The sequence below is a fragment of the Streptococcus sp. STC1396 genome, assembly GCF_058933875.1.
Map to the genome: position 1 here is coordinate 57,672 of NZ_JBZYCU010000002.1, position 93,352 is coordinate 151,023.

The 93,352-nt window shown below is 41.4% G+C and carries 96 protein-coding genes, 2 pseudogenes and 1 riboswitch (1 of these 99 running past the window's edge); of the genes and pseudogenes, 20 read left to right on the plus strand and 78 right to left on the minus strand.

The features are described from left to right. The 13 genes from AC5FEC_RS01070 to AC5FEC_RS01130 form a co-directional block, all read right to left on the minus strand. Positions 1 to 540 carry the 5' portion of a hypothetical protein gene (locus AC5FEC_RS01070; RefSeq protein ID WP_493661013.1) on the minus strand. It extends 6 nt beyond the left edge of the window, so the window shows 540 of its 546 coding nt (coding positions 1–540); it begins with the start codon at positions 538 to 540; its stop codon lies off the left edge, out of view. Between the two features lie 47 nt (positions 541 to 587). After that, on the minus strand, positions 588 to 998 hold the full coding sequence (locus tag AC5FEC_RS01075; RefSeq protein WP_493661014.1) for a hypothetical protein: 411 nt from the start codon (positions 996 to 998) through the stop codon (positions 588 to 590). Continuing rightward, entirely contained in the window at positions 979 to 1,275 is a 297-nt protein-coding gene (locus tag AC5FEC_RS01080; protein ID WP_493661015.1) for a hypothetical protein, read from the minus strand. Before AC5FEC_RS01080 ends, AC5FEC_RS01075 begins: the two co-directional genes overlap by 20 nt. 5 nt (positions 1,276 to 1,280) lie before the next feature. Continuing rightward, positions 1,281 to 1,460 carry a hypothetical protein gene (locus AC5FEC_RS01085; protein ID WP_493661016.1) on the minus strand — a complete coding sequence of 60 codons (180 nt, stop codon included), beginning with the start codon at positions 1,458 to 1,460 and terminating at the stop codon, positions 1,281 to 1,283. 18 nt (positions 1,461 to 1,478) lie between these two features. Continuing rightward, positions 1,479 to 2,093 (minus strand): hypothetical protein, encoded by a 615-nt coding sequence (locus AC5FEC_RS01090; RefSeq protein WP_493661017.1) that lies wholly within the window; start codon positions 2,091 to 2,093, stop codon positions 1,479 to 1,481. Between the two features lie 79 nt (positions 2,094 to 2,172). Further along, a complete protein-coding gene (locus AC5FEC_RS01095) occupies positions 2,173 to 2,349 on the minus strand; it encodes a hypothetical protein (RefSeq protein WP_015604669.1) in 177 nt (58 codons plus the stop codon). A gap of 470 nt (positions 2,350 to 2,819) precedes the next feature. Beyond that, entirely contained in the window at positions 2,820 to 3,644 is an 825-nt protein-coding gene (locus AC5FEC_RS01100; RefSeq protein WP_493661018.1) for an ATP-binding protein, read from the minus strand. Positions 3,645 to 3,659: 15 nt separating this feature from the next. Continuing rightward, complete coding sequence (locus AC5FEC_RS01105) at positions 3,660 to 4,442, minus strand: DnaD domain-containing protein (RefSeq protein ID WP_493661019.1); 783 nt, start codon at positions 4,440 to 4,442, stop codon at positions 3,660 to 3,662. Further along, entirely contained in the window at positions 4,420 to 4,638 is a 219-nt protein-coding gene (locus AC5FEC_RS01110) for a hypothetical protein (RefSeq protein ID WP_493661020.1), read from the minus strand. The genes AC5FEC_RS01105 and AC5FEC_RS01110 overlap by 23 nt, the downstream gene beginning before the upstream one ends. Before the next feature lie 2 nt (positions 4,639 to 4,640). Further along, the gene (locus tag AC5FEC_RS01115; RefSeq protein ID WP_493661021.1) at positions 4,641 to 4,799 is read right to left on the minus strand and encodes a hypothetical protein; all 159 of its coding nucleotides are present in this window, start codon (positions 4,797 to 4,799) and stop codon (positions 4,641 to 4,643) included. A gap of 11 nt (positions 4,800 to 4,810) precedes the next feature. Continuing rightward, positions 4,811 to 5,077 (minus strand): MerR family transcriptional regulator, encoded by a 267-nt coding sequence (locus AC5FEC_RS01120; RefSeq protein ID WP_493661022.1) that lies wholly within the window; start codon positions 5,075 to 5,077, stop codon positions 4,811 to 4,813. 3 nt (positions 5,078 to 5,080) lie between these two features. Beyond that, positions 5,081 to 5,323, minus strand: coding sequence for a hypothetical protein (locus tag AC5FEC_RS01125; RefSeq protein ID WP_493661023.1), 243 nt, complete (start codon positions 5,321 to 5,323; stop codon positions 5,081 to 5,083). Positions 5,324 to 5,500: 177 nt separating this feature from the next. Further along, complete coding sequence (locus AC5FEC_RS01130; protein ID WP_000909238.1) at positions 5,501 to 5,689, minus strand: helix-turn-helix domain-containing protein; 189 nt, start codon at positions 5,687 to 5,689, stop codon at positions 5,501 to 5,503. A 150-nt stretch (positions 5,690 to 5,839) separates the two neighbouring features. On the opposite strand from AC5FEC_RS01130, the gene AC5FEC_RS01135 reads away from it, so the two are divergent. Then, positions 5,840 to 6,334 carry a helix-turn-helix domain-containing protein gene (locus AC5FEC_RS01135; protein ID WP_493661024.1) on the plus strand — a complete coding sequence of 165 codons (495 nt, stop codon included), beginning with the start codon at positions 5,840 to 5,842 and terminating at the stop codon, positions 6,332 to 6,334. Between the two features lie 73 nt (positions 6,335 to 6,407). Beyond that, positions 6,408 to 7,571, plus strand: coding sequence for a tyrosine-type recombinase/integrase (locus tag AC5FEC_RS01140; RefSeq protein ID WP_493661025.1), 1,164 nt, complete (start codon positions 6,408 to 6,410; stop codon positions 7,569 to 7,571). Positions 7,572 to 7,724: 153 nt separating this feature from the next. Here AC5FEC_RS01140 and eno read toward each other — a convergent pair whose 3' ends face one another. After that, positions 7,725 to 9,029, minus strand: coding sequence for a surface-displayed alpha-enolase (eno, locus tag AC5FEC_RS01145; protein WP_037617231.1), 1,305 nt, complete (start codon positions 9,027 to 9,029; stop codon positions 7,725 to 7,727). A 191-nt stretch (positions 9,030 to 9,220) separates the two neighbouring features. Between eno and AC5FEC_RS01150 the strand changes: the two genes are divergently transcribed. Both AC5FEC_RS01150 and AC5FEC_RS01155 read left to right on the plus strand, forming a co-directional pair. Next, positions 9,221 to 9,679, plus strand: a complete 459-nt coding sequence (locus tag AC5FEC_RS01150; protein ID WP_493661026.1) for a DUF1694 domain-containing protein — start codon at positions 9,221 to 9,223, stop codon at positions 9,677 to 9,679. After that, a complete protein-coding gene (locus AC5FEC_RS01155) occupies positions 9,676 to 10,014 on the plus strand; it encodes a nuclear transport factor 2 family protein (RefSeq protein ID WP_493661027.1) in 339 nt (112 codons plus the stop codon). The genes AC5FEC_RS01150 and AC5FEC_RS01155 overlap by 4 nt, the downstream gene beginning before the upstream one ends. Here the strand turns inward: AC5FEC_RS01155 and AC5FEC_RS01160 are convergent. The 9 genes from AC5FEC_RS01160 to AC5FEC_RS01200 all read right to left on the minus strand — a co-directional run bounded on the left by AC5FEC_RS01160 (position 10,011) and on the right by AC5FEC_RS01200 (position 21,717). Then, on the minus strand, positions 10,011 to 11,132 hold the full coding sequence (locus AC5FEC_RS01160; RefSeq protein ID WP_493661028.1) for a glycerate kinase: 1,122 nt from the start codon (positions 11,130 to 11,132) through the stop codon (positions 10,011 to 10,013). The two genes, AC5FEC_RS01155 and AC5FEC_RS01160, sit on opposite strands and share 4 nt — an antisense overlap. Before the next feature lie 8 nt (positions 11,133 to 11,140). Then, positions 11,141 to 11,788: a phosphoserine phosphatase SerB gene (gene serB, locus AC5FEC_RS01165; protein ID WP_037617076.1), complete on the minus strand. Its 648-nt coding sequence runs from the start codon at positions 11,786 to 11,788 to the stop codon at positions 11,141 to 11,143. A gap of 99 nt (positions 11,789 to 11,887) precedes the next feature. After that, complete coding sequence (gene ezrA / locus AC5FEC_RS01170; protein ID WP_304948138.1) at positions 11,888 to 13,612, minus strand: septation ring formation regulator EzrA; 1,725 nt, start codon at positions 13,610 to 13,612, stop codon at positions 11,888 to 11,890. An 86-nt stretch (positions 13,613 to 13,698) separates the two neighbouring features. Further along, a complete protein-coding gene (gyrB, locus tag AC5FEC_RS01175) occupies positions 13,699 to 15,648 on the minus strand; it encodes a DNA topoisomerase (ATP-hydrolyzing) subunit B (protein WP_493661029.1) in 1,950 nt (649 codons plus the stop codon). Position 15,649: 1 nt separating this feature from the next. After that, on the minus strand, positions 15,650 to 16,228 hold the full coding sequence (locus tag AC5FEC_RS01180) for an HAD-IA family hydrolase (RefSeq protein WP_217472735.1): 579 nt from the start codon (positions 16,226 to 16,228) through the stop codon (positions 15,650 to 15,652). 123 nt (positions 16,229 to 16,351) lie between these two features. Next, on the minus strand, positions 16,352 to 16,900 hold the full coding sequence (locus tag AC5FEC_RS01185) for a DJ-1 family glyoxalase III (protein WP_217472734.1): 549 nt from the start codon (positions 16,898 to 16,900) through the stop codon (positions 16,352 to 16,354). A gap of 37 nt (positions 16,901 to 16,937) precedes the next feature. Beyond that, on the minus strand, positions 16,938 to 18,170 hold the full coding sequence (locus tag AC5FEC_RS01190; RefSeq protein ID WP_493661030.1) for an FtsW/RodA/SpoVE family cell cycle protein: 1,233 nt from the start codon (positions 18,168 to 18,170) through the stop codon (positions 16,938 to 16,940). 12 nt (positions 18,171 to 18,182) lie between these two features. Then, on the minus strand, positions 18,183 to 19,157 hold the full coding sequence (locus tag AC5FEC_RS01195; RefSeq protein WP_493661031.1) for a YeiH family protein: 975 nt from the start codon (positions 19,155 to 19,157) through the stop codon (positions 18,183 to 18,185). A gap of 115 nt (positions 19,158 to 19,272) precedes the next feature. Then, positions 19,273 to 21,717: a bifunctional DnaQ family exonuclease/ATP-dependent helicase gene (locus tag AC5FEC_RS01200; RefSeq protein ID WP_493661032.1), complete on the minus strand. Its 2,445-nt coding sequence runs from the start codon at positions 21,715 to 21,717 to the stop codon at positions 19,273 to 19,275. 132 nt (positions 21,718 to 21,849) lie between these two features. Here AC5FEC_RS01200 and AC5FEC_RS01205 point away from each other — a divergent pair, with 132 nt between their 5' ends. Further along, positions 21,850 to 22,482, plus strand: a complete 633-nt coding sequence (locus AC5FEC_RS01205; protein WP_493661033.1) for an MBL fold metallo-hydrolase — start codon at positions 21,850 to 21,852, stop codon at positions 22,480 to 22,482. Positions 22,483 to 22,719: 237 nt separating this feature from the next. On the opposite strand, the gene ftsX is transcribed toward AC5FEC_RS01205, so the two are convergent. The 7 genes from ftsX to AC5FEC_RS01240 form a co-directional block, all read right to left on the minus strand. After that, positions 22,720 to 23,646 (minus strand): permease-like cell division protein FtsX, encoded by a 927-nt coding sequence (gene ftsX, locus AC5FEC_RS01210; protein ID WP_037617056.1) that lies wholly within the window; start codon positions 23,644 to 23,646, stop codon positions 22,720 to 22,722. Further along, on the minus strand, positions 23,639 to 24,331 hold the full coding sequence (ftsE, locus tag AC5FEC_RS01215; protein WP_037617054.1) for a cell division ATP-binding protein FtsE: 693 nt from the start codon (positions 24,329 to 24,331) through the stop codon (positions 23,639 to 23,641). The genes ftsX and ftsE overlap by 8 nt, the downstream gene beginning before the upstream one ends. Positions 24,332 to 24,405: 74 nt before the next feature. Next, positions 24,406 to 25,501, minus strand: a protein-coding gene (gene prfB / locus AC5FEC_RS01220) for a peptide chain release factor 2 (RefSeq protein WP_156956299.1) whose coding sequence is annotated in 2 segments (ribosomal slippage) — positions 24,406 to 25,428 and positions 25,430 to 25,501 — 1,095 coding nt in all. Because the reading frame shifts where the segments join, the coding sequence is not laid out codon by codon here. A 398-nt stretch (positions 25,502 to 25,899) separates the two neighbouring features. Next, positions 25,900 to 26,400, minus strand: coding sequence for an NUDIX hydrolase (locus tag AC5FEC_RS01225; protein WP_217472729.1), 501 nt, complete (start codon positions 26,398 to 26,400; stop codon positions 25,900 to 25,902). Between the two features lie 78 nt (positions 26,401 to 26,478). Continuing rightward, entirely contained in the window at positions 26,479 to 26,751 is a 273-nt protein-coding gene (locus AC5FEC_RS01230; RefSeq protein WP_037617049.1) for a PspC domain-containing protein, read from the minus strand. Positions 26,752 to 26,854: 103 nt separating this feature from the next. Further along, positions 26,855 to 27,304, minus strand: a complete 450-nt coding sequence (locus AC5FEC_RS01235) for a SprT family protein (RefSeq protein WP_493661034.1) — start codon at positions 27,302 to 27,304, stop codon at positions 26,855 to 26,857. Continuing rightward, positions 27,291 to 29,423 (minus strand): Tex family protein, encoded by a 2,133-nt coding sequence (locus tag AC5FEC_RS01240; RefSeq protein WP_493661035.1) that lies wholly within the window; start codon positions 29,421 to 29,423, stop codon positions 27,291 to 27,293. Before AC5FEC_RS01240 ends, AC5FEC_RS01235 begins: the two co-directional genes overlap by 14 nt. Positions 29,424 to 29,594: 171 nt before the next feature. Here AC5FEC_RS01240 and AC5FEC_RS01245 point away from each other — a divergent pair, with 171 nt between their 5' ends. From AC5FEC_RS01245 to zwf, 6 genes and pseudogenes are all read left to right on the plus strand, one after another. Next, entirely contained in the window at positions 29,595 to 29,732 is a 138-nt protein-coding gene (locus tag AC5FEC_RS01245) for an SPJ_0845 family protein (protein WP_125388326.1), read from the plus strand. Next, a complete protein-coding gene (locus AC5FEC_RS01250; protein ID WP_493661036.1) occupies positions 29,729 to 30,634 on the plus strand; it encodes a permease in 906 nt (301 codons plus the stop codon). The genes AC5FEC_RS01245 and AC5FEC_RS01250 overlap by 4 nt, the downstream gene beginning before the upstream one ends. Continuing rightward, entirely contained in the window at positions 30,631 to 31,446 is an 816-nt protein-coding gene (locus AC5FEC_RS01255) for a TIGR03943 family putative permease subunit (protein ID WP_493661037.1), read from the plus strand. Before AC5FEC_RS01250 ends, AC5FEC_RS01255 begins: the two co-directional genes overlap by 4 nt. A gap of 91 nt (positions 31,447 to 31,537) precedes the next feature. Then, positions 31,538 to 32,521: pseudogene (locus AC5FEC_RS01260) on the plus strand (IS30 family transposase). A 217-nt stretch (positions 32,522 to 32,738) separates the two neighbouring features. Continuing rightward, a complete protein-coding gene (locus AC5FEC_RS01265) occupies positions 32,739 to 34,103 on the plus strand; it encodes an MFS transporter (RefSeq protein ID WP_493661038.1) in 1,365 nt (454 codons plus the stop codon). A gap of 122 nt (positions 34,104 to 34,225) precedes the next feature. Next, on the plus strand, positions 34,226 to 35,686 hold the full coding sequence (gene zwf / locus AC5FEC_RS01270) for a glucose-6-phosphate dehydrogenase (RefSeq protein WP_493661039.1): 1,461 nt from the start codon (positions 34,226 to 34,228) through the stop codon (positions 35,684 to 35,686). Between the two features lie 287 nt (positions 35,687 to 35,973). On the opposite strand, the gene AC5FEC_RS01275 is transcribed toward zwf, so the two are convergent. The 23 genes and pseudogenes from AC5FEC_RS01275 to AC5FEC_RS01385 form a co-directional block, all read right to left on the minus strand. Continuing rightward, positions 35,974 to 36,528, minus strand: a complete 555-nt coding sequence (locus tag AC5FEC_RS01275; protein WP_037617041.1) for a DUF3267 domain-containing protein — start codon at positions 36,526 to 36,528, stop codon at positions 35,974 to 35,976. Between the two features lie 29 nt (positions 36,529 to 36,557). Beyond that, positions 36,558 to 37,298 (minus strand): DUF3169 family protein, encoded by a 741-nt coding sequence (locus tag AC5FEC_RS01280; RefSeq protein WP_304948155.1) that lies wholly within the window; start codon positions 37,296 to 37,298, stop codon positions 36,558 to 36,560. 15 nt (positions 37,299 to 37,313) lie between these two features. Continuing rightward, positions 37,314 to 37,667: a PspC domain-containing protein gene (locus AC5FEC_RS01285; protein WP_493661040.1), complete on the minus strand. Its 354-nt coding sequence runs from the start codon at positions 37,665 to 37,667 to the stop codon at positions 37,314 to 37,316. Positions 37,668 to 37,791: 124 nt separating this feature from the next. Continuing rightward, positions 37,792 to 37,998, minus strand: a complete 207-nt coding sequence (locus tag AC5FEC_RS01290; protein ID WP_037617038.1) for a helix-turn-helix transcriptional regulator — start codon at positions 37,996 to 37,998, stop codon at positions 37,792 to 37,794. An 11-nt stretch (positions 37,999 to 38,009) separates the two neighbouring features. Beyond that, positions 38,010 to 38,330, minus strand: a complete 321-nt coding sequence (locus tag AC5FEC_RS01295; RefSeq protein ID WP_493661041.1) for a hypothetical protein — start codon at positions 38,328 to 38,330, stop codon at positions 38,010 to 38,012. A gap of 148 nt (positions 38,331 to 38,478) precedes the next feature. After that, positions 38,479 to 39,618, minus strand: a complete 1,140-nt coding sequence (locus AC5FEC_RS01300; protein ID WP_493661042.1) for an acetylornithine transaminase — start codon at positions 39,616 to 39,618, stop codon at positions 38,479 to 38,481. A gap of 2 nt (positions 39,619 to 39,620) precedes the next feature. Next, entirely contained in the window at positions 39,621 to 40,358 is a 738-nt protein-coding gene (gene argB, locus AC5FEC_RS01305; RefSeq protein ID WP_234550515.1) for an acetylglutamate kinase, read from the minus strand. An 11-nt stretch (positions 40,359 to 40,369) separates the two neighbouring features. Then, positions 40,370 to 41,563: a bifunctional glutamate N-acetyltransferase/amino-acid acetyltransferase ArgJ gene (gene argJ, locus AC5FEC_RS01310; protein WP_493661043.1), complete on the minus strand. Its 1,194-nt coding sequence runs from the start codon at positions 41,561 to 41,563 to the stop codon at positions 40,370 to 40,372. Between the two features lie 17 nt (positions 41,564 to 41,580). Further along, positions 41,581 to 42,603, minus strand: coding sequence for an N-acetyl-gamma-glutamyl-phosphate reductase (gene argC / locus AC5FEC_RS01315; protein ID WP_493661044.1), 1,023 nt, complete (start codon positions 42,601 to 42,603; stop codon positions 41,581 to 41,583). Between the two features lie 169 nt (positions 42,604 to 42,772). After that, positions 42,773 to 45,391 (minus strand): alanine--tRNA ligase, encoded by a 2,619-nt coding sequence (gene alaS, locus AC5FEC_RS01320; protein ID WP_493661045.1) that lies wholly within the window; start codon positions 45,389 to 45,391, stop codon positions 42,773 to 42,775. A gap of 39 nt (positions 45,392 to 45,430) precedes the next feature. Beyond that, complete coding sequence (locus tag AC5FEC_RS01325) at positions 45,431 to 46,012, minus strand: LURP-one-related/scramblase family protein (protein ID WP_217472713.1); 582 nt, start codon at positions 46,010 to 46,012, stop codon at positions 45,431 to 45,433. Positions 46,013 to 46,152: 140 nt separating this feature from the next. Further along, positions 46,153 to 47,160 (minus strand): peptidylprolyl isomerase PrsA, encoded by a 1,008-nt coding sequence (gene prsA / locus AC5FEC_RS01330; protein ID WP_037617028.1) that lies wholly within the window; start codon positions 47,158 to 47,160, stop codon positions 46,153 to 46,155. 116 nt (positions 47,161 to 47,276) lie between these two features. Next, positions 47,277 to 47,960, minus strand: a complete 684-nt coding sequence (locus AC5FEC_RS01335) for an O-methyltransferase (RefSeq protein ID WP_493661046.1) — start codon at positions 47,958 to 47,960, stop codon at positions 47,277 to 47,279. 1 nt (position 47,961) lies between these two features. Next, entirely contained in the window at positions 47,962 to 49,764 is a 1,803-nt protein-coding gene (pepF, locus tag AC5FEC_RS01340; protein ID WP_493661047.1) for an oligoendopeptidase F, read from the minus strand. Between the two features lie 156 nt (positions 49,765 to 49,920). Then, entirely contained in the window at positions 49,921 to 50,229 is a 309-nt protein-coding gene (locus tag AC5FEC_RS01345; protein ID WP_493661048.1) for a hypothetical protein, read from the minus strand. Between the two features lie 74 nt (positions 50,230 to 50,303). Beyond that, the gene (locus AC5FEC_RS01350) at positions 50,304 to 50,696 is read right to left on the minus strand and encodes a hypothetical protein (protein WP_493661049.1); all 393 of its coding nucleotides are present in this window, start codon (positions 50,694 to 50,696) and stop codon (positions 50,304 to 50,306) included. Beyond that, positions 50,675 to 52,312 carry an Mbeg1-like protein gene (locus AC5FEC_RS01355; protein WP_493661050.1) on the minus strand — a complete coding sequence of 546 codons (1,638 nt, stop codon included), beginning with the start codon at positions 52,310 to 52,312 and terminating at the stop codon, positions 50,675 to 50,677. Before AC5FEC_RS01355 ends, AC5FEC_RS01350 begins: the two co-directional genes overlap by 22 nt. A 1-nt stretch (position 52,313) precedes the next feature. Further along, the gene (locus tag AC5FEC_RS01360; RefSeq protein WP_493661051.1) at positions 52,314 to 52,706 is read right to left on the minus strand and encodes a DUF1310 family protein; all 393 of its coding nucleotides are present in this window, start codon (positions 52,704 to 52,706) and stop codon (positions 52,314 to 52,316) included. 312 nt (positions 52,707 to 53,018) lie between these two features. Then, positions 53,019 to 53,404 (minus strand): annotated as a pseudogene (locus AC5FEC_RS01365) (DUF1310 family protein). A 166-nt stretch (positions 53,405 to 53,570) separates the two neighbouring features. Next, positions 53,571 to 54,521: a competence protein CoiA gene (locus tag AC5FEC_RS01370; protein WP_493661052.1), complete on the minus strand. Its 951-nt coding sequence runs from the start codon at positions 54,519 to 54,521 to the stop codon at positions 53,571 to 53,573. A gap of 156 nt (positions 54,522 to 54,677) precedes the next feature. Further along, complete coding sequence (locus AC5FEC_RS01375; RefSeq protein ID WP_493661077.1) at positions 54,678 to 55,802, minus strand: MFS transporter; 1,125 nt, start codon at positions 55,800 to 55,802, stop codon at positions 54,678 to 54,680. A 229-nt stretch (positions 55,803 to 56,031) separates the two neighbouring features. Further along, positions 56,032 to 57,357, minus strand: coding sequence for a D-alanyl-D-alanine carboxypeptidase (locus AC5FEC_RS01380; protein ID WP_493661053.1), 1,326 nt, complete (start codon positions 57,355 to 57,357; stop codon positions 56,032 to 56,034). A gap of 105 nt (positions 57,358 to 57,462) precedes the next feature. Continuing rightward, the gene (locus AC5FEC_RS01385) at positions 57,463 to 58,170 is read right to left on the minus strand and encodes a glucosamine-6-phosphate deaminase (protein ID WP_493661054.1); all 708 of its coding nucleotides are present in this window, start codon (positions 58,168 to 58,170) and stop codon (positions 57,463 to 57,465) included. Between the two features lie 319 nt (positions 58,171 to 58,489). On the opposite strand from AC5FEC_RS01385, the gene queA reads away from it, so the two are divergent. Further along, on the plus strand, positions 58,490 to 59,518 hold the full coding sequence (gene queA, locus AC5FEC_RS01390) for a tRNA preQ1(34) S-adenosylmethionine ribosyltransferase-isomerase QueA (RefSeq protein ID WP_037614489.1): 1,029 nt from the start codon (positions 58,490 to 58,492) through the stop codon (positions 59,516 to 59,518). Between the two features lie 14 nt (positions 59,519 to 59,532). Then, on the plus strand, positions 59,533 to 60,003 hold the full coding sequence (locus tag AC5FEC_RS01395) for an arginine repressor (RefSeq protein WP_062198752.1): 471 nt from the start codon (positions 59,533 to 59,535) through the stop codon (positions 60,001 to 60,003). A 144-nt stretch (positions 60,004 to 60,147) separates the two neighbouring features. Here the strand turns inward: AC5FEC_RS01395 and AC5FEC_RS01400 are convergent, their stop codons facing one another. From AC5FEC_RS01400 to AC5FEC_RS01485, 18 genes are all read right to left on the minus strand, one after another. Continuing rightward, the gene (locus AC5FEC_RS01400) at positions 60,148 to 61,482 is read right to left on the minus strand and encodes a dipeptidase (RefSeq protein ID WP_493661055.1); all 1,335 of its coding nucleotides are present in this window, start codon (positions 61,480 to 61,482) and stop codon (positions 60,148 to 60,150) included. 21 nt (positions 61,483 to 61,503) lie between these two features. Beyond that, positions 61,504 to 63,015 carry a YfcC family protein gene (locus AC5FEC_RS01405; protein WP_493661056.1) on the minus strand — a complete coding sequence of 504 codons (1,512 nt, stop codon included), beginning with the start codon at positions 63,013 to 63,015 and terminating at the stop codon, positions 61,504 to 61,506. Positions 63,016 to 63,298: 283 nt separating this feature from the next. Then, positions 63,299 to 64,246: a carbamate kinase gene (gene arcC / locus AC5FEC_RS01410; protein WP_037614484.1), complete on the minus strand. Its 948-nt coding sequence runs from the start codon at positions 64,244 to 64,246 to the stop codon at positions 63,299 to 63,301. A 160-nt stretch (positions 64,247 to 64,406) separates the two neighbouring features. Further along, positions 64,407 to 65,423, minus strand: coding sequence for an ornithine carbamoyltransferase (argF, locus tag AC5FEC_RS01415; protein ID WP_062198760.1), 1,017 nt, complete (start codon positions 65,421 to 65,423; stop codon positions 64,407 to 64,409). A gap of 57 nt (positions 65,424 to 65,480) precedes the next feature. Beyond that, positions 65,481 to 66,710 carry an arginine deiminase gene (gene arcA / locus AC5FEC_RS01420; protein ID WP_493661057.1) on the minus strand — a complete coding sequence of 410 codons (1,230 nt, stop codon included), beginning with the start codon at positions 66,708 to 66,710 and terminating at the stop codon, positions 65,481 to 65,483. A 306-nt stretch (positions 66,711 to 67,016) separates the two neighbouring features. After that, positions 67,017 to 67,703, minus strand: a complete 687-nt coding sequence (locus AC5FEC_RS01425; RefSeq protein WP_062198765.1) for a Crp/Fnr family transcriptional regulator — start codon at positions 67,701 to 67,703, stop codon at positions 67,017 to 67,019. A 47-nt stretch (positions 67,704 to 67,750) separates the two neighbouring features. Continuing rightward, the gene (locus AC5FEC_RS01430; RefSeq protein WP_493661058.1) at positions 67,751 to 68,248 is read right to left on the minus strand and encodes a DUF1648 domain-containing protein; all 498 of its coding nucleotides are present in this window, start codon (positions 68,246 to 68,248) and stop codon (positions 67,751 to 67,753) included. Beyond that, positions 68,235 to 68,516 carry an autorepressor SdpR family transcription factor gene (locus AC5FEC_RS01435; RefSeq protein WP_002896078.1) on the minus strand — a complete coding sequence of 94 codons (282 nt, stop codon included), beginning with the start codon at positions 68,514 to 68,516 and terminating at the stop codon, positions 68,235 to 68,237. Before AC5FEC_RS01435 ends, AC5FEC_RS01430 begins: the two co-directional genes overlap by 14 nt. Further along, a complete protein-coding gene (locus AC5FEC_RS01440; RefSeq protein ID WP_493661059.1) occupies positions 68,494 to 69,282 on the minus strand; it encodes a YhfC family intramembrane metalloprotease in 789 nt (262 codons plus the stop codon). Before AC5FEC_RS01440 ends, AC5FEC_RS01435 begins: the two co-directional genes overlap by 23 nt. Positions 69,283 to 69,474: 192 nt before the next feature. Continuing rightward, complete coding sequence (locus AC5FEC_RS01445; RefSeq protein WP_493661060.1) at positions 69,475 to 70,530, minus strand: serine hydrolase; 1,056 nt, start codon at positions 70,528 to 70,530, stop codon at positions 69,475 to 69,477. A gap of 112 nt (positions 70,531 to 70,642) precedes the next feature. Next, entirely contained in the window at positions 70,643 to 71,248 is a 606-nt protein-coding gene (locus tag AC5FEC_RS01450; protein ID WP_493661061.1) for a superoxide dismutase, read from the minus strand. A 91-nt stretch (positions 71,249 to 71,339) separates the two neighbouring features. Then, on the minus strand, positions 71,340 to 72,377 hold the full coding sequence (holA, locus tag AC5FEC_RS01455) for a DNA polymerase III subunit delta (protein ID WP_493661062.1): 1,038 nt from the start codon (positions 72,375 to 72,377) through the stop codon (positions 71,340 to 71,342). A gap of 332 nt (positions 72,378 to 72,709) precedes the next feature. Further along, complete coding sequence (locus AC5FEC_RS01460; RefSeq protein ID WP_493661063.1) at positions 72,710 to 73,684, minus strand: DUF805 domain-containing protein; 975 nt, start codon at positions 73,682 to 73,684, stop codon at positions 72,710 to 72,712. A gap of 173 nt (positions 73,685 to 73,857) precedes the next feature. After that, entirely contained in the window at positions 73,858 to 74,565 is a 708-nt protein-coding gene (locus AC5FEC_RS01465; RefSeq protein ID WP_493661064.1) for a DUF6630 family protein, read from the minus strand. A 316-nt stretch (positions 74,566 to 74,881) separates the two neighbouring features. After that, positions 74,882 to 77,122, minus strand: coding sequence for a DNA internalization-related competence protein ComEC/Rec2 (locus AC5FEC_RS01470; protein ID WP_493661065.1), 2,241 nt, complete (start codon positions 77,120 to 77,122; stop codon positions 74,882 to 74,884). Next, positions 77,103 to 77,798, minus strand: a complete 696-nt coding sequence (locus AC5FEC_RS01475; protein WP_493661066.1) for a helix-hairpin-helix domain-containing protein — start codon at positions 77,796 to 77,798, stop codon at positions 77,103 to 77,105. Before AC5FEC_RS01475 ends, AC5FEC_RS01470 begins: the two co-directional genes overlap by 20 nt. A gap of 146 nt (positions 77,799 to 77,944) precedes the next feature. Then, positions 77,945 to 78,493, minus strand: coding sequence for an HXXEE domain-containing protein (locus AC5FEC_RS01480; RefSeq protein WP_493661078.1), 549 nt, complete (start codon positions 78,491 to 78,493; stop codon positions 77,945 to 77,947). A gap of 72 nt (positions 78,494 to 78,565) precedes the next feature. Then, positions 78,566 to 79,306, minus strand: a complete 741-nt coding sequence (locus tag AC5FEC_RS01485) for a lysophospholipid acyltransferase family protein (RefSeq protein WP_304949312.1) — start codon at positions 79,304 to 79,306, stop codon at positions 78,566 to 78,568. Between the two features lie 159 nt (positions 79,307 to 79,465). Between AC5FEC_RS01485 and AC5FEC_RS01490 the strand changes: the two genes are divergently transcribed. The 4 genes from AC5FEC_RS01490 to AC5FEC_RS01505 all read left to right on the plus strand — a co-directional run bounded on the left by AC5FEC_RS01490 (position 79,466) and on the right by AC5FEC_RS01505 (position 84,059). After that, entirely contained in the window at positions 79,466 to 81,805 is a 2,340-nt protein-coding gene (locus tag AC5FEC_RS01490; protein WP_493661067.1) for a cation-translocating P-type ATPase, read from the plus strand. Between the two features lie 133 nt (positions 81,806 to 81,938). Further along, positions 81,939 to 82,685, plus strand: a complete 747-nt coding sequence (locus AC5FEC_RS01495) for a tRNA1(Val) (adenine(37)-N6)-methyltransferase (RefSeq protein WP_493661068.1) — start codon at positions 81,939 to 81,941, stop codon at positions 82,683 to 82,685. Continuing rightward, positions 82,675 to 82,941, plus strand: coding sequence for a GIY-YIG nuclease family protein (locus tag AC5FEC_RS01500; protein WP_037614458.1), 267 nt, complete (start codon positions 82,675 to 82,677; stop codon positions 82,939 to 82,941). Before AC5FEC_RS01495 ends, AC5FEC_RS01500 begins: the two co-directional genes overlap by 11 nt. Positions 82,942 to 83,312: 371 nt before the next feature. Beyond that, positions 83,313 to 84,059: a DeoR/GlpR family DNA-binding transcription regulator gene (locus tag AC5FEC_RS01505; protein WP_268735629.1), complete on the plus strand. Its 747-nt coding sequence runs from the start codon at positions 83,313 to 83,315 to the stop codon at positions 84,057 to 84,059. 350 nt (positions 84,060 to 84,409) lie between these two features. Here the strand turns inward: AC5FEC_RS01505 and AC5FEC_RS01510 are convergent, their stop codons facing one another. Both AC5FEC_RS01510 and AC5FEC_RS01515 read right to left on the minus strand, forming a co-directional pair. Then, positions 84,410 to 84,685, minus strand: coding sequence for an HU family DNA-binding protein (locus AC5FEC_RS01510; protein WP_037614456.1), 276 nt, complete (start codon positions 84,683 to 84,685; stop codon positions 84,410 to 84,412). Positions 84,686 to 84,797: 112 nt separating this feature from the next. After that, positions 84,798 to 85,631, minus strand: a complete 834-nt coding sequence (locus tag AC5FEC_RS01515) for a DegV family protein (RefSeq protein WP_037614455.1) — start codon at positions 85,629 to 85,631, stop codon at positions 84,798 to 84,800. A 372-nt stretch (positions 85,632 to 86,003) separates the two neighbouring features. Between AC5FEC_RS01515 and AC5FEC_RS01520 the strand changes: the two genes are divergently transcribed. After that, positions 86,004 to 86,972, plus strand: a complete 969-nt coding sequence (locus AC5FEC_RS01520) for an NAD(P)/FAD-dependent oxidoreductase (RefSeq protein WP_493661069.1) — start codon at positions 86,004 to 86,006, stop codon at positions 86,970 to 86,972. Positions 86,973 to 87,005: 33 nt separating this feature from the next. Here AC5FEC_RS01520 and whiA read toward each other — a convergent pair whose 3' ends face one another. The 4 genes from whiA to AC5FEC_RS01540 form a co-directional block, all read right to left on the minus strand. Continuing rightward, a complete protein-coding gene (whiA, locus tag AC5FEC_RS01525; RefSeq protein WP_037614452.1) occupies positions 87,006 to 87,917 on the minus strand; it encodes a DNA-binding protein WhiA in 912 nt (303 codons plus the stop codon). Continuing rightward, entirely contained in the window at positions 87,914 to 88,891 is a 978-nt protein-coding gene (locus tag AC5FEC_RS01530) for a YvcK family protein (protein WP_037614451.1), read from the minus strand. The genes whiA and AC5FEC_RS01530 overlap by 4 nt, the downstream gene beginning before the upstream one ends. Continuing rightward, positions 88,888 to 89,778 (minus strand): RNase adapter RapZ, encoded by an 891-nt coding sequence (rapZ, locus tag AC5FEC_RS01535; protein ID WP_493661070.1) that lies wholly within the window; start codon positions 89,776 to 89,778, stop codon positions 88,888 to 88,890. Before rapZ ends, AC5FEC_RS01530 begins: the two co-directional genes overlap by 4 nt. A 66-nt stretch (positions 89,779 to 89,844) precedes the next feature. Further along, positions 89,845 to 90,228: a RidA family protein gene (locus AC5FEC_RS01540; RefSeq protein ID WP_493661071.1), complete on the minus strand. Its 384-nt coding sequence runs from the start codon at positions 90,226 to 90,228 to the stop codon at positions 89,845 to 89,847. A 129-nt stretch (positions 90,229 to 90,357) separates the two neighbouring features. After that, positions 90,358 to 90,402: riboswitch (PreQ1 riboswitch) on the plus strand. Positions 90,403 to 90,523: 121 nt separating this feature from the next. Between AC5FEC_RS01540 and AC5FEC_RS01545 the strand changes: the two genes are divergently transcribed. Further along, the gene (locus AC5FEC_RS01545) at positions 90,524 to 91,501 is read left to right on the plus strand and encodes a nucleoside hydrolase (RefSeq protein WP_493661072.1); all 978 of its coding nucleotides are present in this window, start codon (positions 90,524 to 90,526) and stop codon (positions 91,499 to 91,501) included. Positions 91,502 to 91,505: 4 nt separating this feature from the next. Next, positions 91,506 to 92,072 (plus strand): LytS/YhcK type 5TM receptor domain-containing protein, encoded by a 567-nt coding sequence (locus tag AC5FEC_RS01550; RefSeq protein WP_493661073.1) that lies wholly within the window; start codon positions 91,506 to 91,508, stop codon positions 92,070 to 92,072. Positions 92,073 to 92,303: 231 nt separating this feature from the next. Here AC5FEC_RS01550 and AC5FEC_RS01555 read toward each other — a convergent pair. Beyond that, positions 92,304 to 93,352 (minus strand): GBS Bsp-like repeat-containing protein (locus AC5FEC_RS01555; RefSeq protein WP_493661074.1); only part of this gene is annotated, 1,049 nt, incomplete at its 5' end.

A 93,352-nucleotide genomic window follows, 5' to 3' on the forward strand; every position in this document is an offset into this window, starting at 1 on the left:
AAAATCATTAATCCTATCTTCAAACCAGTTTCTTCTCCTAGCTCTAGATAGCTCCATGTAAAGCGAAAATTTTCCGACTGTGAATGCACTATATAAGCAAATTATAAATTTCTCTAACCAATTCATTTCTTCAATATACTGTTTAAAGCAAAGATAACAATAATGTTCTTGTAACGGCTCTAATGCTTTCACTCGTTCAATATCATTATCAGCATATTTTTCATTTATTTCATGATAACGTTTTGAAAAATAAGGATCATGTTCAATTTCGTCATAAAATATTGCCATTGCAAGATCTAAAGAACTAATATAATACCCCTCTATCAGTGCTCGTCTAGAAAAAACAATTAATGCTATGAATGCAGCGATTAAAGCGAGCACACCTCCGACCATATCCCAAAATTCAGAGGCATAAAAATTTCCAGAGATTAGATAGTTAAAGCCGAAAAGAATAACCACAAAAAGAATTATCCAAAATAAACCTTTAGCGATAAAATCCGTTCCAAATGATCTACGTTCCCATTTTTGCTTAATCTTCAAGTTTATCTCCTTTTTTTGAAGTTTATTATATTTTATCATACAATCAACTAGATATCTACCAACTCATGATACGCTCCCATATTCGGTAATGGAATAATACTAAAATACAAATCAGAATATATCTCAAACCATTTATTCAGCTTGTTATAGGCTGGCGACTGACTAACAAATAATATACGTTGACAAGCACCAGTAACATTCATGTGATTATACACATAAACCTCTTTAATGGCCGTTAAAATATCGTCTTCACTTGTCTGTACCCTAATATCTGTTATCTGCTTAATCGTAGCATATTTTTTGTATGTTAGCATATCTTTATTTTTAGCAGCATCAAACATTTTACGCTCAAGGACACTATACTTAGGATTTTCTTTATCTCGCATAAAATACCACTTGAGCCATAAAATCTTTTCTCTGTGTATAACAGAAATGCGCTCAATTTTCTTCTTTGTCATCTATATCTCCTAAATCAATCTCTACTGCGTCGTACTCACTAGCCCATTTATCTACGATTATCAAAGGCTGCTCTATTTCACCAATAAGAGTCTCTTGTTTCTTATTCTGATGTCTAAGAAACTTGATACGCTCCTTTTGCTCTTGAATATCCAGATCATCTTTCTTATACGCTCCAATTATGTTAGAGATCCATTCAGCAGCTCTTACATTACCCTTAATAGCTTTTTCAAGCATAATCACACACAGCAAGGTTTGATTATCAGCGTGTAGTCCCATCTCTTCTAACTTTTTTTTAGTCGCTCATCTGAGACATCCATGGTTAAAAGCTCATCTAAGGTCTTTCTTAAATGAGCTTTCTTTCTCCTAGATTCTCCCGATGCCTTGCCACCTTTACGACTGATTGCTATTTGTTCTTGTCTTGTTCGTTTGGTAACTGGTATTAGATTATGATTATTTTTCATTTAACGACCGATTGGCTCCTAAGCCGTTAAATATTTTTGAACTTCTACATCAATAGATTTTAAAGAATTTTCGACAATTGATTGATGGATTGCTAAATCAGCTTTATCACCATTTACTATTAAGCCCTCACCAAAATAATCAATTCTTTTTGTTAGGAGATGAAATAAATCTTCAAGTTTCTGATTATTGTCATATTTATCAATATCTATTTCAATAAAAGTCAAATTCGTATCGTTATGTATAATCTCCAACAACTTTTTAATTGCTAGGGATTTATTTTTATATTTCTCCAGATAGGAAAGCATCTCATTACTTGATAATTTCATGGTAGATAGTAAACTCAGTTCAGCTACATCATCAGCTGTTACAGATTGTCCTGCCGCTTCATATCTGGCCAATTCATTCTTTTTCTCTACTTCTAGCTGCTTATAGAGTGATTGTGAAGTATTATAAGAGAATGTATCTGCTTCTTTTTTATAATTTTGGAGTTCTTGATCAGCCCATTTCTGACCGATCATTCCCTCGGCAAGTTTCTTTTGATAATCCTCTTGCATAGCAACGTAACCACTCATAAACTCGATCTTTTTCTTTCCAAATGCCTTAATATCGTTTTTCAATGTTGTTAGTGTCATGTTTTATCTCCTTATGACAATTAAAAAAGACGAGACAAAAGAGTATTAAACTCAATTATCTCGCCTCTAGTTTTTCTAGTCAGCTTATTTTTTCTTTTTTCTGAATTTCCAAAAATATTGGTTGACCATCTTGTGTTTTAATTGTGACACTACCATGTTTTGGTAACTCAGCTTTGTTTATTATACCATTTTTTGAAAAAATTATAAAGCCTTGCTCTAAAATTTCAAGAATTGTTTTATCGCTATTTTCTAACATTTTAAACCTCATTATTCTAAACTATTGTAATCCAGTATCTCTTAAGCGCTTGTTAATACTAGCTCTTCTTGTTTCTACATCTGAAATACTACCCTTTTTAATATCCCAAAAGCCAATTTTTGATAAATTCCCTTGGTTCATCCTTGGTTCATCTTCTCGCCTCCATTGTTTCAAGCCATTTTTCCATCTTTCTGAGTTGCCGTTTGGTGATATATCCTCGGCGTCTGTAAGCAATAGCCCAGGAGTGAAACAGCTCAGCACATACGCCGATCAGAAAGAAAAGTAGTAGTGTTAAAATTGCACCTCGTAGCTCGCTCATTTTGATAACTCCTTGTGTTGTACATTGCTACTGATAGCAGTTGTAAATTGCTTGATATTCCGTTTTTGTTTTTTTGATAACTAGAATTGGGTAAATTTTGGTTAGTATCTTTCATGATTTCTTTAAAAGTTTTAGTAGCTCCTCCCTATGGCTAAAAATTGCGTTTCATCCTCTTGTCTTTGATGCCTGTCATGTTGTATACATTCCCCTCTGATCGTTTTCCAATTCGACTGACTAGCTTGTCGTTATAGATCCTGGCAAGCTCCTTGCCGTTGTGGTTGGTGTTGATGATAGTTGTTTCCCGCTTATCAAAAACCTTGAAAAGAAAGGTCTGTACCCAATTATTAGCCTCATCTTTTCGGCTATTCATAACGCTTTCTGTGCCTAGATCATCAATAAAGAGATAGTCAACCTCTGTCAGTAGCTTCAAGGCGTCATACTCTGTAAAATTACTCTGCCTATACTGCCAGCCTGACTGAATGCGCGTGACGATTTCAGCAATGCTGACAAAGAGGACACTCTTGGGCTCATTCTTAGCCTTATAGCCCTCATTGATAGCTTTGGCCATGGAATAAGTCAGATGACTCTTTCCGGTGCCTGACTTGCCCATAATCAGCGTGTTGCCCGTCATGCCGTTTAGGTACTGCTTAGCTTGCTTGATAGCAAACTCCTTGGCCTCATGTTCCTCTTTTGTCTCAGCTTTGAAAGTGCTAAAAGAGGCCTCTCTTAGCTCATTTGACACCGTACTTTCACGCGCTAGCACATCATAGGTTGAATAGTCCAGATCATACCCTAGGGCTTTTTCTACGCCCTCTAACTCCGTTCGTTTAATGTTCTCCTTAGTACATTCCATACAGTAGGGTGGTGTATAACCATCTGGCTTTTGGAACTGTACCAAGTTGATCTGATGACTTGGGCAAAGTTCATCAGTTACTTTTATTTTTTCGTTTAGCTGGTCTGTATTCAGTAATTCCATTGATTCTCCTCTCCGTCAGTAGATAAACGGGTCTTGAATATCGTCATCAGACTGACCTTGTTTCTTTTGCTGAAACTGTCTCTGTTCATCTTCGACTTGTACCATGGTTCTAATACCGTTCTGTCTCCAGTTCTTGAGTATTGAGTTGATGTAGCTAAAAGATCGCTTGCTGTTATCTGCAGCCTTGTCTATGGAAGTCTTGATAACCTCTAGCTCCATACCGTCAAGAGTGAGATAGTCAGTCAATATCTGATACTGTTGTCCGTCTATAATCCCTATACGGGTTTGGTAGTAGTTAGAGATCTCAGCAGCAGGAGAAACTTCCTGACTTCTACTATCTTCTACTGACTTATCTTTACTTACCTTATCTTTACTTATATTCTGCTGTCCAATGTCTGACCTTTGGTTGTCCTTGGGACGTCCCACTTTATCACACTGTTTAGTTCTATCAACTCGTTGTCTAGGTTTTACAAGTTCTATCTCTGGCTTAACATCTTTTAGCAAGTCAATATAAATTGAATTAACCTTTCTATCCGATCGTATTGAGTTCTGCTCATGGAAATCAACCACAAAATAAACCATCTCATCATTTAAAGGTTCAATAAAACCTTTGACCTGCAGTAACTTTAAACTATCATCACTTGCACCTATCATTCTAACAATGGGAAAAGCTTCTACAACCCCATCGTCATCCGTTGACTGTACCAAATGAAAATATAATGCTTGAGCCTCTAGGGGCATTTGTAAAAATCGCTGTCTTTGCGTTACTGTTTTACTAATCATTCGTCTGTCTCCCATGTAACTCCTTTCCACTAATCAATTCATTTTCTAATAGCTTGATATGCGACTTGATTTTATCTGTCTCTTCCATAATTTCATCTAACGAAATAAGCTCACTACCCACCCTATAATTACCATCAGCAACAATGCCAACTATCTCATTGCAGGATTTTAAGGCGTTGTCATGGCTCTCTAAAAATTTAATTAAATCCATTTTTATCCTCCGCTTTTTCCAGTGTTTTTTTTATAACATTCTATAATTGCTGCGCGTGTTTCTTCGTCTATCTGGTTTGAAATAAATAACACATCTAGATACTCACTATAAAATGCATCAAGGCCTAATTCTTTTGCTGAATCGAAATTTACTATTTTCATGCTCTATCCTCCTACTTCACTGATAAAAATAGATATACATCACTAGGCCGGTAAAAAATCTTCCTAGCACCGTCCATAGGTGTCTGGTAACGTTTCAAGCCTATTTCTTCCCAATTATCAAGTGTGGTGGCGCTAATATCCAGCAACTCCATCAACTCCTTGCGACTGATTAAATCTAGCTTACTTGTACGCTGTTTCTCTAATTCAACTAAGGTATTAAGAGCCTGTTTTAACTCTTTCAACCCCTCTAATTGAATTTCTTTAGATAATACCTCCATACGCTATACCTCCTCATGCAAGCTATCATGTAATACTTGTAACTGATTAGATAGATATTGATTAAGATCATAAGCAGCGCTCAATATTCTTTCTGCCGCAAATTGCCTTATAGAATTATCTTCGATACCAGAAACTGCATCAAAAGCAATTTCTTGAAATTTCAAAGCCACTTGTACCATTCCTGCTATCTCTGCCAAGTCAGCAAATTTCTTATTTGCTTGTGTATCTGAAATTGTATCAACCATTTTTGATTTTCTCCTTTGTTTTTGGTAAAATTAAAATAATAATATTTGACAAGGGTACTTGTTATCCCTTGCTAAATACCTAACAAAACCACGCGCCTTGCCTTTGCTTGAGTTTTGTTATTTTTCCTTAGCCGTGTACGTTGGTTTGGTCGCCTGTACACGGCTTTTTACTTTGTTTTAAATTTCTTCTACTAGCCAAGTCATCACGCTTTCATAGATACGTTTAGGTGCATCATAGTTTCCATTCTCAACTTTGGTTAGAGTTTGAGATTTAATTCCCAACTGCTCTGATACCGCTTTTTTGGTTAGCTGTAATCTTGCACGCTTGATACGTACTTTTTCAGCAAGAGATAAAGTTATAAGCATTGGTTTCACCTCCTTTTTTCTCCATTTTTGGAGAATTTTTATTTTACAAGGTCATTTTATCTCCTTTTTTGGCATTTGTCAACAAAAAACTCCTTTTTTTCTCCATTTTTGGCATTTTGTGTTATAATCTCTTTAGAAAGGATGTATAAGATGAATAGAATTAAGCAATTACGAAAAGAAAATAATCTTACTCAAAGAGAACTTGCTGATGAAACTAAAATCCCTTATAGAACCATACAACGTTGGGAGAATGGGGAAACTGATATAAAATCCGATGCTGCTCAGGTACTTGCTGACTATTTTGGAGTATCAATTCCTCACTTACTAGGTTATAGCGATATTATAAACGATGCAGATAGTGATATTAAAGCAATGGCATACACACATCTATTAACTTTTGTAGATGAAAAACAAATTTTAGAATTTGAAAAAGAGTTCATTCGCACAAACGATAATAGCGATACTTTTGGCGATTTAGGTAGTGGTGAAAAGGCGTTAGAAAAATACTATCAAGCATTATGCTGTTTAGTCCCTCCTTACAGGGATATATTAGCTAGGTATGCCTTTTTGTCACTAGATGAAAAAAAATCAGTCTATAATATTATCGTTGGTTTAAGTAACAACTTGTCAAAAGATAATAAATAACTTTAAACATCATGTATAAATACCTAACAAAATCACGCGCCTTGCCTGCTGATGGAAAGAAAGGTACAAATACATGAATATCAAAGAGAAAATCAAAAAGAATGGCCAAAGAGTTTATTATGCTAGTGTTTATCTAGGAGTTGACCAACTAACGGGCAAAAAAGCCCGTACAACTGTTACTGCAGCTACTAAAAAGGGAGTTAAAGTAAAAGCGCGTGATGCGATCAATACTTTTGCTGCTAATGGCTATACAGTTAAAGACAAGCCGACAATTACAACATATAATGAGCTTGTAAAAGTTTGGTGGGATAGTTACAAGAATACAGTTAAGCCAAATACTCGCCAATCCATGGAGGGGTTGGTTAGAGTGCATTTATTGCCCGTATTTGGCGATTATAAGCTATCTAAACTCACTACGCCTATTCTTCAACAGCAAGTAAACAAATGGGCTGACAAGGCCAATACAGGCGAAAAGGGAGCATTTGCTAACTACTCCTTGCTCCATAATATGAATAAGCGTATTTTGAAATATGGCGTAGCTATCCAGGTAATACAATACAATCCAGCTAATGATGTCATCGTTCCACGTAAACAGCAAAAAGAAAAGGCTGCTGTCAAATACTTAGACAACAAAGAATTAAAACAGTTTCTCGATTATTTAGATACACTCGATCAATCAAATTATGAAAATCTATTTGATGTTGTCCTGTATAAGACTTTACTGGCCACCGGATGCCGAATAAGTGAGGCTCTAGCTCTTGAATGGTCTGATATTGACCTTGATAATGGAATTATCAGCATCACAAAGACACTTAACCGATTTCAGGAGATTAACACACCTAAATCAAAAGCAGGTTATCGGGATATACCAATAGACAAAGGTACATTGCTCATGCTCAAGCAATATAAAAATCGCCAACAAGTGCAATCATGGCAACTAGGCCGATCTGAAACGGTTGTATTCTCTGTATTTACAGAAAAATATGCCTATGCTTGTAACTTACGAAAGCGCCTTAATAAGCATTTTAAGGCTGCAGGAGTAACTAACGTATCATTTCATGGTTTCCGCCATACACATACTACTATGATGCTCTATGCTCAAGCTAGCCCGAAAGATGTTCAGTACAGATTAGGTCATTCTAATTTGATGATCACTGAAAATACTTATTGGCATACTAACCAAGAAAACGCCAAAAAAGCTGTCTCAAATTATGAAACAGCTATCAGCAATTTATAAATAATAAGGGTGACCCATTTTCGGGCTACCCTCTTACTATACCAAAAATTAGTAGGGGTAGTAAAAAGGGTAGTAAAATCAAAAAAGCACTAAGGGAAAACGCCCCAAAGTGCTTATTCTAAAGGCTTTATAGCCCCTAATCCCATAAAGAGATTATTTTTTCAAGTTGTAGAATGATTTCAGTCCACGGTATTCAGCTACTTCACCAAGTTGATCTTCGATGCGAAGCAATTGGTTGTATTTAGCGATACGGTCTGTACGTGAAAGTGAACCAGTCTTGATTTGTCCAGCGTTAGTTGCAACTGCGATGTCAGCGATTGTTGAATCTTCAGTTTCACCTGAACGGTGTGATACAACAGCAGTATAACCAGCTTCTTTCGCCATTTCGATAGCGTCGAATGTTTCAGTAAGAGTACCGATTTGGTTAACTTTGATAAGGATTGAGTTAGCAGCACCTTCAGCAATACCTTTTTCAAGGTAAGAAGTGTTTGTTACGAAGAAGTCGTCACCAACCAATTGAACTTTGCCGCCAAGACGTTCAGTAAGAGCTTTCCAACCGTCCCAGTCATTTTCATCCATACCATCTTCGATAGTGATGATTGGATATTTGTTAACCAATTCTTCAAGGTAGTCGATTTGTTCTGCAGCAGTACGTACAGCAGCTCCTTCACCTTCAAATTTAGTGTAGTCGTAAACTTTACGTTCTTTATCGTAGAATTCTGATGATGCACAGTCAAATCCGATAAATACGTCTTTACCTGGAACATAACCAGCAGCTTCGATAGCAGCAAGGATAGTTTCAACTCCATCTTCAGTTCCTTCGAAACGAGGAGCGAATCCACCTTCGTCACCTACAGCTGTTTCAAGACCACGGCCTTTAAGGATTTTCTTAAGAGCGTGGAAGATTTCAGCACCCCAACGAAGAGCCTCTTTGAATGTTGGTGCACCAGCAGGTACGATCATAAATTCTTGGAAAGCAATTGGAGCATCTGAGTGAGAACCACCGTTGATGATGTTCATCATTGGAGTTGGAAGAACTTTAGTGTTGAAACCACCAAGGTAGCTGTAAAGTGGAACTTCAAGGTAGTCAGCAGCAGCACGAGCTACAGCGATAGACACACCAAGGATTGCGTTCGCACCCAATTTACCTTTGTTTGGAGTACCGTCAAGAGCGATCATTGCACGGTCGATAGCTTGTTGATCACGTACGTCGTAACCAATGATAGCTTCAGCGATAACGTTGTTCACGTTGTCAACTGCTTTTTGTGTACCAAGACCACCGTAACGAGATTTGTCGCCATCACGAAGTTCTACTGCTTCGTGTTCACCTGTAGAAGCTCCTGAAGGAACCATACCACGTCCGAAAGCACCTGATTCAGTATAAACTTCTACTTCAAGTGTTGGGTTTCCGCGTGAGTCGAGGACTTCGCGAGCGTAAACATCAGTAATAATTGACATTTCTGACTCTCCTTATTATTTAAAATTATTTACTAGTCTATAATACCGTAAAAACGCTTTTTTTTCAAGGAAAAATAGTATCTTTGCTTGAAAAATCACAATTTTTAACTTGCAATCGATTACATTGTTTGTTTTGGAGTATTTATGTGTTTTAACAGAAGAAATTAATTTATTTATGCTATACTAAAGATATGGCAGACTTTAATAAAATTATCATGGAAAAATCTCAAGGGAATGCTAAGTTCAATCCTGATGAACAGCGTAAATTTCTGGAAACTTTTGAAGAGCGGGTGATAGGCTACTGCTCTATTTCTGATGCAAACTCTTCTATTATGAAGCAGCATTTTAAAGAGATAGTAGCTAACATCACGGAAAGCTACCAGCCCGTCACAGTTAAAATCTCTCCTGAAGTCGAATCCAGCTACCAAGTCTTTTATCTCAAGACAGCTAAAGAGCTGAGTTGTGAGGCAACCATCGTCTCTGCCTTTTGCCAATCCTCGCCTTTTGGATTGGTCATCCACAGCAATTATCCTGTTGATGTTGAAGAAAAAGATTTGAGTAAACAGTTTGCTAATGTGCTCCACCCGGTAGAAAATAAAAAATCTGCAAACAAAAAAACTTCCTTTTGGAAAAAATGTTTAAATAGATGACAAATTTAGAAAAATTATTTGCCTTTTTTGAGGCAGAAAATCAGCGTAATTGGGACATTTATCAAACTTTTTTAGACGAGCATGTCGTCTGGGAGCTACATGGAGACTCCCCAGAAATCATCCAAGGAAAAGAACTCTACCTCCACAGGATAAAAGAGGCCTATCAAGACAGTTCCGCCCAGTTTAGCTGCCAACACTATTACACCAATTCCGAGCAAAGTCGGATTCTAACAATTTTGCTCAATGATTGCGGTGACCTATCCTGCGATATATTTGAATTTGCAAACGGCTTAATTGTCAAAGAAATCGAATACTTACTGAAAAAAGCGGATTAAATTCCGCTTTTTTTGATTGCTAATAGGTTGCCAATATTGCGAGCAGTACGAACTAGATTTTCCCTCGCTCGACCTAAAGTTGCATCCAAATCCGCCACTTGCGAGATAATTGGAAAAGCTGCCTGAATATTTTCTGTAGGAAATGGAGGCAAATCATCTGCTAAGCTACCGCAAATCGCAAGAACAGGAATCTCTTTTGGCGTCCGCCTTGCTACTCCAACTGGCGCCTTTCCTGCCAAGGACTGCCTGTCCATACGGCCCTCACCGACAACAACTAAGTCCGCTTGCCCAACTCTGCGGTCAAAATCTAGCAAATCCAGACAGGTACCAATTCCAGAAGCGACTTTTCCATTGGCAAATGTGACCAGCCCTGCTGCCATACCACCTCCTGCGCCAGCACCAGCTTGGGTAAAAATCTGTGGATTGGCCAGTTCATAGAACTTCCTCATTTCCTGATCGACAGATGAAAGAAGCCATTCAGACAGGCCTTTCTGCCGTCCAAAGATATGAGTCGCTCCTTGCTGACCACATAAAGGATTGGAAACATCTGTCAAAATTTCGATTTCAATGTCATTCAAGCAAGTTGGAACATGTTCTCCAGAAATCCGAGCAACTCTCCCTAGAGAAGAACCAACTGGTCGGAGCTGATGATTGTTTTCATCAAAAAATTCATAACCTAAACCGGCTGCCAGACCTATCCCACCATCATTCGTTGCCGAGCCTCCAACACCGACCAGAACCTTTTTGACACCATTTTCCGCTAAATGGAGAATCAGCTCTCCTAGACCTCTGGTTTCTAAGCCTAAAGGATTGCGTTTTCCCTCGGGAATTAAAGCAAGTCCCACCAAATCGGCCATCTCAAAAAGGGCTAGCTGGCCTTGTCTAGCATATTTCATTTCTACCGATTGGCCAAAAGGTCCAGTTACCCAGTGACGAAACTCTTTTAGCTTCATAGCAGAAATCAAGGCAGCCACAGTCCCCTCACCGCCATCTCCAATAGGCAGCAAGTCAAAAGTCGCCTCTGGCAAGGCTTGGGAAAATCCTTCTTTCAAGGCTTCTGCTACCTGAACAGCAGACAAACTTTCCTTAAAAGAATCCGGTGCTAACAAAATATGCATAGCGCCTCCTATTTTTTCTTAGCATCCAAAATATCAATCACTTGGTAGAGATCGTAAACATTGATTTGATAAGGTGCTTGCTCTCTTACAATTGGCTTGGCATTAAAAGCAATTCCGATACCTGCTATTTGAATCATAGGCAAATCATTGGCGCCATCCCCCATGGCAATGGTTTGATTTAATTCCAAATTATTATCTTGAGCCCATTCTTTCAGCATCTGAACTTTAATATCTTTGGTAACAATATCTCCCAAAACTCGACCGGTCAGGAAACCATTTTTACTTTCCAAGCGATTAGCTTTTACATAGTCAATCCCTAGCTGCTCAGCCAGCCTATCCACCGTTTCATGGAAACCGCCTGAAACCAAGCCAACCTTGTAAGCACGCTCATGTAACTCATCAACTAATTTTTTAGCACCGGGCGTGAAATGAATTTTCTCAGCTAGTTGAGAAAAGATGGTTTCTGGGAGGCCTTCCAAGAGTGAAACCCTTTCTCGCAAGGCTGCCTCGAAATCCAATTCCCCGCGCATGGCTCGCTCTGTGATAGCAGCCACTTGCTGCCCCACTCCTGCTTCTTCTCCCAGCAAATCAATGCCCTCTTCCATGATGAGAGTGCTGTCTACATCCATTACCAATAGACCTTTGACCTGACTCATTTTCTTACCTCATATTTTCTGTAATTTTTTGTATTATACAGGATTTTTACCGACAAAACAAGCAAGATTGCAAAGAAAAAAGTTCCCGAAGGAACTTTCTTAGAAACGAATATTTTCACGTGTTTTTTCGTATGAGGTAGCAAAACGGTCTGAAACACCTGGTTCAACAAGATCCAAGGCCTTTGAAATGATATCTAGAGATTTTGCATAATCAAATTCATGTTCAAAAACATAGAGAGATTCGTTGAAAGCTGCTTGAACATTGTCGTCAAATGAGCGATAACGGTTGGAATATTGCAGCAGCTGCTCTGTCAAAGTTGAGTTTTGAACAATTTGATAAGTCTCAGACTCCAACTCATATATATCATTGGTCAGAATTTCCAGCCAACGGTTGACTGATTCAATATTTACACGTTTTTCGTCAAGCTCTCTTACAAGTTCTTCAATGTTGTTACTTGTTGAAAAGAAGATTTCAAGAAAAGATTGTGGAATGCCTGGTAAATTCCGTTTTTCCATAAATCGCTTGATAGTGTGTAATTTATTGGCATAAATATTTACCTTCTGACGAGCATTGGCATCATCTTTTTTGATCTCAGCAAGCTCCTCTCCAAGCTCAATCTGTTCGTCTTCAATTTCTTTCAGACGCTCTTGAATACTCTCTAACTCTTCACGAACAAGTGAATAGGCTTGCTGGGTTTCTGAAGAATCTTCTACAGCTCCGAGAACAACCTCTTCTTGAGCTGACAACTCTCCTTGAAGGTCTTTGATATGGGAAATTTCTGCTTCCGATAAGAGGAAAGACCGAGAAAGGCGCTCAATTTCTTTTTGAAGTTGCTGATTATTTTCTTTTGTATGGGCAAGATAGCTTGGAAGATTTTTTACCAGCTTTTCCACGACTTTATGCGCTTCAATTTCTTGAGTGAAGATTGAGTAGAGGGCTGAAATTTCCTCTTGTGCCTGTTCGTTTTCATACTGAGCGTTATCTAACTCCAGAGATGATACATTGGCTTCGTTGCGTTTTAAAGCCGCATGCAACTGTTGAAAGCGAGATTCAAGATCCGTTTCAATGAAGTGATAACCTGAATCCAACAACTTGCGGTAACCTGATTCCAAATCTTCTAATTGATCTGGCAAGGTCTCCGTTAATTCTTTCACAATAGCTGGAATTCTCTCAACAATATGCGTCAAGGCAAGGATATGATCTTCGGTCTTATCTAGGATTTCTGCTGCTTCTACTGGATCTCCTGATGAGTTGAGAGTGACAAATTGTGAAAATTCAGATTCGATTTTTGCTAATTGTTTTTCAATTTCTGGAAGAGACTGGCCATAAGCCTCTGCATCTTCGGCAACTGTAACCTGCAATTTTTCAAACAAATCTAAAGCATGAAGTACTCGGCCGCTGTTTTTTGATTCTTGCTTGCCTAATTCTTCTAGGGCTTGTCGAATTTCCTTGATATCATCGTCAATTAAATCAATCTGACTTTCAATATTACCAATTGCATGTTTGGCCTTCATAAAGCGGAATGAATTATTGTAGCCTTCCGCTTCAAAAAGATTATTTTCAATATCAGCAAATGAGTTTAAGGATAAATCAACCCATTTTTGGTTCCATTCGCGGAAAGCTACCTGACTTTGCCCAATCAAATGCATATTTTTTACTGCTTCAACTTCATCATTTACTGGAAGATTATAGAGTTTCTCTTTTCTTTCTTCCAATTTTTGAAGTAAAGCTTCATTTCGTTTTCTCATCAATACTGCTGTTACATAGCCTAAAATCAAAAGCACAGCTACTACAATAATGAGAATAATTAGTCCATTAGACATATAAAACTCCTTCATTTTGTTACTTTAAAACAAACATATTGATTATATCATAATTTTATTCATAATTGTTAGTTTTTCTGATTTTTTTAGACATCAAGCGTGCTATATACAGCATTTTCTTCGATAAATTCACGACGAGGTTCAACACGGTCACCCATCAACATATCAAAAATCTTATCTGCTTCTGCTGCATCATCGACAGAAACCCGCGCCATCAAGCGATGTTCAGGGTTCATGGTCGTTTCCCACAGCTGATGGTCATCCATTTCTCCCAGACCTTTGTAACGCTGGATAGTTGGCTTTGAGCGTCCTTCGCTGTAACGGGCCAGAGCTGCTTGCAATTCTTCTTCTTGGTTAGCACCAGGCTGGATGTATTCTTTGACATCACTTCCGACCTTGACACCATAGATTGGTGGCTGAGCGATATAGACATAGCCTGCTTCCAGAACCGGCTTCATATAGCGATAAATCAACGTCAAGAGCAGAGTCCGAATATGGGCACCATCTACATCGGCATCAGTCATAATGACTAATTTTTGGTAACGGGCTTTGCTGACATCGAAGTCAGCTCCGAAGCCAGTTCCCATAGCGGTAAAGAGACTGCGGATTTCTTCATTAGCTAAAATCTTATCCATGCTGGCTTTTTCAACGTTGAGGATCTTCCCTCGAATTGGCAAAATAGCCTGAAATTCACGGTTACGGCCAGACTTAGCTGAACCACCCGCTGAGTCTCCCTCCACGATGAAAAGTTCTGTTTCCTGTGGATTATTGGACGAGCAATCGGCCAATTTACCTGGCAGATTGGAAATTTCCAAGCCAGACTTCTTACGGGTTACTTCCCGAGCTCGCTTGGCAGCAATTCTCGCCTTGGAAGCCAAAATTCCCTTTTCTACGATTTTTCGAGCCACCGCAGGATTTTCCAAAAGGAAATCTGAGAAAGCTTCGCTAAAGAGACGATTGGTAATCTTGACCACTTCGCTATTGCCCAACTTGGTCTTGGTTTGCCCTTCAAACTGCGGATTCGGATGTTTAACAGAAATAACAGCTGTCAATCCTTCACGGACATCTTCACCCGTCAGATTATCTTCGTTTTCCTTGAGAAGTTTGTTTTTCTTGGCGTAGTCATTGATAACCCGCGTCAGAGCCGCGCGGAAACCCTGCTCATGTGTTCCGCCCTCGTGGGTGTGGATGTTATTAGCAAAACTCATCACTGTTTCATGATAGCCAGTCGTATACTGCATAGCCACTTCAACCGTAATGTCATCCATTTCCCCATCTGTATAAATCGGCGTTTCAAAGATGACATCTTTATTTTCATTGATGTACTGAACGTAACTAGAGATTCCGCCTTCATAGTGATAATCCTTGCTTTGTTCCAGTCCTTCTCGTTTGTCTGTAATGGAAATTTTTAGACCACGATTGAGGAAAGCCAATTCTTGGACACGTTTATTTAATTTTTCAAAGTCAAATTCTACTGTTTCAGTGAAAATCTCTGGATCTGGTATGAAGTGAACTGTCGTACCTGTACGATCTGTCTCACCAATGATTTCTAGGTCAGCGACTACTTGACCACGACTATATTCTTGGTAATGAATCTGGCCATTTTTATAAACGCGGACATCCAGATGAGTGGACAGGGCATTTACAACGGAAGAGCCAACCCCGTGCAGACCTCCTGAGACCTTGTATCCGCCACCGCCGAATTTTCCTCCGGCATGAAGGACAGTAAAGACAGTTTCCACGGCCGGCCGACCTGTTTTTTCCTGAATATCCACTGGGATTCCACGGCCATCATCAACCACCGTAATCGAATTATCTTTTTCAATAAAGACTTGAATATGTGTGGCGAAGCCAGCTAAAGCCTCATCAATCGAGTTATCTACAATTTCCCATACTAAGTGATGCAGACCTTCTTTAGAGGTCGAACCAATATACATACCTGGGCGCATCCGAACGGCTTCTAAGCCTTCTAAGACCTGAATCTGACTGGCATCATATTCTTGCACTTGCATGTCTTGTTGCTTTTCTTCTGTCATATTATTCCTTTTCTAGTTCAATATCTACAAATTTTTCAAGATTTTTCATATCATCAAAGAGATAGGTTGCAAATCCTGCGGCTTGTCCAGCTTCGATATCAATCGGCCGATCCCCGATAACCAGTCCAGACTGAATCTGATACTTGTCTTTTAAATACAGCATGGACTCAGGATCCGGCTTTCGTTTAAAGCCATTACCAGATGTCACTACTTCCGTAAAATAAGCACTGATTTGCGTCTTTCGCAAAATTTCTAAAACCTGATCATCTCGGTGGGAAATCAAAAAATTTCTGCCACCTTGCTGGATAATCTGGGCCAATAATTCTGAAGCACCATCAAATAAAATCGGCTGTTCCAATTCTTTGGCCTCATTAGCTTTATAAGTCTTTAAGAAATCCTTGTTTGTAGGGGCAAATTGGCGGACTGCATAATCGGTAGAGACCTTGAGAGCCTTATAAACTTCATCATGACTCGCGTGCAGACCAAAATCTTGCAATGTATGGACAAAAGCTGCGGTCGAAGTTTCATAATTATCCAAGAGAGTCCCACCTAAATCCCAGATGTAATCTTGATAATTCATACCCTTTATTATACCATATTCTTCACAAAAAAGGGGGTATTATCTCTGACAGAAAAGCATATTTTCAAGCATTTTTCACCAAGTCAGATAGAAAAAATTCACCCGAAAATCGAGTGAATTGTCTTAATTTCCAAAAACATCTTTGAAAAGCATTCCTGTTGCCAATTGATCCGCATCTCCTCCTAGCTGGCGAACCAACTCATAGGCAAAAGGCAAGGCCGTTGATGGCCCGCGGCTGGTGATTAGCTTTCCGTCTACGACAACGGTCTGCTTAAGATAGCTACCATTTTCAATTGCCTCTTCCACCCCATCGTAGCAAGTGAAATTTTTATCATTTAACAGACCTGCTCGATCAAGGGCAATGGGGGCCGCACAGATAGCCGCGACAAATTTGTCTTCTGCTTGAAATTCCTTTAAAACGTTCATCAGACGATTGTCATCGCGTAGATTCGTCGACCCTGGCATCCCGCCTGGAAGAACGACCATATCATAAGCAGATAAATTCCCATTCCAGACTTGATCAGCTTGGACAGAGATCTGGTGAGAACCAGTCACCGTCTCCTCAAAACCAATCATATCACAGACGAAGCCTGCTCGACGCAATACGTCGACAACGGTGAGGGCTTCTATTTCCTCAAAGCCATTGGCTAACATGAGAGCTACTTTTTTCATATGAAACACCTTTCTAGGATACGAATGTACCCACTTCTTATTTTATTTTTCTAAGTACAACTTTTTTACGGATAGAGGGCGTTCTCTCTCGCTTCTCCTCTGCTAGACTATTTTGATAAGAGACCGAAAGCAATAGACCGACTCCAATAAGATTGCTAATGATAGAGGAGCCTCCCTGAGAGATAAAAGGGAGCGGAATCCCCGTCAGAGGCAAAATACCTGTCACAGCTCCAATATTTTCAAAAATATGAAAGAGCAGCATCATAATCAGACCAGTTGAGATATAAGTATAAAACTGATTGTTAGATTTGATGGTAATCTTGAGCATTCGGTAAATTAGGACCAAATAAATCACAATCACCAAGGTAGAGCCAAGAAAACCAAAATCCTCCGCAATCACTGTGAAAATCATATCACTTTCACGGACAGGAACAAGGAGATTGGAGACATTGAAGCCTTGACCTATCAAGCCACCGCTGCCAATGGCAATCTGTCCCTGTGCCTGCTGATAAGTCGTCGTCTGAGCATATTCAAAGGGGTGGAGCCAAGCTAAGATACGATTAATCTGATAAGTCGGCATCCCTAAATTATGCAGAAAAGCACGACCCCCAGCGGAAATAAAAATAAACATGAAAGCAGTAAAGAGAAGAGTCGCAGACAAGAAAATCGGCAGGATAATCTTCCAAGAAACACCAGACAAAAGAACAATGCCGCAGTAAATAGCAGCAAAGACTAGCGCTGTCCCCAAATCACTCTGTAAGGTCAAAAGAAACAATACAGGCAAGGTATAAAGCCCTAATTTAAAAATCAATAGAAAATCTAACCTTATGGTTCGCTCTTCCTTCTTATGCTGCTGCATAAAATTCACTACAACCCTCGACAGCATTAAAATATACGAGATTTTCATAAACTCAGACGGCTGAAAGAGACTGACACCGTGGATAGCTACCCAATTTTTCGCACCTGTGGAGGCAACTAAGCTGTCACTGTAAAAAATCAGCGGTAGAATCATCAGCCCCAAACCAAAAACATACAAATAAGGTGTAATCAGCCAGAGAAATTTCGTATTAAAAAACATGATGATGAAACTAATCAAGAAACCAAGGAAAATCCAGGCAATTTGCTGACCTACAATCGTTCCAACTTCTTTTGGATAATCATGGCTAACTGCTATATAAATAGCCGTTACACCAATCGAAAGCAGAAGCAAAACTGGTAAAAGCAGGCTATAGTCAATTCGTGACTCAAATGTTCTTTTTTGTGAAAGCATAATTCTCCTTTCTTACAAAAAATATTGGATAATCAAGCTAGAGACTGCGACGCAGAACCAAGCAAAAGCTCCGGTTAATAAAGGCCCAGCTCCAGCTTCTTTAAATTGCTTAAAGGAGACCTTGGCTCCAATCCCAGCCAAAGCCATGGCCATCAGCCATTGAGACAAGAGTTTTGTGTAAGGAACTAGCTCTGACGGGAAAATTCCCAAACTGCTCACTACAGAAGCCAAGACAAACCACAAAATAAACCATGGAAAAATTTTTTTCAAGTCCACTTTTTGCGCTGACCGCTTACCTCGGACATATCGATAACCCGCAAAGATAAGGCAGGCGGGTACAATCATCAAAGCCCGGCTTAGTTTGACAATGGTTGCCAAATCACCCGCTGCCTGGCTATAGGTATAACCTGCCGCAACAACTGACGAAGTATCATTGATGGCCGTTCCTGCCCAAGTTCCAAAATAGCCATCGGACATCTGCATAAGGTGGCCCAGAAAAGGAAAGATGAAAACAGCTAAAATATTGAAGAAGAAAATCGTTGAAATAGACAGAGCGATTTCCTCTTCCTCTGCTTCTAGAATGGGCGAAGCTGCTGCAATAGCGGAACCACCGCAGATAGCTGTTCCAAAACCAATCAAAACGGTTAAAACCCGTCTCATCTTAAAAAATTTTCCAGCTGCATAAGCTGCGAAAAAAGCAATCAAAATGGTTAAAATACTAATCTTCAAAGAAGACAAACCTGTTGCTGAGACCTTGCCGATTGACATGGAAAAACCTAAAAAGATAATGGAATATTGAAGCAGCTTCTTTCCTGAATAGGTCAGGCCCGGCTGAAAAGAATCCGGAATTTTCAGGAAATTACTGAGCAAAATTCCTAACACAATCGCAAAAACACTGGAACCAATCAGCGGAAACCAATTCCCTAATATAATGGAAACAGCTGCCATCCCAAACGATAAAGCAATCCCTAGTACATATTTTTTCATGTTATAACCTTCTTCCTATTCTTATCATTATAACAGATTTTTGGCATAGCTAGCCGACAAAATATGAAAACATTTAGAAAAACAGCCAGATAAAATTGACTGTTTTCAAGAAGTTCTAGTCGAAAAATTCTTTTAATTCCTTTAAAATATCCAGCTGTGAAAGCATTTCTAAAGACGCCAGCTGGTTCAGATTTTGCTGGATTTGCCGACCGTAGCGCTTGGTTGAAATACGATTATCCAAAAGAATGATAGCCGACTTCTGGTGTTCATTGCGACGGGTTCGCCCCATGGCCTGCTTCAATCGTAAAATAGCTGACGGCAACTGATAATCGTAAAAAGGATTTTTTCCTTCTACCTTCAAATGATGATTGATTTTTTGAACAAAGAAATCTTTGGGATTATCAAAAGGAATCCGCGTGATGAGCTGAATGATTTGCTCTTGCTGAGCAAAATCCGCTCCTTCCCAGAAACTGCCTGCTCCTAACAAGATGGGCGCCTCTCCTTTGTCAAAACGACGCTTGATATTGGCTGGCTCGCCATTCTTATACTGGGCCAAATGCGGCAAGGTCAGCTGGTCTGAAGTGGCCAACAATAAATCTTTGGAGGTAAAGAGAACCACCATCGGCAAATTCAGTGGAGCCAAGCTCTCCAAGCTTGCAACAATCCTCTCAGCGTATTCCTGCGTTGATAAATCCACCACATCTGGAAAATCTAGATCTAAGAAAAGTTTCTGCAGGGGCTTCTTTTGCTGAGGAAGTTTATAAAAATGATAATCCTCAAAACCTAGTAATTGAGGCAAATTCACCTTGGAACTAATCTCTAAAGTAGAGGAGACCAAGATAACCTTGACGGTATCAGGCAGGAAATCCTTAAATCTCATGAGTTCTGAGCGCCCAGCATGAAGACTAGTCAGCTTATAATCTGCAAATTGTTCCTCCGTTAGCCAATAGTATTGGTACTTGGCTGAAAACAGCTCACTGAGTTCTGGTAGCAAGTTCTTATCCAGCTCAAACACATCCTGACGCAACTTAACTAACTTATGTGAATCCAGCTCACTGCTCTTTCCCCGATGATTTTCGGCAGCATCTGCTAGCTCAAATTGGATGCTTTGCAAGAGACGTTCTTGTAAAATCCGTTTTTCTGTCTGCAGGGCTTGGCTGATATTTTGCACTTGCTTGGTCAAATTGACACTGGTCTGCGAGAAACTTTCCAAAGCAAAAAACATTTTCTGAGCCTCGTCCACTACCAAAATCCGATTGTCCAGCAATGACTGGTCATCTTCTAAGCGCGTTAAAAGATAAGCATGATTGGTAATCACGACACGACTGCTAGCTGCCTTGACCTGTCCCAGTCGCCAAAAATCCTCTTCATAAAAGAGCGAATGCTTACTTAATTTCCCATCATGGCGTATCTGGCTAAAGTAAGACTCAAAACGATAAGCCTGGCCGATTTCGTTTAAATCACCAGTCTCCGTCTCTGTCAGCCAAACCAAAAGCTGCATTTTGCAACGATTAATAAGTCGATTATCGTCCAAGACCGATAGACTTTGATAAAAATGATCTAATTTCAGATAGTTTTCTGGACTTTTGAGATTATGAAAAGAAATATGAAAAACTTCTTCTAAGAGTCGGCCTTCCTTTTGCATCAGCTGGTCCTGTAAAATCTTCGTCGGAACAGTTACCAAGACTCTTTCCCGATTATGAGCCAAAATAGGCAACAAATAGCCAAAGGTCTTGCCAAGCCCTGTCTGGGCCTCCAAAAAGCTAGCCGCAGTCTGACTAAGCGCCTCAGTCACATACTGCGCAAATGTCAGCTGGTCGGGGCGCTCGTCCAGCCCCAACAGATAAAGGTTGGTCAGAAAGTCCTGCGAAAGTTTCTTTTCCGCCTGCAAGCTTCTCGGCTTTTTTAAAAAGATACCGTGCGTCTCCTGCAAAGCCTGACCAGAATAGTCTGGCATCGACTGAAAAATCTCTTCGATCGCTAGCCGTGACTCATAGATGAGACTATCGGAAAATTCCAGCACTTTCTCCAGCAAAGTTTTTGGCAGTCCTGCCATCTTTTCCTGGATTTTTAGAAATAGCTGAGCTGTCGCCTGAGCATCTGCCAAAGCTGTGTGAGCATTTTCCAGAGGAATTTCCAGAAGCTCGCACAGATTTCCCAAGGCATATTTATCAAATGTGGGGTAAAAAACTTGAGCTAGTTCAACCGTGTCCACTCTAGGAGTCAACAACTCAAAGCCTTCCCAAAAGAGAGCCTCCGCTAGTAAATTGGCATCAAACTTGACATTATGAGCGACAAAAATCGCGTCCTCAATCAGTTCATAAACCTCACGGGCAACCTGTGAAAAATCCGGAGCTTGGCGCAAGCGCTGATCATCCAGTCCCGTCAGCTGTTTAATATGCTCATCCAAGTCCTCATGTGGATTAACATCTGTTTCATATGTTTGGCAAATCACCCCGTTTTCAATGATGACAATGCCGATTTGAATAATTTTTGCATTGCTGCTCGCACTTGTAGCCTCCAAGTCGATGACAGCATATTTATAGTTAGATTGTGTCATACTGCTATGATTATATCACAAATGCTAGCCTGAAACATCTGAAAATAAGCTGAGCCTCAAAATAAATTTTGTGCAAAATTTCTGCTTTTTTGTTACACTCTTTATTGAGAAAACATAAGCAAAGGAAGCCCAATGAAAGTTCACAAAATTGTCAATCTCATCGCTTTTGAAAATACTTATATCCTTGAAAATGACCGTCATGTCATCGTGGTTGACCCAGGCAGCGACTGGCAGAAAATCCAACGCAAGCTAAAAGAAATCACTAAGCCCATCACAGCTATTTTTCTGACTCATACGCATTACGATCACATTATGAGTCTGGATAAAGTCCGAGATAACTTTGCCAATCCACCCGTCTATGTAGCTGAGAGCGAAGCAAGCTGGCTCTATACTCCTACAGACAATCTATCTGGGCTTGACCGTCATGCATATTTGGAAGACATCATTCTCAGACCAGCTGAACACTTTTTCACCTATCACCACGACTACCAACTAGACGACTTTCATTTCTATGCTGTTCAGACACCTGGTCATTCTATCGGAGGAGTTTCCATTATTTTCCCAGAAGATCAGGTCGTTCTGACTGGTGATGCTCTCTTCCGTGAAACCATCGGCCGTACAGATCTACCGACTGGCAATCTGGAGCAGCTACTCACTGGTATCAGGAAAGAATTATTTGTCTTACCTAAAGATTATCGTGTCTATCCTGGGCATGGCAATGATACAACGATTGGCCACGAAAAGACTTTTAATCCATTTTTCTAATAAATCAATAGTGAGGCTGGGACAAAAGTCCTAGCCTCTCAATTGTCTTTGGATTGTCGAGCAAGACGCAGTGGATGAGTGGGCTCTACTAGGCTGATTTCATCAGTCTTTACAGCCCTACTCAACTGTGCGGAGGTGGGACGACGAAATCGAATTCTAACGAATTACCGATTTCTGTCCCAGCCTCGTTTTTATTTCAGGTCATAAAAAAACAGCATTGTGAGCTGTTTTATATTGTTAAATCTTCAAGAAGCGTCTCATTGAGATGGCTGACCCGAGTGCACCAATTAAGACTCCCAATACTGATAAAGAAGCAATCATAGCCGGAACAAACCAATCTGGTTCAATCATAGATAAGTTTTGAGCAACCAAACTTTTATTCATGGACTGAAAGGCCATATTATAAACAAAATAGACTAGGGCTGCTGGAACGATTGAGCCTAACAAACCAATCCAGGCTCCTTCAAAAAGGAATGGGCCACGGATATAACCATTTTTGGCTCCTACCAAGCGCATAATCTGAATCTCACGGCTCCGTGAAATAATGGTAATTCGAATAGTATTTGAAATCAAGAAGACGGCAATAAAGATAAGCAGACCTGCTCCTATCAGACCCCAAATTCGAATGAAGTCAGATAGAGCAAAGAGTCTCTTTGTATTTGCTCCACCATCCTGAACCTCAGACACTCCTTCAATTTTTTTAGCTGCTGCAGAAACGGATTCTACATATTGGTGCTCTGTCGTATCAACAATGTAAGCATCGTAAAGTGGATTAGAGTCTCCTTCAAAGACCTTCCATTCACTTCCCATCGTCTCTGTCAGTTTCTCATACTGCTCTTCTTTGCTTGAAAAAGTGACCTTTGAGACATGATCCATAGCAGTCAGAGCATCATAAATCTTATGATAATCTTCATTTTGAACTGTCTGACCTTCTTTTACAATCGTTTCACTGTTATCTGCAATATCCTTGCGCATATACACAACGACCCGGACATTGTTTGAAATGTCAGATGCTAATTTTGCTGTATTTAAGATAACAGAAGCAAAGATAGCAACCAAACTGAGAGTAATCATAACTGAACTCACAGCTGCTACTGTCATCCAACCATTTCGCTTGAGACTTTTCAGCGATTCTAGCAGGTGACGAAAAAATCTTCTAATCATCGTATCCGTATTCTCCTTCCGCCTCATCACGCACCACACGACCATTTTCGATGGCAATTACGCGGTGACGCAGAGTATTTACAATCTGGCTATTGTGGGTTGCCATTAGAACTGTTGTTCCTTGCAGGTTGATGCGCTCCAACAAATTCATGATTTCCCATGAATTATCTGGATCCAGGTTACCTGTCGGCTCATCAGCAATCAGCACCTTAGGATTATTGACAATGGCCCGCGCAATAGCAATCCGTTGCTGCTCCCCACCTGAAAGCTCATTTGGAAAAGAACGAACCTTGTGCTTGAGACCTACCAGATCTAAGACTTCCATAACCCGCTTTTTAATATTGCGGCGGCGCTCACCAATAACTTCCATGGCATAAGCAATATTTTCATAAACCGTCTTCTTAGGAAGCAGTTTATAATCCTGGAATACAACCCCAACCTGACGGCGCAGCATTGGCACATCCCGTTTTTTTATCTTAGCTAAGTTAAAGCCCGCCACATTTAAACTGCCTTTGTTTAATTTCACTTCACGGTAGAGCAGTCTGATAAAAGTTGATTTACCTGCACCTGAGGGACCTACGATATAGGCAAACTCCCCCGGTTCAATTTTCACAGACACACCACGCAAAGCAGTGGTTCCGTTGTCATATTTTTTGACAACATCTCTCATTTCAATCATTGACATGTATTGTAAAGAGTCCTTTCATAAGATGCTGAAGCTATCTAAATCATTCCATACTTCTAGCTTCAGTTTATTTTTTAGTTGAGACGCCATTTTAAATAGGCATCAATAAATCCGTCTAAGTCTCCGTCCATGACCTTATCTACCTGGGCTACTTCATAGCTAGTTCGATGATCTTTGACCATGGTATAAGGGGTGAAGACATAAGAACGAATCTGACTTCCCCAAGAAATCTCTTTTTTATCTCCCTTGAGCGAGTCTACTTCAGCTGCTTTTTTCTCTTGTTCAAGCTGGTAGAGCTTGGCCTGAAGCATCTTCATAGCCCGGTCACGGTTTCCATACTGGGTCCGGTCAACGGTAGACTGTACGACAATTCCTGTCGGAATATGCGTCAGCCGCACGCCCGTCGATACCTTGTTGACATTCTGCCCGCCGGCTCCTCCCGAGCGGAAAGTATCCATCTTGATATCATCATCGCGGACTTCTACTTCAATGGTATCATCCAACTCTGGCATGACCTCTACTGAGGTAAAGGAAGTATGGCGGCGTTTAGCTGAGTCAAATGGCGAAATTCGAACCAAACGGTGGACTCCCATTTCTGACTTGAGCAGACCGTAAGCATGCGGTCCTTCAAACGAAAGAGTGACGGACTTAATACCAGCCTCATCACCAGCCTGATAGTCCAAGACTTCTACTTTGAAGCCCTTGGCATTGCCAAAGCGCGTGTACATGCGCAACAGCATATCGCCCCAATCCTGAGCTTCCGTTCCGCCAGATCCTGGGTGGATTTCAAGGATAGCATTGTTATTGTCATAGGGCTCTGACAGCAAGAGAGTCATCTCGTAACTAGTCATCATTTTATCCAAGTCAGCCAGCTTGTCTTCCAGCTCCTCCTGAACAGAATCGTCCTCAGCCAGAAAATCAAGTAAAATTTCCGATTCATCAAACAAATCGGTCATCTGATGGAAATTTTCATAGGTTTGCTTGAGTTCGTTTAGGTCCTGAGATGTTTTTTGGGCTGCGATATTGTCATCCCAAAAGTCAGGTTCTGTCATCTTATTTTCTAAGATAGCGATTTCTTCTTCCAGACCTTCTAAGTCAAAGAGACCCCCTGAAAGAAGCTAATTTTTCACGATTTGCGTCAATTTTTTGACGAATTTCTGAAATATCCATAGTTACCTCTTTTCATATATCGTTTTATTATATCACATTTTCAGATATTTGCCTAATCAGATAATAATCCACTTTTATTTTATCCGATTTTATGCAGAGAGGCAAGAATAGCGCTTGCTTGTTACGGAATTGTTAGAAATGTAACATATAAAAACAGATTTAACACATAGCTTCATCTTATATTTCATTATATAATGGAAAACTTAAAAAGAATATAAATAAAAGCTCTCAGTAGCACTAATCACAGAATCTTTTGAGAGTTTTGAAATGTTTAAGCTGTTATCTAGAAAAAATGAATAATTCTGAACAAACCTCGCAGAATGAGGCCCTTTAATAAGTAATGCCCCTAGCCATTTTAAAACAGAGTATTTATGGAAAAGCTTTAAATACTGAGCGAGCTAGCTATGCAACCTCTTTATCAGTCTCCTTAAAATCTGTTTTTGATGTTTGAAGCAAGGATGACTTTCGATAAAATCCGAAAGTTGACTGACTGGCAGCCAAATGTGCCCGTCTGTTTCGCCTTCCTGATAAGAAATAGATGTCTTGTCACATGAAACAAGAGCCAGATAGTAGTCAAAATGGCACTGATCTGCTACTTCTGTTCTTTTCTCAAATAATTCCATGCTGTCGGGTACCAATCCCGTTTCCTCCTCAAGCTCACGGTGGGCAGCTACCAAACTGCTTTCATGAGCTAGGACACTCCCTCCCGCGCCAAACTCATAGTAGCCGGGATATAAAGGCTTGCTGGCAGAACGGCGCATAACGAGAATATCTCCATCTTCATGGCGAACCAAGACATTGACACAAAGATGAAACTGACCTTTAGGAACAGGCTCTCCTCTGACTAAAAGATGAGGCAGCATGTTTCGATTGAAGTCATAAGCATTCCAAACTTCCATTGCAACTCCTTTTGGCAATATAGCCATTAAACCACAGAAAAGTCAGTCCACTAGATGAACTGACTTTTAAATCAACATTTACCAAAACCAACCATCATTGTCGTTGATAGGTTCAGCTTCTTTTATCTTGCGAGGGCCGGTCCCGTACATTTCTTCTTCCAGATCTTCCTTATAGGGCATAACCATGGCCAGCAAGACATAAATCAAAATACCCAAACCAAAATTCACAACTGTAAAGATGATAAACAGGAAACGCAGCAAGCCAAGATCAAAGTTAAATTTGTCGGCCAGTCCAGACAAAACTCCTGAAATTACTCGGTTTCTTCTCAATTTATAAAACTTAGTTTTCATGATGATTGACCTCAACTATCATTATTTATTCCATTTTATCATAGAAAGCTGTTAAAAAAATCAGCCCAGAGGCTGATTCTGTATCTATTCCTTTTTCATTCGCTCAGCCTCTGTTAGGCTCCTCTTTGAAGAATGCCAGTTGGCCTCTACAGCGACCGCAACGGTATTTTTTAATGTTTACCCTGCGTCTACGACGGATAAGTGCTCCGCAACTCAGGCATTCATAGATGAGAAAGGCTTGCGAGTTGGACAAGGATGGAGTGTAGCGCAGGCCATCCACCTGCTTGAGTAATTCTTTAAAATCTCTATCTCCATGGCGGTAACCCTTGCGCTGATAATAGAGATGATAGTGGACCAACTCATGGCGGACAATTTTTCGAAAGGTCTCTAGCCCAAAAGTTTCATAGATTTTCGGATTGAAATCCAGATGGCCATCTTTGGGAAAGAAGCGTCCGCCTGTAGTGCGGAGACGCTTGTTCCAAAAAGCTTGGTGGCGAAATTCCCAGCCGAAATCTTCCAGCGAAACCTGCCTGACGTAGTTAGTTAGATTCATTTGGTGCTATCAGAGAGAGGTTGACCTTCTCCCGCTCCACATCTAGCTTATCCACCCAGACAGTGACCAGATCACCGACTGATAAGACTTGACTAGGATGTTTAATGAAGTTTTTACTGATTTTAGAAATATGGATAAGGCCATCTTCGTGGATGCCGATATCCACAAAGGCTCCGAAATCGACGACATTGCGGACGACGCCTTCCAATTTTTGACCGATGCGCAGATCCTTGATATCTAAGACATCCTGCCGCAGAACTGGTGCGTCAAAGGAATCTCGCAAATCTCTGCCAGGCTTGAGCAAATCAGCAATAATATCTTTGAGGGTTTCTTCTCCCAAGCCTAGCTCTGCAGCCAAACTAGCAGTCTCCACTGCTTTTAATTTGGCTTGGGCTGCTTCATCCAAACTGCTAATTTCAAGACGCTTAAAGAGCTCCTCCACCGCCTTATAAGACTCTGGGTGAACGCCTGTATTGTCTAGCAAGTTATCACTTTCGGGAATACGCAGGAAGCCGGCTGCCTGTTCAAAAGCCTTTGCGCCCAGACGTGGCACTTTCTTGATGGCCTCGCGAGACCGAATCAAGCCTTCCGTTTCCCGGTACTTGACAATATTTTCTGAGATAGTTTTATTAAGACCAGCTACATGGGCCAGCAGGGCAGGACTGGCGGTGTTGATATTAACTCCAACTTGGTTAACCACGGTATCAACGACAAAGTCCAGACTCTCAGACAGCTTTTTCTGGCTGACATCATGCTGGTACTGACCAACCCCGATAGACTTAGGATCAATCTTAACCAGCTCAGCTAAAGGATCTTGCAGACGGCGGGCAATGGAAATAGCTGAGCGCTTTTCAACCGTCAAATCTGGAAACTCATGACGAGCCAGTTCACTAGCAGAGTAGACAGATGCTCCGCTCTCATTGACGATAACATAGCTGACATTTGGATGAGATTTCAAAACTTCTGCTACAAAGGCTTCGCTTTCTCGGCTGGCCGTTCCGTTTCCGATGGCGATGATTTCCACACTAAACTGCTCAATCAGCTCTGATAACTCTTTCTTAGAAGCTTCAATCTGAGCTGGCTTTGCTGGCGCTACTGGATAGATAACATGAGTCGTCAGCATCTTACCTGTCGCATCAACAACAGCTAGCTTGGCTCCTGTCCGAAAGGCTGGGTCAAAGCCCAGTACTACACGACCTTTGAGAGGAGCAATCAGGAGGAGATGGCGGAGGTTATCTGAGAAGAGCTGAATCGCTCCATCCTCAGCAGCCTCAGTCAGCTCGGTCCGAATACGGCGCTCCATGGCTGGAATGATTTTCTTTTTAACCGCTTGCTGAACTGCTTCAATAATATAGGCATTTTTCACCTTGAAGCGTACTTCAAAGAAGCGCAGAATTTTCTCAAGATTGTGCTCAAAACCAACCTTGAGAATACCTAGCTTCTCACCACGGTTAAGAGCCAAGGTACGGTAGCCTTGCATGGTCGCTACTTTTTCGGAAAAATCATAATAAATCTGGAAGACCCGCTTTTCATCCAAATCCCCGTCTTTGAGACTGGATACGATAGAAGAATTAGTCTGCATCTCATGGTAGGTCCAAGCCCGCAGCTTGGTGTCTTCGGAAATCGCCTCAGTCAGAATATCCACTGCTCCAGCTAGAGCAGCTTCTGCTGTTGGAAAGGCTTCGCTAGTAAGTTTCTCAGCCTCTTCCTTCAGATTAGCCGCATCCTGTAGGATTAAGCGGGCCAAAGGAAAGAGACCTGCTTCACGGGCAATAGTAGCCTTGGTACGGCGCTTCTCCTTGTAAGGCAGATAAAGCTCTTCCACATCTGCCAGCTTTTCAGCAGCTTCAATCTCAGAACGCAGCGCATCCGTAAGTTTTCCCTGCTCCTCAATCTTAGCTAAAACCGTTACTTTACGCTCTGCCAAAGCAGTCATGCTCTTATCTAGGTCAATGATTGCCTTAATCTCGACCTCATCCAGATTTCCCGTCATTTCCTTACGGTAACGAGCAATAAAAGGAATGGTATTTCCCTCAGCAGTTAGATCTAGGACCTGTGATACTTGGCTTTCTTTAAGGCCCAATTTCTGGGCAATTTTTTCAATATTTAAATTTTCCATAACGCTTCTATTATATCATAATATGAAGCTGAAAAATCTATAAAGACTAGTTTAATCCATCTTTTTCTTGCTAGGATAAGTCTACTATCTCTGATCAATCATGGCTGAAAATATCATTTTTTTTCGTTTGGTAGTATAATAGAATTATTATTTTAGAAATGAGGTGCTTTCATGGCTGTTAAATTTACTAAAACAGACGATTTAGACAAGATGTTCGAGGAGTTTGCCACTCTGCCCAAGCTTGAAAAAGTAGAATTTCCAGATGACAAAAAGAAAAAAGAAGCGCAAGAAAAGGCTAAAAAAGCATGAGCTTCTTTTCTAACCTTCCTTCCAGCGTTTTACAGGCTGGTGCCATCTTTCTCTCCATTATCATTGAGGCTCTACCTTTTGTCTTGATTGGGAGTATCATTTCAGGCTTTATCGAGGTGTATGTCACGCCGGACAAGGTTTATCGTTTCCTGCCCAAGAACAAATGGGCCCGGATTTTCTTTGGGAGCTTGATTGGTTTTGTCTTCCCCTCTTGCGAGTGCGGGATTGTTCCCATTATAAATCGTTTTCTGGAAAAGAAAGTTCCCAGCTACACGGCTGTGCCTTTTCTGGTCACGGCTCCAGTCATCAACCCCATCGTGCTCTTTGCGACCTACTCAGCCTTTGGTAATTCCTTTCGAATGGCTCTACTTCGTGCTTTAGGTTCCATGGTCGTGGCTATTCTTTTAGGGATTTTTCTGGGCTTCTTTGCAGATAGTAATATCCAAAAAGAGAATCGCAAGGCTGTTCATGAGCATGACTTTTCACATCTCAGTAAGGGACAAAAGCTTTTTCAAGTCTTCGTTCAAGCTATTGATGAATTTTTCGATACAGGTCGTTATCTGGTCTTTGGCTGTCTCTTTGCTAGCCTAGTCCAAGTCTATGTGCCAACTAGAATCCTGACCTCCATCAGCTCGACACCAGCTGTCGCTATTCTCCTGCTCATGCTGCTGTCCTTCCTGCTCTCACTTTGCAGCGAAGCTGATGCTTTCATCGGGAGCTCCTTGATTGCTAGCTTCGGCTTAGCACCAGTCCTAGCTTTCTTGGTCATTGGACCTATGCTAGATGTCAAGAATCTGCTGATGATGAAAAACTACTTTAAGACACGCTTTATCTGGCAATTTATCAGTCTAGTTACCGTCATCGTCTTTCTTTACTCTTGGCTTGTGGGGGTGGTACTATGATTCGATTTCTAATCTTAGTCGGCTACTTTGAGATTACCATGTATCTGCAGCTGACGGGCAAGCTTAATCAATACATCAATCTCCACTATTCCTATTTGGCTTATCTATCTATGATTCTGTCTTTTGTCTTGGCAGTTGTGCAGCTTATCATCTGGATGAAAAAGATGGAGGTCCATAGTCATTTGACCTCTCGCTGGGCTAAGTTAGGCAGCGTGCTGCTCCTTGTCATTCCACTCTTTGTGGGAATTTTCTTTCCAACTGTAACCTTGGATTCGACAACCGTTTCGGCCAAAGGTTTCCATTTCCCGCTGGCTGAGGGAACTTCTGCAGCCGTCCAGCAGGATGAAGGCACAACCAGCCAATACTTGAAGCCGGATACCAGCACCTACTTTACTAAAGGGGCTTACGAAAAAGAAATGCGGGCTGCCGCCAAGAAATATGTCAAGCAAGATACCATTCAGGTCACAACTGAGAACTACATGGAAATCATGGAGGTCATCTATGATTATCCCGACGAGTTTGTGGGCAAGACGTTGGAATTCACCGGCTTTGTTTACAATGACCCCAGTGACCAGAAGAGTCAATTTCTCTTTCGCTTCGGCATCATCCACTGTATTGCTGACTCGGGTGTCTATGGTCTCTTGACGACCGGAAATACCCAGCATTTCAAGGATAATACCTGGATTCATGCCAAGGGGAAACTTGCCATGCACTACCATAAAAGTCTGGGACAAAGCCTGCCAACTCTAGAAGTTGAAAGCTTTGATAGGGTAGAAAAACCGGACAATCCTTACGTCTATCGAGTCTTTTAAAGCTTGAATATACAATATAAGTGCACAATAAAAACTCATAAGATTTTCTAGTAAAATAGAATTGAACCAACTAGTTACGAAAGGAAATCTTATGAGCTACCACCATTTTACCATAGATGAGCGGGAAAGTATTCTGATTTACCGTACAAAAGGACTGAATTTTTCTCAAATCGGAAAATTACTTCACCGTCATCCTTCCAGCATTAGTCGGGAATGGAAACGTCATACGGAAGAAAACAGCTACTCTCCTAACAAAGCACAAGCAGCTTATCAACTTGCAAAATCACATTGTGGACGAAAGAGAAAGCTGGATCTAGACTCGAATCTAAGCAAAATAGTCAAGCACCTTTTTCTCGATTGCCAATGGTCTCCTGAGGAAATAGAAGGTCGGTGATGCCTAGAGTATGGGAAATCTGTTATTAGTTATCAAACGATTTATAGAGCCATCTATCGCGGTCACTTTGACGACAAGCTGTCACATGGTGCTCGTGGTGTGATTCGCAAACTCCGTCATCGTGGGAAAACACGTCATACGAAAGGTCATGTTGAAAACAGAGGGAAATTTTCTATTTCTCATACCATTCATGAAAGACCCGAAGAAGCAAACAAGCGAACTAGGATCGGTGATTGGGAAGCAGACACGGTTGCAGGGAAAACTGGGAAAGCTTGTCTAGTTACTCTAACGGATCGCTATTCTCGTTTTCTTAAAATCAAAAAGGTAGCGGTCAAAAAAAGCAAACTGGTCATAGAGGTTATGGTACAAATGTTGGAGCCCTTGCCGAAAGAAACCGTCACTCCCGATAGAGGAAAAGAATTCACGAATCATCAAGACTTGACTGACAAATTAAAGGTAGAGGTCTATTTCCCAGACCCTCATGCGCCTTGGCAACGGGGAACCAATGAGAATACGAATGGATTACTACGAGAATATTTTCCCAAAGGGAGTGATTTGACATTTATTGATGAGCACACCATTCAGCTGTGGGAGGATAAACTAAATAATAGACCACGAAAGTGTCTCAACTGGAAAACTCCTTATGAAGTATTTTATGGCAAAATTGTGCACTTAATTTGACAATTCAAGAGTCAAACACCTGTGAAAATCCATTTTCATGGGTGTTTCTTTTATATGCAATCCCTGCAATTCATTCTTCCCCCTCTACCAAGTTAGTCTGCCCGACTTTTATAAATTACAAGAGCCTTGATTAAAGTTGCTATTTGATTTTTTTCTCTCCTATCTTGGGAAAATCGTGCTACAATAATACTATCTCATTTGAAAAGGAGTTATTTTTATGAAGCAAGAAAAAGCAAGGAAACAAGATTTGCTTTCTATTCTGGCTGTGGCCTTAGTCGCCTTTGCTGGAATTCTTTCAGAGACTAGTATGAATGTGACCTTTCCCCACCTCAGCCAGGTCTTTGGCTTGGGCCTAGGAGTACTACAATGGATTACGACTGGCTACCTGCTGGCGGTCGCCATCACTATAACGCTGGGAGCGACTCTGGCCCACAACTGGACTGAGCGTCGCATCCTCTTTACCTCACTCGCCATCTTTAGCCTTGGAAATCTGATTGCCACGCTGGCACCAGATTTTACCTTCCTAATGATAGGACGAATCCTCCAAGGCGGAGCGACTGGAATTGCCATGCCGCTCATGTTTAATCTCATTGTAGAACGAATCCCTCGGAAAAATATTGGACTTTTCATGGGACTGAGCGGTCTAGTCATCAGCCTGGCACCAGCCATCGGCCCGACCTACGGAGGCTATATGATTGCCTCCTTTGACTGGCATATGATTTATACCTGTATCTTACCGGTTCCCATCATTTCTTTTTTACTAGCCTATTTTAACCTACAAAATTCAACTGGTAAAAGCAAGCGTCCTTTTGATATGCTTGGCTTTCTCTCTCTTGCAGTTGCCCTTTCCTTTTCTTTAATGACCATTTCCAGTTTGGAAGAGGGAGCCAGCGTTAATTGGCTTTATCTGGCCATTTTCCTTATTTCCTTTGTCTTTTTCATCTGGCGGAGTCTGACTGTCCAACATCCATTTCTGGACATCCGTATCTTGAAAGAACCAACGATTTTCTTTGGAATTCTACCTTTTTTGATCTTTCAATTTTCCAACCTATCCAGCAATTTTCTCATTCCCAACTTTCTCGTGCTGGTCAAGAATGTCTCAACCGCTCAAGCTGGATTTTCCCTCCTTCCAGGAACTATGATCGGAGCTTTCATGTCTCCTTTTCTGGGAAAATTATACGATAACAAAGGCCCTAAACTGTCTCTCTTTGGCGGTAATAGCCTAGTCTTTCTCGTCATGATTGTCTATAGCTTCTTTACAAACTGGCTCAATTTCCCACTAATCTTAGGTTTTTATATCCTCTTTACTCTGGGCCGCAACATGGCCTTCAACAATACTATGGCCCTTTCCGCCTCACAAGCTAGCAAAGGAAAAATAGCAGATGTAACTGCCCTCTTTCAACTAGCTCAGACCTTCGCAGGCGCCTTGGGAACAGCAATTGCAGCCGTCCTGCTCAATCAAGCACCCGACACCACAACTGGTGTCCACAATGTCTTCAGCCTGCTTTTAGTCCTCGTGGGTGGCAACTTTATTTTCTACTATTTCCTCTTTCGAGCTATTAAGAAGAAAAGCAAATCCTAAACTCGTATCCCGACTTTCCCTCGGGATATTTTCTTTCCACCAAATCCGAATTTTTCAAATACAATTTTTCTGAAAATTGTGATAAAATAGAAACAATCACATTTAGATAGGTAATAGGTATCATGTCTTCAAAAGTTATTGTTACAATTTTCGGTGCCAGTGGGGACTTGGCCCAAAGAAAACTATATCCTTCCCTGTTTAGACTTTATAAATCTGGCAATCTTTCTGAACATTTTGCCGTTATCGGAACTGCCCGCAGACCTTGGAGTAAGGAATATTTTGAGTCTGTCGTTGTCGACTCTATCTTAGACCTAGCTGACAGTCCTGAGCAAGCCCAAGAATTCGCCAGTCATTTTTATTATCAAAGCCACGATGTGCAGGATACCGAGCATTATATTGAGCTGTGCAAGCTGCAAAACAAGCTCAATGAGGAATATCAGGCAGAGAACAATAAACTCTTCTTCCTCTCTATGGCTCCTCAGTTTTTTGGAACCATTGCCAAGCACCTCAAATCTGAGCATATCGTTGATGGAAAAGGATTTGAGCGTCTGATTGTCGAAAAACCCTTTGGGACAGATCTGGCAACTGCCAGCAAGCTCAACGAAGACTTACTGGCCACTTTTGACGAAGAACAGATTTTCCGGATTGACCACTATCTGGGCAAGGAAATGATCCAAAACATCTTCGCGATTCGTTTTGCTAATCTCCTGTTTGAAAATATTTGGAACCGCAATTACATTGATAATGTGCAGATTACGTTTGCTGAAAAGCTCGGTGTTGAAGAACGCGGTGGCTATTATGATCAGTCCGGAGCCCTCCGTGATATGGTGCAGAATCATACCTTGCAACTCCTCTCTCTACTAGCCATGGATAAGCCAAAAAGCTTTACCAAAGAAAACATTCGAGCAGAAAAAGTCAAAGTTTTTGAGCGCCTTGTTCAGCCAAGTGAGGACGATTTGAAGCGTCTCTTCATTCGGGGGCAATACAAGTCTGGCAAAGTCAACGGCAAAAAATACATTTCCTACCGTAGCGAGCCCAATGTCAATCCTGAATCGACCACTGAAACTTTTGTTTCTGGTGCCTTCTTTATTGATACTGACCGTTTCCGTGACGTGCCTTTCTTCTTCCGAACTGGAAAACGCCTGACCGCAAAGGGTACTCATGTCAATATTGTTTTCAAGCAGATGAATTCCATTTTTGGTGAGCCGCTCAAACCAAATATTTTGACTATTTACATCCAGCCAACCGAAGGATTTTCACTCAGTGTCAACGGAAAAGAAGTCGGCGAGCTCTTTAATCTAGCCCCGATTTCATTTGATTACCGGACAGATGCCACAGCCTCAGGAGCCTCTCCAGACCCGTATGAAAAGCTGATTTTTGACGTCCTCAATAACGACTCGACCAATTTCAGCCACTGGGATGAAGTCAAAGCTAGCTGGGAATTGATTGATAAAATCGAACAGCTGTGGAGCCAAAACCAAGTGCCGCTGCATGAATACGCTGTTGGTTCTATGGGACCAGAAGCTGCCTTTGATCTATTAGCGCAATTCGGAGCCAGCTGGCAATGGCAGCCTGATAAATAAGAGCTACTTTCAAACATAGAACGATAAGCACACAACACTAGGAATTACTAGCCAGATGGCAAGTTCTTTGAAAAAAAAGTAAAACAGAACATAAAAAGATTATCAACCAAGTTGTACTGACCCCAAAAAGTTAGACAGAAAAATCTAACTTTTTGGGGTGCGGTTCAAGTTGATAATCTTTTTTATTTTGTACCAGATAAAATACACTTAAACTTTGTTTTTGACTTCGAAAGAACCAAGACTAAAACTCTTTATCAATAAGCCTAATAGCAAGTAACTTTGATGACCTAATTTCCTTCTTCTTTCTGGTAAAAATTCATGCCAACCTCAGTATCCTCGATGAGAATATCATCAGTCTGCCCCAACAGCAGCAAAGCGATGTAAAAGTCACCAACACAACCCGCTGCATGAAGACTAGCTAGAGGCATGTAGAGAGTTGAACTGAGCAAGCCCAGCATGGCCAATAAAGTCAGAAGTAGGCTAATCAAAACAAAGGGAGCCAAACCAATGACCAAGAAGTCCTTACGATGGTAGAAGGTACCTGGACTAGTCGCATAGGCCATCCCATTTTTAAAACCAAACTTGACCTTGGCTTTCCCTTTACCAAAAAACTTGAAGAAGAAACCGTGGATGTACTCATGGATGACGACAAGGATAAAGGTAAAAACTAACAAATAGACGATATCTAGACCCGAAAAATCATAATGATCGGCTCGGAAGATTAGCTGGGTCAATTTCGCAAAAAGCACAGAGAAGGGAAAAATCAGCAAGATCCCCGCTACATTTAGACCGATTACATATTTCTTTTCTTCCATAAAGTTGATTTTTTTGATTAATTTCATGATGAACTCCTTTTTGGCCGCCAAACAGCTTATTTGAAATATCTTTTAACTGCTTGATAAGACTCCGCATTGATATAGACAAAAATAATGGTTAAGACAATCATACCAGAAGCGACCTGCATTGGTGTCCCAGCTCCAAGAATAAAGAGTAAGACATAAAGGCCTGGAATGAGGCGCTGATTGAGATTGAAGAGGGTCAAAAAGCTTTGTTCATAATGAGCCTGCAACTCCCCTTCATCATAGGACAGCGCATAGTCCTTCATCTCCTCAATGGTTGGCATAGCAGATAATTTATATTGACGAACCTTCTGAGTGGTTTTCAATACAAGAATTTGACCTAAAAGCAATGCAAGAAACAGTGCAATATCATAAAATGGAATGTCAATCGTCATGTCTGACCCTAGTAGCGGACCTAGGTAGCTCACTCCTACAAAGAGGGTAAATAGAGTCAGAGCAGACGAGATATTATATAAAATCGTCGCATATTCTAGGGTTTTAAAAGTTTGACGATAGAGCTCATAGCTTCTGTCATCATCTTCTTCTCTCTGGTAAGCCCCGTGAACTTTATGCGTCTGATAGAGCAAGAAAAAGGTTACGGGATAGAGAATGAACAAACTCGCTCGGCCAATGTTCTTCAGCAATTCAACATTTAAAACAGTCGGCCAAGAAAAATGTTCAAAATGAGCCATTATAAAACCAACTACCCCTCCTAATATAACAGCAAGAATTAAGATGCCGATATTTCTCAATATTCTTTTCTTTGTTGACATTGTTTTCTCCTATTCTTAAATAAGCGCAGTCAGCCAAGCCATGACTTGACTAATAAAGTCAGAGGCAATCTCCAGTATTTCACGGCCAAATAAAGGTAAAAGAATCAGCACTGTCATCAGAAAAATAAAGTGATTTCTGACTTTTTGGCTCATTTTATTCCACAAATAATCCTTTTGGAACCATCCTGCCAGATAGGCATAGCCCAAGGCTACAAAAATCCCCAACTCAGTTGACGATAGCACAATAACTCCTAAAATGAGACGAATATACGCTACGTTTATCCCAAAATAATCCGCCAAACCTGCACAGACACCTGCAATTTTTGCTTGGTCTTGGTTGACTTTAAAGTTTTCCATAAATTCTTGCATTGTTTTCTCCTTGTTTTACTTTCCGTCACTTTATGACCTCTAGCTTACTAGTCAGCAAAGTAAACCCTAAGTCGCTAAGATGACTAGCATTAAATATCTTCAGTTCCCGATTTTTCCTAATGGCCTACTCTTCCTCCACTAGGCGAAAGACATTTTCGACATTTTCGTTGAAAATCTGAGCAATTTTGAGAGCAATAACCACGGAAGGTGTGTACTCATCCCGCTCGAGCAAACTAATCGTTTGCCGCGACACGCCGGCTTTCTTGGCCAGCTCAGTCTGATTCAGCCCGTCTCTAGCCCTCAGCTCTTTCAGTCGATTTTTCAGCTTCATAACAACACCTCTCAGCCCTCTCTCAGTTCAACAGATTTGATATCGTCAATTCGCATCAATTTCATTCTTGTTTGACCTTTTTTATTGGTCTTACTCAACTTAACCCAATCGTCATCGGCATCAACTACCTCCCAGGACTCTGTCCCTAAAACTTCACCGATTATGATCGGTTTTTTCCCAATCATTTCTTTAAAAAAACGTGACATTTCTCCACTCCTTTCTTTATTTCTCTCTAAACGTTTCAACTTCTTTTTCACATTGTTCAATTTACTGGATGATGTCAACCAAAAAACGAAACATACCGGAACTAGAAACCAAAACAGTATATCCATGAGTCCCTCCTTTTGTCTTTTCTTCTTAACTTAAATACATTGTAACAGATTCTTTTCTTTTTGACAAGTATATTTGTCAAAAAAATAAAGATTTTTGTCATAAAGTATAGAATCATTGACAAAAGAAAACCCAGCTTCAGCTGAGTTTCTAATCTACTTCTTCAAATACTTCCTTGAGAGTGCCTACGCCTCGCTGGATTTCTTCCTCACTGATGGTCAGAGGTGGCAGGAGGCGAATCACATTCGTTCCAGCTGTAAGAACAATCAAGCCTTTTTCCCGTGCTTTTTCAACTAGGACAGACAGGTTAGAGCTTGTTTCGATTCCAATCATCAAACCCAGACCTCTAATAGCTAGGATCCTTGGATTTCCTTGGAGGGCTGTTTGCAATTCTCCGACTAGCAATCTGCTTTTCTCCTGAACTTCTTCCATGAAGTCAGGTGTTTTTAGTTGGCGCAATGTTTCTAAAGCAGCTGCCATGGCTAATCGATTACCGCCAAAAGTTGAACCATGACTGCCGTAATTAAAGGCTGAAGCCAGCTCTTTCTTGCCTAGCATTGCCCCTACTGGCACTCCATTGGCCAGTCCCTTGGCCAAAGTCACAATATCTGGCACAATGCCATAGTGTTCAAAGGAATAAAGCTTACCCGTTCGACCCATCCCTGTCTGCACCTCATCCACTACTAGCAAAATCTTGTTTTGCCGACAAAAATCAGCTAAATCCTGAACAAATTGCTCATCAGCTGGCAGGACACCCGACTCTCCTTGAACCAATTCCAGCATCACAGCAGCAGTATCACTATTGACTAAGGCTTTAACACTAGCTAAATCATTATAAATGGCATAGCTGAAATGAGAAAGACCGTCACCAAATCCTATTTTAATTTTCTCTTGGCCAGTCGCAGCCATCGCCCCGAAAGTCCGACCGTGAAAGGACTGCTGAAAACTAATAATCCCCTGCTTGCCACTGGCCTTGCGGGCCAACTTAATGGCTGCTTCATTGGCCTCCGCCCCACTGTTGCAGAAAAATGCTAGGTAATCATAGCCAGCAACCAACTCCTCAGCCACCTTTTCTTGCAGTGAGCTGAGATAAAGATTGGGACTGTGCCAAATTTGCTCGGCCTGCCGAAGCAGAGCCGCTTGGACTTGTGGGTGAAAGCCCAAATTGGTCACACCAATCCCAGAAGAAAAATCCAAATAAGCACGCCCTTCACTATCCATCAGATAGTTGCCCTCGGCCTTGACAAATTCAATCGAGGCTCGATTATAATTTTGAAATAAAAAACTCATATTTATCCCTCTGCTATCAAGGTTCCTGCCGAAAGACTATTTCCAATCCAGACCTGACTGACACCAGATAGGACTGTCTGAACAGCACTTTCGATTTTTGGAATCATACCATCCTTGATAATTCCTTTCTGGATTTTTTGGGGTACTTGGCTGGTCAAAATCTGTGGCAGCACTTTTTTATCTTCCAAGACACCTTGCGTATCCGTCATTAAAATCAATTTCTCTGCCTGAAATTTTTTAGCTACAGCAGCAGCCAGATAATCCGCATTGATATTCAATACTTGACCGTCTGCATTTTCCCCAAGTGAAGCCAAAACCGGAATAATATGGTCAGCCAAAAGCTGCTCCAAATAACTGCTGTGAATATCCGTGACCTGACCAACATAGCCATAAATTGATTTGTCAATATAATCCGCCGACACGGTCTGGCCCAGATGAGACACTAACTGAATGCTGTCAATATCAGCTTGATTGAACTGTTGAGTCAGACCCTGCCCAACGATATCCAGAAGAGCTTTCTTGATGATAGGAATATCCGACTGGTTGGTCACACGCAGCCCCTTGATCTTACGACTCGGCAAATGACGTTCCAGCAAGAGCTGATTGATGACAACACCTCCTCCGTGAACAAGAATAATTTTTTTCCCATTATCGACCCAATTTTTCACCTGCTCGATAAAAGAAGTGGATAATTTCTGAGCGGCAACACCACCAATTTTAATCACGATAACATCTTTCATATTATTTCTCCTTAGGTTCTGTAGAGGGCATTTATTTTCACATAATCATAAGACAAGTCACAACCCCAAGCTTGTCCAGTAGCGTCTCCGTCATGGAGGTCAATGGTAAGAGTGACTTCATCCTGCCCCATCATTTCTTGCATTTCTTCTGCATCAAAAGCAACTGGACTAGAAGCCAGCATAACCGGCAGCTGACCGATAAAGATATCAATATTTGCCACTGACAACTCGGCTCCTGCATATCCAATCGCGGCTATAATTCGGCCCCAATTTGGATCTTCTCCAAAAATCGCTGTCTTGACTAGACTGGAACCGACCACACTTTTGGCAATCATTCGCGCACTCAGGCTGTCCTGAGCATGCAGAACATTCACCTCAATCAGCTTACTCGCTCCCTCTCCGTCTTTAGCAATCTTCTTCGCCAAATCTTCCATTACATAGTGCAGCATCTGGGCAAAGCGCTCAAACTCCTCTGTATCGGGCAAAATTTCTTCATTTTGAGTACAACCGTTGGCCAAGACTAAAACCATATCATTAGTTGACGTATCTCCATCCACTGTAATTTGATTGAAAGTCGTTTCAACATTCTGTCCAAGTGCTTTCTGCAATGTTTGGCTAGATATATTGGCATCACAAGTGATAAAAGCCAACATGGTAGCCATATTAGGATGAATCATTCCTGATCCTTTTGCTACTCCCGCCATGGTCACTAAATCCTTACCAAATCGTTCTGTCACAACACAGGTTTTCGTGCAGGTATCTGTCGTTAGAATCGCTCGAGCAAAATCATCGGCCTTACCACTGATGACAATTTGCGACAGACCATTTTTCAGCGCATCCATTGGAAGCAGCTCACCGATGACTCCTGTTGAAGCAAGACCGACCAAGTCAGGCTCAATCTTCAGTTTTTGTGCTGTCAGCCTTTGCATCTCATAGGCATCTTCCATTCCTTGGATTCCTGTACAGGAATTGGCTACACCTGAATTGACCACTACTGCCTGTAGTTTCCCACTTTTTTTCACAGATTCTCTCGTAACGATAAGCGGAGCCGCAATAACCTTGTTGGTCGTATAAACTCCTGCAGCGCTAGCTGGTACTTCTGAAACAATCCAGCCAAAGTCTAGCTTCTTTTTCTTAAAACCAGCATATAGGCCGTCGGCCGAAAAGCCTAGGGGACTGGCAATATTTCCATCAATTACTTTCATTCTGACTCCAATCATCACTATACAAATAGAGGTGGACTGAGAAGTCCTTCCGTCTCTTGAAAACCAAACATAAGATTCATATTTTGGACAGCTTGTCCAGCCGCTCCCTTGACCAAGTTATCCAGAACTGCAACTACCGTTAAAATATTGGTCACCGGATTGTAATCAAAACCTATATCTGTGTAGTTAGTACCAATCACTTGATGCAAGGTTGGTAAGGCTGCCTGCACTCGGACAAAAGGCTTATCCTGATAACATCGTCGATAAATACTGGAAACATCTGCTACATTCAGGCCTTTTTTCAATTTTACATAGACCGTCGCTACAATCCCACGATTGACTGGGATCAGAGAAGTCGAAAACTGGATAGATGCAAGCTTCTCATCAAAACTCTGTAAAAACTGAACAATTTCAGGAATATGCTGGTGCTGATTTAGTTTATAAGTGACATAGTTATCATGAACCTGTACGAAATGACTGGCTTCTGTAGGATTTTTCCCTGCACCAGTCAGACCACTCTTAGCATCCACAATAATAGAATCAAGCTCAATAGCCTGCGCTTGCAACAGAGGCACCAAGACCAGTTCCGTTGCTGTAGCATAGCAGCCTGGATTGGCAATAAAGCGCTTCTCACTCACATCTGCAAATTCAGACAAGGCATAAATAAACTTTTTCTGAATACTTGCCTGAGCAGGTTCTTTTTTATACCATTTTTTATAAATATCCCCTGGTAGGCGATGATCTCCAGACAAGTCAATTACCGGAAAATCTGCTGCAATAAAATCTGCCACCATCTCTTTTGCCACCCCGCTCGGAGTTGCAAAAAATACCAGATCAGCTTGCTGCATAATACGCTGACTATCAAATACCTCAATTTTTAGGTCACACAGCCCTTTTAAATGTGGATAAAATTCTGACAAAAACTTGCCAATTTCCTTCGTCGCATGAATCGAAACGACCTTAGCTCTTGGATGATGCTGTAGGATACGAAGGAGTTCTAATCCTGAGTAACCTGTAATTCCAACAATCGAAATACGCATATTTTAAAACTCCTTTGTATAAATATGCGTATAATTCTACTATCAAAATCTAATTTTGTCAAGTAATAATTGTATTTTTATTCATAAAAACGTTTAAATTAAACATTTTCTTGTTTTTAGAAAAGCAAGAAAAAAGACCAGGACATCAATCCTGATCTTAAAAAATCTATTATAATTTCTCAGCAACTGCTCCAAGTAAATCTTGGATGGCTGACTGCTTGCTGCCGCCGGCCATAGCCATGTCTGGCTTACCACCGCCTCGACCATCTACAATCGGTGCCAATTCCTTAATCAGATTACCAGCGTGCACTTCCTTGGTCTTACTAGCTACGAGAACGTTAACCTTATCTCCAATGGCTGCGACCAGAACGAGAACATCTGAATAGTCCTTCTGCTTCCAAGTGTCAGCAAAGGTGCGCAGGGCGCCTGCATCGGAAACAGAAACCTGACTTGCGATAAAGTGATGTCCATTTGCGTCTTGAACATTCTTGAAGACTTCCCCAGAGGCCGCTGCTGCTGCTTTTTCCTTGAGCTCAGCATTCTCTTTTTGGAGTTGGCGAAGCTGTTCTTGCAGAGATTCTACCTTATTAGGCACTTCCTTGATTTGCGGAGCCTTGAGAGTCACTGCGATAGCCTTGAGCGCCTCTTCTTCCTCACGGTAAGCTTCAAAGGCTTCCTTGCTGGTAACTGCCAAGATACGACGAGTTCCAGATCCGATACCTTCTTCTTTGATAATCTTGAAAATCCCGATTTCAGAAGTGTTGCCCACGTGAGTTCCTCCGCAAAGCTCGACTGAGTAGTCACCGATGGTTACGACGCGAACTTCTTTACCATATTTTTCACCAAAGAGCGCCATGGCACCCATTTCCTTAGCCGTGTCAATATCCGTCTCTACTGTCTCAATGGCAAGGGCTTCCCAGATTTTCTCATTGACTTCTTGCTCGATAGCGCGCAGCTCTTCTGCTGCCACCGCTTGGAAATGCGTAAAGTCAAAGCGCAGGAATTCTACTTCATTCAGAGAGCCTGCCTGAGTTGCATGGTTACCAAGAACATTATGCAGTGCAGCATGCAGGAGGTGAGTCGCCGTGTGGTTTTTCATCACACGGTGGCGACGGCTGTGGTCAATTTCTAGTTTATAGCTTTGACCGAGAGCCAGAGGAGCCAAAACTTCTACAGTATGCAGTGGCTGACCATTTGGTGCCTTTTGCACATCCGTCACTTGCGCTACTAGATTGCCTGCTGCATCAAAGATTTGACCGTGGTCAGCTACCTGACCACCCATTTCTGCGTAGAATGGTGTTTCTGCAAAGATGAGGGCAGCTGTGCCTGTCTCAACAGACTTCACTGCTGCATCGTCCGCCACGATAGCAAGAAGTTCAGCTGTCAGCTCTTCTTCTTCGTAGTTAAAGACACTCTCTACTGTGATGGCCTGCAGGGTTTCATTTTGCATGCCCATTGAGCCGCCCTTGACGACAGAAGCACGCGCCCGATCTTGCTGCTCTTTCATAGCCGCTTCAAAGCCAGCACGGTCTACAGTCATGCCTGCTTCTTCAGCGATTTCCTCAGTCAACTCCAGTGGGAAACCGTAAGTATCGTAGAGTTTGAAGGCATCTTGACCAGAGATGATTGTCTGACCTTTTTCTTTCAGGTCTGCTACGATGCCTTGGGCAAAGTGTTGACCAGAGTGCAGAGTACGAGCAAAAGATTCTTCTTCACTCTTGATAATCTTTTCAATAAAGTCTTTCTTTTCAAGGACTTCTGGATAGTAGCTTTCCATAATCTTGCCCACAGTTGGAACGAGTTTGTAAAGGAAAGGCTCATTGATACCCAATTTTTGACCATGCATTGAAGCACGACGAAGAAGACGGCGAAGGACATAGCCACGGCCTTCATTTCCAGGAAGAGCGCCATCACCAATGGCAAAGGAGAGAGAGCGGATATGGTCTGCGATAACCTTGAAACTCATATTGTCGCCATCTTGGTCATAGACCTTGCCGGACAGCTTCTCTACTTCACGAATGATTGGCATGAAGAGGTCGGTCTCGAAGTTAGTCTTAGCCCCTTGGATAACAGCGACCAAACGCTCCAAACCTGCGCCCGTATCAATGTTCTTATGTGGCAATTCCTTGTACTCGCTACGCGGTACAGCAGGGTCAGCATTGAACTGTGACAAGACGATATTCCAGATTTCGATATAACGGTCATTTTCAATATCTTCTTCTAAGAGGCGCACTCCCATATTTTCTGGATCAAAAGCCTCACCCCGATCAAAGAAAATCTCTGTATCTGGCCCAGAAGGTCCCGCACCGATTTCCCAGAAGTTGTCCTCAATCGGAATCAAATGACTAGGCTCAACGCCCATAGCAATCCAGTGGTTGTAAGAGTCCTTGTCAGCTGGATAGTAGGTCATGTAGAGCTTGTCTTTAGGGAAGTCAAACCAATCAGGGCTAGTCAAAAGCTCGTAAGCCCACTCAATGGCTTCATCACGGAAGTAATCGCCGATAGAGAAGTTGCCCAGCATTTCAAACATGGTATGGTGGCGGGCAGTCTTTCCGACATTTTCAATATCGTTGGTCCGAATGGCTTTTTGAGCATTAGTAATCCGTGGATTCTCTGGAATAATGGTTCCATCGAAATATTTCTTGAGGGTTGCTACACCAGAGTTAATCCAAAGCAAAGTTGGGTCATTGACTGGCACCAAGCTGACAGACGGTTCTACTGCATGACCTTTAGTTGCCCAAAAATCCAGCCACATTTGACGAACCTGAGCACTTGACATTTGTTTCATTTGTTTTTTCTCCTTAAATTTTTTCTAAAAATAGTTACTTTATGACGACGAGCTTTCCAGCATCTCCACATAGTCAATAGCGACGCAGAGAGAGATGACCAAATCTGCATAAGTCTCATCATAGATATGAACCTGATAAGTAGAGGTCAGATGAAAGAGCTCCTTGGTAATCTCTGCAACGACTTGATTGCTGTCATCCAGCAGACGAAAGTTTAAATCCCAGATATTCCCTTCAACTCGTAGCCCCAAATTATCAAATTTATACTTATCACGCAAAATCGTGAATTTCTGACGGATATAAAAGCTATGTCCGTTGCTGAGCTTGATCTCAAACTGGGGCAGGAAAGTTAGAAAGGTTTTGGTAATCTGGCTGACAGTCTGCCCCTGTGCATCGTAGATGGTAAAAGTCTTAGGAATCTGGAAAAAAGATCCTTCCACTTGGTAATCTACATTGCCTCGATCGTCCTTGATATCAAAACGTTCGCCGCCTAAGCGAAATTTCTGTTTGACCAAATAGGTTTTCATCGTTTGACCTCCACAGTCAATATAAAAGACAAGTTCCTTGTCCGAAGGGCGAAAAACCGCGGTACCACCTTCATTCAATGAACTTGTCATTCTCATTTCATATTCTATTTTCCAAGATGAGTAGCATGATTTCCCGTCTCAGATGGCTCGCAGCACCGCCAATTCTCTGAACTAAGAACTTGAAAAATCAATTCTCACCAGTCTTATTATACTTGCTTATTCTCTTTTCGTCAACCTTATTCTGCAGCTGATGAAGAACTGCTTTCAGCTGCTGAGCTGGACTCAGAAGTTTCTGAGCTGCTGGCAGCACTTGAGGAAGCAGAGGCAGATGAATCTGAGGTTTCTGATTCAATATATTGTGCAAAAACATTTTGGAAAGCAGCATCTTTCACCTTAATATTTGCATCTTTCAACTCTTTGGCTACAACTGAGCGAATGAAGCTAGCATCATTTTGTTTTTGCGTTAAAATAACTTCTTTCAGCTGCTTTTTATAATCCTTCCAATTTGAAGATTTTTCAGATTTTTTGACCAACTTAACAATATAGAAGCTGGAGCTATAATTTTGAGAACTTCGAACAGTTATAACATCTGAAATTCCATTTTCTTCTAAGGCAAAAGTAGCTTTTTTCACAGCATCTGGAACATCTGTCGAGCCAGAATCAAACTTCACTTCTCCACCTTTTTCTTTGGTTGCTGCATCTGTTGAGTTATCTTTTGCGATTTGACCAAAATCAGCACCTTCCGCTTTAGCCTGTTCAAGGATTTCTTTAGCCTTATCTTCGCTGTCCAGCTTGATGATTTGAGCAGTCACTTCTGGCGTATAATTTGCAAAGGCAGCCTGATAGTTTTCATCTGTCAATTCTTTTTTAGCAGCTTCTTTTACAGCATACTCAACCAATTTATTGGTCCGAATTTGATCCTTGTAGGCATCTTCGGTCAATCCGTTTTGTGCAAGAACCTTTTGGAAAGCAGAGCCATAGGCTGATTTCATTTTATCAAAGGCTTCTGTCACCTCTTTATCGGTTACCTTTTTACCGTATTTATTTTCAAATACTTCCTTGATCGTCATTTGAAGCAAGACTTGCTGAGCAGCTCCATTGCTCTTAACTTGATCATAAAACTCATTAACCGTAATTGTGTTTCCCTTCATGGTAATAATGTCTTTACCATCTGCTTGCGAACACGCAGCTAACGCAACAACGGATAAAAGTGTCACAGCTCCTGCGAACAATTTTTTCTTCATAGAATGTTTTTCTCCTCGCTTTTATATAAATTCACTTTGTCTATTGTACCACAAATCTAACTTGATATCTTAAATTTTGCTAAAAACTTTTAAATAACAGGATAATTTCAGATATCTCATTTTTTTCTAATCATAAGCAACCCATCTCCCAGCGGAAGCAGGCTCGCAGTCAGGTCTGGATTGTCCAAAGTTACATCAAAAAGACTATGCAAGCCACGGTAAATAGCCCGCTGACCACGCTTAATTTCCTCAAAATGCTTGGCAACATCTCCTCCTTGAAAGACATCATCAATGAGGACCAGACCACCAGGATTGAGGTGCTTGAGAACTTGGGGCAGAAAGACCACATACTTAGACTTGGCAGAGTCCATAAAGACAAGGTCGTAGGAATCCTCCAGTGTCTCAAGCAGATCCATTGCATCGCCTTCCAGCAGAGTGATCTGCTGGCGGCTGTCATATTTAGCAAAATTAGCCTCGGCCAGCTCAATCATCTCTGGATTGCGATCAATAGTCGTAATCTGAGCCTGAGGAGCATACTCCGCCATCAAAAGAGCCGAAAAACCAATAGCCGTACCGATTTCTAAAATCTTCTCAGGCTGCAGACTTTCGAGCAGTAAGCGGAAATAAGCTACTGTCTCATGGGGAATCACAGGTACATTTTCAGCTCTGGCAAAATCTTCCAGCTCCTTAAGTCCACCAGTGACTGGCTGGAGACGCCGTCTCATAAAGTCTACAATTTCTTCTTTGACCACTGGCCGACGCATATTGGGATTAGAATTTTGATTATAAGTCTCGACCATCTTATGCCAGTCCCAACTTTTCTACCAAGGACTCGAATTCGTCTAGACGACGCTCAAAGACAGCAAAAGCAGCATTTAGGTAGTCTTCTTTTTCCATATCCACACCTGCTTTTTTGATGACATTGAGTGGATAGTCAGAGTTCCCAGCTTTCAGATAGTCCAGATACTTGTCCTTGTCTTCCTGACTGCCATGGACAATCTTTTCAGCCAAGGCAGAAGCCGCTGAAAATCCTGTCGAATATTGGAAAACATAGTAATCGTAGTAGAAATGCGGAATCCGAGCCCATTCATACTGAATCTGTGGATTGTCTTCTTTCTTCAGTCCATAGTATTTCTCGTTCAAGTCAGCATAGAGCTCATTGAGAAACTCGCTGGTCAAAACTTGACCTTCTTGGTCAGCCTTGTGGATAGCATGCTCAAACTCTGCGAACTGGGTTTGACGGAAGACCGTACCTCGGAAGCCATCCAAGAAGTGATTAAGGATAGCAAAGCGGGTAGAATCATCTTCTACTTCTTCCAAGAGCTTCTCTGTCAGGATATTTTCATTAGTCGTTGAAGCAATCTCAGCTAGGAAGATAGAGTAGTCTCCGTAAACATAAGGCTGCGTCTCACGTGTATAGCTGGAGTGCATGCTGTGACCAGTCTCGTGCACCAAGGTAAAGAGATTGTCCAGTGTGTCCTGCCAGTTTAGCAACATAAAGGCATTGGTATCGTAAGAACCGCCTGAGTATGCTCCTGAACGCTTGCCTTGATTTTCATGAACATCAATCCAGCGCTCTGAAAAGGCTGTCTTGACTCTGCTCAAATAATCCTCACCCAGAATAGCCAGAACTTCCTCAGACTTAGCCAAGGCTTCCTCATAAGTGAACTTGTAGTCTGTCTCTGACAAAGGTGTGTACATATCATACATCTTCAAATCAGAAATGCCTAAAATCTTCGCTCTTAAGACGATATAACGCTGCAAAAGAGGCAAATGCTTATTAACCGCTGAAACTAGGCTGTCATAGACACTTTCTGGAATGAAGTCAGCTGACAAGGCTGCTTCACGGGCAGATGAAAACTTGCGGACTTTCGCATTGTAGTTGTGAACCTTGACATTGGTCTGCAGAGTTTTGGCATAGGTATGCTGATACTGCTCGTATACGCTGTAGAGAGCCTCGTAAGCTTCCTTACGGACTTCTCGGTTCTTAGACTCAACCAAGGTGATATAGTTACCGTGGCTGAGCTGAACTTCATTTCCATCTTCGTCATGCACCATAGGAAAGACGATATCTGCATTATCCAAGATAGCAAAGGTTTCTCCCGCTGCACCAAAGATTTCCCCAGCACCGGCCAGTAGCTCCTCTTCGCGCTGTGTCAAGATGTGGGCTTTCTTTTTCAAAAGCTTGTCAAAATAATGCTGATAAAGCCGCAAGGCTGGCTGCTCAGCTAGGAAAGTTTGGTATTGTTCTTCTGTAATCGCCATAAATTCGGGCTCATAGAAGGCAAAGCTTTGCCCGAATTCACTGTAAATGGCCATACCCTTGGCCTGATACTCTTGATATTTTGCTACACGAGTATCTTGGTCATTTTTCATGTGAGCATAGGAATAGAGCTTTTCAATACGGCGCATCAAGTCCAATTGGATTTCCGTCGTTGTCAAGAGACTGTCAGCTGAATCCAGTAAATGCCCAGCCAGACTAGCTGCTTTTTTTACTTCTTCAGAAACCTGCGCCAACTCCGCTTCAAAGGCTTCGTCTGTTGGGAAAATTGTGCTTAAATCCCAAGTGTATTTCTCTTCAATTTCATTTCTTTGTTTTGCCATAGAAATTTCCTCCATCTTTTCTATTTTATCACAAAAATCCTGATTTTATGAAACTCAAGCATTAGCATGGTAGACAAATAGATAAACTTCATTTAAAAGAGCTCTCTGTACCCAATTCCTGACCAACCAGGACTCAAATCCAAAAGAGCTCAATTGTTAAATTTCTTTATATTTCTCACTATTTTCTTTTATAACGGTCACAACTTTTTTAGAAAATTGGCCTTTCATAGAGGCATCCAACTGATCTGCAGCTACTGCTACGCTTTCTTGAACTGTCTCTGCGACATCGGTAAAAAGATTATCATATGTGTTCTGCAGCCTGTTCCTTTGAGCCAGCAAGAGCGGAGCTAGGACATTTGTTATAATTTGCTTTTCTATTGCTTTCTTGATTTCTACTAAATCAATCGTTTTGAATGATGAAAAATAAGCTCTTACTGGTTCTGAGCCTGATTCTGTTATAAACATAAACTTTTTCCTTTACTCTAACTCTATTCGATCTTATGCCCGTTATTTTTATTCACTAAAGCATCTGTCGTTATTCATTTAGATTCACGAAGACGGCGATAGTTCTCTTCAATATCCCACTCTAAGCGACATCTCTGTCTTAAGAAGTTTTCTATCAATTCCTCATCTTTCAAATCTAATTTTTTCAACTGGTCATTACTGGCTTCGTCCGCTATTATATCATAGGATTCTATATACTGATTTAGAGCTTGCCATTCAACACTAGTATCCCACTCCTGTTTCCGTAAAATGGCTGTTGCCATTTCATACTCTTCTTGAAGCATATCGGAAAAAGCTCTTTTCTTAGACATAATGATATCTCGCTCCTTCTCAATCTTCAAGCGTTCCCGCTGAAGCTCTGAATAGAGGTCTTCCATCTCTTTTTCTTTTTGGGTGATATCCTGTCTCATTGCTTGATTTGGTTCCATTGATCAAAATCTCCCGCTAATACCTGATCCTTGTCCAATAGTTTCTGAATACCAGCATTAAGCTGCTCTGTTAGAGCTGTAAAGGTCGTTTGAAGCGCCTGAACCTTAGACAAACGACTATCAAAATGCTCTTGCAAAGATAGAACCAGCGACTGATAATCTACCCCTCCAGCTTGATAAGCTGCAACCACCTCATCTGGACTAAGACTGAAGCCCCACGAAACTTTGTGCAACTCATCTGCTAGAATTTCGGCTTCTCCAACAACTTGATCTCTAGCTTGCTGTAAAGTTTCATATCCTAACTTAGCCACATTTACTAGATTTTGTGCAGTTGCTTGCACTTGGACACTGTCCAGATAAATTTTTTCGTTACCGCTAAATCCTCCCTTCGATAAGTACTTTTTCATGTTCTGATAGGGAATCATATTTGCTTTAATAGTATCTTTGATGGTGATTTTTCCTGTCCCATCCATGAGCACAAAGTTTTTATTTTTGTCATAGATATACCCCTTCATCATATGCTGGTCATCAATGCTTTTTCCGGTAGTTTTAATATGACGGACGATACCAGCTGCATTTTCACTACCAGATAAGCTGTAGCCTAGGCTGACAATGTCTTTATGATCGATATGATTGAAGATCTTGTACTTAGCGCTATCCAGTCGTGCCTGCTGTTCCTTGGGCAAGAGAGGATAGATATTAGGGCCATTGTAGATATGGACTGTGCCAATATGGCGCATCTCCTCCTCTGTCAGAGTGGATAGAGCATACTGGATATCCATAGAACCCAAAGAGTGTCCGTAAAGATCAATCTTGGCATTCGGATACTTACGAATGGTTTCCTTAAGATGCTTAGCCGCATCCTTAAACTGAGCAGGAGGAAACTTTTGAGTCAGTTTAAGACCGCCAGCAGCTAGCATAATCGGTGTAGAGGTAACACCTGTCACTACGGCTCCTCCAAATATACCTGCACTATTTGACAGAACATCCTTCCTTAGCTTATTGAAGGGATTTTTATTTAAAGAATTAAGCTCCCTCGTCACAGCCTGACCAACATCTTTATTAAAGAATCCGACCGCATCTCCTATATTATTGCTAGCATCTCGATCTGCTTTATCCAGCACTTCTCGGCTTTTCTGAGTGATGATATTTTGGGAATGGCGATAAACAAAAGGGGTAGCATGTTCCACTGCACCGACAGGACCCAGGCGGTGGGCCGCTGTCACAAAGTCTGTAGGCAGCCAATCCGTAACAGTGTCATGGAGTAGCTTAGGAGTGTGCGTCTTGGTCTGCGATCCCTGCATCATGACCGTCACATCCTGCACCTGAGCACGCTCAGCATCCGAAGCGGAGTAGGGGACAGCTGCACGCAAGCTCCCATTAGAGTCTTCGATTTCAGTTTCGGTTAAACCACTCTCTTTATTCGTTAACACATAGACTTGTTCTTCATTGCCATGTACATTGTCGTAAATTTGGGAGACTGTTCCTAAATAATCTCCCCCTTTTACATCATATTGTTTACCAACATACATACTCCTATACTCATATAAAGCAGTCTCAACATGTTGCTTATCTGTATATTCTCTACCATCAATAGGATTTTTATAATCAGGCATATTACTTTTCTCCTCTAATTAGCTCGTTAAATTCCGGAGACATACCATAGCCACCCGTCTCGTATTCGCCAGTAGTTGAATTTTCTTGAAAAGTCATGTCTAATTCTAAGTTCTTATCATCATTAATTATTAAATAGATATCTAATCCTCCCATCGGATTGAAATCTAGTTTATTCTTTTCAATTTTATACGTTTTAATCTTCCCTTCTGCTGTCAGAGCTTTAGGATCCAGTGCTCTCAACTCATTCTCAATCGCCTTCTTCATCTTTTTACTCTCTGCAATCTGAATCATTTCTTCTTTTTCTGAACGACTGTTTAGCATACTACAACCTCCTAAAAACATAGCTGAACTGAGCGTGATGATACTCAGAAATATTACAAAAATTTTCTTCATGACAGCTCCTTTCGCTTCTCATCTTTGCTAAAGCTGATACCTTAACGAAAATGGGAAACTGGATTTTGATTAATGTTTTATATTAATTATTATACTATTTTTCTAAAGGATATGGAAGCGCAATCATTATTGGAGGTTTGAAAAGATAAAAATTGTGCTTCATTGCCATGTACATTGTCGTAAATTTGGGAGACTGTTCCAACATAGGTTTCGTCACTTAGTTCAACTTCTTGATTAACACGTTTTATCTCATATTCTTATATGGCAATGTTTACTTTCTGCTTATCACTAAATGATTCATCATATGTCATATCATTCTCCCCTCAATTTCTTTGCGAGTTCACCAGAGATTACATAACCTGTATGTTCTAATTTCCCTTCAGATTCTTCCATCAATGTTGTTGTAATTGTTAATTCTGGATCATTGTTGATTATAAGTTCAACGATTAACCCCCCATAGGATTATACTCTAATTCATTTTTGCTAATTGAATATTTTTTTATAATCCCCTCCTCAGTCAATGCTTTAGAATCTTCCTGTCTTAGTAATTCTTCTATTGCTGTCTGTGCTTTCTTCCTCTCCACAATCTGAATCATTTCTTCTTGTTCTGACCGACTGTTTAACATACTACATCCTCCTAAAAGCATAGCCGAACTGAGCGTAATGATACTCAGAAATATTACGAAAATTTTCTTCATGACAGCTCCTTTCGTTTCTCATCTTTGGTAAAGTTGGTTGGACTAGTCAAAATTAGAATTTTGGAATATCTAACTTATTACTTTATTATACAGGATTTTCAAATATTCTTAAATTCAAAGTATAGGCAAAAACTCTCTTCTTCATCAATAGGAAGTGGAATAACATTTAAGAATCTGCTCTCCTCCTCGCATAAAATACCGGTGGATAGATAATTTGAAGCTGCTTATTGTTTTCAACCTGATAATAGCGATTAAAGTGCTGGTAATAAGGAGTCAAATCTCTTGTTATTTGGCAAAAGGAGTTGGCTTGGACAGGCCGAACCTGCGGATAAAAATCCTCTACTGACTTGGTCAGAAGATTGTCTCCTTTTTGATAAAGCTGGGCTTGGAGCTTCATCCATCGAGGCTGCTGGTAATAAAGCTGCTGACGAACATAGCGACAAATCTCGGGATCCTGCTTAGCCAGATAACTCTCTAACTCCTGCTTCTGAAAGGGGCTGCGGAGGACAGATAAAAGGCAGTCTTGACCAAAAGGAAAGGATTTGACCTTGTACTGAGCTCGCCCATGCAAGTCTTCGTGAATGAGATATTTAAGCCGAAGCTCCTGCTTTTTCTCATCCAATTCCCAAAGATGAAAGCCCATATTTTGACTAAAATAAAGAAAGTCCTTTTGCAGTTTCGTCAGCGACTGTTTTAACCATAATTTCTTGCCCAAAAGCCAGAGGACTGGATAGCCATGCTGGCGATAGGACAGCGTCCTTTCTTCTAGTCGTTCCTGACCGAGAGGACTACATTGGATTTCCAGCGCTATGCGGTCGTCTATCAAAAGGTCAGCGATTTGCTTCAACTCAGGCAAAAAGGCCTCCACCTGCACCTCTTGGCTTTGCTTCCCCCAGCTATAAAGTCTAGCTTTCAAGTTCAAATGCTCCACACTTTCATTTTCCGCGTAAAACGAACAATCTTCAAGAGAAATATGCGCAAAATGTGGCCGCATGACCCTTCCTTTTTTGAAGCGGACCGCCCCGGAACAGGCCGGACAAAAGGTTTGTTCGCCTAGGGACGGCTGGTTTTCCATCGCATTCAGCAAAATCCCCTCTTCATTTTTCGCAAGCAACATGAGCATTTCCCTTTCAAAACAATGTCTTTTATATCTTTATTCGTAATTAAAAACCAAAGTGAGAACTTGTGAAATAGAACAAAGAAACCACTTCCTACTTTCTTGCTAATTTCCCCAAAGAAAAACGAGCTGAAAAGTTTCCAGACTCGTTTTTTCTTATCCAAATAAATTCTGATTCTTCTTTTCAGGAACTTTCAAGAAGAGGGCAAACAAGAGCACTAAGCCGATAATGGCTGTCAACATAAGATTCATCCTGTCATAGCCAAAGTGATCCAAGATGGAGCCTGACATATTCTGGATAAAAATCGTGCCTAAATTCCGCCCTGTCTGGAGCAGCGCAAAGGCTGTCACCAAATATTTTTCATACACCAAATTTGCAACAATGCGCAAACTAAGCATAGTCAGTAGCATGCCAAAAGCATGCTTGGAAAGCAAGGTAACTGCTATTTTCGAACCTAAGCCAAAATTCACAGCATAAACCGCATACTGGAGGAGCATCATACCTAAACAAATATAGAGCAACTTTTTGACAGATATCTTATCCATGAAAAGGTAGGAATAAAAGATTAAAGGCGCCTCGCATAGTACAGAGACAGCTACGACCGTAGTTGCCCAGTCAACACTCAAACCACTGGATTCTAGCATGGACGGAATATAAGTGTGACCTGTATTGCCCACACCTGAGTAAAGGGCGACAAGAATGAGATAAAAAAGATAAGTTCTGTTTTTAAGAATGGCTGAAAAGAACGAATGGTCTCTTTTTTCAATTTTTTTAGTCAACCTATCCCGCTTAGGATTCATACCAAGAACCCCTATAATACTCAGCAGCATAGTTCCAATAAAAACCAAATAAATGGCCTGGGGAGAAATATTTTTATAAATCAAACCTGCCAGCTGAGAACCAAAGGCATAACCGATTGTCCCCCAAATTCGAATTTTTCCGTATTTATAAGGGCTCTGGGTCGCCAATACATCCATCACTGTGCTGACTCCGTTAATGAGCATCAAGACAAAACTGTACCAGATGGTCAAAAGCCAGAGATTATCAGCCTGCATGAAAAAGATGGCTCCTAAAATAATCAACCCAAAGCTGACAAGCGAAACCCTCTTTATTCCAAATGTATCATTCAACATTCCCATGATTGGCTGAGCCAGCATGGAAGAAAAGAAGGAAGCTGATACGACAATGGATACTTGACTCGCCATGTACCCCTTATCCAGCATATAAACCGAAATCAAGGTCGAAAACAACGAAAATGAAAGAAAATAAAAATTGTACATCAAAAAATAGACAAAATAGCTATTCTGAAATTTTTTTAAAGTGGTCAAGGGAGACTCCTAAAATATATAAAGAAAACTCAGTGATTTGATATACTCTCCATTTAGTTTCTAGTAAATTTTTAGTTTTTTACTATCCACTATAAAGGGAGTCTACCAATTTATTTCAACTGAGTTTTATTTGATTTCTTTACAGATGAAAATTATTTATCTGTATCTATCTCGTCTAGTTTTAGCCTGCGCTCTTCTTTTTTTTGCGTTTAGAGTTTTCGGCAAACAAAATAAGAATGAGTACTCCGACAGGCAACAGGATAAGCAAGCGATTATTAATCAGAAGATTATACCATGCTTTTTTGGTATTTTTCCCTGTAGCCACTTCTTTCACAGATTGTGCGATAGATCGTTCTACTCGCTCCACTTTCATACCATCTGAGATTAGCGTAGAGAGCGTTGTCAAGTCATTTTCAGCTTTTAAGACACCATTTTCAACTTTTACTTTTGGTTCAGTGCCTTTTTTGACCGTCACATAAAAATCTTCTGGTAGATTGTATGTCTCCCCATCAATTTCCTGCTCTCCTTTAGAAAATACCTTCTTGTATTCATAGTCAGCGTAGGCTTTTTCGATTAAGGCATTGCCAAATGGATGACGGTAATATTCGCCGTCTTGGTCAGACCAGTCGCCAACCCCCATAATGACACCAATCACCCGCTGGTCTCCACGTTTGACCGTCGCAATATAATTGAAGGCACCATTCGGACTTGAGCCTGTCTTTAAGCCATCTACTCCCTCCAAAGCGTAGCGAGCACCCGGCAAAGAGTAATTATAGGTATCGAACGTTTCTTCATATGGCGTGCCAGCTTTTACCGTCACTTTAGCCTGATTAGTATAGTTTAAAATATCAGGATAATTTTTTACAAAATTGTAAACCAGAATCCCCAAATCACGCGCAGTCGTCTGATTGCTAGCATAATTGTCATAATTCTGAGGAGTATAGTAGCCCTTGAAAGAAATTGCTGCTGCTCCACTGGCATTGAACCATTTGGTGTTGGTCATGCCCAATTCCTGAGCCTTGGCATTCATTTTGTCCAAAAAAGCATCTGGATCGTTATTTGATAAATAATTCGCCAACATGACAGTCGTTGCATTAGATGATGGCACAACCGTCATGGTAATCAGCTCCGAAACAGTGTAGTCCACACCTGCAACAATTTTATTATTGGAAATTTCATAAATACCAGCGATGGCTTGGTCTTGTGGTGTCGCTTTGATTACCGTGTCCAAACTGAGTTTTCCTTCTTTTATCGCCTCAAAAACCAAGTACAAAGTCATGACTTTACTCATGCTGGCTGGGTCACGGACCTCATCAATATTGTCCTGCCACAGCACATCTCCTGTATTACCATCAATCATCAAAGACGATTTGGGGCGATTAATCGCTTGTACGTGATCATTTGGATACATTTTCTGCGCTCTGTCCACTAATTCATCTGCACTAGCAGCAAGTGGCGACAAAACAGCTGATAAAATCAATCCAAGTACAAAAAACTTCTTCTTCACATTTATCCTCCAAAAAAATCATTCCTTATTAGTATAACATATTTTCTACAAGGTTTTTGATAAATATAAAAAATCCTATCTAAAAATTAGATAGGAAATAGAAAATCAGGCATCTAACAAACTCAGAGCTTCTTTATCTGCAATAATGACCACATCTTCATGTCGTTGAAGGGCACTAGCTGGCAAAGATTCTGTCACCTCACCTTGTACCGTTCCCGCAATTGCTTGAGCCTTAGAAGCACCATAGGCAAAGAGGATAATGGATTTAGCATCTAAGATATTACGAATTCCCATTGAGAAAGCTTGGGTCGGTACGTCCTCAATCTTATCAAAGAAGCGGGCATTAGCCTCGATGGTTGATTGCTCCAAATCAACGATATGGACGGTGCTGTCGAAACTAGTTCCAGGCTCATTAAATCCAATATGACCGTTGATTCCAATTCCCAAAATCTGCAAATCTACCGGATGATCAGCCAAGACTTGGTTGTAGCGCTCTACTTCTGCTTCCGCATCTTCTGCCACACCATTCGGCAGAAAGCTTTCTTTGAAAGGTTTTTTATGAAACAGCTGCTCATTCATAAAGTAACGGTAAGACTGAGGATTATCTTCTGAAAGTCCCACGTACTCATCCAAGTTTACACTGGTCAGCTCTGAAAAGTCCAAGTCGCTGGCAACGATTTGCTTGTAAAACTCAATTGGACTGCTTCCTGTTGCCAATCCCAGAGTTTTAGCTCCCTGAGCTAACTTCTCTTTCAAAAGTGCCAAAGCTACTTTTGCGCCTTCCACTTGATTTTCAACACGAATAACTTTCATCCTATCTCTCCTGTTTATCTTATTTGATTTCTTTTCTTTATTATATGGTATAGACCAATTTTTGTCAAGTATAATCTGCTTAATTTTTCAAATTTTCCTTGAAGGATTTATTAACAAATCGTGGTATAATAAGAGAATGCTGTTACCAATGATTATTATATTTTTGCTAGGAATTACACTTTTTATCATCGGTCTTTTCTTAAAAAAACATCGAAGCTGGCAGATAGGGTTTTTATGCTTGGGAAGTTTCTTAATTAGTATTCCCTTTTTACTAGCCGCTTACTACATTTGGATGATGATAACTGCTTAAGGAGATAGAATGAATACTGCTGATTTTGATTTTCACTTGCCGGAAGAATTAATTGCTCAAACCCCTTTGGAGAAGCGAGACTCCTCTCGCTTGCTCATCGTAGATCGGAAAACTGGCCAGTTTAGTGACCAACATTTTGACAACATTATTGACCAACTTGAGCCAGGCGATGCCTTGGTTATGAATAACACCCGTGTCCTACCAGCTCGCCTTTATGGAACCAAGCCTGAAACCGGCGGTCATGTAGAGCTCCTGCTCCTTAAAAATACCCAAGGAGACTTCTGGGAAGTCCTAGCCAAGCCTGCCAAGCGTCTAAGAGTCGGAGCGCATGTTTCTTTCGGTGATGGCCGTTTGACTGCCACCGTTACAGAAGAGCTGGAGCACGGTGGACGGATTGTTCGCTTTGACTATCAGGGGATTTTCCTAGAGGTACTAGAAAGTTTGGGTGAAATGCCCCTGCCTCCTTATATCCATGAGAAGCTAGAGGACCGTGAACGCTACCAGACAGTCTATGCCAAAGAAAACGGCTCCGCTGCCGCTCCAACCGCTGGCCTCCATTTCACAGAGGAATTGCTGGATAAAATTGGTGCAAAAGGCATTAAACTCGTCTACTTGACCCTGCATGTCGGACTTGGAACCTTTCGTCCCGTATCAGTTGATAACTTGGACGAGCATGAAATGCATTCCGAATTTTATACCCTATCTGAAGAAGCAGCCGAGACCCTGCGTCAAGTCAAGGCAAGCGGCCACCGTGTCGTTGCCGTAGGTACCACTTCTATCCGCACTTTAGAAACAATTGGCAGTAAATTCGATGGCCAAATCCAAGCTGACTCCGGCTGGACCAATATCTTTATCAAACCAGGCTATCAGTGGAAGATTGTCGATGCTTTTTCGACTAACTTTCACTTGCCAAAATCAACTCTCGTCATGCTGGTATCGGCTTTTGCTGGACGCCAACTGACACTGCAAGCCTATGAGCATGCTATCGCTGAGTACTACCGCTTCTTCAGCTTTGGCGACGCTATGTTTATCAAATAAATACAGGTGAATCTATGAATAAAATCGAAAGTAGACATCGTCTCATCCGCTCCCTCATCATGGAAAAAAGAGTCCATACCCAGCAGGAACTCCAAGAACTACTAGAAGCAAATGGAGTGTTTGTCACCCAGTCTACCCTTTCTCGTGATATGAAAACTCTAAATCTAGTCAAGGTGACCGAAAACGACAGATCTTACTATGTCATTAACAGCATCGCCCCTTCTCGTTGGGAAAAAAGGCTGCGCTTCTATATGGAAGATGCCCTGGTCATGCTCCGCCCCGTTCAGCATCAAGTCGTCATGAAAACCTTGCCCGGACTAGCCCAATCTTTTGGTGCCATTTTAGATGCTCTGGAGTTACCCCAGATTGTTGCTACAGTCTGTGGAGACGATGTGTGCTTGATTATCTGTGAAGATAACCAATCCGCTATCGAATGCTTTGATAAACTCAAAGAATTTGCGCCCCCATTTTTCTTTAGTAAATGATATATTGTAAAACATAGTGCAACAAAAAAGAGTTGGAAAATCCAACTCTCTTTTGTTTCTATCAATATCTTTTAAGGATTATTTTAAAAACTTCAATAGCTTCACCTTAGAAAAAATAGCAACAACGAATATATCCCAGCAATTTTACTCTCCGGCCAAGCGGTAAATGGTCTCAGCATAGATATCCATTGCACGATAGAGATCATCCAAAGAAGCTCGTTCATTGGCTTGATGCTCCGTCTGCTCAGCCCCTGGGAATAGAGCGCCGAAGGCCACACAGTTTGGCATGGTCCGAGCAAAGGTAGCCCCACCAGAGGACATAGCTGGACTGGTATCGCCAGTCTTTTCTTGATAGATGGCCATCAAGGTACTGACCAGTTCGCTGTCTTTAGGTACGTAAAGCGGAGCCAAATAGTCAAATTCTTCATAGTCAAGCTGGTAGCGCCCAGCAATCTCAGCTAGTTTTGCCACTAACTGATCTTTATCCGCCAAAACAGGAATCCGAATATCGATACGGATTTCAGATTTTTCTGAGTTCAGAGTCAGACCTGCAATATTAAAGGAGAGTCTGCCAGACGGTTCATCCGAAACGTCGCCAAATAAACGGCTGCCAGTTGCATCTTCTCCCACCGCTTCTGCAATAAAGGCCAGGGCAGGATGAGCTTGTAAGGGCTGCAAAACTGTCGCCAGCCGAACAATAGCATTGACACCTTCAGCTGCATCCTTGGCATGCTTAGGCAGGCCAAGGACAGTGACTTGATGATCTGTTCGCTCATAGTCAAAAGAAGCTACTTGCAAACCTGCCACGACCTGTTCCAAAAGCTCTCCTTGGTAGCTAGCCTTGCCAGGCACAACATTAAAGGCTGCTCCTGCTTCTAGGTCTAGCTTATCTGAGCCAGGACCATGCAGCTTGACTTGCAAGAGGCCTTTTTCAGCATAGGTCAAAGGGAAAGAAGAATCCGGTGCAAAACCCATGGCAGCTTGCTCCTCTAACTCATTGTACCGACCCATACAGCGCCAAAGTGTCTCCTCATCTGTACCAAAGATAAAACGAACCCGCTTTTTAAATTCAACTCCGCTATCTAGCAGAGCCTTGACTGCATAAAGAGCAGCCATTGATGGTCCCTTATCATCTTGGACACCACGTCCGAAGATCCAGCCGTCTTTGATAGTTGCCTCAAATGGCGGTGTCTGCCAATCTGCCTCATCACCTGATGGAACAACATCCAAATGACAGAGAACGGCCAGAAGCTCTGCTCCCTGACCGATTTCTGCATATCCGTAATAACCTTTAGGGTCAAGATAGGTAGTGAAACCTAAGCCTCGACAAATCTCTAAAGTTTTTTCTAGGACATCTTGGATAGCTTGTCCAAAAGGTGTTCCATTTTCTCCTTCATTGAGTACTGAAGGATAGGAAATCAAGGTTTTTATTGATGTAAGAAATTCATCTTTCACTTGATTTGTTATATATGTTTTCATGGAATCACCTCACTCACTATTTTATAGGAATGGAAGGAAAGTTCCAAGGAGAAGAAGGGCGATGGTCACTACAATGATAGCGACAACGAGTTTGCCCATGAATTTCCACCAAGTACCAAGGTTAATACGTCCAAGTGCAAGAGCTCCCATCACAATACCAGATGTTGGTGCAATCAAGTTCAGGACACCTGAAGCAGATTGGTAAGCAGTGATAATCAAGCTAGGACGTACATTGACAAATTCACCAAGTGGTGCCATGATACCCATAGTTGCGCTGGCAAGACCAGATGAAGATGGGATCAAGAATGACATAGGCAGATAGAAGATATAAGTCAAAACGATAAAGACTTGTGAAGACAGACCACTTAGGCCTTCTTTACCCCAGTTGAGGATAGTGTCGGTAATCATACCATCGTTCATGATAACTTGGATACCACGGGCAATCGCTACGATCAAGGCAACACTGAGCAAGTCAGCAGCACCATTCATGAAGGCAGAGATAATCTTGTCTTCTTTAAGACCATAAACAACACCGATCAGGATACCCATGAAGGCAAAGAGCATTGCTCCTTCTGGGAAGTACCAAGTACCCAAAGCAGCTGTAGATGAACCAACGATTTGGCCAAGAACTGGCAGACCAGTCAACCAAGTGTTGAAGTTATCGAAAATAGTTACCTTCAAGTCTGTCCATGGAATGAAGCTCAATACCATCAGAACAAATGTTAAAACAAATAAGAAGAGAACTGATTTTTGTTTGCTGCTAAGTGTTGATGCTACTGATGAAGAATCTTCTACATTAAAGTGTTTCAAATCTTCTTCGCGAGTGCTGTAAACCAGCGACTTAGTCGGATCTTTTTGAATCTTGTCCGCGTAGCTATAAACAAACCAAGTGCTCAGAGCAGTCAAGACAACCCAGAAGATCAAGCGAAGAGCGATACCATCTCCCGTACCAACTCCAGCAGTTGCTGAAGCAATACCTGTTGCAAATGGGTTCAAAGTAGAAGCCAAACATCCAATTTGGGAACCGAGCAAGATAATCGCTACACCAGTCAGACTATCAAAACCAACAGCCATCATAACTGGAACCAAAAGCGGATAGAAGGCCATGGTTTCTTCACCCATACCATAAGTTGTACCACCTAGGGCAAACAAAGGCATGAGAACCAAAATCAACATTTTTTCGCGGCCCTTGTACTTCTTCACGATAGAGGCAATCCCTACGTCAAGAGCACCCGTTTCATTAACAACGCCAAGGAAACCACCAACCATCAGGATGAAGAAGGCTACATCAATCGCTGCGCTGGTTTCTTTAATCAGCGAGCCTTCCTCTGGATGAGTACCTAGCATAGCCCGAATCGGTGCCATGAGGACATCCCAAATCCCTTGTGGATTTTGAGGCTGAGCTTTGTAAACACCATCTACAAAAGCACCCGCAGGGATAATCCATGTCATCACTGCCATAATAGCAATGATTATCAACAAGACGGTATAAGATGAAGGCATCTTAAAACCTTTTTTTGTTTTTTCACTCATTGTTTTTTCCTCCTAATATTATAACAAAGTGTAAAAAACTGACTACTTTCTTGAATTTTCATTCAAGAAAACGCTTTCTATTTAAATTTATTTTACCATATTAACATTTAAAAAGCTAGTATTTTTGTGAAAAGCTATTAAATATTTTCAGGAAAAGCTTTCTTAAATTTGAATAAAAGGAAGACAATGTAACCGCCAAATATGCTTTTCCTGAAAACTTTATTAAAAGAAAACAGAAAATAAATATAAATGATTTTCTAAAGTATGTATAAATTAATTATGACTAACCTTTTTCAATAATTGTTCCGCTTTCAGACTCAATCAAAGCACCAAGATTTTCAAGGGAAGTGATAACTGCTTTTCCTTCTGGACGGTCATTGACAAAGGCAATCGCTGCTTCCACTTTTGGAAGCATGCTGCCTGGTGCAAATTGTTCTTGCTTGATATACTCTTCCAGTTGAGCAACTGTTACATGTTCCAATTTTTCTTGATTTGGTTTATTGTAATTGACAAAGACATAATCCACACCAGTCAAGACGATGAAGAGGTCTGCTTCGACCAATTCAGCCAAGCGCTGAGAAGCGAAATCCTTATCAATAACAGCTTCAACACCAGCCAGATGACCATTATCTTCTTTGATAACTGGAATACCGCCGCCGCCAGCTGCTACCACAACTTGACCAGCGTTCAAGAGAGTACGGATAGTTTCAATTTCTTTGATGTCAACAGGTTTTGGTGAAGCAACAACTTTGCGCCAGCCACGGCCAGCATCTTCTTTGAAAGTCGCTCCGCTCTTTTCAGCTTCTGCTTTTGCTTCTTCCTCAGAATAGAAAGGACCTATTGGTTTGCTGAGGTTGACAAAGGCTGGATCGTTCTTATCCACCACTACTTGCGTCACAACAGAAGCGACATTCTTTTCGATTCCTTCATCCAAGAGAGCATTTTGCAAAGCATTTTGCAGCCAAAAGCCAATGCTGCCTTCTGTCATAGCCACAAGAGAGTCGAGTGGGAAGGCAGGATTCTTTTCAGAGTCAGCTGCCAAGTGTTGCAGCAGCAAGTTTCCTACTTGCGGACCATTTCCATGGGTGATGATCAAATCATCCCCATTTTTGATTAGTTTTACAAGATGCTTGGCTGTTTCAACCAAAGCTTCTTGTTGAGCCTTTGCTGATGGATCAGATGAAAGGATGGCATTTCCTCCCAAGGCTACAACGATTTTACGATTTGCCATTTAATTCTCCTTTATTGCGCTCGAACGAATGCGCTTCTATTTTTTATATTTTCAAATTCTCAACAAGGAAATAAACATTCCTTATCATATAAAAGAGGGCAGGACTAAAGCTATTAGTCGCAGCCCTCATAGCTGTTGGTAGACGGTTTCTTATATAAAATTATACTTTTGGAATGTAGAGGTTTCCAAGAGTTGCAGCCATAACCGCTTTGATCGTGTGCATACGGTTTTCTGCTTGGTCGAAGTGACGAGCGTATTTGCTGCGGAAGACTTCGTCTGTTACTTCCATTTCTTCTACGCCAAATTTTTCAGCGACATCTTTACCGTAAACAGTATTTGTATCGTGGAATGCTGGCAAGCAGTGCAAGAAGATTAAGTCTTCATTTTCAGCTTTTTTCACCAAGTCCATGTTAACTTGGTAAGGTTTCAAAAGTGCAACGCGTTCTGCGAATTTGTCTTCTTCACCCATAGATACCCAAACGTCTGTGTAAAGAACATCTGCACCTTTAACAGCTTCGTCTGCATCTTCAGTGATGAGGATGTGTGCGCCACTTTCTTTAGCAAATCCTTCTGCCAACTCAACGATTTCTTTTTCTGGGAAGAGTTCTTGTGGTGAGAAGATGTGAACATTAACACCAAGGATAGCACCTGTTACGAGCAAGCTGTTAGCAACGTTGTTACGTCCATCACCACAGTAAACCAATGTCAAGCCTTCCAAGCGGCCAAAGTTTTCTTGAACAGTCAAGTAGTCCGCCAACATTTGAGTTGGGTGCCATTCGTCAGTCAAACCATTCCATACTGGAACACCTGAGAATTCTGCCAATTCTTCTACCATGCGTTGGCTGAAGCCGCGGAATTCAATCCCGTCAAACATACGTCCTAATACTTTAGCAGTATCTTCAGTAGATTCTTTTTTACCTAACTGAATATCGTTTGCTCCAAGGTATTCTGGATGCGCGCCAAGGTCGATAGCTGCTGTCGTAAAGGCTGCACGAGTACGAGTAGAAGTTTTTTCAAACAAGAGAGCAATATTTTTACCAGCAAGGTAACGGTGCTCAATGTTGCGTTTTTTCAAATCTTTCAAGTGAGCTGAAAGACCAATCAGGTATTCTAACTCTGCACGAGTAAAGTCTTTTTCTGCCAAGAAGCTGCGTCCTTGGAATACTGAATTTGTCATTCTATTATTTCCTCTTTCTAGTTATTAGATTTTCTATTGACGAATGCCGAGCACGGATTAAACTTCTTCACGTTCAAATGGCATAGACATACAACGAGGTCCACCACGGCCCCGAACCAATTCACTTCCGCGAATCTTAATCAAGCGAAGCCCGTATTCTTCCAAAATCTTGTTGGTTACGGTATTGCGGTCATAAACCACTACCACACCAGGAGCGATAGTCAAGGTGTTAGATCCGTCATTCCATTGTTCACGCGCAGCTGCTACGATATTGCCACCACCGCAACGAATCAAATGAACTTTTTCTACGCCAAGGTTTTGAGCAAGAAGTTCAGCCAAGTCACCTTTTTCTTCAACGATCTTGAGTTTTTCATTTTCATAAGTAACTGAGTAAACGCGAAGGTCGCCTTCGATTTCTGGGTGAATCGTGAACTTGTCATAGTCTACCATAGTGAAGACAGTATCCAAGTGCATGAATTTACGGTTGTTAGCAAATTCGAAAGCCAAAACTTTCTTGAAGCCAACATTCTTCTTGAAGATGTTCACCAAAAGTTTTTCGATAGAAGCTGCGTCTGTACGTTGAGAAATACCAACTGCCAGTACATCTTTAGAAAGAACTAACTCATCTCCACCTTCGATACGAGTATCTTCTTCACGGTTGTAAACCAACTCAACCTTACCACCGTATTCTGGATGGTGTTTGAAGATGTATTTACCGTAAAGAGTTTCACGGTTACGAGTATCTGCAAACATGTGGTTAAGAGACACTGCATTACCGATTGTTGCAAATGGGTCACGAGTAAAGTACAAGTTTGGCATTGGATCAATCGCAAATGGATAATCTGATTCCACCAAGTCAGTCAGACCTTTAGCTTCTTCAGGAATTTCTGGCAATTCAACTTTTTGAACCCCAGCCATTGTTTTTTCAACCAATTCTTGGTTATCCTTGATACCATGAAGCAATTCACGGATAGCCTTCTTAGTTTCACGACCACGAATATTTGCTTCTTCCAGATATTCTTCGATGAACTGATCACGAATTTCTGGAGAAGTCAGTGACTCAGCAGCCAACTTTTCAAGATAAAGAACTTCCACTCCTTCATCACGAAGTGCTTGAGCAAAAGCGTCGTGTTCTTTTTGAGCATCTTCCAAGAAAGGAATATCATCAAAAAGAAGACGTTCTAGATAGTCCGGCAGCAAGTTTTCCAACTCTTTGCCTGGACGGTGCAACATAACTTTTTTCAGTTTCCCAATTTCTGAGAAAACATGAATTGGATGTGTAGACATCAACTGTCCTCCTTCTTCATTGAGGTTTGGTTTCCCAATCCCTTTTATGTCTCTTATTCTACCACTGTTTGAAAAGGCTTACATCAAAAATCTTACATTGTAAATGCCAAATCCTTTGTGTTTTTTATAAAACATTTTCATATTTATCTTTTTTTAAGCGTTTTCTTTGCATATTGTAGCTATTATATTATTTTTAAGAATATATATTTTTTTACAAAAAAATAATGTGCGCTTAATATGAGGATATCATCAGAAAAATGGCTAAAATGTAGCAAAATGTTTGAAAAAAGCTAATCAAATGACTGATTAGCTTCCTTCAAAATATTTCATAAAATATTCTTTCTTTTTAAAAGTGAGTTTCTTATGCTCATAATCAATCTGGCCTTCTTCCCTCAATTTTTTTAGAACCTGATTGACTGTTTCGCGTGTTGTAGCTCCCAGCTTGGCTAATTCTTTCATACTGATTGGAAAAGGCAGACTGTCTCCCTCCCTGCATAAATCCATGCATAAAATGGAGAGAGATTGGATAACACGATCGGTGGCACTGGCTGATACAACATTTCTCAAGCGGAGCTCCTGAAATTCTAAAATCTGCGATAACCGCTTGGTGATAAATAGCAACTGTTCTACACTCCTCTTTGAATAATTCTCAAACAAGTCCATGGGAATGCTGAAATACTCCACATTAGTGACCGCACTGGCAGTATAATGATACCGCTCATCAAAAAACATGCCCCCATAAGGAAAAATACTGTCCTTTTTAATATAGTCCATGTAGGAAAATGTATCCGTTGAATCATATTGCTCGATACGAACATAACCCTGATGCAAAAGGAAAAGCCGCTCCCGACGATCCCCTGAAAAAAAGATAATCTGCCCTTTGGGAATCTTGCGAAATTGAATCTCAACAGCTATTTTGTCGAAAAGCTCCACAGGTAAATTAGCAAAAGCTGGATGTTGTTTAATAATTTGATAATGTTCCTTGTTGATCATAATAAACCTTTTTGTTTGATACTATTACGATTATAGCATAAATCCGCTTACAGGCAGAAAACAGCCATTATAAAAATAAGAAAGCCTAGCAAAACTAAAAGATGTGCCCACTTTCTATTCATGGGTTTTCTATCCGCCTGGACTTTTTTCGGCAGATAATTTCCCATAATTATAAAAACCACACCAACGATTACAGTTGCTATTTTACGGATATCAAAGTCCTCGTCTAAGCCCCCATAGATAGTCGCCATATAGAGTAAGACAAAGCTAAAGGGAAAGACCCAGCGAATAAGGTGTTTAAATGTGGGATTTAAGATATCTTTAGCAACAGTAGACCAATAAATCATAACTTCTAGCAGCATCATGACAATTGGAAAAGCAGAGATTATCAGGAACTTAGGTAAAAAGCTATCACCTTCCCCAAATAAATCAAAGTGAATCGCTAGGCTATCTGGTAATTCTTGATAGTTCCAGATGGCATAGAAAACTGGCAGGAGCATGAGTCCAAGCGCCCAGCCTAATTCTTGAAAACTATTTTTTTTCATTTTCGTTTCCTCCTCCAAGAGATTGAAACCAGACAAGAATTTCTTCAAAAACAGTGACATCTAAGCTGTAGTATATAAAGTTCTTCTGTTTTTCCTCTATGAGCAGACCAGCTTTCTTTAGCTGAGAGAGGTGGTAGGATACCGTCGCAGGGGTTAGCTCAAAAGCTTGAGCAATTTCCCCAGCAGACTTCGGACCATGCTTGAGCATTTCCAGAATCCCCCTCCGAACTGGATCAGCTAGGGCTTTAAGCGTTTGACTGATCCCCATAATTAGACCTTTCTTTCAGGTAAACTTTCAAGATTTTCTTGGTCAGAAAGACTAGTGCCACTACTTCTACTAAGAGAAGAGCCTCAACAGCCAGTGGCGGAAGAAAGCCTACCTGAGCCAGAGCAGGCGCTAAGTCAATCAGGGCGTGAAGTCCCAGAGCGGCTAAAAAATACACTGGCGCCTTCTCCTTAACCGCCTTCCAAACCCAGAAGGTCAGCAGAATTTGGATGAGAATAGCCAAGATCCGTTCAAGAGCCAAAAGATAGATACTGCCAGCGCTCATGGAACGGACATTGTCAATAATTGCTTGAGGAATTTGAGCCAGCGTCTGAGCATTCCCCTGAGTTACTACTTGAGCTATAACCCAAAAGTTTAAGAGACTGACAATACCAACAAACAAAGCCTCAATACCACCATGACCCAAGCCATAGGCCACACCATCCCTAAAGGTCAGTGGGCGCTTCTTCTGCAGCCAGTAAAAGATGACCCAGCGGGCTGTTTCTTCCAAAATAGCTGCCGCAGCAATACCATAAAGAACATATAGCCAAGGATTTTCCGTCTGCAAAGCGATAGTTCCATCAGCCTGAGGCTGTAAAACGATACGGTGCAAAATATTTTCCAGAACCTGACTAGACAGATAAAAGCCGACTCCCCCTAAAAGAACAACCAATAGAGAAATGTGCTTGGTCTTTTTAAAATAAACCAAAGGAACAAGGACTGCCCCTAAAATCAGCAGCATAGCAATCAAGATATGAATGGAAATCATCGTTTTTTCTCCTGAACTGTTTAGATTTTTTTCTAAATAGATTATACATTTTTCCTTTCTTTATGTCAAATCTATTTCGAATTTTTTCTAAATAGATTTCAATCTAAAAATCATCAAGCTCTACTGCAATAAAAACCAAAAATACGCCCAGATTTTCATCTAAAGCGTATTTGATTTGTGATTTCTATTAGATTAGTTCATATTAACCCGATGCCACTCATTGATGATATAAGCAAGCTGACCAACCTGATCAATTCCGACACCGCTAATCTCGTCACTAGCCTCCGTACTACCACCCAAATAGGCCGTATAGAGGGCCACAATATAAGGTTTCTCCTCCATGACAATCGCATCGACATTGAGTGCCTCACGGACATAGCCAGGTTTTTGATAAATGGTAATGCCGCGAACATAGCGCTTGTAATATTCATTTGGGAAAGAAACCCCGATGAAATCGAGAAGATCCTTATATTTTTCTTGATTATTCCATAGATACTCTAGGACTTGAATATAATAATCCGTTGTTGTTTTATTTTCTTTACTGATGGTCTTGATTTCCGCTTTTGATTGGCCGTATTTTTTAAACAAATTATAAGCCTTATCCATCCCACCCAATCGCTCTGCCAAAGCATAAGCTGGTGTATTTTCAGAGTAAATCAGCGAATACTCCTGCATATCTGGAATAGACATAGCACCATTGAAGGCTGCTACATAATTATCATGCTCTCCTTTGTATTCGTAACTAGTGTTCGTAATATCAAAACGCTCTTCCAATGATAATTTGCCTGCAACCACCTCATCAACGACCAACATATTGAGAGGCAGTTTATAAGTGGAGCCGGCTGTCATGGGCTGGGTATCGTTCATAGCATAGGTTTGCCCGCTTGTCAGATCCTTGTATGAAAAAGCAATCTGAGAATGGTCAATCCCTACTTCATCCATGTAGGCTTGGATGACTTGTGTCAAGGTCATATTCGCATAATCGTAAGATAAGCCCAAGGCTTCCATGGTCGAGAGGTCTTCTTCCATCACCCGTTGTTTCTCTTCCGGCGTCTTTGCAGCAATCGGAGCCGGCTCTGTGCTTGTTTTTGTTTCTTCTCCAGAGGACGAAGAGGTGATTGCTAGACTAGATTCCGGCACGGCCTTTTTAACTTGTTGGTTTTGTTGGTAAAATAAAGTCAATCCACAAATAAGCAAGAAGGATGCCAAAAACATTCCAGCAAATTTCATTATATCGTTTTTATTCAAAATATTTCTCCTGATTTTTTAGTATTATAAAAAAATATCCCAAAAATAACAAGTATAAAGGGCAATTTGGAAGAGAAAAAAACGAATCATTGAGATTCGCTTTGTATTTCTATTATTTAGCTGCTGCGTAGAGCTCGTTGACCTTGTTCCAGTTAATCACTGAGAAGAAAGCCTTGATGTAGTCTGGACGGACATTGCGGTACTTGACATAGTAGGCATGCTCCCAGACATCCAAGCCAAGGATTGGTGCTTTACCATCAGAAATTGGTGTGTCTTGGTTAGGTGTTGAGACAACTTCCAGACCACCTTCTTGGTTGACTACCAACCAAGCCCAGCCAGAACCGAAACGAGTCGTTGCTGCTGTTGTGAAGGCTGTCTTAAAATCTTCAAATGAACCAAAAGTCGCATCAATAGCTGCTGCTAACTCCGCAGATGGCTCTGTCTTTTCCGCTGTCATCAATTCCCAGAAAAGTGCGTGATTCAGATGGCCACCGCCGTTGTTAATCACTGCCTGACGAATATCAGCCGGAATAGACTCAACATCTGCCAAAAGTTTTTCCAAATCTTCACCGATTTCAGGGTGTTTTTCAAGCGCAACATTTACATTATTCACGTAAGTTTGATGGTGCTTGTCATGGTGAAGGTGCATTGTTTCCTCATCGATGTAAGGTTCCAAAGCGTCGTATGCATAAGGTAGATCTGGTAAAATAATTGCCATTTGCTTGTCCTCATTTTCTTTATTATTATAAGCATGATAACGCAAACACCTGCTTTTTTCAACTATTTTGCTTATCAATTTTGCTGGACTTTCAGAAGTTTTCTGTTGCAATTTTCAGTAAAGCAAGGTCAAAAAGGTAATCCTTATCATAGAGACCAGACTTAATCTGATAATCGATTTCAATCAAGCAGGCCAAGGTCTTTTTCAGAAAGATGAGACTAAGCCCACGCGCATCTCTGAGTGCAAACTTGACTTGGAAGGGATTAATCTTGCGGCCTAGATAGTCTGATAAATCCGACACGATTTGGCTCTCGGAACGGCCATTGTCCGCCAAAATCTTAACCTGAGTAAACATCCGAAACTGACCTAGCATGATGGCAATCAGCTTGATCTCATCCTCGCCCTGCAGGGTCAAGTCTCGCACCAAACTCCGCGCAGCATCAATTTGTTTCTGTAAAATCAGCTGAGTCAAATCAAAAATATTGTCCTGCAAGGTTTTAGGAATGGCTTCAGCAATATCTTCTAGACTGACTTGTCCAGATTTCTTATAGGACTTCAGAAAAGCCAAATTTTTGCTAATTTCACTGAAGTTAAAACCTGATTTGATGAGCAAGTGGTCAAAAGCCTTCGGAGCAAAGTCCAGACCTTCAAGCTGCGCCTGTTTGGCAAAATACTGGCGTAAATCTGCTTCCTTGATTTCAGCTGCTTCAAAGATCTGTCCGTCTCGCTTGAGCATCTTGACTAGCCGGCGCTTGCTGTCCAGTTTTCCTTCTGCAAAAATCACCAATCTAGTTGTGCTGCTTGGATTTTCCAAATACTGCTCAAAGGATTTGAGCTCATCATCCGATAAATTGCGCTTTTTTGCTGTCGTTAAATCCGCAAAATGATCTAAAATAATAATCTTTTCATCCGCAAAAAAGGGGAGGCTGACTAAATCTAGCTCCACATTTTGATAAGTTGCCTCCTTCATATCGAACAGGGTGACATTCAAATCCGCTGGATCGTATTGAATCTGCTTCAGAAACTCATCTTTTAACAGCTCAAATTGCCCTAAGTCGTCTCCTGTCAAAATTGTTAGACTCGGAAGATTGGCAGGAGTGATTTCTCTGATTTTTTCAATTGCTAACACATTGACACTCCCTTTTCATTTTTACTTGATTCTTTCTCATGTTTAAATTGTAACAAAAAACAGCAGGAAAGTCTGCTGTTTTTCACGATTCGACAAATAAAGCTAGAGTTTGCTACAGGAAAGTTTACGAACAACATTTATTCTTTCTCCAAAAGCAATCCCTTTAATCTAAAAATTGTCAGAGCAATACTATTGACACATTTTTACGGATATTTCATCTCCAAGCTAAAGTAGTCCAGTGGACTATTCTAGCAATCCGCCTCCGCATCAAGAGTTTTTTCCATAACAAATTGAGGCTAGGATAATCATATCCCAACCCCTTTGATTTTTTATTAGTTTTCTGATGTTTCCTCAGTTCCATTTTCATTTGAAACAGGCTCTTGCTGTTCTTGGAATGGGGATACAAATGATTGGTCTGGTGCAGATTCAACTGCTGCCTGAACTTCCTGTTCAACTGCTTGGCCAAATGGTTGATTTTGAATTGGCTGTTGTGGTTGATCAAACTGTTGATTTTCAACTGGTGCTTGCGGCTGACCAAATGGTTGTCCCTGGAATCCTGACTGACCAAACTGCTGGTTTTGAACCGGTTGTTGCGGTTGACCAAACTGTTGATTCTGAACTGGCGCTTGTGGCTGACCAATTTGCTGGCCTTGGAATCCCAGCTGACCAAACTGCTGGTTTTGAACCGGTTGTTGCGGTTGACCAAACTGTTGATTCTGAACTGGCGCTTGTGGCTGACCAAATTGCTGGCCTTGGAATCCTGACTGACCAAACTGCTGGTTTTGTGGTTGACCAAATTGCTGACCTTGGAATCCTTGTTGACCATAAGGAGCCCCATTAACTGGCTGAGCTGGTTTGCTAGCTTGGCAAAGGAGAACGATCATGGCAATACCACATGGTAAGCTGACTAAAGCAGCTAGGATATTCAACACTGGAATGAAGGAAGCTATTGATGGTCCTACAGTGAGAAAAATAAATGCCCAATGGAAACCAGCATCACGAAGACGACGAACAGTGATAGCAAGATTAGGAACGATAGTTGCAAATCCATAGATAGCAAGCAAGAACATTATGAACGCAGCAAAACCAGCGCCAGCCATAGCTCCAGAAAAATCTGGTTCATAATTGTATAGCCCTGCATAATAAACTTCACTAAAAAGCGGAATGAGAAAACCAAAAAGGGCAATCAACGAAAATGGTAGGGTAATTAAAAAATTACATAGGACAACCCACCAGAAATCAGAACGGCTTGAACGACCGCTAAAATCAGCATATTGAACCCAGAACTTTTTATATGCAGCAAACATAACATTCTCCTTTATAATTTTTATAACTTATATAATAGCACAGTTACATAAATAAATCAATACAACCTTCAAGTTTGTTGGCCAAATGAATGAGAGACTGTTCACGTCAATCTGGATAAAAGCTTCATTGAAACCATGTTTATCAACTTATTTATTCTGCAAATTAGAATTTTTCACATCTCTTCAGCAGCGGCTATACGATGCAAAATTATTCTCGCTAATTCTTTTACTCTACTAAAATTTTCTTTACTAAGGATCATCAATACATAGCTGTCACTGCCCATATCCATTGCTGCTAAAATATGATCCTCCCATAAAGAATTAATCACTTTGCTCCATCTCGGAATATCTTCATTCACGTCAAGTATGTCTTCATTTATTTCAAGTTTCAAACCTAAACTCAATGTTTTTACTGCATTTTCTGGCTTTACTCTCTTAAGAAAGCTCTGAGCATACTTAGAATCTCCTATCAGCAGTTCTGATAGTTCAGTGAAAGAAGCCTTAATCTTCTCATTGTCATTTCCCAAAACTTCTGTATATGTTTTTTCGTCCGGAAGAGCTGATCTTTTCACGAAAGTTCTCATGATCTGCACTGCATCGCCATAGCTTAAGTCAAAAATAGCATATTTTTTACCATTGATTTCCATATATAAATTCAGAACTTCTTCGCTTTTTCCGACGACTGCCTTCATGGATGTACAGCCATTTATAGCATGTGGGGGATATATCTCGGTATACATAATATATCCATCCTGCATAGCCTTTAGCGAATTATCAATTCCCACAATGTGAAAACCGCTACTATTATATATAGGGCTTTTCATGTGCCATTCTTCGTATGTATTAAAGATTATTTTCTGAATCCAATTATAAATATTCACAATACTGTCTCTAAATTCTAATTTTATTCTCCAAACTTATATGATATTATACCATATTTTAGCTTCTATCACTAAAATTCAGATACAGCTCAATATTTTTAATCTTCAAATTTTACATCAAAAATGACTCAAACTTAACCCTATACAGTTACAACCTTTCCATTTTTAAATGTAAAGCTGACTGGCTTCTCGTTATTGACGGCTCTTTTCTCGTTTATTGTATCCCATAAGAAACTGGTAAAACTCACAGTTGCACAGCTTACCGAAATAAGAGAAGACAATTGATAACACTTTGATAAGTTAGTATTCTTATTTTCTAACGCACTGTCTTAATCTGCCAAGAATCCCAGCCACTGAAGCGAATGGCTCCTTGCTCATCTGTTCGGAAAATCTGTGTCTGAATGTTCTCAAATCTGTCCAAAGTTTCCTGATGAGGATGCTTGTAACGGTTATTCTTACCCGCAGAAATGAGGGCAATTTGGGGCTGAAGCTGATGTAAAAATTCTGGGCTAGAGGAGCCCTTAGAACCGTGGTGGCCTGCTTTTAAAACATCAACCTTGAGTTGCGGAAAACGCCGCATCAAGGCAGCTTCGCCATTTTCCTCTAAGTCTCCCGTAAACAAAAAGCTAGTTCCAAAAAACTTCCCGTACAAAACGACAGAGTCATCATTGCTACCGTCGCCCGTATCCTCAGGATAGAGAACCTGCAAAGCTCCATCAAAAATTGGAAGGCTATCTCCTACTTCTACCGCATGGACTCTCGTCTGCATCCGCTCCAGTTTCTCCACAAAATCCGACTGGGTCAAACTTCCCTTAGATACATAAATTTCCTTTATAGAAAAATGCTTAGCTACTTCCAACATATCGCCCATATGATCGGTATCGGTGTGGGTCAAAACCAGCACATCCAAGTGACTCACTCCCCGACTTTTCAGGTAGGGAATCAAGGTCTTTTCTGCATTTGTCGAAGAAACCCGCTTCTGCCAGGCTTCCTTCTTGCCAATCTCCACTCGACCACCTACATCAATCAGAACAGATTTCCCCCGCCAGTCGCGCAAGAAAATACTATCTCCCTGCCCAATATCGATGACGGTGATTTCATTTTGCAAAGGATGCTTAGTGAGGAAAAAGAGCAGAGCAAGAGCCAAGCTGAGAAGGACCAAAACTTTCTTCTGGCTGCGAAAATCATAGAGCAAGCCAAGAGTGACAAGCAGGCCTAGCATCATCCAGATAGATGGCTGGCCAAAAACCACTGGCCGTGAGGAAATAGACGCCGTCCAACGAATCAACTCTTCCAGCAGTTCAAATAAGACATTGACCTGAGTGATTTTCAAAAAAGGCGACAGAGCAAAGATAAGGGTCAGAGCCGGAAGCATGAAAAGATCAAAAACGACTGAGAATAGAAAGGTCAGCAGAATAGACCAAGGCTGAAACTCGGAAAAATAGAAAATCAGAATCGGCAAAATCCCCAGTGAAATGGTCAGACTTTCTGCCAACACCTTTCGCACGGGAGGTAAATGTTCAAAATCCATGACCGAGATGACAAAAGCATAGGCACAGGAAAGAACGCCACCCGTCGTCAAGAGAAAATTGGGCATGAAAATAGCTAAGAGCATAATCGTCAAAGCAAAGTTGTCCAGCTTGGTCACACCGAACTGCGAGAGCAACTTTTGCACTAAACTCCTCACGACCGATACCGAAAAGCCCGTCAAACCCGCATAGATGAAGGAAAAAGGAAGCTGAATCCAATCGACGGTTTCCCTTTTTAAACCAGATCTCAGGAGAATCCGGCGAAAACCATCCATGAAATAGCCGACCTGCATGCCAGATAGGGCAAAGAGATGGATAATCCCCAGACTGGAATAAAGTTCATTCATCTCAGCAAAATCTGTGTCCAAGTCACCAAACAAGAGTCCAGTCATATAGTGGCTCATGGGACTAGGAAAGTTTTCTTTGATATAAACCAAGGCTTTTCTACGCCAGACCGACAGCCAATCCCAAGGATTAAGACTGCTAAAATGCTGACTGGACTTGATTTGATTGATCTTCAAAATCCTGTAAACCCCCTGCGTTTTCAGATAAGCCCGATAGTCAAAGCCTGAAAAATTACGCTGGTCTTCTGCTAAACTAAGCTCTCCATCAATCTCCAAAAGCAGTTGATCGCTCAGCTTTTGAAAAGCTTGTTTTTCCTGTTCTGACTGGATTTTATAAAAAGCCTGATAAGTCCGGCCATTTGAATGACCGCGAAAAGAAAGCGAATCCCCATTGACTTTGATCGTATCTGGCTTCATCACAATGGCAGAAATGGTTTTCGGCTCATCTTGAAAGGCTTGATTAGCCACTTCTCTCCGAAATAGGAAAAATCCTGCAAAAAGACTCAAGATCACCAAAACAAGCAGACTACTCTTCGTCGAATAAAGCCAAAATAGCCGAACAAGGATAGCTGCCAAACCTAGATAAGCTGGTAGACTACCTGTATAAACTGCAAAGTAGGTCAACACCAGAAAAAGACAAAAATAGATTGGTTTGATGGGAAATTTATTTATCCACTGTGACATAGTCTTTTAACTTTTCTAAGGTTTTAGCACCGATTCCTGAGACATTTTTCAGCTCATCTACTGACTTAAATTGGCCATTGGCTTCCCGATAAGCGATGATGTCTTGCGCTTTCTTTTGACCGATGCCTGAAACTGTCTGAAGTTCAGCTTCGGTCGCCGTATTGAGATTGACCAAGCCAGACTTCCCTTTTGCCGTTTCTCCATTTCCAGCGGGCGTCTGACTAGCTTGTGTCACATCTGCCCCTTCCTCACCGACTCTAGCTACATAAACAACCGCCTCATCTGTTAATTTTTGAGCTTGGTTTATGGATTTTGACTCGGCATCTGGCAGTAGACCACCTGCTTTTTGTAAAGCATCATACACACGCGCTCCAGCTTGTAACTGATAAACTCCAGGATTTTTGACAGCCCCTTTGACATCTACGGTTAATTCCTCCTCAGATTCCTCTGAATCTATATCCTTTTCTGAGTTCATTTTTTCCTGATTTGCACTTCTTTTTTCTGCATCGGTTTCAGATGAAGCTGATGTGACCACTTCCTGAGGCAGTGCACTGACCTGATTCTGTGGCTGAGCATTGCCCTTCAGCAAGAAAAATCCAGCAAAGATGACTCCCAGCAAGGAAAGTCCAACAAAAATCTTGTATTCCTTTAATTTTTCAACTATTTCTTCAAGCATATTTTTCTCCTTTATCTTTTTATTCGTAAAACATTCAAAAAATAAAACAAGCCGTGAAAATTTTCAGCTTGTCATATTTTAAAATCTTTATTTTGCAAGTAGTCGTATAGATAGAGAGCCCTCTGACAAAAATTGGAGCTGCAATATCAGTCTGCTTTACTTATCCTATATATCCAAGCTTCTAACTTTTGAGATCTGCTATGTAAAAAAGCCAGATTTGCCAAAAGAATAGCCATCACAAGCGCACTTAGAATCAGAAGCAAGAGCCAAGAAACTGACTGCTGACTTAGATAAAGGACGAAGACTAAGATGAATATAGGAAAAGTCGTCAAAGCTGTGAAGCCGCCCGGTACCCAGCGACGAAAGCGAAACACTTGCATGATATGGCCAAGAAGATGGAGGGTATGACAAAAGCCAATAGCCATAGTTAGCTCGGAAATGCGAAATAGAATCGCAAGCAACAAAAGGATAAAAGCCAGTAGAAATTCCTCTGCAATCATCAAAGCAATACTTTCAGCAGAAAGATAACTCCCTTTCCTAGCAATGAACATCTCCTTTTGATAGTCTTGATGGTCTTGATTCTGAGAAATCCAAGGCCGAATCAGGATAATCTCATCAAACTCGTGCAGCATAAAAAGGGACAAGGTTACAAAAGATAAGAAAGCAATAGACATAGCATCCTCCTTATAAAATATACTAATATTATAGCTCAGTCTATTAAAAAAATCAGCTCCCAAGCAAGATTGCTCAGCAAGCTGATTAGTATCTTATTTTCTATGCTTATCTGGATCCCAGACAAAGCTTGCAAGGAAACTGAAAATGAAGGTCAGAATGCCAATCAAGGCTGCCGGTATAAAGGCTAGTGCTCGCAAAATTCGCCAGAAGATATTTGTTTTTTTATCTGTCTGGTAAGACGCCACTTCTGCATCCAAGCGGTCAAACTCCGCCTGAATCCGACGAGCCACCTCTTCCACTCCTTCATCGTTCATCTTTTTGATGTCAGAAATATCAATTGGATTGCCGAAGTTCATGTCCACGCGCTCCCCAGCTGCCAAGCCTTTAAGGCTCATCGGTCCAGCATAGACTACTGGCATGATACGGACCTTAGCCATTTTAGCAATCACTGCCACTCCTCCCTTGACATCCGTAGAATGGCGGCTGCCGCTCGGGAACATAATCAGGGAACGATTGCTCTTTTTCAGCATATTGACAGGGTACTTGATAGCTGATGGGCCAGGATTTTCCCGATCGATGGGAAAGGCGCCGCACATGCGAATCCACCAGCCAAACACCCGATTTTCAAACAGTTCTTTCTTAGCCATAAAGACAAACTGCTTGGGCTTGGTCGCAAAAGCCATATAAACTGGATCCCACCATGTCCGGTGAGGGGCAACCAAGATATAATTTTCATCTTGCGAAGGAATCTTCTCTTTATTATGATAATGGGCATTGCCATTTAAAGCCCAGAGGATAAAAATCACCAAGCCTCGCAAATAAGTATAAAACATAAACTCTCCTTCTTACAAACTGTGATTGTACTTGAAATCAATTAGGTTCTCTTTCCCATTATACCTTATCGCTCCAGAGTCTGCAATATTTTTCCAAACTTTGCTTGTAGCAGCTGATTCTGATAGCTATTTCTATAAAAAAATGGTATCATTAATCTCATGAACAAGAAAGAATTAATTGGTTTAAACCAACCCCAAGTAGATGAAAAGATTTCGCAGGGCTTGACCAACGATTTTACAAGTGACACCAGTACTAGTAACTGGCAAATCGTTAAGCGGAATGTTTTCACCCTTTTTAATGCTCTTAACTTTGTGATAGCTCTGGCCTTGGTCTCTGTCCAAGCCTGGAGCAATCTGGTCTTCTTCGCCGTCATCAGCTTTAACGCCGTCACTGGTATTATCACGGAGCTACGAGCCAAACACATGATTGACAAGCTCAATCTAGTCAGCCGAGAGCTGGTCACAGTCATCCGCGACGGTCAGGAAGCCAAAATTCAGCCAGAAGAAATTGTGCTGGGCGACCTGATCAAGCTGTCAGCCGGCGAGCAAATTCCAAGTGATGCCCGTGTGGTAGAGGGGGTTGCCGAAGCCAATGAAGCCATGCTGACAGGGGAGAGTGACTTGGTTCTCAAGGAAGAAGGCGCTGAGCTGCTGTCTGGTAGCTTTCTGGCTAGTGGGCAGATCTATGCTGAGGTGCATCATGTCGGAGCCGACAACTATGCCAACAAGCTGATGACCGAGGCTAAAACCCTCAAACCGATCAACTCCCGCATTCTTTATAATCTTGGGAAAATTTCCCGCTTTACTGGAAAAATTATCATTCCTTTCGGATTGGCTCTCTTCTTTGAAGCTCTGATGATAAAGGGACTGCCTGTCAAAAACTCAGTTATTACCAGCTCGACAGCTCTTTTGGGTATGCTGCCAAAGGGAATCGCCCTCCTGACAGTCACATCACTCCTGACAGCTGTCATTAAGCTAGGTATGCGTAAGGTTCTTGTTCAGGAAATGTATTCAGTTGAAACTCTGGCTCGTGTGGATACTCTCTGTCTGGACAAGACTGGGACAATTACTCAAGGTAAGATGACTGTTGAAGCCTTGCATAGCCTGTCGGATAAGTTTTCTGATGAGACAGTCGGTCAAATCTTAGCAGCCTACATCCAGACCAGCGAGGATAGTAACCCGACAGCTCAAGCAATCCGCAAGAGCTATGGTCATCTAGAAAATGCCTATACCAGCGATAATATAATCCCATTTTCTAGTGACCGAAAATGGGGCGCTATGCATTTATCCAGTGTCGGAACCATCTTTCTGGGAGCGCCCGAAATGCTGCTGGACAGCAATCCTGCAGCGGTTGGAGAGGCTCAAAAACGCGGATCGCGGGTTTTGGTACTGGCTCACAGCGACCAAGTGCTAGACAAACACAGCATCCAACTGCCTGAAGATATGACCGCTTTAGCTGTTCTGGAAATCACTGATCCTATTCGTGAGGGAGCGGCGGAAACACTGGACTACCTGCGCTCTCAGGATGTTGATCTGAAAATCATCTCTGGTGACAATCCTGTGACCGTTTCGCATATCGCGAGCCAGGCTGGATTTGCCAACTACGACAGCTACATCGACTGCTCTAAAATCAGCGACCAAGAACTGGTTGAGCAAGCAGAGGAAACCGCCATCTTCGGCCGTGTCTCTCCTCATCAGAAGAAGCTACTCATCCAGACTCTCAAGGCCGCCGGTCGGACAACAGCCATGACGGGAGATGGTGTTAATGATATTTTAGCCTTGCGTGAAGCGGACTGCTCCATCGTCATGGCTGAGGGCGACCCCGCAACTCGGCAAATTGCCAACTTGGTTCTTCTTAACTCCGACTTTAACGATGTCCCTGAGATTCTTTTTGAAGGTCGCCGAGTTGTTAACAACATCGGCCGGATTGCTCCGATTTTCTTCATCAAGACGATCTACTCCTTTATCCTGGCTATCATCTGTATCGCCAGTATCCTGCTAGGAAAATCTGAATACCTCTTGATTTTCCCATTCATTCCGATTCAAATCACCTTGATTGACCAGTTTGTCGAAGGCTTTCCACCCTTTGTCCTCACCTTTGAGCGCAATATTAAGCCGGTTGAAAAGCACTTCCTCAAACGCTCCCTGCAGCTGGCTCTGCCAAGCTCCCTCATGATTGTCTTCAGCGTGCTATTTGTCCGCATCTGGGGCAGTAGCCATGGCTGGAGCGACATAGAAATGGCAACCCTGACCTATTACTTGCTAGGCAGCATCAGCTTCCTGTCAGTCATCCGGGCCTGCCTGCCACTCAACCTCTGGCGCAGTCTCCTCATTATTTTTTCTGTCTTTGGCTTCTATCTATCTGCCTTTGTCCTGCAGCACCTTTTGGAAATTGCGACGCTGACAGCCGCAACTTTGCCTGTCTATCTGATTCTCATGGTCATTTTCGGACTTGTCTTCGTCGTCTGCACCATTAAGCAGAAATACAGATTTGATTAATAGCTAGTTACAAAAGAACTATTCGTTAAGCTCATCTAAACATGCGAGAACCATCGCGTGTTTTTTATTTTGATTGTTCAAAAACTTCCCATATTCCTTTGGAATCCTTGCTAAATCATGCTATAATGTTGGTATGACAGAATCAAAATTAAAAGACGGAGAAAGAGTTAATCAGCTCTTTTCCACTGATATTAAAATCATTCAAAATAGTGAGGTCTTCAGCTACTCGGTTGACAGCGTTCTGCTTTCTCGCTTTCCCAAACTTCCCAATCGGGGATTAATCGTCGATCTCTGTGCTGGAAATGGGGCAGTTGGCCTTTTTGCCAGTACTCGCACTAAGGCTCAAATCATAGCTGTAGAGATTCAGGAACGTTTGGCAGATATGGCTCAGCGCTCCATTGAACTGAATAACCTGAGTCAGCAGATGCAGGTTATCCATGATGATTTGAAAAACTTAGGCAGTTATATTACCGGTAGCTTGGTCGATATCATCCTCTGCAATCCGCCGTATTTCAAGGTAGATGAGCGTTCTAATCTCAATGGCAGTGAGCATTATCTTCTAGCTCGTCACGAAGTCGCTACCAACTTAGAAGAGATCTGTGCTATGGCCCAGCGGGTGCTCAAGTCTAACGGCCGTCTAGCTATGGTTCATCGGCCAGATCGCTTTTTAGATATTTTAGCAACCATGACAGCTCACAATTTAGCGCCAAAGCGCATTCAGTTTGTCTATCCAAAGCAGGGCAGGGAAGCCAATATGCTCTTAATTGAGGCTATCAAGGACGGATCGCAGGACGGACTGAAAGTCCTACCTCCCCTCTTTATTCATGAGCAGGATGGCAGCTATACACCAGAAATTCACGAGATTTACTATGGAAAATAAAGCCTATATGTATGTCCTAGAGTGCGGAGACGGCTCCCTCTACACAGGATATACCACCGATGTAGACGCACGGCTCAAAAAACATCAGTCCGGCAAGGGAGCCAAGTACACCCGCGCCCGATTGCCTGTTACTCTACTTTATCAGGAAGAACATCCCGACAAATCAGCAGCCATGTCAGCTGAAGCCCTCTTCAAACAGAAAACTCGACAAAAAAAATTAGCTTATATTATTAACAAACAAGGAAAGCATAAATAATTATTTAGAATGCTATCTTCGTCTACAACAATTACAATATGTAGTATTGTAAACAATATTTTTGTAACTTGCTAACTACACTTTAGAATAGTATAAACAAGTGTATAACGACATAGATATTTATATAAACTTCCGCTATTATAGCTAAACACCCCCTTCCTTTACAGGCAGGGGTTTTCGCTTCTCAAAACTTAGAAAATACTATAGAAGAATAGTCTTAACAAAACCGAATCCATGTTCGAAATAAACAAACTAAAACATAAATACTCTTTTTTGTTAAAAAACTTTCATATTATTTTGTTTATATTTTAAAAGTATAGTATAATAAAATAAAGATTAACAGAAAACATGAGAAGGAAAGGAGCAGGTCTATGAAGGAAAGTCGACATAGAATTATTCTGCAGGAACTTGATCAAACAGGAGTTGTTTCTGTCAAGAATCTTAAAGAATTGCTGAATGTCACAGATATGACGATTCGACGCGATCTGATTGATTTGGAGAAACAAGGGTTACTGACTCGGGTCCATGGAGGTGCTCATAAAAAAGTTAAAGACGGGTTCAATGAAGTTCCCCACACGGATAAAATCATGCTGAACATTGAGGAAAAGCAGATAATTGCCCAGAAGTGTGCCGATTTAATCGCCGATGGAGATACGGTTTTTATTGGCTCCGGAACGACAACGGCTCTTATCGGGGACTATCTTGATGGGAAAAATGTTAATATCGTTACGAATTCTCTACCAATTTTTGATAAATTAAAAGATAATCCACATTTTGATATTATTTTAATTGGCGGGCGTTATCGTATGAAGACTCAAACTTTCGTCGGCCAATTTGCAGTTGAACTTTTAAAAGAAATTAAGGTTTCCAAAGCTTTTGTTGGGGTCAATGGCATTGACGGACATAACGTTACTACTGCTAATGAGGAAGAAGGAAGCGCAGATGCGATTATTTTAAACAATGCGATTGAACGATACATTGTAGCCGACAATAGTAAATTTGATAGTTATTCTTTTTATACATTTTATCGTTTAGACCATATCAATGCGATTGTCACAGATGATAAAATTTCCCCGAAAGTTAAGAATAAATATCAGATCTACACAGAAATTTTGTAATCAAAGTCATTAATCTAAAGCTAAGATGATTTTCAAAATAGAAAGTCGTCTTTTTCTATTGCCCCAAATACAGTTAATGATTGACTTAACTATCAGATCAGCTATTTACGATATTTTCACTGTACTATGGGCTCAAACAATCTCTCGGCTTATTTTGATGTCTCCCTACTTATGCAAAGTTTTATTTTTAAACCTAGAATAATCCTAGCTAACGTCCATCATCAGCCTAGAAACTGCATTTGAAAAAATGATTTCCTTTGGGTTTTAAAGCAATACGAGCTAGATAGACAGATCTTTGAAAAAAGAAAAAAGCCCATCAATTAAATGATGAACTTGATTAATCGCTAAGATTATTTTACAGCATCCTTAAGTGCTTTACCTGCTTTGAAAGCTGGAACTTTAGAAGCTGGGATGATGATTTCTTCTTTGGTTTGTGGGTTGCGACCTTTGCGTTCTGCACGTTCGCGAACTTCGAAGTTACCAAAGCCAATCAATTGAACTTTTTCACCAGCTGCAAGGAATTCAGTAACTGCTGCAAATACAGCGTCAACTGCTGCTGCTGAATCTTTCTTTGTCAATTCTGTAGCTTCTGCTACTTTTGCAATCAAATCTTGTTTGTTAGCCATTTAACAAATCCTCCAAATTTTTTATGGGCTTATCACCCTAACAAGTATTATCATATCTAAAAAATGCCCTTAGGTCAAGTCTTAAACAGTTTTTTTCCAAATTAATGTTGATTTATTCGTAGCGAACCAATATTGCCCAAGCATTTTCCCCCGTATGCGTCTGAATGATCGAGCCTGTTTCCAAAACAGAAATCGTTTTCTTCACATAAGGCTGTAAACTTGCTTTCATTTCATTGGCTAATTCAGGGCTCCCTGAGTAAGAAATACCAATTTCAGCTACTTCCTTAGTCCTCAAGACATCAATTAAATCATCCAGCCATTTTTTAAAAGTTTTAGCTCCTCGTCCCTTTACCATTGGTTGCAAGCCATGATTTTTCATCTGCATTACGACACGAATATTAAGGAGAGAACTAATTAAACCTGTAACGCGACCAATTCGTCCTCCCTTGACAAGGTTTTCTAAGGTAGAAACACCTATGTAGAGTTCCGTTTTGTCCTTAATTTCTGCTATTTTTTGTAAAATTTCCTCTAAGCTTGCACCAGCTTGAGCCATTTTAGCAGCTGCAACGACCTGGAACTTCATAGCTTGATCGGTAAAAGAACTATCAATAACAGTGACATCAGCATTGGCCAATGTCGCACCTTGCCGTGCGGCTTCAACCGTTCCTGAAAGGGCATGGGACATGTGGATAGAAATAATCCGAGCATCTTCTTCAGCAAGAGCCTCAAAAACCTCTGCAAAAACTCCAACGGGAGGTTGGCTGGTCTTTGGTAGATTTTTACTGGTTTGCATGAGACGCAGAAACTCCCCTTCTTTCAGGTTTGTATCTGAATAAACCACGCCATCGACCATTACAGTCAACGGAACAATTGTTAGGTCCAATTCTTTCACAAGCTCTGGTTCAATCGTAATAGATGAATCAGTTACAATTTTGATTTTTGCCATAATTCCTACTCTAATCTTTACTTTATCTTACTATTTATAAAACATTATACCAAATTTTTTAGCTTTGCGGGGAAATTATAATGGAAAAGATAGTGAAAACCGCTACTATAGATACTTTCTTTAAAAGTTCAATCAAAGCTCACAGTCTCGATTCTATCGTCCAGCTGTCACTCTCCTGCTTCATATCACAATAAGAAGTCTTTTTAGCTATATAGCCTCTCCCTTTATCGTAGCAACGGAGATTTCTGAAAACCTTCCTTTTTTGCTTCATTATTATACTGAGCATCTTAGAATAAACTTCATGACCTTTTTAAAACATTTTATGGTACAATAAAAAGAGTTTATTTTTGAAAGAATTAATAGAGGAAAATTATGACTGAAATCTACGATATCACCATTGTTGGTGGCGGGCCAGTCGGCCTCTTTGCCGCCTTTTATGCTCACATGCGAAAAGCCAGCGTCAAAATCATTGATTCCCTGCCTCAGCTGGGTGGACAACCCGCTATTCTCTATCCAGAAAAGAAGATTCTGGATGTTCCGGGCTTTACCAATCTGACTGGCGAAGAGCTGACCCAGCGTCTGATTGAGCAACTGGAGACTTTCCAGACTGATATTTACCTCAATGAAACGGTGCTGGATATTGTCAAAAAGGATTATGGCTTTACAATTGAAACTTCCAAGGGTCAGCATGAAACTAGAACCATTATTATCGCTATGGGCGGCGGAGCCTTTAAGCCACGGCCACTAGAGTTAGACGATGCCGAAGCTTACAGCAATCTCCACTATCATGTCTCAAACATCAGCCAGTACGCTGACCAAAAGGTTGTTGTTCTGGGGGGCGGCGACTCGGCTGTTGACTGGGCTCTGGCATTTGAAAAAATTGCAGAAACTAGCTTGGTGCATCGCAGGGACAACTTCCGAGCTTTAGAACACAGTGTGGAAGAACTCAAGGCTTCTAGTGTTGAGATTAAGACACCATTCGTTCCTAGTCGATTGGTCGGCAAAAATGGCAAGATTACCCACTTGGAAATCAGTCAAGTCAAGGGAGACGAAAGTCAGCTCCTACCACTGGATCATCTCTTTGTTAACTACGGTTTTAAATCTTCTGTCGGCAATCTCAAAAATTGGGGCTTGGAGCTCAATCGTCACAAGATTTTGGTCAACAGCAAGCAGGAAACTTCTCTACCAGGTATCTATGCAGCTGGTGATTGCTGTTCCTATGAAGGAAAAATTGATTTAATTGCAACAGGTCTGGGCGAAGCTCCTACCGCTGTCAACAATGCCATTAATCATATCTATCCCGACCAAAAGGTCCAACCCAAACATTCTACAAGCCTATAAAAAAACAGCTGCCGAGCTCAATCTCAGCAGCTTTTATAATTCATCTGCGATTTTATTAATTTTTCTCAAGCGATGATTGACACCGCTCTTAGTCAGTGGCCGGTTCAGATTATCAGCCAGCTGTTGAATGGAGTAATCCGGATGCTGGATACGCAGCTGGGCTACTTCCTGCAGGTCCACTGGCAACTGTTCAATACCTATGCTATCAATAATTTTGATAATATTATTAATCGTCTTCATACTGGCCGTCACTGTGCGGGCAATATTGGCCGTCTCCGCATTGTTTGCTCGATTGAGATCATTGCGTGCTTCCCGCAGGAGCTTGATAGACTCAAACTCAGCCATGGCTTCCATAGCTCCAATGACAATGAGAAAATCCATGACGTCCTCAGCCCGTTGCAGATAGGTCACAGCTCCTTTCTTACGCTCAATCGTCTTGGCATCCAGAAGAAAACGGCGCATTAGGGCAGCTAGATCCTCAGCATGATCCAAATAGACGGAGAGAATTTCAAGCTGGTACTTGCCTGAGTCTGGCTCCCGCATACTGCCACTGGCCAGAAATGCTCCCCTCAGATAGGAACGACTGGCTTCATCATCCGACAGAATAGCCTGGTCAATCCCTACCTCGATACCAAAAAAGGAGTCAGCCAAGTGTAGATCAGATAGGATTTCTTCCACTTTTTGATCCAGAAATACTGTATAAACACGATTCTTGCGCAAATTAGTCTTCTGATGGTGGCGGATTTCTGACTTGACCTGATAGATGTCTATCAGCAGCTCGTAGATATGTCGGGCAATTTTGGCATTTTCTGTTGAAATGGATAAGGTAAGGCCAGACGAAGAAATTCCCAGACTACCAGCCATCTTGATGATAGCAGCCAACTCATTTTTGTCCTTTACAGCTAAGCTTAAAAGCTCTTCTTTGACCTTAACTGTAAAACTCATTTGCGCACCTGTATAATCTGCATCAACTCATCAACGACTAACTCGCCATCGTGAAAAGCTCCGCCATTTTCCAAACAAAGAAAATTCGAAGAAATAACGCGAGGAACTTGCTCCTGCAACCCTCGAAAATCGTGGTCAACCTGCACCAGATATTCATCAAATTTATTGCTATTCATATACTCACGCGGGACCGGCTCGATATTGACCAAGACAGTATCAATGAACTTTCTGCCCAGATGACGATGCAGCACTTGGACATGGTCGCTATCTGAAAAGTGCTCGGTTTCGCCGCGTTGAGTCATAATGTTGCAGACATAGGCCACTTCTGCCTTTGTATCTAGAAGGGCTTGACCAATTTCCTCAATAACGAGATTAGGTAAAATGGAAGTAAAGAGGGAACCTGGTCCCAGAACCACCATATCGCTTTCCAAAATGCTCTCAACCACCTTTTTACTAGCAGCAGGCTTTTCATCATCATAAGTATTGGTCACATAAACCCGCTCAATCATCCCACTCTTACTAGCCAGATTGCTTTCACCGACAACTTCCGTTCCATCCGTAAAAACAGCATGTAGAGTAAGGGGATTGTCACTAGAAGGATAGATTTTACCTGTCGTATGGAAAAACTTGGTCAGAAGCTGCATGGCGTTATAGGTTGAGCCCTGCATTTCAGAAATGCCGGCAATAATCAGATTCCCCAGAGGATGACCAGCTAGAACACCGTCTCCTTCGGCAAAGCGATACTGGAAGACCTTCTCATAGAACTTTGGCATGTCAGACATGGCTACAAGAACATTTCGCAAATCGCCCGGAGGAGTCAGCTGCTGAATGTTTTTCCGTAGCTCGCCAGAACTGCCGCCGTCATCTGCTACTGTGACAATAGCTGTGATTTCCACTTCTTTTTTCCGCAGACTGTCCAAGATAACTGAGATTCCTGTGCCGCCACCAATGACTGTGATTCTAGGTTTTCTCATGAGCGGTTCACCGTTTCCTTCCGACGATTTTTGTCGCGATGGCTGGCATTAACTGGCCAATTTTTTGCCAAATCATCCGCCAAACGTTGCGCAAAGGCTACGCTGCGGTGCTGTCCGCCCGTGCAGCCTACTGCGATGGTCAGCACAGATTTTCCTTCTTTCCGATAACCCGGCAAAATCGGCTCAATCAAGCCCAGCAGATGCTGGTAAAATTCTTCTGACTCAGCATGGTTCATGACATAGTTGAAGACATCCTTGTCCAAGCCTGTCTGATTGCGCAGTTCGGGCTTATAGTACGGATTGGGCAGGAAACGTACATCAAAGACCAAATCTGCATCCAAAGGCAGACCGTATTTGAAACCAAAACTCATGACTTCAATCCGGAAACTGTGCATCTCGTCCTGATTTGAAAATTGCTCAGAGATGGTCTTTCTGAGCTCCCGTGGTGTCAAATCTGTTGTGTCCACAACATTTTGACTGAGATTTTTCAGAGGGGCCAAGAGCTCACGCTCCAGCTTAATCCCATCCAAAATCCGTCCATCAGCTGCCAGCGGATGGCTGCGCCGTGTTTCCTTATAACGAGCCACTAACTCCTTATCCGCCGCATCTAGGAAAAGAATCTTGAAATCGATGTTCTCATTTTGCTCTAAATCATCCAAAACATTCTGGATTTGCAAAAAGAAAGAACGGCTGCGCATATCAACAACCAAAGCCAATTTATCATTGTCAGTGGTCCCTTCGACCAGCTGTAAGAACTTTGGCACCAGAGTTGGCGGCATATTATCAATGGTAAAATAACCTAAATCTTCAAAGGACTGGATAGCTACGGTCTTCCCCGCCCCGCTCATTCCAGTCACAATCACTAATTGAATCTTGTGTTCAGTCATTCTTTCTCCTTTCTCTAACCTATCATGTCTAAAAAGGGACAGGAAACTTTTCCCAGCCCCAAACATTTATTCCACAATCTCAGCAATGACTTCGATTTCGATTTTAACATCACGAGGCAAGCGAGCCACTTCTACTGCCGAACGAGCTGGAAACTCGCTCTTAAAGGCTGTCTTGTAGACTTCATTAAATGGCACAAAATCATTGATATCACTCAGGAAACAGGTCGCCTTGACCACATGGTCAAAATCTGTTCCGGCGGCTGCTAAAATGGCTGCTACATTTTTCAAAACCTGCTGGGTCTGCTCCTCAATCGTTGCTCCTACAATTTCTCCTGTCTCTGGTGACAAAGGAATTTGACCGCTGGCAAATAAAAGGTTGCCGACGATTTTTCCTTGGACATAAGGTCCGATTGCTGCTGGTGCTTTATCTGTTTGTACTATTTTTGCCATTATATTCTCCTCATTTCTTTCATCTTATTATATCATAAAGTCAAAAGACTGACTATTCTTGTCCTCCTTCCCATTGACTTTTAGGCAATTTTTCATTATGATAGTAAATGCATAATTCAAAACAGTTGTTTTGGACTGGTTCGCAAACTTCCCAGTATAAAAAACTAAGTACCCTTATATTCTAAAGTAATGTAATTGCGCATAGTTTTTTCTGGTGTCCTGCCGCTTTGGCAGAACTAACTGAGGGGTTGAGACGGAGGTTTCAACCTTATTTTATTTCTCAAAAGGAGGACCTATGAAAAGAAAAGTTATTATTGATTGTGATCCCGGCATAGATGACAGCCTAGCCCTGCTCTATGCCCTGCAACACCCTGACTTAGAGGTGGTCGCTTTGACGATTGTTGCTGGAAATGTCCCAGTTGAACTAGGCCTAGAAAATGCCTTCAAAATATTGGAAAGGCTGAATCGGCTGGATATTCCAATTTATGCAGGAGCCGACAAGCCTTTGGTTCGTGAATTCATCTCCGCTCAAGATACCCACGGCATGGATGGATTGGGGGAAAGCGGGATAGCACGAAGCAGCTCCACCCAAGCCCAGCCACAAGCTGCTTATGACTTCCTGGCAGACTACTTCCAGACCAATAAGAATACTTCTATCATCGCGCTGGGGCCTTTGACCAATATTGCCTTGGCTCTCAGGAAAAATCCTACACTTGGTCAACATCTAGACCGATTTATCAGCATGGGCGGCAGCTACAAATCGCACGGCAACTGTTCACCTGTGGCCGAATACAACTACTGGTGCGATCCGCATGCAGCTCAAGAAACCTACGAAAAACTTGGAAAAAAGATTGAAATGGTCGGTCTAGATGTCACTCGAAAGATTGTCTTAACACCCAATCTATTTGAATATATGCGTTTTATTAATCTTGAAGTCGCTGACTTCATCGGGAAAATCACTCGTTTCTATTGGGATTTTCATTGGGAGTATGAACATATCATCGGTTGTGTCATCAACGATCCGTTGGCTGTTTCCCATTTCCTGCATGAAGACCTTTGCCATGGTTTTGATTCCTATGTAGATGTTGCAACGGAGGGTATTGCCATGGGACAAACGCTGGTTGATGCTTATCATTTTTATAATAAAGAAGCAAACACTAAAGTGTTGACTCAAGTAGATACCAAACTCTTTTTTCAGGATTTTCTCGCTGTGATACTCAATACCTCAAAGGAAATCATCTGCCAAGATCTACAAACTTTAAACTTAGGATAAGATTATGAAAAAAACATCACCATTTATCATCACATTTACTGCTGTCTGCATCGCTCTTAACTATGCCGGTGCCAACATTGCTCTTTTTCTAAAACTTCCTGTTTATTTGGATACGTTTGGAACGATATTAGCCAGCCTTGTTTTAGGACCTATTTTCGGAGTAGGAACTGCGATTGCCAGCGCTCTGATTAGTGCTTTTACAACGGACATTTCTGCTATATATTTCTCTCCAGTAGCCATTCTTTTGGCACTGCTCATCTCAGTCTTTTTCAAGGCTGATTCAAAACCTAGGCTAAACCTCTTCTGGAAATCTTTTATGGTTTCCCTGCCAGCCACTGCCTTGGCCTCTCTGATTACCGTCATCGTCTTCAAAGGGATTACTCCAAGTGGTTCCAGCCTCATCGTTCAGGGCTTACATGGCTTAGGCTTAGATTTGGTCACCAGTACCATCATCGTCCAAGCACTGACTGACTATGCAGACCGACTTCTCGTTATCGGGGTCAGTCTGGTCTTCATTCCACAACTCAAAAAGGTCAGCCCAAGAATCTTTGCAAAATCTACTAATATTTAAAAATGCATTTGAATTAACAAAAACAACAGCACTAATTTTGTACTGTTGTTTTTGTTACTCTCTTCTAAATTTCCCTTTTTAAAATTCCTCTGAGGAGTTGCCTACTTCCGCTACGGTTTAGACCGTCTTCTACTAAAAGAGTCTAGAAAAAGTTTGTAATGCTTAAATGAGATGCTTATTACAATTGAAATTTATCGGCACTTGCTTCCTGTGTGCAAAGAATTTCTTTACTTATTTATATAGAGGACTAGCAAATCCGCGAATATTCCCGTGACCAATACGATAGGTTTTGCGTTGCACCTGATTATTGGTACTGTTTCCTTCGATAGTATGAATAATGCCATTCTCCACTTTCTCTACAATACCAATATGATCCGCCCAGCCGTCATTTTGCTGACTGTTTTGATCCCAGTTAAAAGTGATGATATCGCCTGCTTTAGGTGTTGAATTCCCATCTTCATTCCAAATACCCAAGCGTTTGAAAATTTGAATATGACGTTCTACTCCGCACTCGCGACCGATAAGTTCACTCAAACCCTGTCTTTGGAAAACCACAGTGACAAAAATATCACACCAGTCATCCGTTTCCTTGACAGCATATCCCACTGGCAATGGACGAATGCGATTATAATCCGCCACTAACAGACGGTGCTGCTCGCTGCCCCCCTGAACACCAACAAGTGCTGCTGCTGACTGTACGACTCGATCTCTCTGCCCCTTTATCTGAGGATCTAATTCATGATTTCCTACATTGAAACCATCTGTAGTTCCGTCAGTGTAGTCAATATAAGCATGAGTGATGTAGTCTCCTTTAAGAAAATAATGGTTAGCCGAATTAACGACAACTTCTGTACTATCCCCAGTCGGAGCTGTCTTATACCAATGAAGATTACCTTGATTTTTTTCAGACCAAGCAGCAACCCGTATATTTTTAATCTCTTTAGCACCAGAAGGACGATTTACAACAACTCGGTAAACTCCCTCTGTCTGTCTTACATCTTTTATTTCAACCTTGACACTTGGAATAGACTCCGTGCGAGTAACGGTTACTTTCGTTCCGCCGACACCGACCATCTGACCGTTATCTTGGACATAATACAGATGCACACTGTAGTCACCGACAGAATTCTTGTGCTCGCTGGCACGAACGGTAAACTTATAGGTACCGTCAGACTGTTTCTGAGCCTTGTGCCAAATCAGATCATCCTGACCGTGCTCATGCGACCAAGTCGGAAGCAAGACCTCACGAATCCCCTGCGGGCTGGAAACCTGAGAAACAA

What these genes read in the sequence shown, in the direction of transcription:
- AC5FEC_RS01075 (WP_493661014.1), bottom strand. Translation starts at nt 998, where the DNA reads ATGACAAAGAAGAAAATTGAGCGCATTTCTGTTATACACAGAGAAAAG.
- AC5FEC_RS01080 (WP_493661015.1), bottom strand. Translation starts at nt 1,275, where the DNA reads ATGGGACTACACGCTGATAATCAAACCTTGCTGTGTGTGATTATGCTT.
- AC5FEC_RS01085 (WP_493661016.1), bottom strand. Translation starts at nt 1,460, where the DNA reads ATGAAAAATAATCATAATCTAATACCAGTTACCAAACGAACAAGACAA.
- AC5FEC_RS01090 (WP_493661017.1), bottom strand. Translation starts at nt 2,093, where the DNA reads ATGACACTAACAACATTGAAAAACGATATTAAGGCATTTGGAAAGAAA.
- AC5FEC_RS01095 (WP_015604669.1), bottom strand. Translation starts at nt 2,349, where the DNA reads ATGTTAGAAAATAGCGATAAAACAATTCTTGAAATTTTAGAGCAAGGC.
- AC5FEC_RS01100 (WP_493661018.1), bottom strand. Translation starts at nt 3,644, where the DNA reads ATGGAATTACTGAATACAGACCAGCTAAACGAAAAAATAAAAGTAACT.
- AC5FEC_RS01105 (WP_493661019.1), bottom strand. Translation starts at nt 4,442, where the DNA reads ATGGGAGACAGACGAATGATTAGTAAAACAGTAACGCAAAGACAGCGA.
- AC5FEC_RS01110 (WP_493661020.1), bottom strand. Translation starts at nt 4,638, where the DNA reads ATGGATTTAATTAAATTTTTAGAGAGCCATGACAACGCCTTAAAATCC.
- AC5FEC_RS01115 (WP_493661021.1), bottom strand. Translation starts at nt 4,799, where the DNA reads ATGAAAATAGTAAATTTCGATTCAGCAAAAGAATTAGGCCTTGATGCA.
- AC5FEC_RS01120 (WP_493661022.1), bottom strand. Translation starts at nt 5,077, where the DNA reads ATGGAGGTATTATCTAAAGAAATTCAATTAGAGGGGTTGAAAGAGTTA.
- AC5FEC_RS01125 (WP_493661023.1), bottom strand. Translation starts at nt 5,323, where the DNA reads ATGGTTGATACAATTTCAGATACACAAGCAAATAAGAAATTTGCTGAC.
- AC5FEC_RS01130 (WP_000909238.1), bottom strand. Translation starts at nt 5,689, where the DNA reads ATGCTTATAACTTTATCTCTTGCTGAAAAAGTACGTATCAAGCGTGCA.
- AC5FEC_RS01135 (WP_493661024.1), top strand. Translation starts at nt 5,840, where the DNA reads ATGAATAGAATTAAGCAATTACGAAAAGAAAATAATCTTACTCAAAGA.
- AC5FEC_RS01140 (WP_493661025.1), top strand. Translation starts at nt 6,408, where the DNA reads ATGAATATCAAAGAGAAAATCAAAAAGAATGGCCAAAGAGTTTATTAT.
- eno (WP_037617231.1), bottom strand. Translation starts at nt 9,029, where the DNA reads ATGTCAATTATTACTGATGTTTACGCTCGCGAAGTCCTCGACTCACGC.
- AC5FEC_RS01150 (WP_493661026.1), top strand. Translation starts at nt 9,221, where the DNA reads ATGGCAGACTTTAATAAAATTATCATGGAAAAATCTCAAGGGAATGCT.
- AC5FEC_RS01155 (WP_493661027.1), top strand. Translation starts at nt 9,676, where the DNA reads ATGACAAATTTAGAAAAATTATTTGCCTTTTTTGAGGCAGAAAATCAG.
- AC5FEC_RS01160 (WP_493661028.1), bottom strand. Translation starts at nt 11,132, where the DNA reads ATGCATATTTTGTTAGCACCGGATTCTTTTAAGGAAAGTTTGTCTGCT.
- serB (WP_037617076.1), bottom strand. Translation starts at nt 11,788, where the DNA reads ATGAGTCAGGTCAAAGGTCTATTGGTAATGGATGTAGACAGCACTCTC.
- ezrA (WP_304948138.1), bottom strand. Translation starts at nt 13,612, where the DNA reads ATGTCTAATGGACTAATTATTCTCATTATTGTAGTAGCTGTGCTTTTG.
- gyrB (WP_493661029.1), bottom strand. Translation starts at nt 15,648, where the DNA reads ATGACAGAAGAAAAGCAACAAGACATGCAAGTGCAAGAATATGATGCC.
- AC5FEC_RS01180 (WP_217472735.1), bottom strand. Translation starts at nt 16,228, where the DNA reads ATGAATTATCAAGATTACATCTGGGATTTAGGTGGGACTCTCTTGGAT.
- AC5FEC_RS01185 (WP_217472734.1), bottom strand. Translation starts at nt 16,900, where the DNA reads ATGAAAAAAGTAGCTCTCATGTTAGCCAATGGCTTTGAGGAAATAGAA.
- AC5FEC_RS01190 (WP_493661030.1), bottom strand. Translation starts at nt 18,170, where the DNA reads ATGCTTTCACAAAAAAGAACATTTGAGTCACGAATTGACTATAGCCTG.
- AC5FEC_RS01195 (WP_493661031.1), bottom strand. Translation starts at nt 19,157, where the DNA reads ATGAAAAAATATGTACTAGGGATTGCTTTATCGTTTGGGATGGCAGCT.
- AC5FEC_RS01200 (WP_493661032.1), bottom strand. Translation starts at nt 21,717, where the DNA reads ATGACACAATCTAACTATAAATATGCTGTCATCGACTTGGAGGCTACA.
- AC5FEC_RS01205 (WP_493661033.1), top strand. Translation starts at nt 21,850, where the DNA reads ATGAAAGTTCACAAAATTGTCAATCTCATCGCTTTTGAAAATACTTAT.
- ftsX (WP_037617056.1), bottom strand. Translation starts at nt 23,646, where the DNA reads ATGATTAGAAGATTTTTTCGTCACCTGCTAGAATCGCTGAAAAGTCTC.
- ftsE (WP_037617054.1), bottom strand. Translation starts at nt 24,331, where the DNA reads ATGTCAATGATTGAAATGAGAGATGTTGTCAAAAAATATGACAACGGA.
- AC5FEC_RS01225 (WP_217472729.1), bottom strand. Translation starts at nt 26,400, where the DNA reads ATGGAAGTTTGGAATGCTTATGACTTCAATCGAAACATGCTGCCTCAT.
- AC5FEC_RS01230 (WP_037617049.1), bottom strand. Translation starts at nt 26,751, where the DNA reads ATGAAAACTAAGTTTTATAAATTGAGAAGAAACCGAGTAATTTCAGGA.
- AC5FEC_RS01235 (WP_493661034.1), bottom strand. Translation starts at nt 27,304, where the DNA reads ATGAATCTAACTAACTACGTCAGGCAGGTTTCGCTGGAAGATTTCGGC.
- AC5FEC_RS01240 (WP_493661035.1), bottom strand. Translation starts at nt 29,423, where the DNA reads ATGGAAAATTTAAATATTGAAAAAATTGCCCAGAAATTGGGCCTTAAA.
- AC5FEC_RS01245 (WP_125388326.1), top strand. Translation starts at nt 29,595, where the DNA reads ATGGCTGTTAAATTTACTAAAACAGACGATTTAGACAAGATGTTCGAG.
- AC5FEC_RS01250 (WP_493661036.1), top strand. Translation starts at nt 29,729, where the DNA reads ATGAGCTTCTTTTCTAACCTTCCTTCCAGCGTTTTACAGGCTGGTGCC.
- AC5FEC_RS01255 (WP_493661037.1), top strand. Translation starts at nt 30,631, where the DNA reads ATGATTCGATTTCTAATCTTAGTCGGCTACTTTGAGATTACCATGTAT.
- AC5FEC_RS01265 (WP_493661038.1), top strand. Translation starts at nt 32,739, where the DNA reads ATGAAGCAAGAAAAAGCAAGGAAACAAGATTTGCTTTCTATTCTGGCT.
- zwf (WP_493661039.1), top strand. Translation starts at nt 34,226, where the DNA reads ATGTCTTCAAAAGTTATTGTTACAATTTTCGGTGCCAGTGGGGACTTG.
- AC5FEC_RS01275 (WP_037617041.1), bottom strand. Translation starts at nt 36,528, where the DNA reads ATGAAATTAATCAAAAAAATCAACTTTATGGAAGAAAAGAAATATGTA.
- AC5FEC_RS01280 (WP_304948155.1), bottom strand. Translation starts at nt 37,298, where the DNA reads ATGTCAACAAAGAAAAGAATATTGAGAAATATCGGCATCTTAATTCTT.
- AC5FEC_RS01285 (WP_493661040.1), bottom strand. Translation starts at nt 37,667, where the DNA reads ATGCAAGAATTTATGGAAAACTTTAAAGTCAACCAAGACCAAGCAAAA.
- AC5FEC_RS01290 (WP_037617038.1), bottom strand. Translation starts at nt 37,998, where the DNA reads ATGAAGCTGAAAAATCGACTGAAAGAGCTGAGGGCTAGAGACGGGCTG.
- AC5FEC_RS01295 (WP_493661041.1), bottom strand. Translation starts at nt 38,330, where the DNA reads ATGGATATACTGTTTTGGTTTCTAGTTCCGGTATGTTTCGTTTTTTGG.
- AC5FEC_RS01300 (WP_493661042.1), bottom strand. Translation starts at nt 39,618, where the DNA reads ATGAGTTTTTTATTTCAAAATTATAATCGAGCCTCGATTGAATTTGTC.
- argB (WP_234550515.1), bottom strand. Translation starts at nt 40,358, where the DNA reads ATGAAAGATGTTATCGTGATTAAAATTGGTGGTGTTGCCGCTCAGAAA.
- argJ (WP_493661043.1), bottom strand. Translation starts at nt 41,563, where the DNA reads ATGAAAGTAATTGATGGAAATATTGCCAGTCCCCTAGGCTTTTCGGCC.
- argC (WP_493661044.1), bottom strand. Translation starts at nt 42,603, where the DNA reads ATGCGTATTTCGATTGTTGGAATTACAGGTTACTCAGGATTAGAACTC.
- alaS (WP_493661045.1), bottom strand. Translation starts at nt 45,391, where the DNA reads ATGAAACAAATGTCAAGTGCTCAGGTTCGTCAAATGTGGCTGGATTTT.
- AC5FEC_RS01325 (WP_217472713.1), bottom strand. Translation starts at nt 46,012, where the DNA reads ATGAGAATGACAAGTTCATTGAATGAAGGTGGTACCGCGGTTTTTCGC.
- prsA (WP_037617028.1), bottom strand. Translation starts at nt 47,160, where the DNA reads ATGAAGAAAAAATTGTTCGCAGGAGCTGTGACACTTTTATCCGTTGTT.
- AC5FEC_RS01335 (WP_493661046.1), bottom strand. Translation starts at nt 47,960, where the DNA reads ATGGTCGAGACTTATAATCAAAATTCTAATCCCAATATGCGTCGGCCA.
- pepF (WP_493661047.1), bottom strand. Translation starts at nt 49,764, where the DNA reads ATGGCAAAACAAAGAAATGAAATTGAAGAGAAATACACTTGGGATTTA.
- AC5FEC_RS01345 (WP_493661048.1), bottom strand. Translation starts at nt 50,229, where the DNA reads ATGTTTATAACAGAATCAGGCTCAGAACCAGTAAGAGCTTATTTTTCA.
- AC5FEC_RS01350 (WP_493661049.1), bottom strand. Translation starts at nt 50,696, where the DNA reads ATGGAACCAAATCAAGCAATGAGACAGGATATCACCCAAAAAGAAAAA.
- AC5FEC_RS01355 (WP_493661050.1), bottom strand. Translation starts at nt 52,312, where the DNA reads ATGCCTGATTATAAAAATCCTATTGATGGTAGAGAATATACAGATAAG.
- AC5FEC_RS01360 (WP_493661051.1), bottom strand. Translation starts at nt 52,706, where the DNA reads ATGAAGAAAATTTTTGTAATATTTCTGAGTATCATCACGCTCAGTTCA.
- AC5FEC_RS01370 (WP_493661052.1), bottom strand. Translation starts at nt 54,521, where the DNA reads ATGTTGCTTGCGAAAAATGAAGAGGGGATTTTGCTGAATGCGATGGAA.
- AC5FEC_RS01375 (WP_493661077.1), bottom strand. Translation starts at nt 55,802, where the DNA reads ATGTACAATTTTTATTTTCTTTCATTTTCGTTGTTTTCGACCTTGATT.
- AC5FEC_RS01385 (WP_493661054.1), bottom strand. Translation starts at nt 58,170, where the DNA reads ATGAAAGTTATTCGTGTTGAAAATCAAGTGGAAGGCGCAAAAGTAGCT.
- queA (WP_037614489.1), top strand. Translation starts at nt 58,490, where the DNA reads ATGAATACTGCTGATTTTGATTTTCACTTGCCGGAAGAATTAATTGCT.
- AC5FEC_RS01395 (WP_062198752.1), top strand. Translation starts at nt 59,533, where the DNA reads ATGAATAAAATCGAAAGTAGACATCGTCTCATCCGCTCCCTCATCATG.
- AC5FEC_RS01400 (WP_493661055.1), bottom strand. Translation starts at nt 61,482, where the DNA reads ATGAAAACATATATAACAAATCAAGTGAAAGATGAATTTCTTACATCA.
- AC5FEC_RS01405 (WP_493661056.1), bottom strand. Translation starts at nt 63,015, where the DNA reads ATGAGTGAAAAAACAAAAAAAGGTTTTAAGATGCCTTCATCTTATACC.
- arcC (WP_037614484.1), bottom strand. Translation starts at nt 64,246, where the DNA reads ATGGCAAATCGTAAAATCGTTGTAGCCTTGGGAGGAAATGCCATCCTT.
- argF (WP_062198760.1), bottom strand. Translation starts at nt 65,423, where the DNA reads ATGACAAATTCAGTATTCCAAGGACGCAGCTTCTTGGCAGAAAAAGAC.
- arcA (WP_493661057.1), bottom strand. Translation starts at nt 66,710, where the DNA reads ATGTCTACACATCCAATTCATGTTTTCTCAGAAATTGGGAAACTGAAA.
- AC5FEC_RS01425 (WP_062198765.1), bottom strand. Translation starts at nt 67,703, where the DNA reads ATGATCAACAAGGAACATTATCAAATTATTAAACAACATCCAGCTTTT.
- AC5FEC_RS01430 (WP_493661058.1), bottom strand. Translation starts at nt 68,248, where the DNA reads ATGAAAAAAAATAGTTTTCAAGAATTAGGCTGGGCGCTTGGACTCATG.
- AC5FEC_RS01435 (WP_002896078.1), bottom strand. Translation starts at nt 68,516, where the DNA reads ATGGGGATCAGTCAAACGCTTAAAGCCCTAGCTGATCCAGTTCGGAGG.
- AC5FEC_RS01440 (WP_493661059.1), bottom strand. Translation starts at nt 69,282, where the DNA reads ATGATTTCCATTCATATCTTGATTGCTATGCTGCTGATTTTAGGGGCA.
- AC5FEC_RS01450 (WP_493661061.1), bottom strand. Translation starts at nt 71,248, where the DNA reads ATGGCAATTATTTTACCAGATCTACCTTATGCATACGACGCTTTGGAA.
- AC5FEC_RS01460 (WP_493661063.1), bottom strand. Translation starts at nt 73,684, where the DNA reads ATGTTTGCTGCATATAAAAAGTTCTGGGTTCAATATGCTGATTTTAGC.
- AC5FEC_RS01470 (WP_493661065.1), bottom strand. Translation starts at nt 77,122, where the DNA reads ATGTCACAGTGGATAAATAAATTTCCCATCAAACCAATCTATTTTTGT.
- AC5FEC_RS01475 (WP_493661066.1), bottom strand. Translation starts at nt 77,798, where the DNA reads ATGCTTGAAGAAATAGTTGAAAAATTAAAGGAATACAAGATTTTTGTT.
- AC5FEC_RS01485 (WP_304949312.1), bottom strand. Translation starts at nt 79,306, where the DNA reads ATGTTTTATACTTATTTGCGAGGCTTGGTGATTTTTATCCTCTGGGCT.
- AC5FEC_RS01490 (WP_493661067.1), top strand. Translation starts at nt 79,466, where the DNA reads ATGAACAAGAAAGAATTAATTGGTTTAAACCAACCCCAAGTAGATGAA.
- AC5FEC_RS01495 (WP_493661068.1), top strand. Translation starts at nt 81,939, where the DNA reads ATGACAGAATCAAAATTAAAAGACGGAGAAAGAGTTAATCAGCTCTTT.
- AC5FEC_RS01500 (WP_037614458.1), top strand. Translation starts at nt 82,675, where the DNA reads ATGGAAAATAAAGCCTATATGTATGTCCTAGAGTGCGGAGACGGCTCC.
- AC5FEC_RS01505 (WP_268735629.1), top strand. Translation starts at nt 83,313, where the DNA reads ATGAAGGAAAGTCGACATAGAATTATTCTGCAGGAACTTGATCAAACA.
- AC5FEC_RS01510 (WP_037614456.1), bottom strand. Translation starts at nt 84,685, where the DNA reads ATGGCTAACAAACAAGATTTGATTGCAAAAGTAGCAGAAGCTACAGAA.
- AC5FEC_RS01515 (WP_037614455.1), bottom strand. Translation starts at nt 85,631, where the DNA reads ATGGCAAAAATCAAAATTGTAACTGATTCATCTATTACGATTGAACCA.
- AC5FEC_RS01520 (WP_493661069.1), top strand. Translation starts at nt 86,004, where the DNA reads ATGACTGAAATCTACGATATCACCATTGTTGGTGGCGGGCCAGTCGGC.
- whiA (WP_037614452.1), bottom strand. Translation starts at nt 87,917, where the DNA reads ATGAGTTTTACAGTTAAGGTCAAAGAAGAGCTTTTAAGCTTAGCTGTA.
- AC5FEC_RS01530 (WP_037614451.1), bottom strand. Translation starts at nt 88,891, where the DNA reads ATGAGAAAACCTAGAATCACAGTCATTGGTGGCGGCACAGGAATCTCA.
- rapZ (WP_493661070.1), bottom strand. Translation starts at nt 89,778, where the DNA reads ATGACTGAACACAAGATTCAATTAGTGATTGTGACTGGAATGAGCGGG.
- AC5FEC_RS01540 (WP_493661071.1), bottom strand. Translation starts at nt 90,228, where the DNA reads ATGGCAAAAATAGTACAAACAGATAAAGCACCAGCAGCAATCGGACCT.
- AC5FEC_RS01545 (WP_493661072.1), top strand. Translation starts at nt 90,524, where the DNA reads ATGAAAAGAAAAGTTATTATTGATTGTGATCCCGGCATAGATGACAGC.
- AC5FEC_RS01550 (WP_493661073.1), top strand. Translation starts at nt 91,506, where the DNA reads ATGAAAAAAACATCACCATTTATCATCACATTTACTGCTGTCTGCATC.